The organism is Mesorhizobium sp. M0207, assembly GCF_040321995.1.
Classification (GTDB): Bacteria; Pseudomonadota; Alphaproteobacteria; order Rhizobiales; family Rhizobiaceae; genus Mesorhizobium.
The window spans coordinates 56,307-167,796 of the sequence record NZ_JAMYSQ010000005.1 but is presented as its reverse complement, the minus strand read 5'-3'; the positions used below and the strand labels follow the sequence as shown (position 1 = coordinate 167,796).

The window sequence follows — 111,490 nt, the reverse complement described above, 5'->3', positions numbered from 1 at the left end:
TCTGATCTGATTGAGCAGTCCTGCCAGGTTCTGGCCAAGTTCGGTCAGCTCATATTCGACCCGCGGCGGAATGACCGGGAAAACCTCGCGCCGCACAAGCCCGTCGCGTTCCAGGATACGCAGCGTCTGCGTCAGCATTTTCGGCGTGATGCCTTCGAGCTTGCGCGCCAATTCGCCGTTGCGGAGCCGGCCCCGGCGCAGCGCACAGATCACCAGGTAGACCCATTTGCTGGCGAGCGTCTCGAGCACGGCGTGTGACGGGCACGACCGCCGAAAGGCGTCATAGCCAAAAGGGGAAACATCTTCACTATCCATGGGGTGCATATATATCAAAAAGGTATATACTAGACAAGAGAAAATAACTATCCAAATGATAGTGGCACATCAAAACCAGCAGGAGAGCCTTCCATGCGTGCCATTATCCAGAATTCCTTCGGCGGACCCGATGTCCTCGTCATTGCCGATCGCCCCGCGCCATCACCCGAAGCCGGCGAAGTGCTCGTCCGCATCGAAGCGGCCGGCATCAATCCGGTCGATGGTGCGGTGCGCGGCGGCCACTATCCGCTGCTTGGCGAGCCGCCTTTTGTCCTTGGCTGGGATGTTTCGGGGACTGTCGAGGCGCTGGGCTCCGGCGTCTCCGGCCTCAAGGTCGGCGATGCCGTGTTCGGCATGCCGCGCTTTCCCAAACAGGCGGCAGCCTACGCCGAACTCGCCGCCGTCCCGGCTGATGAGCTTGCGCCGAAACCTGAAGGCATAGATCACGCGCAAGCCGCCGCGCTGCCGCTGGCCGGCCTGACGGCCTGGCAAGGCCTTGTCCGCCATGGCCGGCTCGATTCTGGCAAGCGCGTGCTGATCCACGCCGGAGCCGGCGGCGTCGGCCACCTGGCGGTGCAGATCGCCAAGGCGCACGGCGCTTACGTCGTCGCGACCGCCAGCCCGGAAAAGCTCGATTTCGTCCGCTCGCTCGGCGCCGACGAGGTGATCGACTACACAAGGGACGATTTCACCGCGAAGGCCCGCGACATCGATCTGGTTCTGGACCCGTTCGGCGGCGTGCATGCGGAGCAATCACTGAAAGTGCTCACGGCCGGCGGCGTTCTGGTGTCGCTGCTCGATGTCAGCGATGCCACCAAGGCAAAGGCCAGGACGCGAGGCATCCGCGTCGAGCGCATGTCCGTAGTGCCCGACCGTGCCGCTCTGGTGGAGCTCGGCAAATTGATCGACGCGAAAAAGCTGGCCGTCCACGTGGCAAAGGCGTTTCCGCTCGAACAGGCCGGTGCCGCCCATGCCTTTCTCGCCACCAGGCCGATCGGCAAGGTGGTGCTGACGGTCTGAAATTGCAGATCGTCGACCCTTGCAGACGTAAGGGCGCTGATCAGCGCCCTTATCGGCCTAATGCCGGTATTGCTGGATGCGCGTGGTGCGCAGGCCGGCAAGGCCGTATTCGTCGATCGACGCTTGCCAGGACAGGAATTCCTCGGTGGTGAGCTTGTAGCGCTGGCATGCCTCTTCGAGGCTCAAAAGCCCGCCACGCACCGCCGCCACCACTTCCGCCTTGCGCCGGATAACCCAGCGACGTGTGTTCGTCGGCGGCAGATCGGCGATGGTAAGTGGGCTGCCGTCCGGCCCGATAACATATTTGACTCGCGGTCTAATTAGATCGGTCATCGTACTCTCTACAAAAAACTCAAAGACCCAATCCCCACCACATTACCGCCACAGCTTTAAAATTTGCCTAAGCAGACCCTAATGGTTAGGTAAGGATCATGAACGCGGCGTTAGCCTTTTCATCGGCATTTGAAACATCTGCCGGCAAGCGCATTGAACCCGGCAGGAAAAATGAGCCGGCCCGCCAAAGCTGGCGCAGCCGAGACGCTTGACCTATATTCCGGCCATTGGCATTGAAGTGCCGCGCAGAACGAAAGAACCATGAACAGCCTCGATCTTCCCGGACGCCCCGAAAACACCCGCGTCGTCGTCGCCATGTCGGGCGGTGTCGATTCGTCGGTCGTTGCCGGCCTCCTGAAGCGCGAGGGCTACGACGTCGTCGGTGTCACGCTGCAGCTTTATGACCACGGCGCGGCAACGCACCGGGCCGGCTCATGCTGCGCCGGCCAGGACATCGACGATGCCCGCCGCGTCTCCGAGACGCTCGCCATCCCGCATTACGTCCTCGATTACGAGGAGCGCTTCCGCAAGGCGGTGATCGACCCGTTCGCCGAGAGCTATGTCGCCGGCGAAACGCCGATCCCTTGCGTTTCCTGCAATCAGACGGTGAAATTCGCCGACCTTCTTGCGACCGCCAAGGAACTCGGCGCCGACGCGCTGGCGACCGGCCACTACATCCGTTCCGGCGCCAATGGCGCCCACCGCGCGCTTTACCGGCCGGTCGACGCCGACCGCGACCAGAGCTACTTCCTGTTCGCCACCACCCAGGCACAGATCGACTATCTGCGTTTTCCGCTCGGCGGCCTGTCGAAGCCTGAGGTTCGCGCCATCGCCGAGGAGATGGGACTGACGGTTGCGGCCAAGCAGGACAGCCAGGACATCTGCTTCGTGCCGCAGGGCAAGTATTCCGACATCATCGCCAAGCTGAAGCCGGCTGCCGCCAATCCAGGCGACATCGTCCATATAGACGGGCGCGTGCTTGGCCGCCACGAGGGCATTTTGCGCTACACCGTCGGTCAGCGCCGCGGCATCGGCATCGCCTCGGGCGAGCCGCTCTACGTCGTTCATCTCGACGCCGACCGGGCCCGCGTCGTCGTCGGCCCTCGCGAGGCGCTGGAGACCCACAAGATCTTCTTGCGCAACATGAACTGGCTGGGCGATGGCCCGCTGACCGCTATCCCGGCGGCCGGGCTTGAGCTTTTCGCCAAGGTGCGCTCGACGCGGCCGCCGCGCCCGGCCGTGCTGCATCACCGCGCCGGTGTCACTTCGGTGGAACTGGTAGACGGCGAATCCGGCATCGCGCCCGGTCAGGCTTGCGTGCTCTATTCCGACGATGGCAACGAGGCGCGCGTGTTCGGCGGCGGCTTCATCGAGCGCTCCGAGCGCGGCGCGGAGGCCGAGGCGATGCTGACGCGGCTTGCCGTCCAGCCGGCGCGGGTACCCGCCGAATAGACGGCGTTTTCTCTTAGGGCCTTGTATGGGCGACGGTGCCGGCGGTCAGGATGCGCAGCACGCGGATGGCCTCCTCGCCGCTGGTGCGCGGTTCGGCCCGCGTCTCGATGCAGTGGATGAAATGCTCCAGCTCGCGCGTCAGCGGCATGCCCTCACCGACCGCGACATAGGACGGCTCGTTGGCGGTGAACGCCCATTGGCCGCTGTCCTGCCACACCGCGTGGCGATAGACGGCAAGCTTGCGCTCCCACGGCTCGACATCGTCGAACACCGCCATTGCCTTGGTGCCGACAACGGTCAGCCGCCGTTCGCGGTAAGGGTTGAGCCGCGAGGCGAACAGATGGCCGCGCAGGCCGTTGGGAAAGCGCATGTGCAGATGCGCAAAGTCGCTGAGATTGTCGAGAAGAGCAGCGCCTTCGCCGCGCACTTCGACCGGTTCGGTGCCGGTGATGGCCAGGATCATCGACAGATCGTGCGGCGCCAGATCCCATAGCGCGTCGTTTTCGGTGTGGAACTTGCCGAGGCCGAGCCGATGCGAATGGATGTAGCGGACTTCGCCGAGTTCGCCATTGTCGATCAGCGCCTTCAGCGTCTCGAAGGCGGGATGAAAGCGCAGCACGTGGCCGACCATGAAGACACGGCCATTATCGGCGGCCGCCTGCACCGAGCGTTCGGCATCGGCCACCGTCAGCGCGATCGGCTTCTCCACCAGCACGTCCTTGCCGCCGAGCACGGCGCGCACCGCCATGTCGGCATGGAACTGCGGCGGCAGCGCCATGACGATGGCGTCGACATCGTCGCGGGCAAACAGCGCCTCCGGCTCTATCGCCAGGCAATCCTGCTCGCTGGCAAAACCCTCCGCGCGCGCGGGGTTGACGTCCGAAACCGCATGCAGCGCGCCGAGCGCCTTTAGGGTGCGGATGTGGTTGCTGCCCCAGTATCCGCAACCGAGGACTGCAATGCGCGGTTTCATCAATTCATGACCATGACTTTCGTGGCCGAGACATAGCGACGTGCCTCGCTGAACTCAACCCCGGCCTGTGCGCTCAAATGTCTGCCCGGCAAAGCTTTCGGCGCCAGCAATATGCCGGCGCGGCAGCCACTTCGATGCTTGACAGGCTTGGCCTCGCAACCTTATATCCGCGCGACCTTGGCGAACGCGCCGATATGCCTGCCGATTTAAGCTGGATTTCGGGCCTTCGCCGCCCTGGCGGGGTAGCTCAGTTGGTTAGAGCACGGGAATCATAATCCTGGGGTCGGGGGTTCAAGTCCCTCTCCCGCTACCAAATTTTTCTCAATAAAATCAAAAGATTGATCGGAAGGGCACCTTGGCAAGGGCGCCCTTTCATGTCGCGCCATGTTGCGATCTGCTACCGTTGATTTCCAAGGGTTTCCTGCGAGTATCGGCAGGTCCATGCGACATGGCATGCGACATGGGAGGGGGCTCAATGGCTGTCAATGTGAAGTTTGCCTTGTCGTTTTCAGGGAACGATGCAGAGGAAAACCAGCTGGATTTTTATGATGCTGCAGACGCTCTGACAGGATTCCAGCGTTCGCTCGCGCTTACCACACACTTGGTGCTTAACGGCGAGATTATCATCCAGGCGCCATATCTACGAGGCGCTCGAATCTTGATCAAGTCGCCTGAGCCCGGCAGCTGGAAAGTTGTGACTACTGTGGCGATGATAGCCGCCGGCGCTCATCAATTGGCGACCGCACCGCGTGACACGGTTTTAGGAAACCTCGTCGTGTCGGCGTACGACTATGTGATCAACGAAAGTCTCGGCTTCCATGTCGATTTCGACAGCACTTTGGGACAGCAATATGAAGATCTTCAACGCCAGCGACGTCCTATAGCGCCGAAGCTCACCGAATCCCAACTCGATTCCTTGGTCGAAAAGACCGAAAACTCCGTGAAGGACATGCACCGTCCGATTCATGGATCAAGGACAGCTTCTCGAGCTGACATATCATCCATTTACCGGCGCGACGTGCAAGCAATCGCATCGTTAGATGCGGAGACATACGACTATGTGCGGCTTACCACCCAGGTCGAGCACCCCCTCGAATTTATCGGCAGAGTCAGCAGCTATAACATCAATACCTTTCGGGGCCGGATCTACGTGCAGGAAGAACGTAGGCCGATCCCCTTTGAGCTCGCGGAGACCTGCCGCGACTTTCTAACCATTCAGATGATCACACACAGCCTACAAAACAATGCGCGCGATAGGCTTGCTGTGGAAGGTGAGATCCGTCTCACTGCCTTCCGTTTCGAAAGCAGCACAGGACGGTTGAAGCGTCTCTTGGTTACGAGAGTCACTCTAGCCGGAGGCGTCATGAATTGATCCGGGTCGAACCCTTGGATCAGAGATGATCGTGGATCCAAGCGCGGTGGAGGAGGGACTAACCCATGACTGATTACGTTTTATGGACCGTCAACGGACCCGAGCCCGTTGTTCTCGTCACGCTATCTCGCGACGCCGACGGCTTGAGCGCAAGCGTAGACCAGATCGGGATTGTCAACCCAAACGGTGAACAACCATGGATGCTGATTGGAGAGCCCTTCGAGATGCTTGAATGGGCGCGAGATCTCGCCTCCGAGCGCAACTGCGCCCTCCGCGTCAGATTATTACAGAAAGTCAGTTGGAATCCCGCTTGGGGCACCCTAAGCCCGCCTCCATGAGGCAGCGTGCGAAAGCTTGCATTTCATCACGTTTGCACCTCCCTCGACTTGAGCCGTCACAAATGCTCTGATCCTCCTTCCATGGGAGGGGGGCAACCATGTTTCGACTCGTCGCCGCTGCGGCGATAGCCGGCGTTCTGATGCCGACGGCATCGATCGTCATGCGCCCGGATCCGCCAATACCCTGGTCGACAATCCTGGTTGAGGGCTGCTGCAAGACGTGCTCCGCCGGCAAGGCGTGCGGCGATAGCTGCATCTCGAGGGAGAAGAACTGCCACAAGGCGCATGGGTGCGCGTGTGATGGATAGGAGGAGGAACTATGAAAAAATTCGCTTTTTTTCTGATGCTGTTCGTTTGGTGTGGCGCGGCCAGTGCTCAGGAGACCTTTGGCGGCAACGATTGCACCGAAGACTGTTCGGGCCACAAGGCTGGCTATGATTGGGCCCAGCAGAACGGGATCAGCGACGAAAGCGATTGCAGCTCAAACAGCCAATCGTTCGACGAGGGCTGCCAAACATACCTCGAAGATCCCAACCGCGGATCCGACGAGGATGACGACGGCAACGAGATTGATGACTAAGCCATGAGGGCGATTGCGGGCCATCCCATTGCAGTGGGCTTTCTGACGTTCATCGTCTCAAGGATTGGCCTATCGCCAGTCGTCGGCCACGAGGACGAGGGCGAGGTGCCGTCTTCCGTGATCGCGGAATTACCTGAATCGCCAAGCTCGCTAGTATTCACCGCGGCGGACCCCAACCCGCCCGGCCGGCGCCTATTCAGGCAAACTACCCCAACGCCCCCCAAGCGGCGCCGGCCACCTTCCCCACTACGCGAGCGCTTCAGTTCCTCGGCAGCTTGTGGATCTCCAACCTGACCGGGCCGCCTCTGTCACAGCTCGTACAGAACAGCGCCCTCTCGACCGAGCTGAACAGCGCATCTTTGCCATACCGCGGACCAGGCCGGCCGCCTTCACCTGCATGATGTGAGCAGTTTTTAAACCAGGAGGCCGGCGTGCACGTTGCCCCGCAACAATGGTATGCGACGGCACCGCGGGCTCGCCCGGTGTAACATCGCGGCCGCACAGGGCCGATCCTTGACGATCGCCAGTCGGGCGCCAGACTACCTACGATGGACGAGAATTACATTTACGGGGAAAGAACTGGCCTGCAGCTCGTTCGCATGGCGATCGAACTCACCTGTCCAGCCGGCGTACTGCCGAGCGAGGAGGCAGTGAACCTGCTATATGGACCGCTGCCGGTGCATGAGGGCGAGGCGCTGGCAAAGGCTATCATTGAGACGGTCGAGCGGCTGACCCGGAGTGCATCCGGGCCAGCGCTCCCAAGATCAGATCAGTCGTAGACCTTGACGATCTTGCGCGTGCTCGGATCCACCAGAACGGTCCGGTTGTCGACGACGACATAACGGTATTTGACGTTGGGGACTTCATGAAGCTCGACTGTATCGGGAAGAGGCGAGCCGATGTTGAGCTCCACTCCAGGAATTTTCACCGAAGCGAGCGGCTGCTTCTTCACGTATTCCTTGATGACGGTTTCCTGCTGCGGTTCGATGACCACGTCCTGGGCGGCAGCGGCACCAATGCCGGCCAGCAACAAAAATCCCGCGGCTGCGGTGGAAAGATGCATTCTCATAGCCGTCTCCTTGTTGGAATTTGCCGACGCAATCTTCATCGCGCCAAGCTCACCACAACGTGAGCCAACCAACGAACGTTCCTCGGCCGGCCTTAGGTCCTTAGACCGCCGGACCTAAGTCTGAAGCGCTAGACGTAATGGTCTGAACAAGGTGTCGCGCGGAACCGCGACATTCCTTGTCCCGTTCTTGCGAACTCATGGAGGAGAAACGGCTCATGGAAGATAGTGTCCACCAAGCCCGCTGGTTGCTTGCACCAGTTTTCGCCGTTTCCATTACATTCTTGGTGATAGGAATGGTCGCCACCTGACAAATGACACTCCAGTCCAAAGTTCGTATCTGCGCATAAAAAGTCCCTTCATGCGCTGATAGGGTCCGCCGGCCGTTGCTGGATTTGGCAGGCGGACCCTTAGTTCCCTGGGCGCTCCGGTTCGTCGCCGAAGCCTAGCAGCGAAGCGTGGCGTATGTATTTGTGCTCACCGCGCAGGTGCTTGATCCGCAGCTTCACGCCTGGCCCAACCCACTGCGTTGCCGGTCGCTTCTTGACGCCCTCCGGAGGTGGGCCGGCATGGTCCTTGACCCGCTTCCACAGCCGTTCCTTCATGTCGCGCCCCAAGCTGATGAAGGCCGAACCGACATATTGTCCGGTGCCGGGCTTCGCCAGCAAGGCGAATGCCGCCTTGCCCGGCTCGCGCTCGACACCCATCAGTTCGTATTCCTGGACTGTGAAGCTCTTGGTCTTCAGCCAATTCGTCGTCGGGCCGCTGCGATACGGGCTGTCGGCTCGCTTGGAGACGATTCCCTCGAGCCCCGCCTGGTCGGCGAGATAGAAGATCGCCTTGGGGTCTCCGGGTATGGCTTCGCTGAACTGGATCCTGCTGTTCGGCTTGATGATGCCGAACAGAAGCTCCCGGCGTGCCTTGCAACCGATGTCGCGCAGATCGTGGCCGTCGAGATGCATGATGTCGAAGGCGCCGAGGATCGTGGCGTAGGGATCGCTGTGGACGGCCTTCTGCAGCGCGTCGAAGTCGGGCAGCCCGGCCTTATTGGTGACCACCGCCTCACCCTCGAAGATCGCGTTCTCGACGTCGAGCTCACGCGCGGCTTCAACGAGGCCGGTGAATTTGCTGGTCCAATCGGCGCCGGACTTGGTGAAGACGCGGATATCCTCGGGGCTGTTGATGACGACCTGAGCGCGGTAGCCGTCGAGCTTGATCTCGTGAATCCAGTGTTCGCCCTCGGGCGGCTTTGCGACCAGCTTGGGCTCCATAGGCGGTATAAACTCGAGCCGGCCGGAGCCGTCAGTCGACCTCTTACTCACGACAAAGGGTCTAGGTCTTGGTACGCCCGAACACATCGCTCGAACGGAGGATGCTAGACCCTCCCCCTGCAAGGGGCATCACCGGTCGTCGGTAGCAACAAGCCGGTAACGGAAGTGATTGCGGATGTGATCGTTGAAGTAGCGACCCTTCGCGAATGCGGCCCGGAACGCGGCAAAGGTTTCCGGCGGCACGTCCTCAAATTGGTATCGTTTGCCGCTGGCGACAAACCAGACAGAGAGGATTCTTCTGTCGGGATCGTATTCCGTTTTGCGTATTGAGGTGGAGGGCATGACGGCCGCTCGATTTGAAAAGCAACTAACGAGCGGAGAGGCCGTCGCGTTCCTGATCAGGCGCGGTGCGCCGCAGGCCAAGAGGCCCGACCGCCGTCGGGCTCTAGACTTGGCCCTCAATTAGAAGCACTCTGCCCCTCAAGAGGAGACAGGGGTTGGGCAAGTCTCGCTATAGTGGTCGAACCGACCAGTGGCGAATGCGTGAGCTGGGGCGCCTGCGCCAACTGGCCGCCGTTCCGAAGCGGCTCGTGTTCGTGACCTTGGCCGCAATGGCAGCCTATGCGACGCAGCTCGTTATGCAGCACGGCGATCGAGCCCCCGACCTCAACCTATCTCACTGGAGCGGGCCGACACCGGCGCCGATCGCTGGTGTCGCCTCAGTCATCGACGGCGACACGATCGAGATCCACGGTCAACGGATTCGTTTCAATGGCATCGATGCGCCAGAGAGCCGACAGTACTGCGGCGACGCGAAGGGCGTCGAGTATCCCTGCGGGCGTCGGGCCGCTAACGCGCTGGACACGTTCCTGGCCGCCTCGAGGCCGGTGCATTGCAGTTTCGTCACTTGGGACCGCTACGGCCGTTTTGTTGGCGACTGCCGTCGCGCCGACGCCGCTAGCGTCGCCGGTTGGATGGTGGAGCACGGCCAAGCGCTAGATTGGCCCCGCTATAGCCACGGTGCCTATGCAGCGCAGCAGGCCAAGGCAGAGGCGGCGAAGGTCGGTATATGGGCCGGGACATTCCAGGCGCCGTGGGATTGGCGAGCCGAGCACGCAGAAAAGACGCAGCCGGCGATCAGCCAACCGCTCGGCATCATCAGCAAACCGCAAGTGGCGCAGAGCTACTCATGCCAGCCGCGGCGGACGTGCTCGCAAATCAGCTCGTGCGACGAGGCTCGATGGTATCTCAGCAACTGTCCATGGGGCCGCAAGCTGGATCGTGATGGCGACGGAGTTGCATGCGAAACGCTTTGCTAGAGGGCTCGAGCGCGGGGAGAAGGCGGAGCTGATGGATAACAACGGCGGAGGTTTGCTCTTCGTAATTGCCGCGGTGGGTGCTTGGTTCGCCTTCGGCGATCCGCCGCGAACGGTCGCGGGCTGGTGGTGGAAAGAAACTTCAGCTCCCTGGGAGACTGTGGATGCCTTCTTCTACCCTGACCGCAACAACCTTTATGTAGTGCAAGAGCAGGGCGGCTTGAAGAACCTCCAAGCGTGCCGAGACTGGGTCAGCGCGGCGGCATACGCCAACAACGACCCGACCATGAGCCGGTCGGACTATGAGTGTGGGCTCGGAAAGGCGAAGCCGTACGGAACGCTGAAGGTCTATCGAAACACGGTTCGATGATGGCAGTCAGTGCGGCGCACCGCCAGATGCGTCTCCCAAGCCCGGAAACTCGCTCGGGTTCGTTCTCGGGATCGATGTGCAGCACGAATCCGGCCACGTCGCGCCAATCCGCATCTTCCGGCCGCGGCATCGAGGAAGTGGGAGCCTCGTCGGCAACATCCGGATCAAGGGGAGGTGCGCGCATCGATAGGGCGAGTGGCTGGCGGACGCAAAAGGGGGCGCGTCCGTCACACCGACGTCCTATCGGACTGGAAACTTCAATGCTCCGTCACGCTTGCTTTGTTCTTCTATCTCTTCGCGCCGGGTCTGGAAGGCACTCTGTACCGCCTGACGAAATTGTGGCTGCCAAGCCTCAACCTCCTTCCGCAGGGAGTCCAACGCTCCGCTGACCCTTTCGACGAACCGGTCGACCCCGGCCTGCACCTGGCCGTCATCGGGTAGCGTCAGCAACAGGCTGTCGTGCCGTATCTCAGCTCGCAGGCCCAAGGGCGAATGCGATGGGGTCACACGAAATCCATCTTCATCCCCCCTGAAGGGTATCGTCACGTCCATAAAAGCGACTGACCGCATGAAGCGACCACCCCAGCCGTCACTATCTTCACGAGATTCTTCTCTCCGTGCACCGTCGATCGCTGATACGACCAGCTCGGGCACGACCAGCACTTGCTTTGCCGCAAGGCCGTCGAGCGTTTTTGCAATGTTGGGGTCCAGAATGTCTGCCCTGCTCATCTGATTGATGATCTGGACAGCTTGTCTGGCTCTCACTGTGGCCACTTGATGCCAACTCACTTTGTGGAAGAGATGTTCGCTCATGCTGCCTTCTCCTCAACAGCATCAGGCCGGACAAATTCCTGATACTCGATTTTTGCGGTGATCTCGTTCATGGCGTAGTGGACAAATTGCCGACCCAGATCCGTCAGTTCATAGGACTCTGTTTCGTCGAACGCTGATTTCGCTGTTCGCGACCCATTACCCGAGGTGGTGCGCGTCGGCCGACGCTTCACGAAATTGCCAGCTCCGTCCGTCTCTCGCTGCTGCCTGATTACACCGCCGGTGCTGAGATCCCGGACAAGAAGCTTAAAAAGGTCGGCCTCGGCAGAATCCTCTCGCACTGAAGGCTTGCCGAGATTGTCCCAAATCTCTCCTCTCGAAATAGCGGGATTGCGGTAGATTTCGCCAATCACCTCGAAATGGAAATCAGAGTAGAGGTTTATCCAATCGATAAAGAGCCGCACAACATCGTCAGACGTGGTTTTAGCGGCAGCAGCGTTGGCCAGAATGTTGCGGATGCGCTGCCGCTTGTACTCGGTGTCGATCGACGACCAATTGCGAAATGCCTTCTTCAAGAGCGATTGATACTCTGGTGATTCGATGCGCTCGGTGACCTTTTCGTCCTTCATGTCCAGGCGTGCGACAACCTCCGCGATGGTTTTTCCCTTTTCGCGAAGTTCGTCCTCAAGCATTTGAAGCCACTGTCGAATGACATTGGTTGCGTGTTCCTGCTCCTCTGCGGACCAATGCCCGGCGGCGGCGGAAAGGAAGCTTCCCACAAACGGGATGCCTCCCGCAGCGTTCATTGCAGTCCTGGACCACTTCTTGACTGACGACGCGTCCAGCGCCGTCTTGTCGATCTCTTCCGCTTTTTCCATCAGGCCGCTGTCCTTTTTTCGGCAGCGATCTTCTCGCTGCCAACATGTTTCCGGCCCTTGAGCACGTCGTTAACGCGACCAGGATTAACCCGGTAGTCGGCGGCGATGTGGTGCTGGTAGTCGCCGTTCGAATGCCGCACCCAAATCTCGACTGCGTCATCAAAGGTCAATTGGTATGGGGGATCGTTCTCATTCATTGGTCCATGCCTTCTATCGGCCTGGATGGCTTGACAGCGAGTCGAATGAGGGTATGTATCCCCTGTCACCAAACGACTGGCCGCAAGCCATCCAAGACTTTGCGGTTACCGACACGGAGCCGGGGTCGCGAGCCCCGGCTTTGTCGTTTCGGACAGCTGGAATAATTTCCCACTGCGCTATCGATATGAAGGTCGCTGTTTCTCAGAGTCAAGGCGACGACGAAAAGCACCAACCGCTATTTGCGAGGGTGCTAAAAAAACTCTAAGAATCAAAGGCTTGATTGGTCTCCTCCCAACAGCCTGCCTGCAGGTTTTTCGCAGAACACGTCGATCGTAACGTGATTCTGGGCACCTCGTCTACATTGTGCGCCGCACAATCCACAAAGGTTGATTCGGCTAGAGCACGCCGGCCATCTTCAATCCGATCGCCGCTACCGCACCCCATGCGGCGATCTCAAACAGCCGACGTTTAGCACCCTTGCCAGGCTCCGCACTGATGTCGATCGACGGGACGTGCTTCAGGTAGAGGTTTGCCTCAGGTGCCGCGGTGCCTTCCGGTCCAGGATCTATCCCCCTCGCCTCCATCATGCGCCGGCTGAACGCCCGCCCTGCGGCGTTCTCGTCCAGCCCGGCATGGTATTTCTTCCGCAAGGGTGTCGACTCGAGCACGACCTGGCGCTCCTCATCTGAAATCGATCCTACCTGCCCGGCCGGCATGATCACCTGGACCTTCTCGACCTCGCTCGGCACGTTGTCCTCGCCGATCACCGAGATTAGCGCCTCGCCAATCTTCAGCGTCGGCAGTTCCTCTCGAGTCTTGAAGCCCTTGCGCGGCCGGATGGTATCGGCCGCCGCCTTGATCTTCTTCAGCGATTCCGCGGTGTGAGCGCGCATGGCGTGCAGGATCCGCGTCCCGAGCTGTTCCAGGACCGCCGCCGGCACGTCGGTCGGCGATTGCGTGACGAAGAACACGCCCACGCCCTTGGACCTCACGAGGCGGACAAGCCGCTCGATCTTCTGCAGCAGGTGCTTCGGCGCGTCGGCGAACAAAAGGTGCGCCTCGTCGAAGAAGAACACGAGCTTAGGCTTCGGCAAGTCGCCGGCCTCGGGCAGTTTGCGGAAGAGCTCGGACAGCAGCCAGAGCAGGAACGTGGCGTAAAGCTTTGGCGCCTCGAGCAATTGGTCGGCATGCAGCAGGTTGATGTTTCCCCCCTCCGCGTCGATCGCCATCAGATCGAGGATATCGAACGGCGGCTCGCCGAACAGGCGATCGCCACCCTGCGCTTCCAGCGCCAGCAAATTGCGCTGAATGGCTGCGATCGAAGCAGCGGTGACATTCCCGTATTTCCGGCAAACATCCTCGCGCTCCTCGATCATGTCGTTGAGTGACCAGCGCAGATCGTCCAGCGTCAGCATGTAGGATTGCTCATCCTCCGATTTGCGGAACACGATCTCCATTGCGCCTTCCTGCGCCTGGTTCAGCCCGAGCATGCGCGCCAGCAGGCCAGCGCCCATGTCCTGCACGCTCGTCCGCACCGGCAGCCCATGGCGGCCGAAGATGTCCCAGAAAGCGACGGGCGCAGCGGTGGCGACCCCTGAAAGGTCGCCCTTGATGTCGGCGGCGAAGACGGGAACGCCGGCGGCGCTGAATTGCTCGGCAAGGCGTTGCAGTGTGACGGTCTTGCCCGTGCCGGTGGCGCCGGTCACCAGGCCATGTCGATTGGCCAGGCGGAGCGGCAACGCGACAATTGCGCCGGCGGCAGTGCGGCCGATATCGATCCTGCTCATGATGCTGCTTCCTCCTGGACCCGCGGCGCCTCGAGCGCGCCGGAGAACGAACTGGCGTCCCAGCCGCCAGCAAAGAGCTTCTCGAACTTTGCCACCTTCGACGGGCTGGCGATGTAGGCCCGCTCCCGGCCGGACCAACGGCAATTCAGGCCGTCGCCGATCAGGCGAGCGGCCCGAGTTTTATAGCCTGTCGACGAAGGGCAGCGGACCGCGAGCATGCCTTTGGCATACCGAGCGCGGCCGATCGAATAGCTGCCCTGGAGCGTCGAAACGACGTGCGCGAAATCAGCATGTGCGATATAAGATTGGTCATCCATTGCGAGTTCCCTCCATGAACTTCGTTGGAAGGCCCTGTCTGGAGTTGCCGCTCTTGGCAGGGCCGTTTTGCATCGAAATAGTCGCACGAATGCCAGTGTTTCGCAAACGGAAAACCGCCAAAACGGCAATAAAAGCAACGCCTTAGATCGATCAGGCAGCCTTGTCGTATGGCTGCTGGGCAGTGCCCTTGAATGTCGCCACCAGGTCAGCCTCCTCCACGATACCGGCCTTGAACAGCGTCACAATCGTGGCGGCGTGCGCCTCACGTTCCCTCGCTGATGCGCCCTCTGGCAAGGTCGTATCCAGGACGCGGCACAGCAGCTCGAGGTCACTCGGTTTGAAGATGCCGGCACCAGCTGCTCGGTCTTTCAGGCTCATGCACGCTCACTCACAATCACAGGCCACGGCGGCCCGGCCCCATAATGCGCAAGCTGGCGTCTGGTTGCGCACGCTGCGCTGCGGCGCGCGCTCGGCCGGCCGTAACGCGACACGGCGGATGTCGTGCTTGCTCCCGTAGTGCTCTGGCTGCCAAGCTGTGCCCTGCAGAAAACGCATCAAGGGACCGTATCAACGCCTCGCCGCCAGCGGAGCGCAGCCCCGCGGATATTCGCTGACCTTATTTTGCATAAGGGCCTTCCTCTTCCAATTAGCGCAAAGCTGCACGAATCACGCACCTCTCAGCGGCAATTCGCAACAAATTGATGATTTCTGCCCATAATCGTGCGATTCTCGATCATCGAAGGAGAACCAACACGATGCGAGCCTATGACAGTGCAATGTCGGCGCCTTGGGCGATGCTGCCCGAGCACGTCGAAACCCTGCTGACGATCGCTGCCCGCGAGCACGATCCGCAGGCCCTCGAGGCATATCGTGCGAACCGCGCCGATCGCGGTGAGCGGCTGGGTATTCGTGACAATGTTGCGATCCTCAACATCGCTGGGCCGATGTTTAAAAGGGCAAATCTTTTCGTCTCATTCTCCGGCGCGACGTCGTACGAGATCCTGCGGCGCGATCTGCAGACGGCAATGGACGACAAGGCAGTCGACGCCATCATTCTGAGCATTGACAGTCCTGGCGGCGAGGCATCCGGTTGCGATGAACTCGCCGCCGCTATCTACGCGGCGCGCGGACGCAAGCCGATCACGGCCTATGTCAGCGGCATGGCTTGCTCGGCGGCGTACTGGCTGGCCGCCGCCGCCGATCGCATCGTGGTGAGCGACGCGGCCATTCTGGGCTCAATTGGCGTTGTGCTGGGGATTACCGACAGGAGCAAAGCGGACGAGCGCGCCGGGATCACTCGGATCGAGTTCGTCTCGTCGCAATCTCCCGACAAGCGTCCGAACCACGGAACCGACGTTGGCCGCGCTCGGATCCAGAAGACCGTCGACGACCTTGGCGACGTGTTCGTATCTGCGGTCGCCAAATACCGCGGCGTCAGCAAAGCCACCGTGCTCACGGGCTTCGGCCAGGGCGGTGTCGAGATCGGCGCCAATGCGGTCAAGCGGAAGATGGCCGACGAGGTCGGACAGTTCGAAGCGACCCTCCGTGGCCTGTCAGCCAGCGGCAAGGCCACCAGGGGCGTTCGCCCAGCTCTTACCGGCTCTTTGCCGCCGGCCGGGCCTTCGCTGGCCCTGGCGGCCGCGCCAGCGGCCTGGCCGGCCTCCGCGGACGTCAACGCGGCGCTTACAGCTGCCGAGGTCAGCTCCTATCAGTCGATGGGATTATCGCCGGAGCAAATCGCAACGATTGCGGACGCGAAAGGCAAAGGCGCCCAGGCATTTCGGCAACGGTACAGCGCCCTCTCGGCACTGGACGACAGGATGGCCGTCCCGAAGCTGCATACGTACCTTCTCAACGAGACGGACGTGCCGACCGATCAGGCGGCGAAGATCCTGAAGGCGGCGAAGGAAGATTTGCAGGCGCTCTCTCTGGTGATCGCGGTTGATCCAGCTGAGGCGTACATGTCGCGAAAGGCTAAGGCGGGTGGCCTAGGGCTCGAGAGTCATGCCGACTTTCGACAGCCGGACGGCGCGTCTGCGCCGAGCAGCGCGAGCAGTTGGGCGACTGCGGTCGACCAGGTGAACGCGAACTTCAGATAGTTTTGGCCTTCACCGGCTTTGGGTTGAAGCGATCGTCGACGACGGCCTGGTAGAGGTCGTCGTCGAGCACTGACACGATGATCCGGCGCAGGAATTCGTCAGGCGCGATCCCGACTTGCTTCGCTCTCTTTGTGAGCTTTGTTCGCGGGCCAAAGCCCAGCGCCACAGGCATAATCGAACAGCGCTGCCCCCTCACTTCCGGGAGAGGAAGGCCCCAACGGCGCCACTGCCCGCGGACTGTGTCCTTGCTCGTACCATCGCGAAGGATGCGCTCGATCTCGCCTGACGTGTACCCTCTGCCGGTCAGGTAGCCGACATAGGCGCACTTTGCGTTCGACCAACTCAAAAGTGGCCAAGGCGCCTTATATCGGTCGGTGTGGAAGCGCTTGCCTTTCCCGAGCGGCTTAGATGCCGGGGCGTCGTAGTAGTGCCGGAATTTGATTTCTCCGTCGGCAGCGCCGTCGATTAGCGTTGCCGTGGTCGGCTTGAGCGATGGGGCTTCGACTACCTTGCGTGTCGGCAGCGTCTCGTTGACCGTATGCCGCCGTGCTGCGCGCGCTTGTCTGCGGAGCCTAAACTTCACCTCACGCCGTCCTCCACACGTCGACGCTAGTGTAGAGTTCCGACTCGCCGGAGGCGGCGGCTACGCCAAATCCGGCCGTGTTGCTGGTTGCGGCAGCCCAATGCTCGATCCGGTGCGCCTTGCCGGCGAGAGCCGTTCCCCAGCCAACCGAGTCGGTTTGTTGGTGCGGGTCAGTATCGGCCACAGCGCTAGAGCCGGAGGCGACGATAACCCCGTCTGTGACGTTGAAGAGCCTGGCCACATGGCGATTGACGCCCCACGCGGGCGCGCGCCACCGCACCCTGCAATTCACCGAAGGCGTGAATTCGTCGCCGGCGAGCGTGATGATGCCAGTGGGGTCATAGGCCTTGGTGTTCAAGGTTCGCGGCCGAAACGCGCCTTGGACGAAGCTGCCGCCAGCGACACCCGAAAGCTTGCGGTCCTCGAGCACCGCATCGGCGGCGCCGCCGCCGGCGGCTATGGCTGCATCCTTCAAGTCGATCGCGCGCCAGGTCCGCTGGACGGTGTCGATGATGGCGCGTGCCAGCGCCTGCGTCCCGTCAGCTTTCGTCGCCTTGCCGGCGAGCAGCGTCATCATGGAAGTCGCGAAGTTCGGGTCGTCGCCGAGCGCCGCCGCCAATTCGTTCAGCGTGTCGAGTGTGCCGGGCGCCGACGCGACCAGCGCGGCGATTGCCGTGTTGACCTCCGCCTTGGAGAAGACGTCCAGCGTCGTGCGGGCCGCGCCCGCCGAGTTGTTGAGCAGCAGCGCTCGGATGTAGGACGACACCTGGAACGACAGGCGGGCGTCGTCGATGATACCGACGATGCTCGAGGCGTTGACGATCGACGGCGAGAACGACAGCACGGCCGCTGCCACAAAGGCAGTGGTGGCAAGCCGCGTGCTGTTGTTGCCGGGATCCTGCGTCGGCGCTGTCGGCGCGCCCGTAAAGGCCGGACTGTTGAGCGTGGCCCGCAAAGCCAGCGCGGCAAACGCGGCGGCGACGTCGACGTCGATCGCGCCAAGGGCGGATACGATCTTGTCGAATGATACGCTGAGGTTGGCCTTGACCGGCAGTTGGTAATTGCGGTTCGGAGTCGTTGCCATGCTTACAGACCTCGATCAATGTGTCGGACGCAAAGATTCCGCGTTGATGGCGAATTTTTTACATTAAATCGTTAATTGCGGCTATAATTCCGGTGGTTTCTACTGAGATACCGCTTTCTTCTGAAAGGAATCTTCATGGCACGCACGTTGATTGGTCGCTTACAGCTCGTCGTGCAGGCGATGGGACTTGGCGAGGTCAAGAAGGTCGAGGGCGCCATGTCCTCGATCGAGAGGGCGGCCAAGCGCCTGTCGTCTGCCCAATGGGGGCAGAACTTCCAGCGGCAGCTCGAGAAGATGGCGCTCGGCGCCCGCGAACTTGATGCGGTTCGGAAGTCATGGAACGGCCTTCAACGCGATATCGCATCGCGCGGCCTGACCGCTGCGCTCAAGAAATCCGAGATCTCCGCGTGGAAGACGGCCACCATCGGGCAGTTTGCCGCGGTGCGCTCGAGCATGCGCCAGACCGAAAAAGAGGCACTTCGGATCGGTCGAGCCCTGAAGGGCGCCCTGCGTCCTGCTTACGTGATGGCGGGAGGATACACCGGCACCTACATGGCCGGAACATGGGGTCGGGAAGCGCTCAACGCGGCCTCCGAAGCACAGCGCGTCCGAGCCGAAGCAAAATTCGCCGGCCTCTCCGGGAGCGAGCAATCCCAAATCACTTCCCGCGCCGAAGAGCTTTCCGGAAAGTACCGATTGGCGCTGTCCGACGTCTTGGACATGTTGAAGGAAACCACCCTTTCAATGCCGAATGTCGATGCCGCGCTAAAGGTCTCCGACGCCAACGCCCGGGCTCAACTCCTCCTCGACAACACATTCGGTAGTGGCGCCGGCGACCAGGGCGTCCGGGCCTTCGCAAAATCCATGGATCTTCTCGAGCGGCTGGACCCTAACCAGTACATCTCGATGCTCGACGGCTTCGTGAAGATGCAGCAAATCCTGGGAAAGGACATCGATCCGAGCTCCTATTACGAGGCGGTGAAATACAGCCGCACCGGCGGCAAGGTCGGATCCGACGAATTCATGTCGACCTATCTGCCGATGCTGATCGCGGAGACCGGCGGAGCGAACGCCGGCAACAGCATCCGCGCCGGGTTCGATCAGTTCGTTATCGGGCGCGCCTCAAAGCAGGCGCTCGCCGCGCAAGAGAGCTACGGGCTTCGCAAAGACGGCAAGCTCGTTGGCCAAGATGAGTTCGGCGCCAACCCGATCAAATGGATCTACGACGTCCTGCTTCCTCAGCTTGAGAAACAAGGCGTCGACACTCAGGACAAGACTGAACTTGCGCGCGTTGTCGGGCAGCTCTCGTCCAATCGTCTGTCGAGCGACGAAGTGATCGGCGCCATCCTCAACATGCAACAGGTTTTCCGGTATCTTGATAAGCGGGTTCCGAACGCGGCCGGCCTATCGGCCGCCGACGATGTTCAGAAGCTCAACCCTTTTGCCGCGTACTCCGGCTTCAAAGGCAGCCTGGCCAATCTGTCGGTCGCCGTATTGCCGATGGAAGCGATCGGCGCCGGACTCAACCGTTTCGCCGACTACATCAACGCCTTCACGGCGAAGGTTCGCGAGGGCGATCCGGCCGTCTTGGGTGCAAGCGGTGCGCTAGGGCTTGGTGTCGCTGGCCTCGGGGCATGGAAGACTGGGACAGCAGTGTACGGCCTGATCACTGCCGGGACGAACCTCAACGTCGCCGCGGCAGCCCTGCAGGCCGCAGCCGTCGCCCAAGGCGGCGGTGGCGTAGTTGGCGGTGCAGCTGCAGGCGCCGCTGGCAAGAAGGGCATCGGTGCCATGCTGATGAACCCGTGGGCGTTAGGCGCTCTAGTGGGTGGCGCTGCCGTCTGGAAATTCATTCACGACACCTCGGCTTCGAATGCGAGGGACAATCGCATGCCGCCACCAAGGACATATTCGCAGGGAGCCACACAGGACCGCGACAACTATCACCGGATGTACGACGGCATTCCGTGGGAGGGCGGTATGCACCGCGCCGGCCGCGGCGCAGGTCCGATGCCTGGCGTTGCGGAAGCGAAACAGGCCGGGCAAGAAATGGAAAATGCGCTTTCGCCGACCGGAAAGCCGACGGTCGACGTCAGCGCCCTGCAGCAAGCCGTAGCCCTTGCTCAACAGTTCCTCGCCTTGATGAACAAGGCCATGGGAGCATCGAAGAACGCGGCCGGCACGGTCGACGCCCAGATCCGCCGCGCGCACAGCGACTTCGGGGTCGCGCCCTAAAGGCCTGTCCGGTGTTTGTCCCGGAAAAGTCCGGGTTTTGTCCGGGTTTTGTCCGAAACGGCGGCGCGCTCAGCGCCCGCCGCCGCGGTTTGCGAGCTCTCCGATTTGGCGAAGCGGGATTCGCGGATAGTCAGGCGGCGAGCGATCGCAGCAGTTCGATCGCATTGTCGGCCATCCGCACGCCTTCTTCGTCGACCTCTATCGTCGAGAGCAGGTAGCGCGCCTTTGCGGCTACCTCGCCCATGTCGACCGGCCGGTAATCGCGCAGCGCCTGGAATGCTTCCCATTCCGCGTCGCTCGCATCCTCCTGCACGACCCGCCAAGTTGGAGCGCCGCCAGCTTTCTCCAGTTTTTCGAACGCCTCGTCGTATAGGACAGTCGTCGCGGTCAGCGACGCCCTGGCGGCGCGGTGGGCGTCGATCAGTTCTTGGACACCCGATGCAGCGTCCGCAGCACTTCGCGCGCGTCCTGGACCCGCTGTGGCAGGAATGGCGGCCAATGCGCCGAGTAAGGTGCGGCGAGTGAGTTTGGACATGTTCACGCCTCCGCTTCGAGATAGGCCAGGGCGGCATTGAGGAGCGGCGGAAGCATGCCGGACTGCGGAAAGTCCCCGATCTCAGTGAGAACAAGCCGCAGCGCCGCGGTGGCCCCTTGGCGTGACACTGCAGGCCGCGTCCATTCCTCAATGTCGCGCATCGGCGGAGAATAGGTGACATCCGCAAGGGCATCCAGTGCCTCGTCGTCACGGTTGCCGCGAGATCCGCATTGGTAAGCATCGCAGCCGGCTCGGTAGCGCTCGATCAGATCTAGCAGGGGATCGAGTTCGGTCGCCGCGCGCCGCGGGCTCGGGCCGATGTCCTCCGGAGACGCAAACGCGGCCCCGGGAGCCAGCGCGGCAGGAATGGCTGCAATTCCGCCCATTACGGAGCGGCGGGTGATTTTTGGCAAGCCTTCGGCGGCTGCCCGAAACGAGTTCGACATGATATTCCCCCCTACGGGATCGACAACAGGGATTGTTGGCGTGCAAGCGAAGTTGCGGCGTCATTCACTTCGTGTCAATATGTTTCATATAGTTCTGCTCAAAATAATGGGGGACGAAAATCATGATGCCGCAACAATGTCGAGCTGCCCGCGCGCTCGTCGGTTGGTCGCAGCAGCAGCTAGCCGACGCTGCATCAGTGGGGGTAGCCACCATCCGGGTGTTCGAAGGTGGCGGATCCGAGCCGCGAAGCGCCACCTTGCAAGTGCTATGCCTCGCCCTTGAGGCCGCCGGTGTAGTGTTTTTGGGCGACGGCGATTGCGTCGAGGGCGGACCAGGTGTGAGGCTCAAGAAAATGTTGCCGCGTGCCACTCTGTTGCCAGGCGGGGAAGCCGGCATCATCCAAAACAACGAGATGTAGGAGCGGAATCGAATGGCCGAGTTCCGAGAACGAGCTGGCGTGAGGCTCAAGGCTCGTGACTAAGCCGGCGGCCATTGAGATGCCACAGCCGCTCGGGAACTTCGCGCACGAGCTGTTTGAGCGAGCGGCTGAATACCTGGAGGCTTTCGCCATCCTCGCGGACGACGCCCGCCCGAAGCGCTATTACGCGAGCTATTTCCTGCTCGTCCATGCGCTCGAGCTTTTCCTAAAGTCATATCTTGCCGCGAAGGGAGAACCAAAGGTGACAATCCGGCGCTTGGGCCACGAGCTGAAAGACATTTTCACACTGTGTGAAAAGCTCGGAATCCCGGCGGCGGCCGAACTGAAGAGTTTCACCCTGCATATGCAGGAGATGAACCGCGATCACGATTTTCGATATCCTTCAGGCTACAATCTCAACGTGCCCCGGCCGACAGAATGTATTCGCACCGTCGACGCGCTGAGAGAGGCCATCTTCCCGATAGTGAACAGCGCCGCTCTGATCGCGCAGTTGAACTTTGCGGCTGACACCCATCATCTCAAAGGGAAGAAGATCGTCTGGTCAGATTGACGGCCGCGGCGATAAACGCCACCGCCATCAGAGAACAGGCTTGGCCTGCTCAGCCTTCTTTCTCAGGCGCTCGGCTTTCCGTGTTTCCACTCCCTCGGCATAAAGCCGACGTCTTTCTGCAGCTCTTTCATGCATCGCTTGTTTGGCTCGAGCGCGCTCTTCGCGCGCGGCCACGGCCGCGTTCCAAGTCGCCATGGCTCGAGCAGTCTGCTCCACCTCGCGCCGGTCACGGTCTATTTCAGCTGACCTCTTATACGCGTAGCTTCCAAACGGCTTGTTGTACGGCGTGACCCTAGTCTTCCTTGCCTCGATAAACGCCTCGATGTCGGTCGGATGGTAGCGACGCGACACCCTTGACCACCGGCCGACGTTTACGAAGGGAATCTCTCCCGCCATCGTCAGATCTGTTAGTTGGCGAATTGAAATCGCCAGCATAGCGGCCGCTTCGCGGGGCTTGATTAAGACACCTGGCATTCCCTGTCCCTCGCTTCGGGAACTCGGCGGCGCCCCCGAAATGAACTGCACGGCCGCCGCCGCGTGTCCTTCCGAGAGCCCACGATCGGGCAGCATGTGGAATGTCTCATAAAAGCATGATCGTCCGGGCAGCGCGACCAGCGCGCGCCGCTGTCCCCGCTTTCCACATCGAATTGCGATCGACGGCGGAGCGCTGGTTCTGCTTCGAAGCCACGCGGAGCGAAAGCTTGCGCTGATCTGCTCGGACGGATTGTGCTCAAAAAAGCGAATTAAGCAGCCAACCAACGAACGCAACTCCGCCGAGAAATAGGCCCTTCAGTGCGGCGTCGGTGGCATTGTTGAATAGCTGGCTGTTTGCAGCCATGACTGTTCGATTCTGAACGATTAGGTCGTCATAGTGCTCGCATTGCTCCGCAAGTGACGCCTCCCAAGGTTTTTTGATCGAAATGTCGTCCTCCCAGTTTCCAGGTTGACTGCCCGAAAACCCGAAATCGACAGATCGACCTGAATGAACAGCCGACCACGAAGCGCCGATAAGTACCGCTGCGACTGTAGATGCCACTATTGCGAGAGGAGCGTTTGGCGGCTCCGCGCTGGCGAGACCGTAAGCCCCACTGATTAGAACCACTGCAGCCGCCGAAGCTAATCCGGCAAAGGTGTACGCCCGCTGATCCGCTGCGATCGCGGATAACATCTGTGCATCGAGATGAGCTTCAGCTTGACGCAGGATTTCCTTTAGGCTGTCCTCTTGGGCTGTTTGCAGTTTTTGCGAGAGGGGATTGTTATTCATGCATACACACCATCAAATCTATTCACAGCCAAGGAAAACAGATACCGGCAAGAAAAGCGATGGGTCTTCGTCCGGTAGCCGACAGGGCAACTTCGAGGGAGCCAAAGTTCACAAGCCGGAGCCTCGCCCCCAACCTCGGCCAACACCGAACCCCGAAAAAAAGGGAAAATAACGGGTGGCGCGGCCGAAGCCGCGCCACTCGCCTTCACTCCGCCGCGGCCAGGTCCTCGCCGGGATCCTCTACCAGGCCGAGCACGTCGCCAAGGTCGAAACAATCCGCCAGGCCGAGGCCGGATTCTGGGATCGACATGCTGTTTTTTCTGTATTGCTTCTCGGCATCGAAGGCGTCCTGCCCTTCTGGCGTGTCCGTGCGCAGCGCGACATCCTGGTCGACGGCCACATCAGCGACGAGCGACGGCACGAGGTGCACCCACCGTCGCTGGCAAATGTGATGACGACCGCTTGCGTTCTCGACGAAGGCAAAGTCGCGTGTGGCGAAAACCTCGACGTCCGCCGCAATGTCAGGCTCGGGGGCTGCCGCCGGCGCGGGGTCGGAGTCGACCGCGGTAGGCTGGCCCGCGCGCTTGGCAGCAGCCCGGGCGCGAAGCCGGTCCGACAACAGCACTGTCGCAGGATCCCGAATGGCCGCCGGCGGCGTTCCGTCAGATCTCATTTCCGGGATCTGGCGATCGAGCCCGAACATCCGGGCGAGAACCTGGTCGCGACCGAATACCGAGCTCCGGTGTTCGAAGAGGTCGGGCGCGGCGGCGAAGAGGTTCTCGGCAACGATCGCCCGGAGCAGCTCAGCCGGGATGAAATGGTCATGGTGCCGAAGCGGATGATGCTGCTCGCGTGACCATGATCGGGCCTCGACGACGTTCAACCCCTCGGGCACCCTCGCCATGAAGGCAGCGCATGCCTTGCCGAAGATAGCAGCGGCCTTGGCGAGCTCGGGAGCGACTTCCTTGTCGACGAAGTCCGCGAGCGCCTCGTCGGCCCGGGCTGCCTCGTCACGCGTGTCCTGGTCGCGCGTGGCGGCCAGTGCGGTGCGAAGGTCGACCAACTGCTGATCCCCCTCGGCGATGCTCTCGACTATCGCCTCGAGGTGGTCGCGGGCAATCGCGACCGAGTGGCGGAGCTCCGCGGGCGGGTCGAGTGACGGATTATCGCGCACAAATGCGCGCATCGCGGTCTTGTGCTCCTCGAGCGCCTTGTCGACGAGGAATTGTTTTTTCGTCAGCTCGAGACGGGCGGCTTCGAATTGCGCGATCTGTGCCTCGACTTTCGAGATCGGGCTCGATTTGGAAAATGGATTCTTCACGATAGCTACTCCAACGGGGTTGAGGGGCCGTGCGGCGCCGGCCCGAAGGCCGGCCGCCATTTCGTGGGCATCGGATTTCAGGCCTACCGGCCGGCCGCGCCGACAGCGCGCTTCCAGCCAGCGTCAGCCTTGCCGTCGGCAGCATCATCGCCGATGTGACGATTGACGTTGGCGACGGCCCGGTGCCATCCCTCCGCGGCTGGCGCGCCGCCGATCGGTTCAGGCGTCCCGATGCCGACGCCGGCCTTCGGTTCATTCTTCCGCCAGGCGGCCGCTGAAGGCTTCGCCGCGGCCGCAACGGCAGAATCAATTTCGGCCGCCGCGACATCGAGCATTGTAACTGCCTGCTCGGCGGTGAATTCGGATTCGATCGCGAGGATGTCGGCGAGCTTCGGCATCTTCTTGGCCGACGCGCATCCCAAGATCGCACGGATTCGAGCGCGCTCTTCCTGTTCGATGGTCATTTCATTTCTCCGGCGCCGCTGTTTTGGGAGGTTCGGGCGCGGGCTGGCGCATGGGCCGGCGCTCGATCTGAAGTTCGTCTGTCGGAACGATCGGCGTCCTCGAGCGTCTTAGCGGCCCAGCTCATTGAAAGGCCGTAGCATTGGCCCCATTCGTCGGCCCGGCGAGCGGTTCGCTGCGCTCGGCGCGTCAGCTTGCCAACTCGGATCCTCGAAATGGCGCCGGCATGAGCGAGCTTCCCAAGGCGCTGACCGACGCGACGATGATGGAGGCCAGTGTCGTCTGCGAGTTGCGTCACGCGGGCCGTGCAGAGCCGCAGATCGGGATGCCAGAACCGCACAAGGCACTCAGCCACCTCGACCGTGCGGGCTTCGCCCGGAAAGGCGATACGAACCGCCTGGAGCCAATTTGCGGGGCTGAGGTCTGCGGGTTGGATGCTCACGCTGCACCGTCCCGACCGTTCGGCGTGTCACCAAAGCGGTGGAAATCGATTGCGAATTGAACTGCGGATCTGAACGACCGAATTTCCCGCAGGATCACCTCCTCCGACAGATTGGCCGCTGCGAGCTGATCCCGAAGCGCCTGGACCGCCGCGTACCAGAAGTCGTCGCGGATCTTGCCTTCTCGGGATTCCAGGCCTTCTGCGATCCTCAAAACAGTCACCGTTCGGCGCGCCAAAGGAAATGGCATCACCACCTGGCCGACGGTCTGCTTCCGCCTCCGCCTCGTCACTCGCGTCATCGGGAAGGTCATAACGTTCAAGTCTGGAAACAGCCCGAGCGTCATCTCGATACCCTTCTTCTTGCAGTCTCTGACACAGATGATCGTGGTGCTTCGATCGAGGCGGGGAGCCCATGCGACCCCGCCGTCGTTACGAACTCGACCTCACCATTCTTGATTGTGCCGTACGATATCGGTGGGCTGGACGAGGTCGGCGGTGAACCGCCTCCTACCGCCTGCACTATCTCGTCAATAGTTGCGCTTGCCACCGTCGAGTGGACAGGTGCGTCCGGAGACCCGAAGGGATATGTATCCATATCCCTAGTGACCGCCGAACCTGTCCGCGCGCCCTCCGCCGAACCTGTCCGCTCTGCATTGTGTGCGGGGTCCGCCGGACCTGTCCGCTCACGCTTCTTGCGCTCATAATAATAGCTCCGACTGATCCCTTCAGCCTCCCACGGCTTTCCGGTTGATACCTTCGCGAGATACGATTCTCGGTCGTCAGAACCCTCCTGCCGACGCGCCTGCCGCTTGCGCTCGATGTCATCGGCTCGGGCTTTAGCGGCGACCCGGTCCCGCTGCTCTTCGATCGATATGTCGGCGCTGTTCATGGTCCTAATTTCCAAGGCTGATCTTTCCTGCCACGTCAGCCGTACAAGTCTGCCCGCGTCGGCGTCGCTTAGGTTGTATCGCCTTCCCTCGATGCGCATCCGCACGGGCTCGAACACATGGTCAAAGTCTTGCATCAGGTGCGGCGCGAAGCGCGCGCACCAACCCGCCAGCACAGATTTGAGGTCCGAAGGCCGCTTCAACGCGTTGGCCGCATGAGCCACGATCAGGATGAAAGGATCGGCATCGATCTCCTCTGGAATGAGTTTTCCAAACCGCATCTGAACGACCTGTTCGATCTCCCTCATGCGAAGGAGCGCTTTGTCCCAGAATCCCCCCTCCGATCGCTGCTCGGCGATGACGCACTTCCCGGCAATGATCTTGCGTCCGGACCGTCTTGCCTTGCGCGACGAAGAGGAATATTTTCCGCCGGCTGATGTTTTCTGATCTGCCGCCGCGTCTGGTTCGCACCCAGACCGGCGGTTTTCTTTAGGCTCATCGCTCATGATGTCAGATCCCCGCATTGACACCGGAAGCGCGCACGCCCGAGCTTAGCGACGGGAACGCGGACGGTTGCGCGGTGGCCGCAGCCGCACGCGACCAGGCGGCTAACTGTGGCGCCTGGCGCCGCCATCGCGGCGTCGATCTCGGATCGCAGCTCGCTCTTGGGGATCCGGCGCTTCGGCGCTCCGAATGGGAGAAGAGCGCCGTCGACGGGCTCGGCGCCCTGGCGCGCGACGCGCGAGCGGTCGCGCTGGCGATCCCAGTTGCGGCCAGTCATCGAGGCGCTCCCAACATGGCGCTTGCGCGATCGACGGCTGCCACCGTTTGAGATGGAGAAAGGCCGAAGCGCGCGCTCACAGCCGTGGCGGTGGTATCCGGATCAAATGCCAACCAAACCGACGCAACAGCGACCAGCAGATCGGCGATCTGGACTTCAAAACTCTCTCCCTCGCCTCGTGGTCGGAAGGCTGCGATCATCTCGCGGACGCGCTCGATCGAGAGTTCGCTCGCCTCGATGCCGGCCCTGACGATCGCAAGATCGGTCGCACCAGGTTCAAGGCGACGTAGCTCGTCGAAGAAGCTGTGCGGGGTCGTCCAATCGTAGGCTCTCGCGAGCAGATAGCCGACGAGCCGATTGTGCCGGGCGGCGTCGGTCATCAGGCGGCGTCCTCGAGGAAGAACCTGATCAGCTTGTTCCGATCCGCGACCCATCGGCCGCCTACCTTTTTCGCCGGCAGTTTGCCAGCATCCAAAAGGTGAAACGCTTGGCGGGGTGTCCGACCAATTACCTCGGCAATCGCTTCGGCCCCCCAAACAAGGTCAATAACGCCGTGCTCTTCGGCCATCTGCATCTCCTATGTTCGCAACTTATGGAAAAGAGCGTAACACGAAGGACGGGCTTGCGGTAAGCGCAAACCACTGGTAAAACTCCCATATAACGGACTTTTCAAAAATATCGTAACGGAGGCGTCCGTGATCCCGATCCGGTTGAACTGGCAAAAGCCCCGAGATGGTGTCGAAATCATCTTGGACGAGAGCGGCGAGGCGATGGCTACAGAGCATCCGAACCTCGATTATCGCGACGTTCGAGCCCGCTCGGAAAGAATGGATCCGGTCAACTATCATGTGCCGGACCTGGAGAATCCGGTGGCGTTGCACTTTATCAACTGCCGGGGCGATGACGATCTCGTCGCCTTTCTCAATCGCTTCGGACTGCCGGAAAGACTTACGCCCACGGCCAATCTTGATCGGGTTTTCATGTCCGTTCTGGTGGAGTTAAAGGAGGATCTCGAAGAGGTGTTTCGCCTAAATTCACATTCGAAGACCGTGAGCAGAACCCAGCGCGCCAATGAACTTTTAAGTCGCGTCAGCCTTCGCCCCACGTTCGACTTCTCTGAGTCGGGAGGCGGCGATCGCCTTGTTTTAGAGCCGTCTTCACTCGGCAATCTCATGGCCATGGAGGCTGCGTTCGCATTTCAGATGGGGGCAATCCTGTCGCACTGTGCACGCTGCTCGAAGGCGTACCTGACCGGCCCATTGACGGGCAGACGCTCGCATTCTGTCTACTGCTCCGACCGCTGTCGCGTGGCTGCCATGCGCGCGCGCAACGTGAAAAAAGTTCCGGACCAGGAGACGAATTGATGTCCATTCGTAAGCGCAACTGGACGAATAGCAAAGGCGAGGAAAAGACCGCGTGGGTCGTTGATTACGTCGACGGCAAGGGCGTTCGCCGGCTGAAGACCTTCGCCAAGAAGAAGGATGCCGACAACTTCGCCGCCACGGCCAAGGTGGAGGTCAGAGAGGGTTCGCACGTCGCAGATGGCGCGAGTGTCACCGTGAAGGCGGCGGGAGCGTTCTGGATTGCCACTGGGGAAAATGAGGGGCTCGAGCGTTCATCGATCGACCAGCGGAAACGCCACCTGAAGCTGCACATTGAGCCGTTCATCGGAACAACATTGCTTTCCCATCTCACGGTGCCGGCCGTGCGCGAGTTCGCGGACAAGCTGCGGAACGAAGGCCGGTCACAGGCAATGGCCCGGAAGGTTGTCGGCTCGCTTGGGGCGCTTTGCTCGGATGCGCAGGAGCGCGGCCTTGCAACGCGCAATCCTGTTAGGGATCTCCGCGGCGGTCGTCGCAGAGGCAAGGAGCGCCAAGCGGACAAGCGTCAGAAAGGCAAGCTCAAGGTCGGCATCGACATACCGACGCGCGAGGAGATCAAGGGCATTCTTGCCGCAGCGACGGGACGCTGGCGCCCGCTTCTCGTCACCGCGGTCTTTACCGGCATGCGATCATCGGAACTACGCGGCCTACGCTGGCAAGACGTGGATTTCGACCGAGCGCAGATCAGCGTCCACCAGCGCGCCGACGACTATGGAAAGATCGGCCGGCCGAAGTCCGAGGCGGGAGAGAGAACGATCCCTGTGCCGCCGGCGGTAGTCAATGCATTGAGGGAGTGGAAGCTCGCCTGCCCCCGGCGCGCTTCAGAGGATAGCGACGGCAATCCGGTCAAGGAACTTCACTACGTGTTCCCGACCGGAAGCGGCAACATCGAAAGTCGATCGAACATTACCAAGCGAGGTTTCTTGCCCACGCAGGTAGCGGCCGGCGTGACGGTCTCGAGCGACGAGAAGGACGACGATGGCAAAATCGTCATGGTAGCCAAGTACGGCGGCATGCACGCACTTCGCCACTTCTATGCCTCATGGTCGATTAACCGGCCGCAGGACGGCGGCTTAGGTCTCCCGGCAAAAGTGATCCAAGAACGCCTCGGACATAGCTCGATCGTGATGACAATGGACGTGTATGGTCACCTGTTCCCGCGTGAGGATGATGCTGAAGAAATGGCCGCTGCCGAACGGTCCCTAATAGGATAGGCGCGACATAGACGCGACAAACGCCCGATTTCATTAACGAAATCAAAGCCAGGTTCAAGCATCATAATCCTGGGGTCGGGGGTTCAAGTCCCTCTCCCGCTACCACCATACCCCCCGACGCTCTGACGCCGTTGGGGAAGGCTTTCTCCCCCAGGAGCGCCATTAGACGTCCGGCGATTTCCACTTCGACTCCGCCGAGCCTTGATGGATCGCGAAACACGGTCACGGTTTCGATCAAGTCCCGCATCGCCTCTGCGGATTCGGAATCGCCGGCCATAAGGCCTTTTGTAAGTCCGGCCTGCAGTTGATTCAATTGTTGTTCGTAGCGTGCCAACACTGCAGGATGCAGTGCGATCACGGTGGCCGCCGCGGGCACCTGATCCAGTTCCGTCACAACCGCTTTCCGCTCTTCATTCAGCGTTGTTGATTGCGGTCCCAAGACTGCTGGATCGCCATGGCCCTTGGCGATGGCGGTGACTAGGCGGTCGATCTCGCGCGACAGTTCTCCGAGCCGTCGCTCCAGGCGAGCACGCCGTGCATCGGTATCGGCTGCAAGGCGCCTTCGTTCCTCTTGATAGGTCTGGACGTAATGGGCAATTACGTCAGGATGGCGCAACTCGGCGGCGAGGCCGGTCAGGACCGCAGTTTCGACGGTATCCAGATAGAACGTCTTGGGATCAGAGCAAATTCCGCTTTCCGTGGCGGCGGAACAGCGGATGCGAACACGCTTGGTCTTGTCGATACCCTTTGATGACATACCAGCACCACAAGCACCGCACTTAAGGAGTCCCGTTAGCAAGTGCTGCGGTCGGCGCTGATGGCTTGGATGAGTGATTGCCCGCGCCTTCTTCCTTGCTTGTGCCGCATCGAACAACGCAGCCGAAACAATGGCAAGATCGGGAACTTCGACTGTTTGCCACTCGCCCCTGGAATTTGGACGCGAGACACGCTTGCCAGTATCAGGATCTTTGACCATTCGGACCCTGTTCCAGATCAAGCGACCGGCATACAGTTCATTTTGAAGCAGCCCCGTACCTCTTTGCACATTGCCATTGATAGTTGAGGCGTTCCAGGTTCGGCCGCGAGGCGGCGGCACGCCATCTTTGTTGAGTTTGTGGGCGATATCGCGTGGCGTCTGACCCTCGACATATTCGCCAAAGATGCGACGCACGATCCGCGCTTCCTCTTCTACGATTATGCGCTTCCCAGGATCGCCCAACACGTAAGCGTAACCATAGGTCAATCCGCCGGCGTGAAGGCCATTTTTGATGCGCCCTGCTTGGCCTCGGCGGACTTTGTGAGCAACGTCCTCGCGGTATAGTTGGCCGACAAGGCCACGAAGCCCGACCAAGACCGTATTGACCACACCCTCGTGAACCGCACGGATTTCGATGCCAAGAAATGAAAGGCGCTTGTGAATGCCTGCAAGGTCTTCCATGTCGCGAGAGAGCCGATCAAGCGCCTCCACGACGAGAACATCAAATTCGTGCTCACGAGCTTTGTCCATGAGCTGCAGCAGACCATCACGCCCCAAGACCGAACCGCCGGAGCGGGCTCGATCGTCAAACGTTGCGACAACGTTCAAACCCTCACGCTCTGCGTACGTCCGGCATAGTGCGAGTTGATCGTCTATCGATCGCTCATTCTGAAGGTCGGTTGAGAAGCGTGCGTAGATCGCGGCTCGATTCATGATGTGTTTTCTCGGCCTGTTGACGCTCGTGATCCTCGCGGGCGGCTTGGCGCGCGAGAGCGCTTGCAAGACGAAGAATCGCCCTATCAGGCGGCAGATGCAAGGCCTGATTGTGGATTTTCACCACCATCGCGGGTAGTGCCCGGTACGGGTCGAGAATGGCGATGGACTTGAAAAATACGCGGACAGCTTTCCGCAAGATGCGTGGACTCCTTTGAGCCAATCGAGGCCGCGATCTTTCTCCATACCTAGCAAGATGTATCCAGTCGCGAGATGACGGAAGCACTTAAAGCGGTCCGTCGCAGAAACGGACAGCGTGGCGTGCTATTCGGAAACCTGCCCGTCTGACCTGTTGCTTTCGTTGAACATTCAGAAGAGAAAAGAGCGTTCAATCATGCACGGCCGGGCCGCCAGCATCCGCCCTCCTGCCCAATTGCGCTCGCACCTTCATCGCTGGGCGGTGCCGCGCTCGAACTGGTTCATGCAGAGTTTCATGACCCATGCCCCGCCGCGTTGCTCTTTGTAACTTCTTGTCTTGTGCACCCTGTGGGCTTTGCTGTAGCGAAGCTGCTGACGTAGATCGGGGCTACGCAATTGGAGAGCAAATGAAGGTTGGCCAAATGCCTGACGATCTTATCAAGTCCGATGCGGAATTGCTCGAGATGACCGCCGACATCGTTTCCGCTTATGTCAGCAATAACCCGGTTCCAGTTACGGAACTCGCTCGCGTAATTTCCGATACCTATGGAGCGATCAGCAAGCTGCAGGGAGCACCCGCACCCAAAGCGGAAGAGAAGCCTACACCCGCTGTCCCGATCAAGAAATCGGTGACGCCCGATTTCATCATCTGCCTGGAAGACGGCAGGAAGTTCAAATCGCTCAAACGGCACTTAGGCACTCACTACGATCTGTCACCGGATGCCTACCGTGCGAAATGGAGCCTGCCCTCCGACTATCCGATGGTTGCGCCGAATTATGCCGCGGTGCGATCGGCGATGGCGAAGGCGATCGGCCTGGGACGGAAGGCCGCGCCTGAGCCTAAGGCGGCGCCAACGAAGCGCCGCAAGATCGGCATCAAGACAACCTGACAGCGGGGCTATTTTGCGCAAAAACCCGCATTCTGTTGAATGGGCGCGGGCCGATTGCTTTCCGTCAGAAAGAACCCCTGCCCCTTGTTCAAGGGCAGCGGCTGCCGAGGACACCCATCCCTCAAGGGATAATCACCCTCTCGCAGACGGCATCTGGGAAAACGCTGCGATGATCGCCTCGAGTGACACGTTCAGTGCATTCGAAAAGGTCCTGCCCTTCTGCCAAATCGCAACGTAGTGATAGAGGGCGGATGGTTCCACTGGCTTTATTCCCAGGTGAAACGCCGCGTATTCACGCGCGATGATCTCGTTGGTGATTGAAATGCCCAGGCCAGCCGAAACGTATCCGGCTTCGTGACCGTTGCAATCGAATTCCACCAGTATGTCTGGCTCAACGCCGGCGAAGCGCAAGGCATTGAAGTTCATTTGGTGGGCGGCGAACTGCGGATCGATATCGACGATCGTTTCGCCTGCCAGGTCGTGAGTCTCGATACAGGTCTGTTGTGAAAAGCGATGGTCGGGATGGAAGATGCATACGTTGCGAGCTGACCCAAGCGGCGCCCAATCAAACAGACTTGGGTCCAGCGGCAGTCGCGAGATTCCGAGATCCGCGCGTCCGGCCAGGATGTGCTCGCCGATCTGCTCGTAGCTACCCGAAATCGACCGCACATTCGAAGCGGTCTGTGAGCGGATAATCGCCACGACCTTGGGCAAGGTCACGAAACCGAAAACAGAAGGCGCGGCAATCGCGATCCGCTGCTTTTCCTCGTTCTTCATAGCGAAGATCGACGCTTCCAGACGATCCAGCGACGTCAGGGCAAGTTCTACGTTCCGCAGGAGTTCCCATGCTTCCTGCAAGGGAACGATGCGGTTGGCTGACCTCTTGAACAGTGTGATGCCGAGCGTGGTCTCGAGTTGCTTCACATGCTGGCTGACGGCCGGCTGGCTTATCCCGAGCGCTGCCGCCGCCCGCCGTGTCGAACCGGCCCGCAACACTTCCCGGAAGACCTTCAGCTGACGGAGCTTGAGGTCGCTCTGCAACAACTCCATTCCCTGCGCACCTTGCCCTGACAACGCTACCCGGGCAGCGGATAACGCCAACCTTGGAGCAACGAACGGCCTCAGTATATAACGGTGCGTTATAGATTAAATAATAAAAATTATAGATTGAGTGTTTAATTTCAGGCGCTAGAATTAGCCAATATCTCAAATTAACTCCAAATTACAAATATAACAATTCGCAACCTTGGGTTATACGGCTTGGTCTTGGTGATAAAGACCGGCGTATCCTGCGGTAAATGCGAGTCGAGGAACGCGCCCCATGGGTGGTTTTACTAGTCAGTTTGTTGTCGCACTCACCGTGACCATAAGCCTGGCCCTTGTCAGCGGCTGCCTTGGTACGGCATTTGGGTTGTTTTTGGCGATTTCGAAGGGCACGGCAAAACCGCGCCTCAACCGCGTCGTGACCGCCTACACGACAGTTGTCCGTGGTGTACCAGAACTTCTCATTATCCTGCTCATCTACTTCGGCGGAACCACGCTCGCCAGCAAGATCGCCGCCCGGTATGTGGAGGTGAACGCATTCACCGCAGGCGTTATCGCGCTCTCGGTCGTTTTCAGCGGTTATGCAACCGAAGTGTTTCGCGGCGCGATTGCGGCGGTGCCAGCGGGTCAAACCGAAGCGGCAAAGTCACTTGGACTGAATGCCTGGCAGCGTTGGATGTTCGTCATCGGACCGCAGATGCTGCGGCTGGCGCTGCCTGCCTATGGCAATCTCTGGATTTCGCTCTTCAAGGATACCGCGCTGGTTTCGATCGTCGGCCTGACCGACATCATGCGCGTTGCGTATGTGGGGGCCGGATCCTTGCGCGCACCGCTGACCTTCTACCTTGCGGCCTCCGCTCTCTATCTCTCGCTGACCACCGTCACGCTGCTGTCGATCCGGCTGGCTGAGCGGCGCTATCCGGCACTCGGGCAGTAGGGGAGCGACCTATGAACCTAGGCTTGATGTTCGACGCAATGGTTGTCCTGCCTTCGGGCGTTGGTCTCACATTGACCCTGACGGTCTTGTCGCTGACGGCCGGATTTATTCTGTCCGTGCCGCTCGCCTTCATGCGCGCATTCGGACGTCCCGGCCTCTCGCTCGCAGTGCTCTCATACACCTATGTGATCCGCGGAACGCCGATGCTTGTTCAGCTGTTTCTGCTCTACTATGGCCTCGCTCAGATCGAGGCGGTGCGAGCCAGCATCTTCTGGGCGATCCTGCGGGACCCTTTCTGGTGCGCCCTGCTTACATTCTCACTGAACAGCGCGGCACACACCACCGAGATCCTGTGCCGCGGTCTCCAGTCCGTGCCTAAGGGTGTCACAGAGGCGGCCACGTCTCTCGGCTTGAAACGCTTCCAGATCGCTCGCCTGGTCACCTTCCCGATCGCTTTCAGGATATCGCTTCCGGCCTACGGCAACGAGATCGTTGGGATGATCAAGGGTTCGTCCCTGGCGAGCACCGTGACGCTGCTCGAGATCACCGGGATGGCGAGACAGATGGTGTCGACCACGTTCGCGCCGTACGAAATCTTCATCGTCGCCGGAGCGATCTATCTGTCGCTCACTTCCATCGCCGTAAAAGCGATCCAGCTTCTGGAGCGATGGCTTTCGACCGACGGGCATCCTGTGCGTCGACGAAAGGCGCGATTGCGCCCCGCCCTACCTGACCCAGAGATCACGACGCCCCTGCCCTGACCTGCGGGTTTTTGGCGGCCCTTTCCATCTTAACCAACGAAGAGGTGCATCATGCGCATACCCCTAGCTATTGCTGTTTCTATCGCATCCTTGATGTCGGCATTCCCGGCCAGCGCGCAAAGCGAGCGCGTCATAACGATCGCCTCCGAAGGTGCTTCGCCGCCCTGGGACAGCACCGACGCGAACGGTCAACTTTACGGTTACGATATCGATGTTGGACAGGAGCTGTGTCGTCGCATCGAGATCAAATGTACCTTTGTCCCACAGGATTGGGACGGGATCATCCCGGCACTCCTTGTCGGCAAGTTCGACGTGATCATGTCTGGCATGGCGATCACGGAAAAACGCAAGCAGAAGATCGCGTTCTCGGTTCCCTACGCCACCGGCTTCAACCAGTTCGTGGTGCGCAAGGACCTGGGTCTCGACGCCGGCGACACCAAGGAAAAGGTCAACCTTTCGACCATCGGGGACAAGGAAAAGGCAACCATCGAGCGCCTCAGATCGACACTCGCCGGCAAGGCGATCGGGGCCTTGCGCTCGTCGAATTCGGAAGCCGTCGTGAAGGAAATGCTGGGCGATGTCGTGACCATTCGCAGTTATGACAGCCAGGACAACATGAAGCTCGATCTTGCCGCGGGTCGCATCGACGGCGGCCTCGCCGACTATTTCACCTGGCGGGATTTTCTGGAGACGCCTTCCGGCGCGGATGTGGTGTTTTTCGGCCCTGAGCTGAAGGGCGGGCTCTGGGGGCCGGGCGTCGGCGCCGGCTTGCGCAAGGACGATACGGAGTTGCTCGCCAAGTTCAACGCCGCCATCGACGCGGCCACGAAGGATGGGACGATCAAGGCGCTGAGCCTGAAATGGTTCAAAAGCGATATCTCGCCAGCCATCTCGCAATAGAGGCAACCGACTTCGACATTGACGAGGTGCCGGCCGGAACGCCAGCGCCCTCCCCTCCTTCAAGGCGAGCTCCATGAAAGACCAGTTCTGCGCGGTCGTTACCGGCCAATCCCTGATCAAGCACGACATCCGTGACGTCAAAGACGAACGCTTCATCGCGGTTACGGACTTCCTGCGCCAGGGCGACGTCGTCTTCACCAACTTCGAGTCGACGATCCTCGGCAAGCACGGCGGGTGGCCGACCAAGGGCAAATACTTCGGATATTCCAGGGCTGAAGTGCTCGACGCATTGCAGGCGATCGGTTTCAACGCGCTTGCGCTGGCAAACAACCACGCCTTCGATCTCGGACCTGGCGGCATCCTCTCGACGCTGGAGGAGGTGGAAGCGCGCCGTTTCCTGCATGCCGGCATCGGGGCCGACGAGACGGAAGCGAGGAAACCGGGCCGCCACCGGCTGGGCGCGCGCGAGGTCGCGCTTCTTGCGCTGGATGCAGGGCCCGGCCCGGCCAACATGTATGCCGAAGACCGTACGGCCTTCCGGCCGGCTCGGCCCGGCGTCAATCGTCTGAACACCGCTCGCAAGATAGGGGTGCCTGACGGGCATTTCGGTAGACTGGCAAGGCTGGGCGCTCATTTGCAAAGCTCCCCCTTTGAACTGGCCAACTATGCGCAACCGGAGGATCCGGTAGTGGTGTCGGCCGACAAGGAGATCAATTTCTACGGCACCGTGTTCACGCAAGCCGCCGACTTCGGCCGTTTAATCGAAGTCGATCAGTTGAGCGCGAGTGTCCATCTGTCCGCCATCCGGCAAGCGGCGGCACAAGGCGATTTCGTCATTGCCTATCTGCACCACCATCATTGGGAACCAGGTTGGCAGGACGTGCCGCGCTGGGTGCAGACCTTTGCCAGGATGTGCATCGACGCCGGTGCAAACCTCTTCGTCAGCCACGGCGCTCCGGTGCTCCAGGCCGTGGAAATCTACAATGGCTCCCCGATCTTCTACGGCCTCGGAAATTTCCTCTTCCACGTCCATCCTGACGAAACCGAATGGAATCCACCGGAAGTCTGGCAAAGCATCGTCGCCGCGTGCCGCTATGATGCGAGCGGAAACCTCGCAGAAATAGATCTCCTGCCCGTCGTGATCGGCGCGGAGGCCCAGTCTCTCGGATCAGCAACAGGCAGACTGGTGCCGGTCGCCGTGACGGGAGGCGCGGCGCGAGACATCCTCGAGGGATTCGCGACCCGCTCGCGGGCGTTCGGCGTCGAAATCGAAGTGTCCTCGGCTTCCGGCCGCATCGCCGTGCCCGCTGCCCGAAAATTCGGCTGACGGCCCCGACCGGACGTCAGACGGTCTTGCATTCGGCCGGCGCGGATTCGCCGGCCGTCTCGCTACCCGCCTTTGTGTCTCGCAGGGCCAGTTCTTCTCCCAACGCTGCGATCAGGGACGAGACACGACCGCGCACACGCGGCGAAAGATTCACTAGCCCCTCAATCAGGCGCCGACCCTCCGCGCTGGCGATGAAATCCAGGCGCTCGTCGACCGGGAGGGGCCGCGCCTCGACGCGGGCCTCATCGTTTCCCGGCAGTCCTTCAAAGAAGCGGCCGACAGGAACGCCGAGCGACGTGGCGATCTCGTAGAGCATCGACGCGCTCACCCGATTCCGCGCGTTCTCGTATTTCTGGAGCTGCTGGAAACTGATGCCGATGGATCGAGCAAGCTGGGCTTGCGAGATGTCCGACTGGACGCGAACGGTCGCAATCTGCCTGCCGACATGCTGATCGGCTGGATGAGGATCACTGCCGGTCCTTGGCTTCGGCCCGATCCTAAGGAGGACGGAGCGTTGCGTTTTCAACAAGGCCTTTCGATGCTCCACTCGTCAGCCGGATAGAGTATGTCGCGTCCGCTCCGGGCTCTTCGCACCACTATCGTATGCAGATCGAATCGCCATTTAATATACCTTATAGGGTCAAAATAACCCTATAGGTGGCAAAGAAAATCTGCCTGCCGATTGTGGACTCATGGTCAGTCCACGACAGATTCGGGCCGCACGAGCCTTGCTTGGTTGGTCGCAGCAGGAGCTTGCTGACAAGGCAATTGTGTCGCTGAATGCGCTGGCCCGGTTGGAAAACGGCAAGGTGGATTCCCGGATCAGCACGTTGCAGGCCATTGAGGCGGCTCTGACAAAAGCGGGTGTTGAATTCTTGTCCGCTGGCCAAAAGGGTGAAGGTGTTCGGCTCTTAGATCCTCTGGTTTGAATGTCCAGTTCGCGGAAAGACAGGTTCTCGCAGCTGCTCCCGCCACAGCTACCCTTCGGCCGGTGACGAGAGGCAAAGTCGTGGTATGGTCGGAATCAGCCATGATCCGAGTTTCCTGAAGCTTGGTTGTGGTCAGGCTGGGATGACCCCCAACGCACGTCCCGCAGCCGAGCCCAAATGTGAGCCCCTGCTCCTACGAAACTTTGGCAGCAGAAAAACTTAAGTGAGCGATTTTCTATCACATGAGCCATAAGTGATCAACCTTGAAATTGGATGATATGAAAGAAATTATCGGCGCCCAGATCAGAGGAGCGCGAGGGTTGATACGGTGGAGCGCCGAAGATTTGGCCGATGCCGCGAGCGTGGGAGTAGCCACAGTGAGGCGCGCAGAAGCTGCGGATGGCGTCCCTCCGATCACAATAGCAAATCGGAACGCAATCCGTGGTGCCCTGGAAAGGGCGGGCGTCGAGTTCATTTCGGAAAACGGCGGCGGCGCTGGCGTGCGCTTGGCCAAGCGGCAATAGCGAACAACGCCCAGCTTCGAGCAATCGTCCAAATCTGATCGCCGACGTCCCGCTTGCTTTGAACAAGGTGGGGCGATCCGTACAGGTGACATTGTACGACCGAAAAGGGGCCGCGAAGAGACTGGCAGGTTCCGGGGAGTCGACTTGAAAGAGCCGCCATCCCGACCACGGTCGCGCGGGCGTCGAAACAGAGACCGAGACAGTAGTACGAAAGCATAGGACCGCAGTCGACTTGGCAAGAGCCAATAAAGCCTTGCGTCATTTCGCCTGCCTCTCCATAACGTTATCCGCCGACTGTAAGCGACAACATGGTCGGAAATGGGGGGGAGTCGAATGGCAACGATGCGTGCGATATGCCACGCCAAAACTAGGCTGTCGGAACAGCACACGCGCAGCACCGAAAGTGGCCGGTCCATTGGCTGATGCGTTGCTTCCGCAGGATATTCTCGATGGCGCGGCTGTCCGCGACCGGCCGAACCTGTTCGTCATCGGGAGCTTCGATCGGCGTATCACCTTTTATTCGCAGCAGGTCCGGGGGCTTTCTCTGGTTCATGCGCTGAAGGATTTAGGTTACGTCAATGCGAATCCGCGGATCGCCGTGGTCGGCGGCGGTGCAGCAGGCGTCGCTGCAGCGGCAGCTGCCGCGCTTGTTACCGAATCGCAGATCGTGCTGTTCGAAAAGGGCGGGGAGCTGCTCCCCCTCCAGTCGACCACCGATCGCCGACGGCTCGATCCGCATATCTACGATTGGCCGGCGCATGACACGACGGATCCCATTGCAGACTTGCCAATACTGGACTGGGAGTCCGGATCGTGCCGTTCGGTACGTGACGACGTTCTTGTTGGCTTCAATGACATCGTGGTTAGGCTCGCGCCAAGGTTGCAGTCTCGTGTGCGCCATCAGGTCACGGCGCTCAACGTCGTACCGGATGGTTACCAGATCGAGTTCACCGATCTGGATAGCCCCCTCCCCTCGCCAGGGAACGAGCATCGCGAGCAATTTCACATTGTCTTGCTTGCTGTCGGCTTCGGGGTCGAGCCAATCGAGCCAGTTCCAACTATACAGAGTGCCAGCTACTGGACCGATGCCGGCGTGCCGGTTGCCGAGTTCGCGGGCCGACCGACTCCGCGCTTCTTCATCAGCGGAGCGGGCGACGGTGGGCTGATCGACTTCGTTGCCGCCGGCGCGCGCGATTTCGATCATGCCGGCATGATCCAGCTGGTTTCGAGCCATCCGGGGATCACTGCGCTGAAGCCCGCCCTTGCCGCAATCGATGTCCGGGCACGTGCGCGGGACGCTGCCGGCGCCCGTTTTGATTTCTTGGCAGCTTATAATGCAGAACTGCTGCAGCCGCTTAGCGACATTGGCCTAGTTGCTTCCGTCGCGCAGCAGCTGCGGCCTGGGGTCAGGCTGACGCTGCAGACACAGCACGCCGAACTGTTTGAAGTGTCAACCGCAACGCTCAATCGGCTCGCCGCCTATCTCACCATCAAGGCGATTGAGGGCGACCCGCAACGCACCTTTCGGCACCTGCAATGCGACGCCGTTGCGCGAATCGCTCCGCCTGACCCGGCACCTGAAGTCGCAGATTTCTGGCTCGATTGTGCCGGCGAGAGGGTCGCAGCGGATGCTGTCATCGTTCGCCGAGGCCCGCGTCGAGATGTCGTCCGTGCTCCGTTCGCTGCTCATTTGGTAAGCCACGAAGCAATCCATAAGGAGTGGTTGACGCGTCATGGCGAGGCAACACTCGTACCGAAGCTGTCGAGCGCTGCGCGGACCTTGTTCAGAGAGGCTGCGCGCAAGGCGGACATCCCGCTCGCTCCGAGACTTCAGCGGCTGGCTGCGCATCAGCTGCCGATCTCAGTGCAATTGTTGCGCGAGGCAGGCAATATCCGGTGGTCGGGCGCGATACCGGCTGAGCAGCTCCTGCGCTCGTGGAGCGAGCGTCAGCCTTTCGAGATCATCCTTCCCGACGGCCCTGAATATCTTGGATCGGTGGCGGGCGCGGTTCTGCGCGTTGCCTGCCATAGTAACAATTGCCGGTTGCATGCGGCACCAGCGCAGTGGAGTCAGCATGTCCGGGCGCTCAGTCTGGAGTCACAGCACGCAGAGGGTATGGCGATGCCGGCCATCGTGGCCGGCAACCCCGGCGGTGCGGCTCAGAATCCGATCATGCTTCCACCAGATATTCTCGCGCGCAGGATTCACCGCTCGCTCGATAGCTGGTTGCTGGAGCGTCTTGATGCGCATCTCCAACCCTTTTTTGCCAGCAATACCGACCCTGGTCGACCTATTAACCTCAAGATCGCCACCGATTTACGGGCCGTCATGGCGACTACATGGGCGACTTGGCACGCTTCGTTCACTGACGAGCCGGTGCTCCTCGGCCATTTCCTTCGCTTGATGATCTGCGCGGTCGACGATGACGATAATCGCGACGCCGCGCAGATTCTGGTCGGTCCCAACAAATGGGCGGTTATCCTGCGCGGCACTGCCGTCGCCCTCGCCATTGCCGCCGCCTGGGAGGCCACATCGCCGAAGGGTATCAGGCCCGGCAATCTTGTTCGGCTGCGCAATGGCGACAGCGCATGGGCCGGACACGGCTGCGCAGCCGATATGATCAATGGCGATGAGATGTCATTGTGCGCCGCGTCTTTCATGTGGCAGACTCAATTCGTTATTCTTGTCGTCAAAAGTGCCATCGAGGTCAGCCGCATCGCCGAACGCCCGTTTGCGCGGGTCGACACCGACCAGCCGGGGCTCAGCGAAACGGCAGGCTCTGGTCCGGTGATCATGTCAGTAAGCCGCGATTTCGTTGACGCAGTGGCAGTAGGTTTGGTCGAGCTGCGCGCGTTGCTGGCTGCCGTGGAAGCACGGCATTTCGAAGCGCTGGAAAAGACGATCGTGAAAGGCGCAGCATGACGGAAAGTTCGACTCTGTCACCCGGACTGGCGAATTTCGCCGAGCGGCTTCGCGCAGCGGCGCTGGCGCTCAAGCTGAACGTTGAGGATCGGCCGGAATTGGCGCGTTCGATCTTCAACGGTGGGTCGACGAAGTCGACCACGCTCAGTCCGACCGATCTGCCGGCGGAGAGTCATGCCATTCGGATCAATCGTTTCAATATCGTGCTTGGCATTCTTCCTGACGTTCCTGCGATGGAAGCGGTGCTCGAGACGCTACGGCGATGCCGAAATCAATGTGTTGTCGCGCGCTCTTTCCTGGGGGCGAACGAGACGCTCGACCTGCAGCTGATGCTGCTGGGACCACGAGCAAGCGAGCGGCAGGATGCCTGGCGGGCTATGGCTTTGATGGTCGAACGCGACGACCGTGTCGCCCGCAAGCTCGCCTGGTTGCGGCCGGAGGATCCCAAGCGGGACGAAGAGAGCTTTGCCGAATTTCTCAAGCGCACCTTTCTCGCCCGACCATGGGTACATGCCGAGGGCCAGTTCGAAGATGCGGCGCTCGACGAGCTGAGCGGGACCGGCGCAACGGCGCCGGGCTTGCCGCGGACGACCGCCGACGAGTGGGAGCGCATTGCGCTCGATGGGAAGAAATCGCCGGACGACATCGTTACGGCACTGGTCAGGGCCTGGGAGCGGAGGGGACAGGCATGAGCGAGATTTTCCTATCCCGCGTCGCAATCCATGATTTCCGAACCTTTGGAAACTTCGAGATCGACATTCCGGCGGCACCAGGCCTGGTTCTACTCACGGGAACCAACGGCCTCGGCAAGAGCAGCTTCTTCGATGCGATCGAATGGGGCCTGACCAACAAGATCCTCCGTTTTGAACCTTATCTGCAGAAGGGCCGAAAGAAATTAGTCGAGAAGGATTATCTCACCCGGCGCGGAGCCGAGCCCGGATCGCACCGCGTGGGGCTGACCTTTTCGGAAGGTGACCTCATCAAGCGCAGTGCGACGGGCGGTACCGCAACGGCGGACATCGTCGCGCAACTCGCGCGTCCCGATCGCCGCATTATCAATGATCTGGGCACTTATCTCGCCCTCACCCATTTCCTCGGGCAAGCGGCGCAGCAGCGGTTCACTAGCCGAGATCCCCAGGATCAGTGGCAAGCGCTCAAGGGACCGAGCGGCATCGATCGGCTCGAGCGCATCCGCGCGGGCCTACGTGGGCGGCCGACCATCACAGCGTTCACCCGTCGGCTAGATAAAGAGCAAGGCACGGTAGCCGAACTCGAGCGCGAAATCGTGGACTGGCAGGGACGGACGACTCGCCTGAACAGGTTACGCGCGGCGACGCGCGCGACCGGTGTGCTCAGCGCAGTCGAGATTGCTGCGGGAATCGACCAGCTCGAAGCTGACCTTCGGCAGATTGTCGCCGATCAGCCGCTGGACGTCACAACCGCCGATGTCGGACAGCGTCTTTCAGCGCTCGGCGATCGTATCGGAGACACGCTGCGATCATTGGGCGACCGGAAAGCGGTGCTGGAGACCTTATCGACATTTCCAGCGCGATTTGCGATCAGCCAAGCCGAAGCGCGCCTCGACCATCCCAGCCTCGTACGGCTGCGAAGCGCAGTGAGCGACGCGCAGGCACGACTCGATCACGCATCCCGACTCGTTGCCACAACCAGCGATGCCGTCACGGCCCAGAATGCCGCGATAGCCACAATCAAACAGAATATCGCCCTACTCGATGCGGCGCGGACCGATCTGGCGCGCCGTACGCAACTCGCAGAGCTGCGAGCGAAAGAAGCGCAGGATCGTAAGGCGCTTGCCGAGGCGATCGCCACCCATCGCAGGACGATCGCCGACGCCGATACAGTGATAGACCAATATAGCGACACCGCAGCTGAAGTCGCGCGTCTGAGAAGCCTTGCCGACTCGGCGCGCGCGCTCAACGAAGCCATGGCCGAGTGCGCCGATCTTGAGACGGAGTCTCGGGCCGCCGACACCGCGCTTGCCCAGGGGCGCGAGGCAGCGTCCAGCGCCGCTGCCTCTCTCACTGCGCTCGAGCAGCAGTTGGCCCATCTCAACGACCGGATATTCGGCGCTGAGCGCGAACGTGCCGAGGCCGACCGGCACGCAACTGCGATCAGCGCCGCCCTGTCACAGATCGCCAGCCATGTTCATGAGGACGATACCGACTGCCCGGTGTGTCGAACGCAGTTCGAGCCGGGAGTCCTTAAGGCACTAGCGGAGGCCGCAGCATCGGGGAGCGATCATCGCCTCACTCAGGCCGACGATGCGCTCGAGAATTTGCGGAGCGAACGTCCCGCACTCAGCGATCAGATCCGTCGCCTTCGAACCGAGGTGGCAGCTGTCGAGGGGCTCGAGCGGGCGGCAGCCGTAGCCGCAGACGCTGTGACGAATGCGCGCTCCGCCATCGCCCGGACACTTGAAACGTCTCCAGATGGCGATCTCGCCCCTCTTGCCGCGACGCGGATGCGCGACGCGGATGCCGCGCTCGCGGCGGCGGAGGTAGCGCTAGAACCGCTAGCGGCGAGTGCCGCTGGGGCGAGCGAACAACGAACTTCGAAAGCCGTCGATCTCGATGAGCTGATCGCGCGTGACAGCCAATTCGGAGCCCGACTGACGCATTTTGAGGGCGAAGACAAGGCGTGTGCAGATCGGATCGCGGCGCGCAATCTGTCAAACGTAACGATTGGCGAGCTTGGGATCAGGCTGACGACGGAACGCGAGCGAGGCGAAACCGCAAAGGCACAACTCGCCACACTTTCCGAAGCGGCGAACGCTGCGGTCGCGGAAGTTCAGCGGGAGCGAGCCGCATTGGATGCCGCTCAACGCGAGCTTGCGGCAGGCGAGCTGGTCCGCGGAACCGCCGAGCAGGCGGCGCGGCAGATGCAGCAGCGTTGGACCCGAGCTGGCCTCAATAACAGCCCGGGCCAAGCCGAATATGATCGCGGTATTGCGGCGATCGAGGCCGTGCTGGCCGGACTGCGTTCGCTCGACGAACGGCGGCTTGTGCTAGCCCGTGACAATGAAGATGCGCTGCTTCAGAACGAGATCGACGAGATCGTTGCGTCAATGCAGTCAGCGGGTGGGGATAACGGCGTGCGCGAACCGGCGGCATATCTTGGTGCACTTAAGACAAAGCTCGAGACTGCCCGCGCGGCGGTGAAGCTCACCACAGCCACACGAAGCGCAGTGAAGCGCTATTCGGAGAGTTTGCAGGCACAGGCGGACGATTTTTCCGCGCGCGTACTCGATCCACTCAACGAGGTTATCGACGACTTCAACGAGGCGATGCTGAGCACGCCCGGGGAGAGTATTCAGTTCAAGGCCGACACGCGGGTCGATGCGACAAGCTTCGGTATGGCACTGCGCTACCGAGAAAAGGTGGAGAATGCGATCGAGACAAAGAAGGATCTGCCGCCCCAGGTCGTGCTGAGCGAAGGCCAACTTGCGGCCAACGGCTTCAGCATCCTATGTGCGGCGAGCACCGCTTACCCCTGGTCGCGCTGGCGGGCACTGCTGCTTGACGATCCACTTCAGCATAATGACATCATTCACACTGCCGCCTTTGTCGACGTGATGCGCAACATGGTTGAGTTAAACGGCTATCAGCTGATCATGTCGAGCCACGATCGAGGCGAGAGCGATTTCATCGCGCGCAAGTTCGATGCGGCCGGCCTCCCCTGCTCGACCGTGCTTCTGACAGCCCCATCGGATAAGGGCGTCGTCTGGGTCCCGCCCGAACATAATCAAGCAGCGGGGAGGGTCATGCGGCGGAACATGCAGGCATCGAGCGCCAACAGCGCCTGACGCTTCGTTGACGGCGGCGCTGGCCAGCTAAAAGTCGGATAAGCACCATCGGCCCTGGATGGGGATCGATGCTCTAGCTCTGTGAATGTCTTTCTCGATCCGAGTCGGGGATGTCGAGCGGTGGCCAGTTGTCGCGTGTGCGACATGAGCAGACATTGCGGGTGATCAGGACGAGTGCATCCGAGGTCGAGCCCTAAGAATATTTGTTTCCAAGCGTTCTAGAACGAAAGTGCGAAGTGGTCATTGGCTGAAGATCAAGATGAATGCCTGCAATGGGGCCGGAAGCGGACAAGCGGCTTCGGAAACATGGCTACGAAAAGTCGCCATGTTTGTATTTCAGCCTGAGCGAAGTTGCGACAACAGGAGCCCAGTGTGAACGGCTAATGTCACAACGACTGGCGTTCCCGCCAGCTTCGGGGTCCGAGCGGGACCGGCATGAACGTGTGCCTTCTATGGCGCGTGCGACACGAAAGGCAACTTTGCGCCTCAACCCAACGGTGCTGTGTGTACGCGGGAAGTCAGCGTGTTGCGCTGCCAGCATAGATCTCAAGAAATCGGATCGGTGCTTACAGCGCTCAGCCAGACTTCCAAGGCACCGCGCGGAAGCAGCGCCTCGACTGGCGTGATATCGAAGGCAACACCGCGACCGATCACCTGGAAGTCAGATGCCTGAATTCCGCACCACAGCAGCGCTAGATCGCGATCCGCCGTGCAAAGTTGCACGGTCTCGCGAGGAAATAGCGCAAAAATATGGATAAGGATCTCAAGCGAACGCAGGTCTGACAGCGCATTGTATGCGTCCTTTCTTGAATAACCGGGTCGCAAATTCAACAAAGTGAAAGCAGGGCTGCGCCCATTCGGCACCGCAATTGAACTTGCGATCGCGAATACCAACAAAGATTTCCGTGGTACATCGAACCGATCTGCTGCTTCCATGACGCTCGCAATGCAGGCCGCCACTCGCTTGCGACTAGTCGGTGCACAGAGTGCCGGCGCAAGCTCAAGTAACATGGCATTTTTTCGACCGAAGCTTGCGCGGGTGTCTTCGATCAGGCCGAGCACACCTTCCAGACTCTTGGCCCCCACTACAATTTCCGCCTTGGGCAGAGCGCGCCTCAGCTTGCTCACCGTCTCGTCAATTTGCGCCCTAGCCTCACTGGGATCGGGAATGCGACGGCTGTTGCCTTCGAGAGCGCAAAGCAACGGATTAATGCGTATTTGACTGTCTTCGAACAGGTCGAGGAAATCCGGTTCGCGGCCTTTTTTAACGCCGCCTTCGAACCGGCTCACAATCTCGGTCATGACATTGCGGTCAATCAGAATTATGGAGTTGGACTTGATCGTTGCCAGAGCTGACGGCATCCATCCGCCTTTAACAAGCCCGATCGCTCGCGACGTGAAACGGCTCTGAAGAGTGGTATTGATGTGAACCATCTCGCCCGGAGAGACACCGTCGAAATCCGTGTGAAGGACCTGCCCGTTGTACATATCGAGCGGGATGGTGACGGGCAAATTGGGAGATGCTCCGACGAGCTCCGTATAGCTCCGCGGTTGAATATCGACGTCTGCGAAGCTGATCGTTCTGCCGGGACCGCCGTTAGGCCCCTTGGTCTCTGTGAAGCGGAACGTCCCGCCAGCACCAGGCGGGGTTTCGATATCCGAAGTCATGAATAGTGATTCCGTGTTAACGCAAGCTCTGTCGCCTCGCCCATATCGTTTCGACATGCCGCTACCTGAGATTTGGCGTCAAAGCCAGACAAGTGTGCCTCTGGGCCTGACCGTCGCGCTCACGCTCTTTGCATCCAACTTTGCAGTTTCGTGTGCGCAGGCACAAATATGAGGGAACCCTTCCGGGGGGGTAGACAGGGACACCAGCGTTGATCGCAAGGTATGCTTCGCGCGCCGGAAAGATTCTCAGGTTCCAGGAGAAACATTAGTCAGGGCAGCTTCTACTTGCGCTGACGCAATGCCGAATTCGCGTAATGCTCGAACACAGCCGGCACGTCGTCCGAAAGAATGTTACCTAGCCAGAGCGGGTCTTCACTGTCGGTAAGAAGGTACGGATCGGCACCTTCCACGACAGCGACGAGTACGCTCCATTGTCGGTCGACCAATGTAGAAGGAAAAGAGCGCAGAAGTGACCGGATGTTCGCTTCCTTGCGGTGACACTCAAGTGCAATCAGAGCGGCATGTCTGACTTCGCTGTCGCTGTCGTGATCGGCGAGATGACCGAGCTCTTTCGCCAGTGTTGCGATAGGCAGCCACACCGCCAGTTCGGCAGCGGCTCTGCGATCGGAGACTGTGCCGGTCATTCGCGCTGCGATGAGGCCTGCGACGGTGTCTGGATCGAGTCGCCGTAACTCCCGCCCCGCCGCGTTCCGCAGCGAGTCTCTTTCGGTCGCGACAGCCGCATTAATTAGCTTCTCGGCCGCGATCTCGGGCGCAATTCGGACAAGGAGCCGACATAGGTGGCGCTCGATCTGCGGATGGGAGTGCAGGGCGAAGTCGATCGCGTCGACAGCTCGCGCTACATCGAATTTTGCCAAGCCTTCTATGGCGCGGAGAGGCTCCGTCGTCACGAAAGAGCGCCCGGCAAAAGCCTTGTCAAAGATTTGCTCGCGCAACAACGGGTCGCCCGCTTCCGCAGCTATGTCATACGGTCCATCGCGGAGAAACCGTCCGCCCTTACAGCGGTCAACTGCGGCGCTGACGCTCAGCTTTCTGGTCGCAGGATTGGCATAAAGGACGCGGATCACCTCGTCGTCATGCTTCCCGCTGGCCGTCGCAGCGTCCCGGCTTTGCAGCCAGTTCCCAAGCAATTCCAAGCCGAATTCGCCGAGCCCGGCCAAGGCATTTATGCCCATCCAAGCATTCTTCGCCGTGTGGACCATACGGAGGGCAAGTTGCGCGAAATCAATAGACTGATCACCTAGCTCCCGAAGCGCGATGCACGCATACAGCGCCACCTTGCCTTCCGGCTCGGCTCGCTGAAGGACCAGGCGCACCGTCGAAATCAGATCCGCGTCATCGCTAAGCCAAGCAATCAGCAGTGCGATCACCAGCGACTCTTCGCTCGACCCTATGCTCTGTAATACCCGCAGAGCTGGGCCTGTTAACGCGTTTGGCATCCGGCCCCGGTGACTCCGAAGCTCGGCAAGGTTGGTCGGCACTTCCGCTATGCCGCTGTCTTGCAAGATGTCGACCAGAACTTCGTCTGCGCCGAGGGCCGCGAGCGCTGTCATCGATTGGTGGAACTCGGCATACGGATCGGATTCCAATTTTCCGTTGGAATCACGAGGGACTGGGCGGCGAGCGATGGCGGCGAGCCTTTTAATGATGCCGTCGTCCGCGCGAACGAATGCCCAGTTCAGCCCACCGTGGCGAACCCAGAAATGTTCAGATTCCAGCTCCCGTTTGACCAACGTGGTGATTCCCTCACCGCTCATAAGGATCAAGACTCGACGCGCGCTTTCGCGAACGCGATCACGGTAGTTGCTATTGGTGCGCAGCCGGCTGCACGCGACTGCAGCAATCATCCGCTCCAATTCGCCCCCAGCCTTTGCGAAAAGGATTGCCAGCAGCTCAGGACAGACGATGCGTCCGACAAGATCCAGAGAGTGATAGAGCCAACCTGGATCGCCCTCGATGGATTCATCGAAACGGTCGTGCAGCTCCTGTTCAAGCGTGCGAAGCATGAGCCTGAGCGTTGCCTCGTCCATTTCGTCAGGCCGTTCCCAGAAGAGGTCTGCGATCAGGCGGTGTGCGCTTGGTTCTGCTTCGGCAAGGATACGAATGTGTTGCCGCGTCAAATCGGGCTGCGCCCGGAGCAAGCCCGGAAGCCAATGACTTCGGGTCAGATATCGCTCGAACTTCTCGACTTCGACGAGGCGTTCAATCGCGCCCCGTGGATCCAAGATCGACAAGGCATATAGCGCCGCACCGCTGGCAGAATCTGCTGCCTGGGATAGGTGCTGGATCACGAAGTCGAGGTTACTACGATCCAAAAACCGCGCGATGCAATAAAGCAGGCTACGCGGCTTACTCGCACCAACTTTAGACATCAATACAGCCTTGGTCTCCTCCCATATCGCGGGTGCATCGGGATGCTCCAACCCGTTCAGCAGATATCCAAGCTCGGAAACAGGCTCCTTCTCCACATCGGCTGCAAGAATGCGCTCACGGAGCCATTCTGGATCCAACTCGAGGCCGGCACGCAGGGCCGTGGAACTGGCCCTGTAGTCGTCATACCGCGAACCGTCTGTCTTGTCCTTCAAGGCGTCCACGCGCTGCTGGTGGATCTCCCAGAGCCGATTGAGATGACGGATGTCGGGTGCGGCTGTGAGCACAGCGATGGCAACTGCCTGTCGGTTTTGGGACAATGAATGCAGCAATGAATTGACGACATCCCCCAACTCAATATCGTCCTGCCGGGCGAGATTGGCGAAGGCTTGGCCGATCAGCTTGGCCCGATACCCACCATCGGAGGTAGGGGGGTCGATTGCTTTCAACCGCTCAAGAAGTATTGGGACGGCTCGCTGCCCGAGGGTCGGCAAGTGCTGAACATAAAGCTCCTCGCCGTAGGTTCCGAATTCCCGGCTGTCTTCCATTTGCGCGACAGTCTGGCCTAGGGCCTCGGAATTCTGTGCGTCCGCTGCCAGCAGCCAGAGCGTGTCCATCGGCACATAACCGAGCCCTCTGCGTTTAGGCTCACTCTCGTTGGCGACGAAAGCCCCCAAGCTTTGGAGGGTCAATTGCTTGCGCTGGTATTGCCATACGAGTGACTTTGCTACCGCCCAATTGCGCAGGCGGTCATGAGCAAACGCAACATCACCGCTTTCGCTGACACGAAGCCACCCGACGGCATCCAGCCGCAAAGCCGCGTCGTCATTCAGTCCAATCTCATTCCACATCGGCCGAGGTAGAGGATAAAAGCCGTCCATCATGGAAACAGCGAGGGCAATTACGATCCCTTCGTCGCCGATCCGGCCCTTGGCGGCAATCCGAGCCCAGAATCCTTCGAATATCTCGTATTCGCTACGTGGGGCGCTTTGCACCGAGGCGTACGGAAGGTCTAGGTAGAGTCCGGCCAGTATCGGGTTGCGCAGCAGCGCCTTCAAGTCAGGCGGGAGATCCGTCCACCTTCGACCACTCAACTTCAACAGGCGATCAAGTTCGTCGACCGAGAACTCGCCGACGGCATGCACATGAACGACATCGCCATCGGTCATCTCCAGTGCCCGTGCCAAGACTCGCGGAACGGTTAAGACCAGGCGCATCCCCCAATCAGCCCAATCCTGACGAACGAGATCGCGCGCGACGTCGATATCCTGGATGTCGTCGATCGCCACGGTTACCCGGGAAGCAAGGCCCTCGCCCAGAAGTTCTCGCAGGAAATGCGATACCGCAACAAGGGATTTGTCGGACGTGTCGCCAAGGCCCGTTTGCCACACGTCGCGCGCCGCCTGCGCCAGAAGGTCTTCACGCGTCTTGCCTGCAAGCACCAGGGTTGCGATCTGGCGCTCTTGCCCGAATTCCTCCAGCATCTGTCCGAGTTGCCATGTCTTTCCCGTGCCGCTTGCTCCCGCAATCAACAATATCGGCTTGTCTATAGGCCAATCAGGCATGTTGCGCACATCGCGGTCAGGTCGATATTTTAATCGGGTAAGCCGGCGGCGTGTTAACGCGCACATCGTTTCGGCAAGCTCCGCCGCCTTACGGAGCCGCTCCGGATTGAGGCCCACATAACGGAAAATGGAATCAATCCAGGCGGCATCTAATTGAGCTTCGCCGTTGCTCAATGTCTCGACAAGCACGCCGATCAGGCGCTCTCGGATTCCGCGCTCGTCGCCAAGGTCGGGCGCATAGCGCCGCAACAGCTTTTCCACAGCGGCTGCGCGGGCGCCGCCGTCTGCACCAAACTCCATCTCAAAATGCGACAAGAGATGAAACACGACCGCGCTTTCGTTGGCAGCCGATTGTTGAATCCCGGCTCGCGTCACCGTAGCGATGTGGTCGAAGAACTCGCGGTTGGTACCGACCTGATCCTTGGCGAAGCTTCGCTTCTCGATATCGTCGAGGTCATCTGGCCCGGCTGCCGACTTTACGTCAGAGAGAAATGCGTTAAACGGGTTCAGCTTGCCAGGGCGCCCATCGGTCACGAACCGATAACAGGCATTCGACGGACGAGTTGGTGGTACGGCCTTGCGGAGATCTCGCAGGACAGATTCAACGCCAGCAAGAGCCCATGTGCCGTCCTCGCGAGTTTTGTATTGTTCCACGAGGTAGAGACCGCTTGCTTCTGCCCGTGCATCTCCACCGCGACGAGGTTCCAACACAAGGCACGCATCATTGATCTCGCGGCCGTCCAGGTTTCCAGAAAGCGTCACATCGGCTAGCCAGCCAAGATGGTGGATGATTTGATAGAGAAAGCCGTTTATCGCAGCGGGTCCGCCGGCCTGCGTCATGTCTGCACCCTGTAAGCGCCATCGATTAAGAGCCGGGACTACACAAACGCAGCACTGCAGCCAACTTGTTTGCCAAAGCGCATGGTAGCGGTCAAGCTAGCGATCGACACACTTGACATCTTCGGATGTGTTGTTGTCGAAATGTCTGCTTTCAGCTGACCGCAACACTGAACTCTATGGTCGAGATGAGGCGTAAAGCAGCTATTCAAGAATCGGCATGCCAAGCCCAACGTCGGGTCAAAACTGTCGTTAGCTGTGATGATCAGCCGCCATTTTCGGCGTCGGATCGGGCACTAAGATCGGCCACGGCTTGCCGGATGCCAGATCAGGATGGCGCAGCTCGTCTTCGGGCGCACCGTTTTCGTCGCGAACGCGATCGATTTCTCGGAGTGCACGCGCGGCGAAATCGTGAGGGCCGCCATCTGTCGTCATAGCCAACAGCTTCCGCCGTAGCTCAGTTGCTGCGACAGGAAGCACATCGAACGCGCCGCTCCAGTGTTCAGAAGCGACTTGCTCAGTGACGGCTCTCTCGATGGTTCGCCATGAGATCAACGAGCGCCGAAGTTTGTTTTCCAGCTCAACAAGCAACAGTACACCGTCAGGGTCATTAACCTCTGCCACGGCACTCGCCAGTAAGATAAGCTTTGGCGAAACGCCGCGTTTCAATAGACCGAATGCGTAGTTGCGCAATTCTGAATGTGTACTCAGCAAACCAGCTATTACCTGGCTGCTGTCGCGTCCTTCGATTTTGCCCTCAAGGACCAGGTCGAGATAGCGGCGCGCCGATGTGCACGTGCTCCGAAGCCTCACCGCATCGCGCCATGCGTGATTATTGTAGAAGGTGCCATCATTCTCAGCGAGCTTGAACAGCGCTTCCTCGATCTCTGGTGTCTGCACCCACACAGTGGCTCGGATCATCTCCTCGATGAACTGAGGCTCCCGCTGCCGTGGCGGCAATACCGCAATCGTGCCGGCAAGCTGCGCTGGATGGTCGGTAAATGGCAGTAGCAGGAGCCACGCCTTCAACTGCCAACCTTCATTCAGAATCCAAGTCTGGCTCTTGGCATCTTCCAAGACGTCATCGATCCCGGCCTGCACGACGCCGAACGGGATTGTTTCGCCAGAGAGGATTAGGTTCAGCACAAAATTTGATCGCACCCCTTGTGAAGCGATCGACAAAAGCGCGTTGATTGTGTCGGGGCGCTCGCCGTGCGGCAGGCGCACGGCTTGAATGGCCAGCTTGATCGCGTGATTCTTCTGCTCGTCGGAGACGCCATTGGCGACAAGCGGCACAATCGCCTCGAATATGGCTTCGGCTTCGTTGCAGGTCTGCGTGGTGCGGTGCCCGCGCAGCGTTCGCATCTCCTGTACCCGGGCAAAGTCCATGCTTCCAGGGAAGCCGCGATCGATCTTGGGTTCGTTCGCAAGAATCCACTGCACCTTGAGCACCAGCGCAGCGGTTTCGCCAAAATCCTCATCGACCAAATAGCTGACCATCAGGGCCGTCGTCTCTTGCGCTTTGATCGCCGTGAACGCTCTCTGATATCTGTTTATGTAGCTCGTGCGTGCTTCATTCGTCGCCTTGCCTCGCCAGCGTTCAGCCTCGGCCTGCTTGCGGAATATCCGATAGCGGCACAACTCGTCGTCGAGCAGCCGCTTGAGCATCGGAAGCAGCGCGACTGATGGAAAATGACCGATGAGGTCGGCTATCACGGATAGTTGGCCGCGAGTGGCGCTATCGCTTGCGATCAGCCGTTCACCCCATTGCCCTACTAACTGCATAATAGTTGCATCAGCTTCCTTTGGAAACGGGCGCGCTCTCTCCCCTTCCTCATCACGGCGGCACAACAGTTCCGCGAGTGAGCGGACTTCTTCATCGCTGGTTGTCGCAGCACGCTCCTGAACGGCGGCGACAAGGCTGGCGCCAGGCGTATGCGCAATTCGATCGCGGAGATTGTAGTAACGATCGCTCAAACTTTTCTCGTATTTGCCAAGCTTTCCAATCTCGGCGAGCATGGAGATCCAGGCGTCGACGAGTTTACCGACACTGACAGGACCGAGAATGGACGCGGCGGCATCGGCGCGGCTATCCATCCGATCTAGTGGGGTCAGCACCATGTTTAGAAGACCGTCGTCTTCGATCACTATCCCGGAAGCGGCCAAAATGTCGTCCGCGCCGTAGAACAGCTCGCGTCCCTCGCGCAGGCGCTTCAGCAATCCTAGAGCGACCGCTTGCTCGTATTGCTTGCGGGATTCGTAGATCAACCCGACTTCGAGGCCTCGCTTGGGTTCAATTTGAATGGTAGCGACGAGCGCAGTCAACTCTGCGCTATGATCATTGCCATCGTGCGCATACACAATCGCTCGCAGCCGCTCGTAGTCGGAAACTTGATGCTTCGCACGTGCACGCGCCGCCGCGAGCCGATCCTGGATACCCTTTTCTTCAATCTCTTCGAGATGGCTCTTTCGGTAGACGAGGTCGAAGGTGTCGTCGTCGGCGGTACTCAACACGTTCGCGACATGGCGATCAGCGCGGCGGAAGGACATTGCGTCGACAGCTGCGGCCTTCAGTTCGGGGTCAGGATCGCTTTTCGCGATTTGCGCCGCAAGATCCAGTCCATCCATTCCGCTCCTGAAGGCGATCTCGGAAACAACCGTGGTCCGAACCTCTAGAGGCAGGGCGAGGATGTTCTTCACGGCATTAGGTCCGAGCACCGACGGGCGAAACCGGCGCGCCGCACGCAAGGCCGGAAGGCTTATTTGGTCGTTTTCGTTCGTGATAAGTGGCCATACCAGATCGCGAAATTCGGCGCGGCCCGACGTGACCATGACTCGCACGGCACGATCCACTTTCCCATGGGTGTGCCATCGCCTGACCCGCTTCTGAATTTCCTCAGAAATCTGCGCCCACACCGTGTGGGTCGAGCGGAAAATCATGTCCGCGGCCAGGATCGGATCGACGTCGAAGGCTGCAAGGATCGCGACGCCGCATGCCTTCTGCTGTTGCTCGTCGGCGCGCGCCATGCGCTCTACTGCGAAAAGAATCGATTCTTCCCACTGCTTCGAGTTCAGAATGTCGGCTTTCAGCTTTTGAAGCGCTTTCGCGTCGACGACGCTCTCCAGCATCGCGTGCTCGACATCCCTTGACGCGTACCATTCCTGAAACTGCTGGTGCTGGAAGCGATAGCGAACAGGCTCGCCCGTCCGCACCAGTAAATGGTGGCTCACAAGCGCATCAAGCACGTCGCTCGGCTGCGGCTTGATCGCGAGCTGACCCTCCGCGACCAAAAACTCATCCGTCTGCGAAATCGAACGTCTTGCATTGGTGTCCGTGATCGATGTGTTGGCAGCGCGCGTCGCGGTGACAGCCAAGTCGCTCAAAAACACGCCTTGGAGGCCATGCGTAACTACCCTCAGCGACTCAGTATGCTGGGCTTGCCGCTCATGGGCCTCAATGAAGCGGCGCAGTACCTCTTCCTTGGTTCTCGGGAACGGCTGCCCGTCCTGTAGCGAGAGCAGCGATGTCAGGTAGAGTGGCGTAGTAATGAGTTCGCGCACGCCGGGGGTTCGCCACGCCTCGTCGACAAGACGAACGCCGTGGTCGCCCTTGATATCGCGCGCAATGTCCACCTGCTGCTGTTGGGTGAGTTCGAGGACAGTCAGCAGTTGGCCGTCAAACGGCACGTCAGAGATTTCGGGACGAGTTGTGGCGACAAAGGTCGCTCCGGGCAATTCCGCTCGAAGACTCTGTATTTCGGTGCGAGCTCTGCGACGCGCCTCACTCCCGAGCTCATTCCAGCTATCGAACATGAATACAATGCCCGGCTGCTCGGCAACGGCGCGAAGGTCGGGCTCCGTGAATCCGCTAAACGCGGGCCTGCGAAGGATCGCCTCAATGAGCGTAAAAGTACCAGTCGACCAGTCCGAAAGGGAAACCACAAGGGGCGTCCCGCTCGCGGCGCTGACAGAGGCTTTCGCCAACTGAAACAGCGCCGATGTCTTACCTGTGCCCGGAGGTGCAACGATAACCAGATCGTCCATAGCGCCCAGCGTTTGACCAAGTGCGCTGGAAAGAACAGGGTCCGGTTGGCCTTTCACTTCGAGCATTAGGCTGACGTTTGTCGGCGGCCATTTGTGCGAACGCTTGAAAATTTCGAGGTCGGCCGCCGCCGCCTTCTGCAGACGCGCACCAATTTCTCCAACGGTGGGCGGCATGGTGGCTCCGAAGGAGACTTTGTGGACAATGCTACGCCACATGTCCTCAGCGTGCTTGCGCTTCCAGCCATGCAAAACGGTCTCGGAGAACGCGGGATCATCCGAATCGATGGCTTTGGCGCAGTCTTGGCAGAGCCAAACGCCGTTTTCATGCGATTTCCGTTGTTCGGTCGTCATGTCAGCGCGATAGCGACGCGCGCCGGGTCCAGACGCTGCCGCGCAGATATGAGCGGCGACGCCAATGTCCACGTCTTTCGCGCCATCACTCGTCGGCGCTGACGTTAAGTGCCTGCAACTTGGATTGCTACAATGATACCGCGCTTGCCTTGCAAGCCGGCTCCTTGTCGCGCTCGAGAAGTCGTCTCTGTTGCCGTTCTTCGCCATCTTCCACGATGCACTTGGATTTCTCCGACTCAGAACCCATAACAGATTGCATCAAGTCCTCGAACAGCCAGATAGTATCCTAATTTGACTTCTTGGGTCCGAACTGAATGCGCACGACATCGCGCGGGTACAGGCTCGGGTCCATCGCGATTTTAACGCGGCGATATTCGCCAGCAAGACCGCGTTGATGCAGTGAGTTGCTTACATTTATTCCAATCGCGGTCATGTTTTTGTTCTGCTCAAGCGCCTGATCGACCCAAGCAAAAACCTCGTCATTAGACAGATCATTCCCAACTTCGCGCTCTACGTATGTTGGCGTCTGGTCCGACATATGCCGTTCCTCCCGATTTCAGTTCGATACGCTCGCTTCCTTGCAGAGGTGATAGGCTCGCTACAGACCATACAATCAGGCTCAGGTCTATTCGCAGAGCGTGCCGGCAAATCGCCAACCTGTGACCTACGATCACGCCGCGTCCCTGGGTTCTAAGGAAATAGCGATTTCAGATTAGGACACTACCAACAGCCGTGGCGACGCTTCGCTCTTTAGTACGCAGTTGCTTCGGCGTTGAAGCGCACACAGCATTCGGAGTCCACCCTGTCTGCTTTTGCCTGGACGAACGACCGCCTCTGAGATCCCGCGCAGTCTGACAGAACGTCTAACACCAGGCGCGAAGCAGCCGTCCGCAACCCGGCGTACACATGCCAGTTGCTGGAAGCGCATAAACATTTCAGGAAAAGGCCCATTCTTCATTAGCCGGCGTGATCAGCCCGTTCCGCAGCCGGCTGTGGAGTTCTTGCCACGACGGGTCTGTCACGAAGCCTTTCATGCTTCCACATGCCTCGGCGAAGGAAATGTTGCCCAAGCGGTCAAGAAGATCACTCATCCCGCCGTTCCCGCCATTTAGGAACAGCTCGAGCGGATCATCATCACACTCAATTACCCGATGTCCCCAAGCACCCGGCACGTCGTCGGTTGCGAGAGCCTGCCGAAGATCTTCATCCACGCCCGCAGCCGCGAGCGCCTGGCAGACGACATAGCGCATCAGGGGGTAGTAGATCGGCTGATAGCTGCCTCCTAGCGCGCGCACGCCGGGCAGGATCGACAAAACCAGAAACATCAGCAGGAGATTTGGGACAAGGCTGCGGCTTGCCAGCCGCTCAAGGATATCGGTGGCTGTGAAGCACGCCACCTTCATACCGGTCGCGGGATCGATGAGTTCGCCGGCGATCAGACGCAGCGGACGGCGTTTGCCATTTTCATAGAACCAGAAGAAATCAGTACCGCGCGCGAGCCAGCCACTCCAGGGGCCGGACGCGAGCCCGTCCAGGCCGGCAAGGATATTGGAAGCGAACTTCGGGTCTTCTAGCAGTCTCATGCGTAGCCAGGAATTTTCGTCCGATAGATGGTCCGCCACCAAGTCGGCAATATCCTCGTCGTCGATCTGCAGGAAGGCAAAACGGCTTCCGAACATTTTTGGCCAAAGCGTAAGATTGGCTGCCTTGATGGCATGCGCGGGCCGCTCGAATTGCGTCTTCGGAAGAAGGCTACGAAGCAGCGTGAGCGCGTCGCCCCCAGTGTTTGGTTCCGTCGGCAACAACTCGAACCTATAGGGCCCCCGCCCGGCCAGCAGGCTGTATCCGATCATCCGGCTTCGGCTCAGGCCAAAGACGTTGACCGGCTTGCCGTCAACGGCGATCCAGCCTGGTCCCTTGCGTGGCTTTTCGACGAGATTGACCGTCGAAACGGCGTAGGAAACGTAGGTCGAACAGCCATGCGCCGAGAGACCAAGGAGGCTGAAGATATGCGTGTAATAGGCTTCTGGCTCCATGAGGAGAAACAAATGGGGGCCTGTCTGCAACACGCGGCGCCTTGCGAAATCCTTGCAGATCTTCGAGGCGACATCGCTCGACAACCCGTTTCGTGTCGCTGCCTTTCCGATGATGTCGAGCAGTTTGGTGAACGCGCGAACGCGGATTCCTGGCATGGGAACCGAAGCCGGCGCCGTAAACAGGCGAAACGCATAATCGCGGATCGGCCGGGAATGGTATGGGCTCATCCAGGGGTAGAGTGCCGTCAGCGACCCCAGGACTGCCTGTTTCGCATCTACGCCTGCTGTTAGCTCTTCCACCTCACGTTTCGCCTTTTTCTTGTGTCTGAATTACACCAACGCTCAAACACAAAATACTGACGAGGAGCGCCACGCCAAAGCTGAAGAAAATCGTCGAAGGAAATGCTCGATCTCCTACGGCGGCGGCGATGCCGAAGACGAGTAGTCCGAGCGCCACGGCCACACTATGCATGATGCCTTTTGCCCGGCCCAACAGATAGATCGATATAAGCGACTGCAATGTGCATTCAACGCTGACGCGTCCAAGATTGTATGAAAATCCGAGCGCGGCAAAAAGGATCACTGTCCAGGGCGTGGGCAGAGATGTCAGCGCCATGAGGACCAACGCCGTTAAGCCCAAAAGCATGAGATGCCGCGCGTGGGTACTCATCGCTCTTTCAATCCGGAATAGAGAGACCGCGCCGATCAGTGAGCCCGCGGACCATGCAGCCTCAAGGTAGCCGAAATCCACGGCAGTACCTTTTTGTTCCTGAAATACGAAGCTCGATCCCATGACGCTGACAAGCACCGCGCTTGTATAGAGAAGCGCGTAGACGACGATGAGACGACGTAAGCTCAGATCGATTAGTGCTGCAGAGATCTTGGCGATGCGGACATCGCGCGAAGCCGGTTCCAGCCGCATCAAGGCTAGGCAGCCCGCTGAAAATAGGAAGAATGCGGCAAGAACGGTGAATGGCAGGGCTGGGGAGCCCTGTTGTAGCAAAGGCCCTGCAAGCAAAGCTGCGCCGAGATTGCCTAATTGCATGACGAAGAAGACGGCGGAATTCGTGGCTACAAGGCTGCCGCCCTCAGCTATCACGGGGATCAATGATTGAGAGCTCGTGAGCGCGACACGATCGCAAAACGAAAAGAGGGCCGCTGACAGGCAGATGATCAGAAACACGTCCATGTAGAGGAGCGCGCAAGCGGTAGCCAGCATAACGAGGAAGCGGCTGAGGTCTGCCGCAACGTTCAAGCATCGCCTGTCAAATCGATCCGCCGCTACGCCGGCCAAAGGGCTCGCGATGAATTCGACAACGCTGACGATCGCAAGGAACGTCGCCACGCCGGCAGTTCCGTATCCTCGCTCAACGAGAATCCAGGCGGAGGCGATGTAGTAGCCGTTTCGGGCAACCGCCGCTGATAGCGTGCTGGCCAAGAATCCGAGAGGATTGGACCGGTCGGCCCGTCCTTTGCCATGATGAATTTGAACCAGGTTTGACATGAGCGGCGTATCCGGGCTGACCGTCGATGGATACCTACTTCCGCCAAGCCTGCTTTACTGTGATGTTGGGGTTTTCCGATACTTGCTGAGAACGACAAGCGGCGACCTAGATTCGCCACTTACGACGAAATTCCGTCGGGCCCGCACCGAAGGCCCGCTTAAAGGCGGTCGCGAAATGGCTGGAGCTGCCGAAACCACATTCCATCGCGATTTCCGTCGCCGACAGATTGGTCGATCGCAGCATGTCCGCGGACTGCTCCAACCGTCGCTGCGCAATGAATGCGTGCGGCGTCATGCCTGTCGACTGCTTGAAGGCCCTCCAGAAATGGAACCGGCTAACCCCAACCTCCTTTGCCAAATCGGCGAGCGTAGGTCTGCCGTCCGACAACGTCTCGATCATGTCCACCGCCCGCTTGAGATCGAACGATGACAAACCGCCTTTTGCCGGCTCCTGATGGAAGCCGTTCAACCTTAACATTTGCCCGAGCAATTGCGTGGCCTGGCACTCCACCATCGTTGCGCTGATGGGGTCAGGCTGCTTGAGCTCCAAGGCAATCCTCTGCAACGCCAACTCTGCAGTGCCGTCCCGAAATCCGATCGAAGGCGGCAGCACTGCCGGGCGATGGCGAGCCATTCCCGCAAACACCTCGTCGGCGAGCCCTTTTTCAATCGAGACCAGGAGGTAGGAAGCGGTCGCGTCCCCCTCGTCCCACCCATTCCAATCACTGCCGGCGGGCATGAAGATGATCGAACCGGCCCGGCGCGGCAAAAAGGCAATCCGGCGCCCATCCACAATGTCTTCTCCGCGGGACGCCGTGCCCTTCAGGTTCATCAAGAACACATGGTTTGGCTGGAGGAGTCTTGTCTCCTGGCGCTCAAGCCCGGTTCTTTTGACTACGTCCGCCCGCACGCTCCCCCAACTCTCATACTTGTGCGCAAGGGACTGGTGCCGTGAACGGCGATTCTCGGTGGGGTCGAGGGCAAGAGTATTCACGTATCGACAGCCTCCTTACTGCGAATGGCCAGTCGTCGCATGATGTGGCGAACCAAGGGTTGCTGAACAACACGCAAATAACTCTGGATTGGTAGAAGATGTGACTTTAGCGAAAAAATGGCAAACGAGTGAAAGCCGCCTGTATCCGGCAGGCCTACCAGTTGGCTCAGCCAATACTTGAGCCCGGTGAAATATTAGACCCCACTTATCTTAGTGGAATTTCCCCCATCGACGTATCGGCATCTCACCAATGGAACGGTGCTGGAGGCATACTGCGATGCGTGGATTCGACGACTTTCTGGCTGAGTGCGACCATGGCCCACGGATCAACGGACTAGCCGGCTTTTTCGCCGCGACCGCCGCCGGCAAGAGCGGGATGCCAATCCGCAAGCCCGTCGCCGACGCCCGCCTTCTGCCGAGCGATGAACTGCTGCGCAATCTGGTTGCGCTGCATGCGACCCGCCAAGGCTTTTTCGACCAGCACTATCACGGCAGCATTCCCTACAGATTGGAAGAGGAGTGCCGGATGGCCTACGCGGTGCTGAAATACGCAGGGCAGCGTGGCGCTCCGCTTGCGCTATACAGCCTTGGAACAGCGGAAGGCACGATGGCGAGAACACTGTCGGAACTGTCCGAGGGACAGGTACGCTCCCTGTCGTGCAGCCCGAACGCGGAGAATTACAAATGCTTCATGGCTTATGGCAAACCTCCGCACGCTGACTTCTTCGTCGGCCCCTTTCATCATTTGACGAAGGAAGTCCTGCGTTCAGATCCGCGACTGGCAAATTTTGCCCACGGGTTCGACATTATTCTCGAAGATACGACCTTTCAGATGTACTCGCCCAACAGAGCAAGCCAGATCGAATTCGTGACCCAGCACCTCAAGCAGGACGGAATCTTCGTCTTCGTCGAGAAGTTCCGGGCAACCGAGGAGCCGGACTACAGGCGTCGCGAATACCAGAAGGATTTTGGCTTCAAGGCGCGCTATTTTCCCCCAGACGAAATCGAGAAGAAGCAAACCCTCGTCCTGGATACGATGTTCGGCAATGAGGTGACTTTGGCAGAGATGGCCGACGCAATACGCGCGCATTTCAGCTACTGCTCCCTGACCTGGAACAGTGGAAATTTCTGTAGCCTCGCTGCGAGCAATAGCGCGGAAAACCTCAACCGCTACCTTTCCCAGATGACCACTCCGGCCATTCCGCACGAGTACGTCTACGAAACCAGCTTGTATCCGACCCTGCCCGTTGGCGTCGCCGCGGCGCAGGAATAGGCACCTGTGCCTTGAGGCAGGTCAACAACACGTTGCGCCGTTTGGACCATGTCTTCGCAGCTGTCGACCATGGTAGCCTCAGGCAGGCCGCAAGAGTTCTCAGAGTGAGGGAATCCTGTGTCAGCCGCAACATCGTTGCTCTCGAGCAATTGCTGGACATGCAGTTGTTTGATCGCGACGTCCATGGCGTTCGACTGACTGAAGCAGGCCGGGCCTGGACTGACCTCGTCCGGGCTCACTATGAAGGCTTGCACGATGCCCTTGCCGGAGGTGTTCGCGGCGACCATGATGCCAAAACAGTCAAGATAGGGTTGTGCGGCCAGATAGGCCGGGCGTTCGTGGCGCGCCTTGTCGATCGATTTCGCAGCTTACATCCGGACGTGAGCATCGCCATCGAGGACGTTCCCCATGAACATTGTCTGGCGGCAATACGTCGCCGGCGCCTTGACATCGTCTTCACGCACGGGCTTGAGAACGGCGCCTTATGCCGTAGCGAAATATTTGGGCACGAGCGCTTGTTCGTTCTCCTGCCCTGTTACCATCGACTTGCTGAAAGGCCTGCGGTCACATGGGCTGATCTTGCAGATACGTGCCTGCTGGTTGCGGTCGGATCGCCGCTGGATCCGGTTTTGCTGGGAAAGATTGCCTCGGCTGGTGGCCCCGCTATTCAAATATGTCGCGCGAGCGAAGCGACCGTCATCCTCAAGGTGCAACTCGGTGAAGGCGTTACTCTGGCCGGCGAAGGTTTTGCCAAGACCGTCGTTATCGACACCACGGTTTGGAAACCGATCAGTGGCCAGAGCAGCACCAGTTCGATCAGGGCAGTGTGGCTGGAATCGAATCCAAAGCGTGCACTCCTGCGGCTGGTCGGGACCACAAGAAACATGGTGACAGTAACGCGACCCGGGCCTACCCCTGTCAATGCAGGAAGTACGGAACGACGCGGCGCGATTTCTGAAATCGCGCCATGACTGGGAGGCGCGACTGACGCGGTTCGACTCAGTCGTCCAGCCCTTAGCCGCTCTCCGAACGCTTTGCCTTGGCAAAGCCTCGATCCGTCGCAATGAAGCGCTCCAAGATAGCAACGATGAGGCGCGGCGCATCGGCGGGCCGTTGCCCAGCGTCGCGGCCGAGTATCTCCGCATAGGCGGTCAGGTCACGGTGCAGTGCCGCGGGGAGTTCCACCATGACCTTGACGGGTTTGTCGTCGGCAATTGGCCCCAGTTTCAGCTTGGCCATTTCAGCCTCCGTAAGGTTCAAGCACGAGATCGCGCGTGACGATGACGCGCACCGGGAATCCCGGTCGGATGGTGAGCGTCGGCGCTATGTTGAGCTGCCGCTGGACGATCTGCTGGCCGGTCTGGCTGATGCTGTCCGAGGCGCCCTGGCGAAGAGCGCGCATGATGTCGCTCTCTTGGCCCGATGAGCCTGCTTGCGCCCCGATGCTCAGAACCGTGGAAAGTGCTGCAGCCTTGAACAACTCGCCCCAGTGATAGTCGACGCCGTCCTCGACACCAGCATAGCCCTCGGCGTCCGCGCCAGGCTCACGTTCCAGAACGATGGAGCGGCCGTCTGGAAAAATCAGTCTGGTCCAGACCAGCAACACGCGACGCTGGCCGAAGCCGACACCATTGTCATACTGGCCGATGAGGCGCGTCCCCTGCGGAACGAGAAGGATGTGGCCGGTGGGGCTGTCATAGACATTCTCCGTCACCTGCGCGGTAATCTGGCCCGGCAGGTCGGAGCGAATGCCGGTGATGAGGGCGGCTGCGATGACCGCGCCCGCCTGCAGGACGTTTTTTGACACCGGCGCCGTGACGCGATCAGGTGAGACTGTTCCCTGGTCCGGCGGCTGATTGAGGAATGCGCGCTGGCGGTCCTGCGCCGAGGGCGTCGCTGGCTGCGGCGCAAGACCAAGGTTGGAGAGGTCGGTCTGTGGTGGGGCGCCTGTCATCGGCTGAGCGACAGTCGCCTCACCCGCAGGCCGCGTTTGCGTGGACGCGAACAGACGCGCGGTCCTCGCCGCTTCCAGTTCCTGCTCCCGGCGCTGCTCCTCCTCGTCCGGTCCAACGGGACCTGTCGATGGCGCGGGGCCGCCATTCTGCGCGGCGAGGATCGGGCGGCCAAGATCGCCGGGAAGCGGTGGGCCAAGCTTTGGGACGCCTGCATAGTCCTTGGGCAGGCCGGCGAGCCCATCGGGCGTCGAACGATTATCGGTTGAATACAGCTCCTGACCCTGGCCTTGTTGACGGTTCTGCAGCGCATAAATCAACGCACCGCCGACAGTGAGGCTTGCGGCGAGCCCTAACCCGGCCAGCGCCTTGCGGGACAGACGGGTCACCCGCGGCGGCTCGGCGCGCAGCCGCATGGCCGCGGCCGGCTCGCCTGTCAACGGCAGGGCGTCATCCTCGACCGACGCCTCCGGCCGGGCGTCATCCGCCTGCCCCCGGCCTTCCTTCCCGGGATCCATTTTGTCGCTCATGATGACGACCCTCCCCTGTCTGTTCGGAGGTACGTCGCTGGCGGGGTCTCACCAGGGCCATGCATCCATGAAAATCGACTGCTCCTCACCCCATCGGAGCGGGAGATGCGGACGCGCTGCTGCTTCTTGCCGGCGCCGAAGCGCAACTCGGCGGCGGCAAATAACCGATCGACGATCATGTAGTTGCCGCGCACGCGATAGTTGACCAGTTCGGACGTGTCGCCTTCCGGCCCGACCACGAAGAGTGGCGGCATCTCGCCCTGGCCGATGCCTCGCGGGAACTCGATGAACGCCTGCTTGCCATCGTCGAATGCGCGCAACGGCCGCCATGGTGCGCGATCGCCAGTCACCTCGTAGCGGAAATTGACGCGAGAAAGATCGATGCCTGTCGAGACCGGCTGTGCCGCTTCAGCCTGCTGGTTCTGGCGACGCAAGGCGATGAGTTGGTCCTGCGCGTATTGCCAGGAAACCGATGCCATATAGGTCGACGGCGTCGAGCGCAGTTCCATGTGATAGGTACGCCGATCGGTATTGATGACGAGATTGGTTGTCAGGTCGGCGCGCGTCGGCTTGACGAGGATGTGGACCTGCTTGGACCCACCCGTACCGCTCTCGGTATCGCCGATGATCCAGCGCACGGTGTCGCCGGCGGCGACGGGACCGGAGCCGACGAGCTGCTCGCCGGGCTGGAGCGCGATGTCGGTGATCTGCCCCGGCGAGGCATAGACCTGATAGAGCGCGCCATCGACGAAGGGATAGACCTGCATCGAGTTGATGAAACCGTTGCGCACAGGCTGGACGCGCGCGGCCGCATTCGCCAGGTTAACGCGCGCGGTCGGATCGGTCGGTTCCGGCTCAAGCCTTGCGTCCTTGCCCACCGGCTTCAACTGTCCTGGAAGTGGCAGCGGCTTTGACAGCTCGACCACCTTGACGGGCGGGGGCGGATCGACGGCCTGCACGGCCGGGACCGGATCGTCATAGGAAATCTCCGGCGGCTTCTGCTTGGTAGCACAGCCGCCAAGCACCGTCGTGCAAAGCAGGAGTGCTGGAAAGGCCATTTTGCGGAAGGCCGGCATTGCGTGGATGAGGAAAGCTGGACGCCCCCAGGGGGCGACTTTGCAGAGTGCGGGCGTCATTGTCCAAGCTCCTTCGACCAGTTGATGGCGTTGATGTAGATGCCAAGCGGGTTCTTCCGCAGCGCATCGGCGTCGCGCGGGGGCTGCACGACAATGGTGAGAATGGCGGACCAGCGCTCCGTGGAAGCGAGTGAGCCGTCCTGATAGCGGCGTTCGACCCAGGCGATGCGGAAGCTCACCGGCGATGCGCGGATGACCGACGACACGTCGACGGCGACCTGCTGCTTGCCGACCTTGGTGAACGGGTCATTGGCGCGCGCATAGTCGTTGAGAGCCAGCGCCCCGCCCTGCGTCGCGAAGTCATAGGCGCGCAGCCAGTTCTGCCGCACGATGACCGGATCGGCGGGGATCGATCTCACCTGTTCGATGAAGTGCGCCAGGTAGAAGGCGATCTGCGGATCGTTCGGCTGATAGTCGCCGACCGCAGGTCCCACAGCCTGCGCCTGGCCGAGACGATCGACCTGCACCACCCAAGGCACGATCGAGCCTTTGGCGGATTGCCAGATGAGCGCGGCCGAGAACCCCGCGGCGAGCGCCAAGCAACCGAAGGCCATGGTGCGCCAGTTGCGCGCCTGCACGCGAGCCGAACCGATGCGCTCGTCCCAGACCTGGGCAGCGCGCTGGTAGGGCGTCTCGGGTTGTGGGGACTTGCCGTAGTGCGTGGACGGTCGTTTGAACATGCTCAGTCGCTTTCAGAAAGGTTGATCGAGGAGCCGCCGCCATGGCTGTCGCCACTGCGAACGGCGTGGGCGGCGGCCTGGACGCCATGGGACATCTGTTGCGAGCGCTTCATGCGCTTCGCCCAGGCGGGCTGACTTTCGGTGGCGGAGGACGCGACGGGAGCGGAGCCGGCTTCGCCAGCGTACGCGCCGATTGTACCGGCGGTGGATGATCCGCCCGTCGTCTCGAAGGCGGCGCGAGCGCCGGACTGGTAGCTGTTCTTCACACTGCCTGTCACATTATTGGCCGCGCGCTTGAGCGGTGAGATGACACCCTGGGCGCCAGCGTTCATGACTCCGCCGAGCCCGGATGCGACGCCAGAAAAGCCAGACTCTCCGGCCGCGCCGAGGCCGTAGGCTGTGGATGCCCTGCCCGCCATGGCGGCACCGCCACGGGCCGCCGCTGCAGCACCGCCCCTGACAGCCGCGCCTCCGGACACGACTGCGCCGGCGGCCGCCGCACCCACTGCTGCCATGCCGCCGGCGGCGAGCCCGGTGCCGACCGCCGCACCCGCGCCGAGCTGCGGGCCGCCGGAGACGAGACCATTGGCAATGCCAGGTCCGAAGATGCCAAGGCCGAGCAGCGACAGCGCGGCCAGAACGATCGCCATGGCGTCGTCGATCGACGGCGTGTTGCCGCTGAACCCCGAGGTGAACTCGGAAAAGAGGGTCGAGCCAATGCCGATGATGACGGCGAGGACCAGCACCTTGATTCCGGACGAGATGACGTTGCCGAGCACCCGCTCGGCCATGAACGCGGATTTGCCGAACAGACCGAAGGGTATGAGCACGAACCCGGCGAGCGTCGTGAGCTTGAACTCGATCAGCGTGACGAAGAGCTGGATTGCCAGGATGAAGAAGGCCAGCAGCACCAGCGCCCAGGCGAAGAACATGCAGGCGATCTGGATGAAGTTCTCGAAGAAGGACCAATAGCCCATCAGGTTCGAGATCGAGTCCAGCAACGGCCGGCCGGCATCGAGCCCGGTCTGCGCCACCTTGCCCGGGCGCATGAGATCGTTGACGGTAAAACCCGTACCCGAAGCTTTCAGGCCAAGCCCGGCGAAGCTTTCGAAGACGATGCGGGCGAGATTGTTCCAGTTGGAGATGAGATAGGCGAAGACGCCGACGAACAGCGTCTTCTTGACGAGGCGCGCCATGATGTCGTCGTCCGCCCCCCAGGACCAGAAGAGCGCAGCCAACGTCACGTCGATGACGATCAGGGTCGTGGCGATGAAGCCGACCTCGCCGCCGAGCAGGCCGAAGCCGCTGTCGATGTAGCGCGTGAAGACTTCGAGGAAATGGTCGATGACCCCCATGCCGCCCATGTCAGCGCGCCTCCGGCCGAGGCGGCTCGACCTGCATCGCCGGAGCGGTCACATCCGTCCGCTCCCCTTCTTTCCGGTCGGCTGACGCCGGCACATTCGGAAACAGCGTTGTCGGCGCTGCCGGAGCAGGCGCGGTTGCCGAGCCGCGTTGACCGAGAAACCGGCGCCGGCTGTCTGCCCACGCTTTCAGGCAGCCGGGATCGCGAGGACCGGCCTCGCCGATCCCGGAACAGCGGCGCAATTCGGACGCGAGCCGGTCTTGTGACGCGACGGAACGGTCTCGCGTCGCCAGGGCGTCAGGCTCATCGTCCTTGCTGTCCATCTCGATTGCGGTCACTGTCAAAGCGACTGCGATGAAGACGACTGCGCCGATGCGAGCGAGGATCTTGCCGTCCATCGCGAGGGCCTCAGTTCCTGCCATAGAACATCTGCGCACTGCCGGGCTGGTAGCCCAAGCCCTGCGTCAGGAAGCGGCGGCGCTGCTCGCGGCCCTGATCGGCAGCGGTGGCCTGCTCGGCCGATTGCAACGCCTGCGCCCGGCCGTTCGCGGCGACGACCGCGGTGAGATCGGCGAGTTGCTGGGCCTGAAGCGCGAGGAGCTGATTGCCGGCCTGCGTAGCCTGAAGCGCGCCGGTCGCACCTTGGCTCTGGCCGACCAGCGCCGACATCTCGTTGCGATTGGTGTCAATGTTGCCGACGACGCCCGCCTGCACACGCATGGCATCCTGAAGGCCACCGACCGTGTTGCCCCAGCGCGAACGCGCGTCGGCGACGAGTTGCTGATCCGAAGCCGACAGAGAGACGGTGCCGTATTTCTGCTGGAAGACCTGATCGATCTGCTGGACATCATAGGCAACGTTCTGCGCCTGGCCCAGCAGTTGCTGCGTACGCTGCACGGACTGCTGGAGTTGTTTCAGAGAGGAGAACGGCAGGCTCGCGAGATTGCGGGCCTGGTTGATGAGCATCTGCGCTTCGTTCTGAAGCGAGGTGATCTGGTTGGTGATCTGCTCGAGCGAGCGCGCTGCCGTCAGGACGTTTTGCGAATAGTTCGAGGGATCGAAAACGATCAAGGCGTGTGCCGGCGTCGCCAGGATGGGCGAAAAGGCGGCGGGTGCGGAAAGTAGGGCGGCAGCGAACCGCAGGGCAAGTGAACGGCGCAGTTTCATGGGGACTTCTCCTTGTTGGTGAGGGCGGGGCTGGTTAGGGCGGGAACGAGTTCAGCGGCCCAGCCGACGCCGCGGTGGTTGAGCCAGGCAGCGAGGAACCCATCGCGGCCATGCTCGGCGGCGATGCGGGCGATCGCGGCCTGGTCGGTCTTCGCGGATACGGCGCAAAGCGCGAGCGCCACATCCGCCAGACCGAGCTCGAACAGCCGGTTGCCGCGGCGGGACTGGCAGTAATAGTCGCGCTTCGGCATCGCCCGGGCGATGATCTCGATCTGCCGGTCGTTGAGGCCGAAGCGACGATAGATCGCCGTGATCTGCGGCTCGATGGCGCGCTCGTTCGGCAGCAGAAGCCGGGTCTGGCAGCTCTCGATGATCGCGGGCGCGATCGCCGAACCATCGATGTCGCTGAGCGACTGCGTGGCGAAGATGACGCTGGCGTTCTTCTTGCGCAGCGTCTTCAGCCATTCGCGGAGCTGGCCGGCAAAGCCGTCATCGTCCAGGGCAAGCCAGCCTTCGTCGATGATGAGAAGGGTTGGCGAGCCATCGAGCCTGTCCTCGATGCGGTGGAAAAGATAGGACAGGACGGCGGGCGCAGCACCCGTTCCGATCAGCCCTTCGGTTTCGAATGCCTGGACCGACGCCGATCCGAGATGCTCGCGCTCGGCATCGAGCAACCGGCCGTAGGGACCCCCGACGCAATAGGGGCGCAGTGCCTGCTTGAGATCATTTGATTGCAGCAGCACGACCAGACCGGTGATCGTGCGCTCCTCGACGGGCGCGGACGCCAGCGAGCTCAACGCCGTCCAGATATGCTCCTTGACCTCAGGCGTGATCGTCACACCCTCGCGCGTCAGGATCGACACGATCCAGTCGGCGGCCCAGGCGCGCTCGGGGACATCATGAATGCGAGCGAACGGCTGAAGGCTGACGCTGTCGATCGCCCCATCGCTGAGATCGCCGCCGAGATCGTGCCAGTCGCCGCCCATGGCGAGTGCGGCGGCGCGGATCGAGCCGCCGAAATCGAAGGCGAACACCTGTGACCCCGCGTAGCGGCGGAACTGCAGTGCCATCAGAGCCAAAAGCACGGACTTGCCCGCGCCGGTCGGGCCGACGATCAGCGTATGGCCGACGTCGCCGACGTGAAGCGAAAGCCGGAACGGGGTCGAGCCTTCGGTCTTGCCGAAGAGCAGAGGGGGCGCTGCAAAATGCTCGTCCCGCACCTCGCCCGCCCACACCGCGGAAAGCGGGATGATGTGGGCGAGATTGAGGGTGGAGATGGGAGGTTGACGGACGTTGGCGTAAACGTGACCCGGCAGGCTGCCGAGCCAGGCGTCGACGGCGTTGATGGTTTCGATAATCGCCGTGAAATCACGGCCCTGGATGACCTTTTCGACCCGGCGCAGTTTCTCGTCGGCGATGCCGGGATCATCGTCCCAAACCGTCACCGTCGCGGTGACATAGGCCATGCCAGCATAGTCGGCGCCGAGTTCTTGCAGCGCCATGTCGGCATCGGCGGCCTTGTTTGCGGCGTCGGTGTCCACGAGGACGGACCCCTCGTTGGTCATCACCTCCTTGAGGATCGCGGCAACCGATTTGCGCTTGGCGAACCACTGACGCCGGATCTTTGTCAGCAGCCTGGTCGCATCGGTCTTGTCGAGGAGGATCGCGCGTGTCGACCAGCGATACGGGAAGGCCAGCCGGTTCAGTTCGTCGAGCAGACCCGGCGTGGTCGCGGTCGGGAAACCCGTGAGCGTGAGAATGCGAAGATTCGACGCGCCAAGCCGCGGCTCAAGCCCGCCTGTCAGCGGCTGGTCGGCCAGCATGGCATCGAGATACATCGGCGTTTCGGGAACGCGGACACGGTGGCGATTGGTCGAGACGCAGCCATGCAGATAGGTCAGCGTCTCGGCGTCATCGAGCCACTGGCACTCCGGCATGAAGGCTTCGACAAGGCGCAGGACGCGGTCGCTGCGGTCAGCGAAGCCGGTCAGCACCGCATTGGGGTCCAGGCCCTTCCGCTCGCGTCCTTCGTAAAGCCAGCTTTCCGCGCGGGCGGTGTCTTCGGCGGGCGCAAGATAGGTGAGCGTCAGGAAGTAGCTGGACTCGAAATGCGCGCCGGCCTCCTCAAAGCCCGCCTTGCGCTCCGCATCGACCAGCGTGGAGGCCGCATCTGGAAAGCGGCTGTCGGGATAGCGGGTCGAGGCATGGCGCTGCGCCTCCACGAAGATCGCCCAGCCGGAGCCGAGACGGCGGAAGGCATTGTTGAGCCGGCCGGCGACGGCGACCAGTTCGGCCGGCACGGCGCTGTCGAGATCGGGTCCGCGAAAGCGCGCGGTGCGCTGGAAGCTGCCGTCCTTGTTGAGGACGATGCCGGCGCCGACCAATGCCACCCAGGGCAGGAAGTCGGCGAGCCGGCTGCTACGGTTACGATATTCGGCAAGGTTCATCATCGGCGCGACCTCTCTCAGACCGTGAGATGTGTCGGGATGCGCAGATGCCGGCGAACGACGTCGACGAAGAGCGGATCGCGCTTGGCGGCCCAGACAGCGGCTACATGGCCGATCGCCCAGATCGCGATGCCGACGAGCCACAGACGCAGCCCCAGCCCCACGGCTCCGGCGAGCGTCCCGTTCATGATGGCAATGGCGCGCGGGGCGCCGCCGAGCAGGATCGGCTCGGTCAGCGCGCGGTGCACGAGGACCGTATAGCCCGGCACTGCATAATCCGGCATTGGGCCGCCCGGTTCGAAAGCGCCCGCCATCAGACCAGCGCCCCGCCGCCGAACGAGAAGAACGACAGGAAGAAGCTCGACGCCGCGAAAGCGATGGATAGGCCGAACACGATCTGGATGAGCCGGCGGAAGCCGCCAGACGTGTCGCCGAAGGCGAGCGTCAGGCCGGTGACGATGATGATGATCACCGCCATGATCTTGGCGACCGGGCCCTCGATCGACTGGAGGATCTGTTGCAGCGGCTGTTCCCACGGCATGGACGAGCCGGAGGCATGGGCGGGCGCGGCCATCACCAGGAAGAGCGTGGCAACCGAAACGGTCATGGCAAGACGATGGCGCGCGAAGCGCAGGCGTTGGATCACGGATTCTCTCCTTCAGGGCTTTGGATGAGCAAGGTCGGGCTGTCGTCGCCCTCGAGGACGGCTGGCGCGACTTGGTAATCACCGTCTGGACGCAAGCCATCGACACGGGCGAGTTCGGACAGCCGGCGCGCGGAGCCGCGGCCGGAAAGGACGGCAACCAGGTCGATCGTTTCGGCGATCAGCGCGCGCGGGACGGTGACGACGGCTTCCTGGATGAGTTGCTCCATCCGACGCAGCGCGCCGATGGCGCTGCCGGCGTGGATCGTGCCGAGGCCGCCGGGGTGGCCGGTGCCCCAGGCCTTGAGCAGTTCGAGCGCCTCGGCCCCGCGCACCTCGCCGACCGGAATGCGGTCGGGGCGCAGGCGCAGCGATGAGCGAACAAGATCAGATAGAGACGCGACGCCGTCTTTCGTGCGCATTGCCACGAGATTGGGCGCGGCGCATTGCAGTTCGCGCGTATCCTCGATGATCACGACGCGATCGGCGGTCTTGGCCACTTCAGCGAGCAGCGCGTTGATCAGCGTGGTCTTGCCCGTGGAGGTGCCACCCGCAACGAGGATGTTCGCCCGGTGGGCAACGCCCTGGCGCAGCGCGTCCGCCTGCTGCGCCGACATGATTCCGGTCGCGACATAATCTTCGAGGGTGAAGATGGCGACGGCGGGCTTGCGGATCGCGAAGGCGGGCGCCGCGACGACAGGAGGAAGCAGCCCCTCGAAGCGCTCGCCCGTCTCGGGCAACTCGGCCGAGACACGTGGGACGCCGGCATGGACCTCGGCACCGACATGATGAGCGACGAGGCGAACGATGCGTTCGCCATCCGCCGCCGACAAACGCTCTCCTGTGTCGGACAACCCCTCGGACAGGCGATCGATCCACAAACGCCCATCGGGGTTGAGCATCACTTCGACGATGCCGGCGTCGTCGAGATAGCGCGCGATCGCGGGTCCGAGCGCTGTGCGCAGCATCCGTGCGCCGCGCGCCAGACCTTCTGAATTGTGATGGGAAGCTGCCATCCTGTCCCCGTTTCGATCCGGGGGACATGGGCGCCCCCTGGACGGGGATGATTAAGAGAGCCACATCTCGAGTGGTTTCAACACCTATATCGAGTCGTAGTGGCGTAGCGTGCAAATACAGGAGATTGACGGTGCCGACCTGTAATCAAGGCCGGCGATCTTCAGGCAAGAGCGGCGCTCGCCGTCAATTGTCAGCTCGTCGGCAAAGCCGTCTGATCAAGCGGCTTCAGCACGAGTAGACCGTCGAGGCTTATGGCGCACCACAACATCCACCTTGTAGTCGAGCCGACCGAGGCAACGCACGAGGCGATCTATCGAGAATTTGCCCGTTCGCCCGGTGACGATCGCGGAGACGTCCGGCTGTTTCATCCCGAGCAGCTCGGCCGACTTCGCCTGGGTGAGGCGCCGGCGCTTGATAATGGCGCGGATCTCGCGGGCCAGCTTGGCCTTGAGCAATTCCTCTTCGGGATTGTCAAAGCCGAGGTCCGCAAACACGTTGCCGCTGCTCACTTCGGCGGTGATGTCTTCTGTCATGACTTTGTTCCTTTCCCATAATTTTCGCGGTAGTGCGCCTCGGCCGCCTTCAATCGCACTGTCACCAGATCGATTTCGTGCCTGGGTGTCTCCCTGCCCTTCTTCGACTTCTTCTGGAAGCAATGAAGCACGTAGATCACCCCAGCAAAGCGCACGGCATAGACGGCCCGATAGGTGTCTCCGTCGAAGTCGTCGACCACCTCGAGGATGCTGCGGCCCCCAAACCCTTTCAGGGCTTTGACAGCCGGGTGCTCCTCGCCATTCTGGGCGTCGTTGATTGCGACTCCCATCAACCGGCGAACATCGACCGGAAACTCGCGCAGGTCGCCCTTCGACGACCCCATCCAAACTACGGGTTTTTGGTTTTTCATTCGCCCTTGCCTTATAGCATACAGACTATAACTCTCAACCAAAAATCCGTGCAAAATCTCAGTCCGCCCGCCCATTTAGCCCACGGGCCTGCCGGGCTGTGTGTCCAGGCCGCCATCGATATCCTCGGAGATCTCCTGCCGAAGCCTTGGACCTTTTGCTAAGCGCCGGCCGAGCGCGGTGACGAAGGCATCATAGCGCTCGCCAGCCTTGGCATGGGCGGCCTGCGCCGCGGGCTCGGGCAACGCTGGTGTTGTCGCCAGCCAGAAGCGGACGAAAACGGCGAGCGTCTCCACGGCAATTCCGAGATCGCGCTCCTGGCGTGCCGTACGACGATCGATCTGGTCGAGCCGCTTGGTAATCGCCGCCTCCTGTCGCTCGGCGGCATCGGGTGAGAGGAACGACTCGATGGCCGCCTCGGCGACGAGCGAGCGTGAAAAATCTCTTCGCGCCGCATGTTCGGCCAGCCTGCTCATGACCTTCGGATCGAGATAGACGGACAGGCGTTGTTTGCGGGGTGGCTTTACCATGGGAGCCTCACATATCCACGCCGTCGCCGGGGTCGAGCGACGCCTGCCGCGCAATGCCCTGCATGAGGCGCGTCAGTCGACGGTTGCGGGCAACATCGTCCTCGACGTCGTCGAGGTGATCGATCTCGAATTCGTTCTCGGTCGAAGGTGTCACGACCAGCTCGACCCGACTGAGCTCGGGTTGCCGACGACGCTCGGAATCAGTTGTGTCGTCATCCGTGGCCGACGGCGCCGACGTGGCTTCGGCAATCTGCGGACGGGAAGGCAGAGGCAGGCTGGTCCAGTCGTCATGTCTCCCCTCCTCCCCCGCCACCAACGCCGGAGGCGGCAAGATACGCTCCTGGAAGCGAGCATCCTCATGATAGCGCGCCTTTTTGGCGCGGATCGGCGGCGCACCCGAGACCATGACAATCTCGTCGGTTGACGGCAGTTGCATCACTTCACCAGGCGTGAGCAGAGGGCGAGCAGTCTCCGAGCGGGAAACCATGAGATGACCGAGCCACGGCGAAAGCCGGTGGCCGGCATAGTTCCTCATGGCCCTCATCTCGGTCGCTGTTCCCAGCGCGTCGGACACGCGCTTGGCGGTGCGCTCGTCATTGGTGGCAAAGCTTACCCGGACATGGCAGTTGTCCAGGATCGAGTTGTTCGCGCCGTACGCCCTCTCGATCTGATTGAGGGATTGAGCGATCAGGAAGCTTTTCAGGCCGTAGCCGGCCATGAAGGCAAGCGCCGACTCGAAGAAGTCGAGACGGCCAAGCGCCGGGAACTCGTCGAGCATCAGGAGCAGCCGGTGCCCTTGCGCCCTCACCTGCAGATCTTCGGTCAGGCGGCGACCGATCTGATTGAGGATCAGGCGAATGAGCGGCTTGGTCCGGTTGATGTCGGACGGCGGTACGACGAGGTAGAGTGTCGTCGGATGCTTGTCGTCGACGAGGTCGCTGATGCGCCAGTCACAGCGGCGGGTCACCTCTGCCACGACAGGATCGCGATAGAGGCCAAGAAACGACATGGCGGTAGACAGGACGCCGGAGCGCTCGTTGTCGGATTTGTTCAACAGCTCTCGCGCGGCGCTGGCGACGACCGGGTGCGGACCGGCCTCCCCCAGATGCGCGGTTTTCATCATCGCGGACAGCGTCGATTCGATCGGACGCTTCGGATCGGAGAGGAAACCGGCAACGCCGGCAAGCGTCTTGTCCTTCTCGGCGTAGAGGACGTGCAAGATTGCGCCGACCAGAAGGGCGTGGCTGGTTTTCTCCCAATGGTTTCGCCGCTCAAGTGAGCCTTCGGGATCGACCAGGATGTCAGCGATGTTTTGAACGTCGCGGACTTCCCATTCGCCGCGGCGCACCTCGAGCAGCGGGTTGTAGGATGAGGATTTCGGATTGGTCGGATCAAACAGCAGGACCCGGCCATGCCTGGCGCGGTAGCCCGCGGTAAGTTGCCAGTTTTCGCCCTTGATGTCGTGAACGACGGCGGAGCTCGGCCAGGTCAGCAGCGACGGGACGACGAGGCCGACACCCTTGCCCGAACGTGTGGGCGCGAAGCACAGCACATGCTCCGGCCCATCGTGGCGCAGATAGGCGCTGTCATATCGCCCAAGCACCACACCATCGGGGCCGAGAAGGCCCGTTGCCTTGACCTCCTGCTTGTCGGCCCAGCGGGCGGAGCCGTAGGTCTCGACCTTCTTGGCCTCTCGAGCCCGCCAGACCGACATGCCGATGGCGACGGCGACGCAGGCGAAACCGCCGAAAGCCGCGATAAAGGCTCCCTCTACGAAGATCGACGGCGCGTAGGCATCGAAGCCATACCACCACCAGAAGAATGACGGCGGAAGGTAAAACGGAAAGCCCAGGACACGGAACCATGGCCTGCCGAGCTCGGGCTGGAATGCCAGGCGCCAGGCCACCCACTCCGTCGCGCCCCAGGTCGTGAACAGTACGATCATCAAGACGGCGAGGATCTGGCCCCAGAGAATTTTGGTGGCGGACATAGAAGCGGTCCTTTCTTCAACATGAGGTTAGAGGCCGAGGCCTCGCTTGCGGCCAAAACTCCAGTCGATGCCGCCGTCATCGCGAGCGACGCCAGAGACGTGGCGGCCAACATGTTTTTCCAGGGACGGCGTCCAAGGCACCAGTTGGAAACCGAGGCCGTCATCGATCATGGCGAAGCGGCCGGAGGCGAGCGTGAAACGTTGCCGGTAGGAACCGGCCACAAACTCACCACTGCGAACGCGGTTGAACGGCTGGCCGGTTTCGGCCGAGAGCTTTTCACCGAGCGCCTCCAACTCGCGGCGACGCAGCGTGTCTATCAGGTTGCGGGTGAAGGTTGTGCGTTGGCCATGCCGCTCGCCGAGGCCCTGTTGGACGAGGTGGTCAGCACGGCGCTGCATCGCCTGCCGCACCTCGGCGCCGAAGCTGCCTTCGGATGCAATCGGTTCGTGGGCGATATTCTGGCGGTCAAGCCAGGTTGCGCCTGCGGCGGTAACCTGCTGCTCAATGTTGAGATCGGAACGGACAGCGAGTGCTGCGCGTCCATGTCCCTGCGCGTCATGGAACCTGCGCAGCTCGACGATGGAACCTGGAGCGCTGTCGCCGGCGGCGTCGAGGTCGGACAGCTTGATGTGATGTGTGCGGCCGTCGGTACCATCGACCACGGCATACGCACTGCCCTTCAGTTCATCATCGAGGCCGCGATCGACCAGCCGGCCGACGATCGGCGTGTCGAGGCGCTCTGCCGCCAACACATAGGTCGCCGCGCCGCGCTCGATGCCCTGTTCTGTCAGGGCGCGGTGCATCCGCTTGATGATGTCGCCGCGTTCGCCAAGCTCGCGCAGCGTCGCCTCGGCCTTGTCGTCGATCATCCATTGGCCCGGGCCGACCTGTTCGGCAAGGCCAAGGGTTTCGAGCTTGCGCACCCGCCCGACCTTCAGCACGTGATACGCATCGGGCTGAGCGTTCGCAGCGGAGGCAAGGTCGACAACGCCTGTGTCGCGGCCATCGCGAACAAGTTGCCGATCAAGCTGGGTCCAACGTTCGGCCTCGACCTGGCGCTGCAGATTGCGGCGGATGTCGAGATCGGTGCGCGGGCCGAGCTCCTGGGTAACGAGGTCGGCGGCGCGGGCGCGCATCCCCTCCTTGATGTAGTCGCGGGAGATCACAAGATCCTGCCCGTCATCAGTCTGGCCGCGCAGGATGATGTGAAGGTGCGGGTTATCGGTGTTCCAGTGATCGACGCCAGCCCAATCCAGTTTTGTGCCGAGGTCCTTTTCCATCTCGCCCATCAGATCGCGGGCGAAGGACTTGAGGTCCGCCATGTCGACGGCATCTTCGGGCGAGACGATGAATCGGAAGTGGTGCCGATCATCGCCACACCGCGTGGCGAAAGCACCGCCATCCACCTCCCCGCCTTCCGGCCCGAACAGCCTTGCCTTCTCCCCGTCACGGGTGACGCCCTCGCGGCGCAGATAGGTGAGATGGGCGGCAAGCGGCGCTGCGCGCGCGTGATGACGCACCAGCCGCGTCTTGATGATCACGGCTCGCGAGCGGCCGGTGAGGAGACGATTGGCGCGCACGCTCGCCGTGCGGCCACGCCCAAAGGTCGAGCGATTGCCCGAACTGATCCGGCCGGTGCGAGAGATACGAGCGCCGGCCTTCTGGGCGGCGGCAAGCGCCTGCGCGATGAAGGGCCTGCCGCGCTGGGCGCCCGATGAGCGGATGCGGCCGGGCCGGATTCGGAAACCATCCTCACCGTTCATGACGAAGATCCGCACATCGTGTCAAGACACGGAAACCACAGGTAAATCGGTGTTCCGCCGAGGTGCGCGAAACCTTCGCACCTCGCGGAAATGCTGCATAACCTATTGAAACAACACAACCGATCGACGCCGCACCTCGCGGCCTTTTATCTCGCCATCTTCCGGTTGTTCTGCCCACCTTCCGCCTCCATCCACGCCACGGTGCGCTGGGGCTCGCGGTTGCGCGAAGACGCCCATGTGCGCTCATGGCTGGATCCCTTCGCCCGCTCGCGCCACGAAGAGGCCTTCGGACAGCGGCGCGATGGCGGAGACATCGCGCACGGTGGGTGCAGAGCTCGCGTCATTTGACGCTCGCTCGGCCGGCACGAGAGCGACAGCTTGGTTGCGATCCGGCTGACCGACGAAGAGCGAGCCGTGCTTCCAGGGAATGGCCTCGGCAGAGGTTATGGCGAAAGGGCGGCTGTTCGCACCGCCTCCGACAAACGGGGCAAGTGCTGCGACATAGGCGCGGGTCTCGGCCGGTAACGGACGCCCGGTGAGGTAGGCTTGGTAGCGCGCAGGTCCCGCGTTGTAGGCGGCCAGAAACCCCGGTGAGCCGAAGCGATCGTGCAGTTCGCGCAGGTACGCCGTTCCGGCCAGGATGTTGTCCCGGGCATCGAACGGATCGTGGCCGAGCGACCAGCGGGCACGCAGATCATCCCATGTGCCGGGCATGATCTGCATCAAGCCGCGGGCGCCTGCGCTGGACACGGCGCGCGCGTCGCCCGCACTCTCCTTGCGCATGACGGCGCGTATCAACGCGGTCGGAACGCCGAAGCGCTGCGAGGCGTCTGCGATATGCGCGCCGAACGGGTTGCGTTGCGACGATTGCGCGACGGCCAAGTCCTGCGCCACTGTCGCCGCCGGAATGGCGGTCGCGACGGATAGGCCGCAAAGGAGGAGCAGAGCCATGCGCCGGGCAGCGCGAAGCGGCCCGGGCGCATTGCGATGGCTCGTCGACGGAGGGCGAGCGCGCATCGTTCAATCCTTCTCGCTGCGGTCGCGCGGTCGCGCCCAGTGCAGCGACCAGGACGTATTGTCGTCGCCATTGCGAAAGAGGTTCGCGCGTATCGGCTGCGCGAAGGTCGGGTCGTCGAGCTGGATCGAGACATAGTCTCCGGCCTTTTCGCTGGAGCGTTTCCAGCCGGCGCCGATCTCGGGGCCGTCCTCGCTTCCGGCGTGAACGCGGTAGTCAGGCGCATTCTCCGTTTCGCTCGCCTCTGCCGCCACAATGGCGATATCCAGGTTGAGACTGAGCGTGTGGATGCGCCCGCTATAGCCAGTCTTCTGGCGCGTGAATTCCCCGATCTGTTGCATGTCTGACTCCTGTTTTCAGTTGTGCGGTGATGAAGGCTGGCGGCACGACGCGCGCCGCCGGTCGCGCGCTCACCGCTTTGGCGCGCGCCATTCGAAGCGGCCGTTGCCGTCCTCGTCTGTCCACAGCGGGACGGCGCGACCGATGATCTGGCTGGTGGAAAGGAGGCCGAAGTAACGTCCGTCGAGGCTGTCGCGGACCTGCCGGTTCATCAGGAAGACTTCGCCGGGCGAGATGCGGCGGCAGCCCTGCCAGGCCGGCAGGTCACGGCCGGCCCGATCACGCTTCAACGCCATGCCAGCCTTAATGCTATCGACCGTGATGGTGAGGTTCGAGCGACAGACACGCTGCCCGGAAACGCCAAGGATGCGCTTCAAGAGTGGCACGCCCCTCGGCAGATAGCCGCGATCGGCGAGGAACGCCGCGAGTGGCTCGGGGGCGCCGACGGCGACAAGATCGGTGACCTCGAACGGTCCTTGAAAGTCGATCGTATAGAAGCCGATCGGTGCGCTGGCTGACGCATTCCAGATGAGCTTCGTGGGCATCGAAGTGAGGCCGGGATAGCCGACGCCCATGGTTGCGACAACGCTGGCGAGGATGATCCCGGCGCGCGTCACGGCTCGGTCCTCTTGCGCAGCAGGAAGGCGCGATGTTGGTCGAGTGTGTAGCTGCGCGGCTCGTGGCCTGCGGTTATCCGGTTGTGGATGTGCCGCCAATGATCGGGCGACACCAACTCAGGCTCGATGTCGAGGCGCTGGATGGCGTCGATCGCCTGCAGCACGCGTTCGGCCTTGGGCCAGCTCTCGACCTTCAGAAGGATGTCGCCGCCAGGCCGCACGAAGGGCAGTGTCTGATAGGCTTCGCCACGTGATACCGCACGCACGATATCGATGCGTGAGATGATCGTTCCGAAGTCGTTCGCGGCCCACCGCACGAAGGCGAAGACCGCGCCGGGACGATAGGACAGGATGCGCCGGCGACGATCAACAATGTGTTTGTGGGCGTGCGTGCCGAACCGTATCCAGTTCTCGATCCTCTTCTCGACCCAGGTCAGTTCGACATGAACGAGTTCGTCGCGAGCGTGGTGCATGGCCGGGACCGCGTCGCGCATGCGGGGAGCCGCGGTGCCAGTCATTTCGGTTCTCCTGATGCGGTGGGAAATGCGCGCGCGAGCCTCGCGGGCAGCGTGTTGGCGACGAGGACGTCGTGCTCAAAAGCGGCGATGCGTGCGCGCTCCTGAGTCGTCATGTCGGTGGTCGGGCGCACGACGAAGGTCGCGAACTGATTTCCCTTGCAGGTCAATTCACCGGCGACAAGCAGCGTCAAAGTTGCCTTGCCGACACGGCTCTTTTGATTGCGGAGTGCGGCGATCATCGGGTGGCTTTCGAGCGCGGATCAAGAGGCGGATTCGGGGCTTCAGAGACGCTGGTTGCCGTGTTGCGACCGCCAGAAACCGTCGACGTGTTGGGGGTGTTGTTGGTGGTTACGCTGAGCGCGTGGCTGGCTCGCCGGACGAGCCTCTGCACATCGCGCGCGCGCTCTTCAGAGTTAGAGTCGGGGTTAGAGTCTAAGTTAAGGGCGCGATTTCGGCTTTGCTTTCCAAGGGTTAGCCCCCGTTTGGGTTCCTGATAGCACGAGCCCGCGGTTCCCGATGGCACGATAGCTCCGGTTCCCGATGGCACGATGCCGTCCCCAGGCTTTCCACAGGAGGCGATCCGCTCGAAGGCGAGCAGAGTCCGGCCGCCCATCTCCACTTCGAGGAAGAGCGTGTAGCCGGGCAGCGGCTGGCGGCGGATGATGTCGCGCAGTTCGAAGGCAAAGCGCTTGTGGGGCGACAGGCTGCCGGATTTCTGGTGAAGGTGACGGAAATCGAAGCGCCAGCCGTCGGGCTGGCGTCCGCCATGCTTGCGCACCAGCCGATAGAGCCAGCGCTCCAGCCCGCCGGTCAGGTCGAAATAGGCGCGATCGATCGTCAGCACGAGCGCGTCATCGAGGACTGCCTGGTAGAACCAGTCGGGGACGATCAACTCGATCCCCGCGGGTTTGTCATGGCGGTCGATGCACTCCTGCCACTCATTGATCCATGAGAAGCGGTGACGCCGGCCTTCGGCGGGCTGACGAATCGTCGTCGAGACGGTGGTCGACTGCAGCCGGTCAAGCCCCGCCTTCAGGCGCAGATAGTCGCGCAGGCTCTTGCCGCGGCCGACGAAGGTCAGAATCTCATAGGGCGTGGCGGCCATCAGGCGCGAGGTGCGAAGGCCGGCGTCGCGCGCCTCTACGATCTGGCTCGCGGCCCAGATCAGGATGTCGGCGTCCCAGATGGTCGCCATGCCATGATCGGGTACGGCTTCGACCCGGATCGTGACGTTGCCGGCCGTGAAGTTGATTGGCGCGATGCGATGGCTCTTGGAGAGGGAGAAGAACGGATAGGCCATGAGATCCTGCGCATCTCGTGGGGCGAAGTCGCCAGGCAGCGCCCTGAACAGGTCGAGCTGCCCGCGCTCCGAAAGGGATTGGTTTCGCGCCGCCATTTGGAAATCCGCGCGCGGTCAGCGTGCGTATCGTCCGTCATGCGACGGCGGCGTCGGCGTGTGACGCTTGGCCGGCAGGACCGACCCACGCGGATCGGATGTAGAGGTGACGGCGCCGCGTTCGGCCCAGGCCTGAAGATCGTCGACGGCATAGACGACGCGGCCGCCGAGCTTTCGATAGCCAGGACCGGTACCATAGGTACGGTGCTTTTCGAGCGTGCGGGCGGACAGGCTGAGGAAATCCGCGGCTTCCTTGGTGCGCAGGAAGCGCGGCGGCAAAACGGCGATATCGGGTCGCATGGGTCGAACCTCCGTGGGGTTTTGGGCAGCCGCTGGCGTTCAGCGGTGGACGCAGACCATGGTGGCGGAGAGTAAGCTTCGTCAGGGATGGGGAAGTTGAGGGGGGCTAAAACTCCACCCCTTTTGCGCGGCCAGACCCGCTAGGATCGACGGCGATGACGCAGTATTTGCAAATAGCCGCCGCCGATCATGGCGGTGGCGCCTTCGACGAGACCGATCACCGCATCGCGCAGCGCGGAGGTTTTCCAAGGATCGGCGGCGACGCGCTTAAACCCGTAAAGCGCGATCGCAATGTCGCGGTAGCTCGCGCCATTCGAGTGGCCATCAGCGGCCTGTATCATCAGTCGAAAGCGGCGGCGCTGCTGCAGGGTCATCCTCGTGTCCGAAGGTGTGGGGCGCCCCTGCAAGGAACGCCAGAAACGGGTGAGTGCTTCGATCCGTCCCAACGTTTCTGCGTCCAAGGGGATCAACGCCGCCAAAGAGCCGTGCGGATCACTACCGGGCAGAAGCAGAAGTTGAGTGGCGACACCCGCACTATGGACAGTGTGGCGTCCTTCCACGCTGTCGCGGCTTACACCCATGCCGGTCAATGGCGCCGATCGCAAGGACGACAGGAATTCCGGCGCCGGCACGAGTGAAACCACAGCTGGATCGACGTCAGGCGACCAGAAAACGTCTTGCGCCAACGCGGACAAATCCGGCGTGGCCGGGAAATCGCAACCCCCATTGCCGCTGTGCCTCAGGGTGGAAGGGTGCTTTTTCGGATCTTGTGGTCAGGAGCGCTTGGTAGTGCAGTTGATAGGGTTCGTGACGCCGCAGACACTCCCAGGCGAGCCCTTCGATGGGTAATGTATCGAAATATTCATAGCTGGCATTGTCTCGCCAATGCGACGTATCCGGCCTCATCCAAGAGCTCCTCGCAAACAACGCGTAGACCCCGCCTCCAAACGATTCCGGGTTGCAGCGATTGGCGGAAGACCCTTGCCGGGCATCGGGTGATGCCACTTCGGCATCACACGCGAACCACAGGCGCTATGGAGCTAGTTGCCGGGTCGACGCAAGAGATGACGGTAGCCTGCACGCGCCATCCAGCGCGCTCGCGCCAGATGGCTGTCGTGGATGCGCCGGGCGCGTTGTGGCTCCTTCGTCAGATCAATGCCGAAGAGGATTTCGACCACCTCGCGCCAGTCCGCACCGTCGTCGGCGGCGTCAAGCAGGCGCATATAGAGCTTGACGTGTTCCCGATCGTATTCGGTGAGTTCGTCACTGGTCGGCGCGGTTTCGTCAAACGGCTCGATCATCGCTTGCCCCGTCTTCACAGAGTGAAAGCCTGCATTTTATAGAAACAACAGCGCCGACGGAGGATAGGTGATTAGCATCGGGCGATGCGGTTTCGGCATCGCTCTCGGCTTGAGTGAACCGAGCCGCACTTCCGCGGAAGAAGGCCCCGGCCTTCCGGCCGGGGCCTGCGCGGGTCCTCAATCGCCCCGCCGCGCGTTCGGGCGGGACCAGATGAGCGAAAAGCCCTCACCTTCCTCGTCGTCGAAGAGGTTGGCGTAGATCGGGGCGTTGAAGCTCGGATCGTCGAGCTTAAGACCCAGATAGTCACGGCCCTCGTTGGAGGTCTTCGACCAGGCGGCGCCGATCTCGGCGCGGCCGACCAGCACCCGGTGGCTGGGAGCATTCTCGCCAGTGGCGCGTGTGTCTGGGACGATGCGCACGTTCTTGGCCAGTACGCTGAGGGTGACGATTTCACCGGTGAATTCGTTGGAGGCGGACTTCTTGAAGGTGCCGATGGTAGCCATTGTAAGTCTCCGTTTTCTGTTCCGAGCCCGCACCATGCGGCCTCGATGGCGATCACTTGGCCGCAGGCGACCGACGACGCATCGCTTGCGACCGGAGCAACGCGGAGGACGGCGCAGGAACGACTTTCTTGGCTCGCGAGGAATGGCGGCGCTCGGGGTCCCCATGCGCTTGCGGCATGGGGTGGGAGCCGGCAGGGGAAGAAAGTCGAGACGCGCCGTTGCGGCCTAAGCGGTCGAGGCTTCAGCCGTCCTTCGGCCAGATCAGCCCATTGAAGAGGCCGTTTGGAGCGGTCTGGGGACGGATTGGCAACGGAGATGTTGGCGCCCAACTCGCCGCCAGCAGATCGCTACGAGTTTCACTGGGATCGTCCACACATTCCAGGCAAGATCCCGCGCACCCCAACGCCGCAGCCACCGGCCGCGCTGCCGTCCTGCCACCGACTGGTCGGCCTGCCATGTGCATCGACCGAAGAAGGTCCAAGTCCACAGACGGGGCCGCGCCGGCACGTGGCCGTCGCTCGATCCTTGGCATGTAGCCCGATTGCTCCAACCACCGATGATGAGGTGGCCAGCCCTTCGTCGGTCTGGTCCACCCGGCTCGCCCGCGCGGGTCTAGGCTCGAACCACGTCCCTGCCGGATTGGTCGGCGGCTGTCATGCCCCCGACCCGGAGATAGGCCGTGACGCCGACAGCGGTCGCGCCAATGACGGAAAAGACGATCTGCCAGGTTTCCGAAGGCATCATGTGCTTCGCGATGCCATGGGAGGCATGGTAGCCGGCAACGATCGCAGGCGCGATGAAGACCAGCGTGATCGCCAGCTTCGCCCACATGGGGCGAACGACGCCAAGGAGAATTTGGCCGACACCGAGCGTCAACCCGGCTGCGAGGCTACCGACGAGGATCGCGCCAAGCCAGCCAGCACCGGTGTTGAATGCCTACGTGCCTGCGCTGACCCCGACGAACAACGGAAGGGCGAAGATAGCAAGCGTGAAGAGCAACCAGCACAGGATGCCGATGGCCGCGATACAAACGGACATGCCGAGGATGATCATGGTGGTGTCTCCGAGAGAATAGCTCTGGCGATTGCGCCTTCCACCACCACCTGGCGCAGTGCACAGCATAGCAAAAGAGAAGCGCGGGCGAAACCCGCCGGTGTTCTTGCATCGCCAGGCGCGATGTCCGCCCCGTCATGGGGCGAACGGGTCGATTTCGCTGATGATGGCGGTGTCGTCGCCGTCATACTCGTTTGCCGGCACGACCGAGAGAGTGCCGTCGCCGGCACGAAAGATGACGATGGCGACCATGAGGGTGGCGGCGAGGCTGAAGGCGAAGGCATGTGCGTCGGCGAAGGACATCGACCCGGCTCCTGTTTGAAGCGGAGGACCATCCCCCGCTTACAGGCGCCCGATGCGTCCGGCCGATGGCCGCAATCACCGCGAAGGCGAAGCCGGAGCGGCGGCACGCTTCGCGTAGTCCGACCCCTTGCGGGTTGATGGCTTCAGGCCGTCGGTCGGACCAAGGATCAGCGCAATGGTCGCGGGGTGTGGTCATCTTCAAGTCAGGAGCGGGCGGGAGTCGTTGGCGCGACGCTGATGTTCCATGAGAGTGTGAGCGAGTTGCCGCGCGATGTGGCGGGCGTCGAGCGAGAACCCGGACGGCCATGATCGCGATGGGTCCCGTTGGAAGCCGCCACGCTGAAAATGAGGATGGAGCTTGGCGATGACGCTGTGCAATTGCGGTGGCAGGCCCAATCCAGCTCTCTCGGCGTAAAGAGCCGCCTTGCCGAGATCGTGCCCGATATGGCGGCGGTTCCAGGGATCGTCGGTCACGACTCTGAGAAGATGCGACTTCAGGAGCAATTCGATGGCGATGGCGATGGCGTGAAGGGCCGCATTGTGCCTGCCTAGATCCGCCGCCCGGTCGGCGCCATCGAGGTGGGCGGCGGCATTGCGCAAGAAGGTGTCGGCGAGCGCGATGTCCGGCGTGAAGCTTTCGGGAAAGGATTCGAACGACACGGCTTGAAGAATGCCGTGCCTCCCCTGCTATTTATAGGGGGGTAGGTTCCGACGGCGCTTACGCGCCGCCGTTTCCGAGCCGATAGACCGGGATGCCGACCTTGCGGGCCTTGTCCGCGAGGTTCTCCTGAATTCCGGTGCCCGGAAAGATTATGACGCCGATCGGCATGACCGCCAACATCTGGTCGTTGCGCTTAAAGGGAGCGGCCTTGGCATGTTTGCTCCAGTCGGGCTTGAAGGCGACCTGCGGAACCTTGCGATGATCGGCCCAGCGGGCGGCGATCTTTTCGGCGCCTTTCGGTGATCCGCCGTGCATCAGCACCATGTCGGGGTGCTTGGCGCGGATTTGGTCGAGCTTTGCCCAGATAAGCTCGTGATCGGTGGTATCGCCGCCGGAGAAGGCGATCTTGGCGCCGGCGGGTAACATGACCTCGGTTTCCGCGCGCCGCCTGGCCGCGAGGAAGTCGCGGCTATCGATCATTGCGGCGGTGAGATGGAGGTGGTTGATCATCGACCCCGTGCGCGGTCGCCAGGCCGAGCCGGTGTACTGATCGTAGTGGTCGGCGGCCTGGTCACGCATGAGCTCGAAGGCGTCGCGCCGTTCGATCATGGTCTGGCCCTGGGCGGTGAGGTTCTCGAGTTCAACCGCCTTGATCTCGCTGCCGTCCTGTTCGCGCTGCAGGCGGCGCTGGGCCTGCTCGTTGTCGTCCAGTTGCCGCTCGATACGTTGAACAGCTCGGTGGAAGACATTGGTGACGGACCAGAGCAGGTCATCGAGGTCGGGTTCGAGGCGCGTGTCGGCCAGGGTAGCGATGAGGGCGTCAAAGATGTCGGCCACGGCTCCGGCCACGTGGTCGCCAGCAGGGAGCGGTCGCGGATCTGGCTCATCCGCAAATGGGCGCCAGCCATAGAGCTGGAGTTCGGTCAGGATGTGATCGGTTGGAGAAGCGGCGTGGTGCGGTTCGGTGTCGTCGTGCTCGCTCATGGGGCTGCTCCCGTCGGTTTGACCGCGACCCTCGCGGCCTTCATGGCGACGAGAGTCCACGGGCGGGAGGGTCCGACACCCGCAGCGAAGCGGAGGGCCGGAGCGCAGCGGAGGATGGCGGCGGCCGACTATTTTGCCTCGCGATGGAAAGGCGTCGCGCCCAATCGCTGCCATTCGCGAGCAGTCGCGCGCCGCCGGAAAATAGTCGGCGGCCGCCATTGCCTGGCCGGCCAGTTTGTGGGCCCGATCGCCCTCTTGAAGGCGGGTCGCGGTTCTCTGCCGGCGGGCCACGCATCCATGCGGCGCTGCCGGCACAGTGCGCTGGGCGCTTCCCCTCACGGCTCATGCCGCCTGTGTCAGATAGCGGGTGCGATCTTTGCGCATGAGCTGGTCCGCTATCGAGGCCTGGAAGGCGGCAAGTCCGAAATGGCGGAGGTCTTCGTTGAAGTCTTGCATCGCCGGCGACAGCACGATTGCCTCGATTCCGGCGTCCGTCGCACGCTCGAGCAGGCTGTCTCGGGCACCGTCACCGGCCGGATCGTTGTCGCGAATGACATAGAGCCGCCGCAGGTTCGGAGGGAACAGGATGGCGGCAAGATGGGCTGCCGAGAGTGCCGCAGCCATCGCCATGTCGGGCAAGGCGCATCTGAGCGACAGCGTCGTCTCGATGCCTTCGCCTGCCGCCATGACGCTGCCGGGTGCGCCGAAGCGGACGGCGTGACCCAGAAGGTCACCCATTGCCCGACGCGGCGTGCCGACGGGTGCCTTGCCGGTGCCGTCCGGTGCGAGCCAGGTGCGGTGCGCGCCGGTCAGATGTCCATCGAGGTCGGTGACAGCGGCGATCATTGCCGGCAAGGTCTCGGTCGGTCCTTGATCGTCGTGCCGGTAGTAGCAGCGCGGATGGAACCGCAGCGATCCGGTGCCGGACAAAGTCGTGATGCCGCGTCCACGCAAATAGGTTTCCACGAGGGTGCCTATAATGGGCTTCGACATGGCGACCAGTCGGCGAGCCGCTTCTGGAGATCCAACGGGGACCTGCGTGATCGGCTCGGCCGGTCGGGGTGGCATGGCATCTGGCATCGCGAGAAACACGCGCGCCTCGTCGGCGACGTCGCGGAAGTTGATCAGTCCGAGGGATTCGCGGATGACATCGAGCAGGTCGCCATGCTCACCGGTAGCGGCGTCGGTCCATTTGCCTGGCGGTCCCTTCGGGGATGGCCGCAGACGCACGAACATCGAGCGGCCCGGCGCATTGCGGACGTCGCCGACGGTCCAATAGTTGCCTTGGCGACGGCCATTGGAGAGGTAGTGGCGGCACACCGCCTCGGCATGTTCGCCGAGGCGGTGTGCGAGGTTGGATGCAGCTTGACGCGGAATCATGCAGCCTCCCGCTCACCGACCCGCTCGATTGGGAAGCGGTCGAGCACGCGCTCCAGCACGGCGAGCCCGTTGGCGTCGATCGGCACGAACATCCTGAGCTTCCACGAAATGATCTCGTGGAAGAGACCGTAGGCGGTGAGGCGCTCGCGCATCGTGTCGGTGAAGCCGGACAATTCGATGCGCCATGCGCCCATGACGCGGCTGCGGCGAAGCTGGAGATCCTCGGCGAGATCGAGGATTGTCCGCCCGTCCATCAGAGCCGCAAACGCCTGTTCCGGCGACAGCGCAACCACGTTCGTCGCAGAGGCGTTGGCGGCCCATGCCAGCGAGACGCGGCGGCCGATGAGGCGCTCGCCCTCGTCGGTCTGAAGTCGATAAACGCGGGTCGACTCGTTGGGCAGGCGCTTCCAGATTGGAAGCAGCAGGCCGGTGACCATGTGTAAGACCGAGTCCGAAAACTCCGGCACCCCGGCGATTTCGGCGGTCCAGGCAGTTGTGAACGCCTCGCGGTCGGCCTCGACCCAGCGTGTTTCGCCCATGGCCTTGAGCGGCATGTTCTGGCTTTCCATCGGCCGGATCAGACGGACACGGCGCTCGACCTCGCCATCGTCGAGCATGACGCTGGGGGTCGGGATCTGTACCGCGGCGCGGCCCGATTGCTTGTTGATGAGCAGTAAGGCACGCGGATCGCGGAGATGATCGAGCGCCGCATTGAGCGTGACGGGCCGATTGCGCTTGCGTTCGGTGATCGTGAGCAGGCGGCTTTCGGTGCCGGTGCGCGGATGGGTGTAGATCACCTGCCGATCGGTGACGACGAAGTTTTCGGCCTGCAGCGTCTCCAGCCCGGCATCGTAGGTGCCTGACGCGATCGCGCCCTCGATGCGCGCCGCCTGCAGTTGCTCGAAGGCACCGAACAGCACGCCCTGCAACTCGATGGTCAGTGCGAGCAGGCGATTGAGGAAGGTGGTGATCGGCGGCAATTCGTCCTTGATGCCATTGGCATCCATTAGCTTGAGACCCGTCGCCGCCTCGAAACGCTCGAGTGTGCAGCCCTCGACCTTGCCGCGTACGATCAGCAGATAGAGTTGCCGCAGCGCATCGCGGGCATAGTGGCTTTCAAGATTGTCCTCTGGCCGGAACAGGCCTTGGCCACCGGTCTGGCGCTGGCCACGGGTGATCGCGCCCAACGTGTCGAGGCGGCGGGCGATCGTCGAAAGGAAGCGCTTTTCCGCCTTCACATTGGTCGAGATCGGCCGGAAGAGTGGCGGCTGCGCCTGATTGGTGCGATGTGTGCGGCCGAGGCCCTGAATGGCAGTGTCGGCCTTCCAGCCGGCCTCGAGCAGATAATGCACACGCAGCCGCGTGTTCCGGGCTGAGAGTTCGGCGTGGTAGCTCCTCCCCGTTCCGCCCGCGTCCGAAAAAACCAGAACGCGCTTCTGGTCATCCATGAAGGCCTGCGTCTCGGCAAGGTTGGCTGACCCGGAACGGTTTTCAACGACAAGGCGCCCGCCCTTGCGGACAATGCGGCGCGAGCGACCGGTGACCTCGGCCACGATGTCCGTGCCGAAATGCTGGACGATCTGGTCGAGCGCGCCGGGGACAGGCGTCAAGCTGGCGAGTTTGGCGATCAGCTCGTCGCGCCTGGCGACCGCCTCCCGGCTCTCGACGGGCTGGCCATCGCGGTAGACCGGGCGCGACGACAGATTGCCTTCGGAGTCGGTGAAGGGCTCATAGAGCTGCACCGGGAAGGAATGGGCGAGGTAGTCGAGGACGTATTCGCGCGGCGTGATGTCGACGCGAACATCGTTCCATTCCTCGGTCGGCAGTTCGGCCAGCCGCCGTTCCATGAGCGCCTCGCCCGTCGAGACGATCTGGACAACGGCCGCATGGCCCTCCTCCAGATCGCGGGTGATGGAGCGGATCAGGGTCGGTGTCTTCATGCTGGTCAACAAATGACCGAAGAAGCGCTGCTTGGCGCTTTCAAAGGCGCTGCGCGCGGCCGACTTGGCCTGGGCATTGAGCGTGCCGGTGCTACCGGTGACGTTGGCCGCCTGCATCGCCGCATCGAGATTGTTATGGATGACGCCGAAGGCCCCAGCGTACGCGTCATAGATGCGGACCTGTTCGGGCGTCAGCTCATGCTCGAGCAGTTCGTATTCGACGCCGGAGAATGACAAAGACCGCGCCGTATAGAGACCGAGCGCCCTGAGGTCGCGCGCCAGCACTTCCATCGCCGCGACGCCGCCGGCCTCGATCGCCTCGACGAATTCGGCCCGCGTCGGGAACGGAAAATGCTCGCCGCCCCAGAGGCCGAGCCGCTGGGCATAGGCGAGATTGTGGACGGTGGTGGCGCCAGTCGCCGAGACATAGACGATGCGGGCATTCGGCAGCGCGTGTTGCAGCCTCAGGCCGGCACGGCCCTGCTGCGAGGGGGCTGCATCGCCCCGTTCGCTCTTGCCGCCACCGGCGTTTTGCATCGCGTGCGCCTCGTCGAAAATGATGACCCCATCGAAATCCGGACCCAACCATTTGACAATTTGTTTGACCCGCGAAACCTTCTCACCGCGATCGTCGGAGCGCAGCGTGGCATAGGTGGTGAATAGGATGCCTTCCGGCAGCACGATCGGCCTGCCCTGCGGGAAGCGGGAGAGCGGGGTGACCAGCAAGCGCTCCATGCCGAGCGCGGACCAGTCGCGCTGCGCATCCTCGATGAGCTTGTCGGACTTGGAGATCCAGACCGCCTTACGATGGCTCTTCATCCAATTGTCTAGGATTACGGCCGCGGACTCGCGGCCCTTGCCCACCCCAGTGCCGTCGCCGATCATGAAGCCTTGCCGGAAGCGCACGGCACCCGCGGTGTCATCGGCCGCTACGCTAACCACGTCAAAGGTATCGTCGAGCGTCCAGGCGCCGGCGAGATACTCGGCGTGAGCCTCGCCGGCATAGATGACAGTCTCGAGCTGCGCGTCCGAGAGCAGGTCAAGGACGTTCCTCGGCAGGCGCGGCTGGTAGCTCGGCTTGGGTGGCGCCACCGAGGCCATGGCCGCCGATTGAACGAGCTGGGTGGGGTGAGCCCGAGAGCCAGGAATGCGGATCGCCTGAAGCCCGTAGGCCTCGTAGATGGCGTCGCTGATCTGGCCGTCCTCGGCCGCCTGCCAGTCGACAGCCTCATAGGCGAGGTCGATGGCTTCCGGTTCGGCGATGGACATGCGTGGCGTGGTTCTTCTCGCCGAGCGTGTGAGATAGCCGTGCACGGTGCGGGGCGCGGCGACCGCCGATGCCGCGCTGGATACGGCGGCCATCACGACCGGCGGCCGCGCGGGAAGGCGCTCCTCAATCCACGCGAGGAGCGTCGCCGCATCCGGAGCGATGCCGGGAGCATCCGCGAAGACGGTGGGATCTTCCGCCGGGAGCTTGTCGATGACGGTGAGGCGTGTCGGAAAGGTCGTGCCATGCTTGGCGTAGGCCGAGCCGCCGATGGCGGCGGAGAAGACGACGCGGCCACGTTCCTGCAGGCGAGTGAAGGCGGCGGTCCAGGCCGGATGGTCGGGCGAGAAGTTCGCACCAGTGATTGTCACCAGCCGCCCGCCGGGCGCAACGCGCGCCAGCGCCGAGGCGATGTGCCGCAAGGCCGCGTCGGCCATGCGGCCCTCGACATTGGCCATGACCGAAAAGGGTGGGTTCATCAGCACCACGCTCGGCACGGCGCCAGCATCGAGATGGTCGTCGATCTGGGCGGCGTCGAAGCGGGTGACGGAGACGGCCGGGAAGAGGCGGGAGAGAAGTGCCGCGCGCGTCTCGGCCAGTTCGTTGAGGATGAGCGAGGCGCCGACGATCTCGGCCAGGACGGCGAGCAGACCGGTGCCGGCCGAAGGCTCCAGCACACGGTCGGCCGGCGTGATGGCGGCGGCCGTTGCCGCGACAAGACCAAGCGGGATCGGCGTCGAGAACTGCTGGAAGGTCTGCGCCTCTTCGGACCGGCGGGTATGGGTCGGCGTCAGCCCGGCGATCTTCGACAATGCGGATAGCCGGAGAGCCGGCGACGCGGCTTTGCGGAACAGCGCTTTTCCGTACTTGCGCAGGAAAAGGACCGTGGCCGCCTCGCAGGCATCGTAGGCCTGCTTCCAGTCCCAGGCGCCGGCGGCGTCGGAGGCGCCGAATGCGGCTTCCATCGCCGCGCGCAGCTTTGGCGCGTCGATGAACTCGCCGCGTTCGAAACGGGGAAGCAGCAGGTCGGCGGCCGCGAAGATAGCGCCGGCTGCACCGGTTTGGGCGAGCGGGAGCGGCGCGGCAGCGGGAACCGCCACAGCGGGCGAGATCATGTTCATTGTGACAACCTCGGGAGAGCGGGGACAGGATCGGGCCGCGCGGCGCTCTCTCTGGACCGCGAAGGCTCAAACCCATCCCGGCCTGCCTCTCCCTCTCAGGACCCCGCAAAAGCCAAAACAAAACAAGCGCCCCGCCATGAGGTGGAGCGCTTGCCGGTATCGACCGACCTCGATCATATTCCGCCGTCAGACTCCGACTTCTGTAGGAAACCATTGGCGTCGTCGGGATCGGGCGGCAGGTAGGCATCATAGGGATTGCCATCGGCGAGATGGCCGAACGGCGTGAACACGTAGTCCGCGCCCTCCCGACCGACCGCGCAGATTACATAACGCCGCTGCCCGGTCGCCGCGTCGGCGCATTCCATCAGCGCGAGGTTGCCGTCGATGGCGGCAGAGAAGCAGCGTCTGGAAATTGCTGCGGGCATGGTCTGGAATGCTCATGGCGCATCCCCGGGTTCAACTGGATCGCGGGCGCCTTCGAGGATCGCTTCGCCGCGCGCGATCGCCCATTCGGCCTTGCCGAGCCACCCCGACGGCGGCCGGGGGGCCTGGGTATCGCCGACGATGATCTTGAGCAAGCCCAGCATGAGTTCGAATTGTGCGGCCTTGCGCTGCACCGCTTCTCCGAAATGTGCAGGAACGGGAATGGCCTGTCCACGGTAAGCGGGGCCGGCACTCTCCCAGATGCCGGTGACATGGGTTTCGCCCAAGGACTCGCAATCCTCCCGCTGTCCCGACCAGTCATCGTCCTCGATGGCTAGCCGGCAGGCGACCTCAGGCGTGTCAGCCGAATACATTGCGTGCCGGAAGATCGGCAGGTGGTAGGTCGTCTCGATAGTGAATCGCGGCATCGTGCTGCTCCTGAAAAACAGGCGGCCCGGCGCTCGTCTCCGAGCCCGGGCCGTGGCGGGTCGAGGTTGATGTCCATGCGTGCAGGTGTGATGTTTCGCGGTTACGCCGCCGCCCGCCCCTCGACGACGTCGGCGCCGACTTCGTCAGCGGTGACGTCTTCAAGACGCGCATTGCGGTACCCGGTCTTGGCCAACCAGAGTGCGGCCGCCTCCCGGCTCTCGGCGAGGTGCAACAATTCGTCGTCGTCGCCAATCTGCTGCAGGACCCGGACCATACCGATCGCGGGTCGCTCGACGATCTCGAAGCTGAGCGCGCTGTCGACCGAGTGGCTACGCATAACGGTCACGAGGATGATGCCGCCGGAGGAAAAGTTCCCTTCGTTGAGCGTGATCGAGGCCGGGGCGCAGTAGGTCGGACGGTCGCGCGGCGATGCCTTGCGCACCAGGCGGCCGAGACCGTTGCGACGGCCCCAGTCGGCGAGCTTGCGGGTGAAGCGCGCGGGCGGTTTGGGGGTGCCGTCCCAGTAGCGGATCAGTGAGCCGAGCGGGGCGTTGTCATAGACGATGTGGGCAGACATGGGTGTCTCCTGAAACGAAAATGGCCCGGCGGGCGCCAGGCCGTGAGGTAAAGGGGGAACGGGGCGACCGGAGCCGCCCTGTCGACGGGTGCTATTCGGCAGCGACGGCGTGAGCGGTGACCTCATCGGATGCCGCCGAGTCGTCATCGCCGACGAGGAATTCGGGCAGATCAGCTTCCTCCCCCTCGTCCGGCTGCGCGGCCGGTGCGTCCTGATCGATCAGACGGAGCGGTTCGGGCAGCCAGCCACTATCGGTCAGGAGGCGTTCGGCCTCCTTGGCCATGTCCCCCTTCTTGAGATGGTCGATGAGCTGGGACGCCTGGACGCCGGCGCCTTCGCGCACGGCTTCGAGAATGCGGGACTTGGTGACGCGGCCGAGATAGTTGTCGACCGTCGGGCGCCAGCCTGCACCCACCATGTCGAGCCCGGTGGCACGAGACAGCCGGTCGGCCTCGCGCAGCCGCTGATCCAGCCCATGCTGAGAGATGCCGCTACCGCTATAGGGATTGGGCCGCTCGAACAGGGCGTTGATGCCATAGCTGATGCAGTGCGCCAGCAGCGCGTGGCGGCTGGCTTCATCGAGGCTATCGAGCCAGGCCCACAGGGTCTGATCGTCACCGAGTGGGATGTCGCCCTTCCACGCCTCGTGGCGTTCATCGATCGCCTTGGCCGCGAGGCTGTCTTTCAGCTCGGCGTCTTGCGTCGGCAAGTGGACATGTCGGACGAACGCCTCGAGGCAGCCGGTCGCGGAGCGATGACCGAAGGTGTCCAAGACGAGCCGATGCAACAGCGCCGTGATGGCCACATGCTGGTTCTCGGCCACCGCATTGCGCAGCGCCAACGTGCGATGGGCGGTGAGTTCGATGACCAAGCGCTCGGGCAGCGGCTTGATGGCGTCGCCGTCATCCTCCTCAGGCTCGGGCGCCTGCGCGCCGTTGGTGATGATGGCGCGGCGGACCGAAGGATCGTGTCTGCTATCCTCGTTCTCGGTGGCGCAGCCTGGCTCGCCGGAGTCGCATTCGACCGCCTGCATGGCTTCGTCCTCGGGGCGAACATAGCCCCGATCGGCGACGAGATCGCCATCACGATCGATGCTGATGAACACACCGGCGCGGGCGATCTCGGCCCGATCGTAGTTCATCGGCCGGCTCTCGAAGGCCTCAAGCTCGGTCTCGATCTGACCGAGGCGCTGATCGACATCGTCGGGGAGTTCGTCGGATTCGCCATACTCGGCTTCCAGCCGTTCGTACTCCGCGCGCAGGGCTTCGCGTTCCGCCCGCTCTGCGTCGGTCGGATCGACGGGGGTGCCGGCCAGTGTCCGCAGACCGTGATTATGGTCATAAGGCAGATCGACATCGACCACGATCCACTTCCAGCCCTCCGTCGCGATTTCGTCGGCGATCGACTTCAGCTTGTCGCGGACCAAGCGGTCGAGCAGAGCCGGGTCCTGCAGCCAGCCGCCATTGTCGGCCTCGAACAGGTCGCGCAGCACCACGCCGCCGGCAGCCACATACGCGTCGACACCGACGAACAGCGCCCGGCGATCGCTTGCTCGCACCGTGGTCTCCGTCAGCAGGCGCCGGATCTGCTGCGGCTCCTTCGACCAGGAGTTTTCGAGCGCCTCCCAGATATGCTCCTGACGCGTGTGGTCGTCGGTCACGGTGAAGGCCATGAGCTGCTCGAGCTTCATGCCATCCTGCTCGTAAACCTCCTGCAGCTTGGTCGAAACCCTGGCCAGCCTCAGGCGCTGCTGCACGAACGTTGCGGAGACGAAGAAGCGTGCCGCAATCTCGTCATGGCTGGCACCCTGGTCGTGCAGGGTCTGGAAGGCGCGAAACATGTCGAGCGGATGTAAATCCTCGCGCTGAAAATTCTCGGCAAGTGAATCCTCCTCGATCGGGACCTCACTATTGGCGTTGGTGACGACGCAGGGAACTGGCTCGGTTTTGATCATGCGCTTCTGCTTGACCAGCAGTTCCAGCGCGCGATAGCGGCGCCCACCGGCGGGCACTTCAAACATGCCGGTCTCATTGCCCTCGCCGTCCAGCACCGGCCGGACGTTGAGGCTCTGGAGCAGACCACGCCGTGCGATCGAGGCGGCAAGGTCCTCGATCGTTTCCCCGCGCTTGATGCGCCGGACATTGGACTGGCTCAGCATCAGCTTGTTGAAGGGGATATCACGCGAGGCGTTGAGGGTGATCTTCTGCTTGGGCGTAACCATGTGGCTATCTCCGCGACGGGCGGCCGAGACTCTCTCAACCTCCAAACCCGTCACAAAGAAAGGCGCAGCCCTCTCACTCTGAGGACTACGCCGCAAAGGAAGATCCCGGGGGGCACAGGGCCGCAGACACTTGCGCATCTGCGGCTTTGCGGATTCAAGCTGAGATCTCACGCGTCCTCCCGACCAGCCTGGGCGGCCTGGACGCGTTCCGCGTCGCGAAGGCTTCCGGCCCGGCGGGCGGCCTCTGCCCAGACCGAAATCGGCAGGTCTGTGGCAAAGAGAATGTCACGCTCGATGCCCATGCCGAAGGGCAGCCGGACCGACGTCATCTCGAGGAGTGAGAAACTGCCCAGTTCGGGATAGCCGAGATCGGCGAGACCGAACATGGCGTCGCCATCGGCATCCAGCTCGGTCGCGAGCTAGGTTCCTTCGCCGAGCGGGTTGAAGAGCTTCACCACCGGCACGTGATCGGCGTTGCGTTCGCGGCCATTGGAGAGGAGGCGCTCGCGCTGTTCCTCGGAGAGGAGGATCATGCCGCCCTCCTGTCGATCTCGGCCATATCGACCTCGGCGGAGCCTGCCTTTGCTCCGCTGCCAGGTTGCGGCAGGAAGGCGAGCAGCCAGTCGGCCGCCTTGCTGGCCTGGGAGGCCGCGCGCACGATGGCGCGGTTGTCCTCGCGCAGGATCTCGAGCCAGGAGGCCAGGTAGTCGGCGTGGCGCACGGTCGGCACGATGCCAAGCGAGGCGCAGCAGAAGGCAGCGTTCATCTCGGCGACCAATTCCTCGAAAGCATATCTCTTGGTGCCAAAGGCGCCACCGAGGTCACGGCCGACGCGGGAGGCATGGCCGGTCGCATGGCCAAGCTCATGCAGGGCGGTGCGGTGCCAGTCGATGGTCTCAAAATAGGCCTGCGGGGGAGGCACACGCACGTAGTCCTGCGCCAGCACATAATAGGCACTGCTGCCACCGATGCGGAAATCGATACCTGTCGCCTTAATCAGCGTCTCGACTGTAGGCTCGATCAACCCGGGCTCTGGTGCAGGCGGAGCCGCGGCCAGAACGTCGGGCAGATTTTCACATTGCGCCACGTTGAACACGATGAAGCGCTTCAGGAACGGTATGGCCAGTGCCGCCTCACCGGTTTCCCGCGCGCGATGCTTCTCGTCGTCAGGGATGAAGCGGTCAGCATAGACGACGGTGGTCCCGTGTTCGCCCTTGCGGACATGGCCGCCCAGCAATAGCGCCTGGCGGAAAGTCAGCCAGCCCTGGATGGGAAAGCCATGCTCGACGACCGCACCCCACAGGATCAGCACGTTGATCCCGGAATAGGCGCGGCCTGTCGCGGCATTGGCCGGCATAGCAAGGGGCGCTTGCGCCGCCGCCGTGCCCCAGGGCTGCACCCAGGGAAAGCGGCCTGCTTCCAGTTCGGCGATGATCTTGTTGGTGATATCGTCATAGAGGCTTGACCGGTCGGCGCCGGCGCGAGCGTAATGTCTAGACATCGCGGTTCTCCGCGACGGGCGCCGGAGGCCTCTCCTCCAGCCCTCAACCCGTCACGGCAAACCGGTCCGTACTCTCACTCTAGACGGCGTTGCGGGGACCTGCCGTAGAAGGGGGACGCTCTCGAATTTGGGCAAAGGCGGTCCGCGCCAAATCAAATGTCGCTAACCATCTGGTTTGGTTATTGCTACCGGACTGCGTGGCGGATGCGATCGGTAAGCGTTTGTTCGACGTCGAAATAGCCCTCCCAGGCTTCGGGCAACTGAGCCCGCGCGGCGGCGGCGAAAACATCGAAACCGTTGGCGCTTTCGCAGGAGGGCAACTCCTTCCAACTGACGGGCACCGCGCACGCCGCCCCCGCGCGTGCCCGAGTGGACCAGGGACAGATTGCAGTGGAGCCCTGGCCGTTGCGCAGGTAATCGAGAAATATTCGGCCCTTGCGCTTCGCCTTGCTCATGTTGGCGAGGAAGCGCGACGGATCTGTACGGGCCAGTAGTTCGGCGAAGTCTTGGCAGAAGCTCTTGACCTCGTCCCAGTCTGCCTCGGGGACGAGCGGCACGACCACATGAACGCCCTTGCCGCCGGACAGCAACGGCCACGACTGCAGTCCAAGCGCTTCCAGAATGCCTCGAATGTCGAGGGCTGCCTGCTTGACGGCAGTGAAGCCCAAGCCTTCGTCGGGGTCGATGTCGAAGATCATGCGATGCGGCAGATCCGGCTGCTGGCGCAGGCTTCCCCAGATGTGGAATTCGAGCACGTTCATCTGGACGCCTGCGATCAGCCCAGCCAGGTCATCGACCCACAAGATGCGGCTTTCCTTCCCGGACATCTTCTCCAACTGGCCGTCATGGATGGCCTTGGGCATGCCGGGCAGTCTGTGCTTCTGAAAGAAGGTCTGCTGCAGGTCGCCATCGGTATCGCGCACCAGCGACAGCGGTCGATCCTGGATGTGCGGCAGCATCTTCTCGGCGACGAGGGCGTAGTAGGCGGCGAGCGTGGCTTTGGTCACCTTGGTCCCGGGATACATGACCTTGTCTGGATGCGTCAGCTTGACGCCGATAGCAGCGGCGATCTCCTTGCCGGTTCCCGGGTCCAGATTGGCGGAGCCAAGAGTTGCCGGCGTCTTCGGCATTTCCATCACCACCTGGTCGGCTCGCTTGTCTTCGCGCATGCCCTCGAAGCTTGGATGCCGCAAGCTGCCGTCCGGTGTCACTTCGGCATAGGTGACCTCGGCTACTAGCTCGGGCTTCACCCACTTGGCACGGCGGGCAATGTCTCGCGGAACGGACGCGAAAGCCGGTTTGTCAACACGGCGTCTCTCGAGCTTCGCGAGGATGTCCTTGCGCATCGCCTGGGTGAACCCAGTGCCGACGCGGCCGCGATAAATGAGCTGACCATTGTCGTAAGTGCCGAGGATCAGCGATGCCATGCCACGTCCTGTGTCACTTGGGCGGTAGCCGCCGACGACGAATTCCTGTCGCTTCGTGCACTTGATCTTGAGCCAACTCCCGGTGCGGTCGCCGACGTAGGAGCTGTCGGCGCGCTTGGCGATGACGCCTTCGTGGCCGCCCTCGCACATGGCGTCGAACACCGTTCTGCCCTGGTCGACGATGTGGCTGGAAAATTGCAGAATGTCGTCAGGGCGGCGCGCGCCCAGCAGGGACTCAAGTCGCGCCTTGCGCTCGAGGAGCGGCAGGGTCGACAGATCTTCACCATCGAATTCAAGCAGATCGAAGGCGTAGAACTTGAGGGGCATACCCGCGGCAATGCCGGTTTTCAGCATGGAGAAGTTCGAGCGGCCTTGGCTGTCGATGGCGACGATCTCACCATCGATCAGAACCGCGCCTTTGGTCAGTCTCTGAAGCGGCGGCAGGATGACCTTGAACTGTCGGGTCCAGTCGTGGCCATTGCGGGTATAGACGACAACGTTCGAGCCGGAGATGGCGACTTGGGCACGATAGCCATCGAACTTCATCTCGAAGAGCCAATCCCCGCCCACCGGTATGTGGTCAGTCAATGTGCAGAGCTGGAAGGACCGAAATGCCGGCAGCGGATATGTAGGGATAGATTCTGAGTCTCTGCGCCGTGTGCGCCTTTTGCTGATGCTGAGGGTGCCATCTACAGCCGACATGCGGATCTCGGGTCCATGGTCCGATTCAATACCCTGCCTGGGATTCGGTTCCATGCCCAAGCATCCCGCGCCGGCGATCGTCGGCGCTCAAAGGAAGAACGGCGTATAAGCCGCAGTCCTGCGCGCGTCCGCGAATGCGGACATTGTCGCGCGCGGGACGGAGGAAATTCGCCCCCGCCGCGGGCGGTTAACAGGACAGCCGTAGGAGCGTCAGCATAGCGCCGGCCGCAGGACGGGACGCGGGACCGACTGTCCCCGTCCGCGGCGGTCATCGTTTGCATTCAGGATATGGATGCGACCGGCATCGTTCGCGCGCATTTGCTTTTCTCGACTGTGTCGCCGCTGATCGGCGACGATAGGATTGGCCGATACATCGGCGAGTTGGTCTGAAAGAGTCGCGCACGTCATGGCCATTGAGGTGCAGCAGGTCGGCGACGAAGTGGAGGTAGTGCAGCGGGCGTGTGAGATGAGGCACATGTGGGGCAGCATCAACCACTGGCGGGGCGATGCTGGCCCGGCCGAGTCTCGCAAGGTCGGCAAACTAGGCAACACACGCACGATAGGCCTTGGGCCGACCCGACCCGTGACGTCTGGCTAATCCATGTCCGGAACGTCGCCGCAGACGAATAGCGTCGTGGGCGGCCCATAGTCACCGAGCGCTGGGTCTGCATCACGGCTCCAGGCTATGACACCAACGTGGCCTGACGACAGAGCCTTAGCCGTGCGGACTGCGCGTTCTTCGCTCTGCTGGTCGGTGGGACCGTAAGCGGCAAAAAGCTCGCCGTCTTCGCCTCGATCAAACGCAACGACCACAATCAGCTTCGGCTTAGTCTGCGTGGGCAGCATATTGTCCGACATTCAAACCTCCTAGAGGAACCGTTCCCCGTCGTCGCGATGCTTCAGGCAGAACCAGTGCGATGGCTGCCGCGGCCGGGCAAAGCCGAAACCTCCATCCTTATCGCAGCCGGGGTGCTCGCACGGATGATTGGCAACGCGTCGTCGGTCGCGCGGCGGCGCTGTCATGCCTTCGGCAAGCCGGCTCGGTTCGTCGCTCATAACGGGTTGATCGGCCCGACCAGGCCGGGATAGTCGTTGGGCAATTTGTTGACGGCGCTCGTATTCACTTCACGACCAACGCGATTGAATTGAAGCTCGCCGTCGATGTCGTGGCGGAGAATGTCCTTGAGACTGTCCTTGGGTGTCGCAGGATCCAACCACGCGTCATAGTAGGCTTGGTCGAGGATGAGCGGCTGCCGATCGTGCAACTGCTTCATCGGGTCGCCCGCAGGCTCTGTGATGATGGTGCAGCTGGTGATGTCGAGATTGGAATTGTAGGCCCAGAGGCCGGCGAACGAGAAGGGCGCGTGGTCTGGCTGGTAAATGTGCCATGGATCTTTCTTGCCGTCCGCCGGTGAAATGGTCCATTCGTAGAAGCCATCCGCCGGGATCAGGCAGCGCTTCGATTTGAAGGCGTCGCGAAAGGCCGGAGCTGTTTCGATGCCCTCAATTCTCGCATTAAACATCGCCGCCTTCGGCATCTCCTTTGCCCAGAAGGGGACCAGCCACCAGCGCCCTTCGCGGAGCTTGTGATTGCCGTCTTCGCCGGCTGTTACGAACGGGACATCCTGGGTCGGCGCAATGTTGTAGCGTGGCTCGTCATTGCGGCCGGTTTCTGTCGGCGCCGTCAGTCGGTATAGCCGGTGGATTTCAGACCATGACAGGTATCTGGTGAAGCGACCGCACATTACTTGCCCCTGATTTCGCAAACCCCGCTAATTCACAGTCCCGCGCGCCAAGTTAGTGTATGCGGTCTTGAATTCGCGTTGGATCTGGCCTTGCACGATGCGGGACAACTCCCTTGCCTCTTCCTCGCTAGGCATGAGGCTGACGATTAGATCGGCAATAATCCAGCCACTCGCATATAGGGCACCGTCCGGAGTAAGCTTGTTTAAGACCTTGCATGCCTTCTTGACCGCCTTCTCGATTTCCGGGCGGTCGCGCATAATATTGGCAATCAGCTCGTCTTGCCGTTTCTCGGCGGTGTAAAGCACCTCAATCATTAGTTTCTCTCCTTCGCTGCGGCCACGGCTTCCGGCGGCTGGTGTCACTCTACCAGTTGTAAGAAAAGGTGGTTTTCCGGGACTGCGTCCACAGGCCAATCGGCGCAGCATGCAGCAATTGCCGCCTTGTTCGCATCCATCCAAACGCTCGCCGCGTTGTCGTCATCATCATTAGGCTCTTCGTCGGCCGAAAAGCTGGCGTCATCCCAGCCTTCCAACGCGAACATTCCATCGGCCGCCTGCTCAGGCGATATCCCAGCTGCGGCAAAGACAGCTTTTGCGGCTTCGATCCCTCGCTGTTTTTCTTCAGGCAGAGCGCCCTTGATCTCTAAACTGAGCTGCATGGCTCGCGTCCTGTGGCTATCGTGCCGACAGTGAACAAAATGAGAACGACAGAGTCAAGATGATCTTGACTGATGAGGAATATGTTCCTCTTTTAGGCGTTATGGCGCACGACCCGATCGACACGCTGGGAAAGGCGACCCGGCACAACATGCTTGTAAAGGCTGAGTGCAGTTGCGGCAACGTCCGCTACTGCCGGTCGGCCGACCTGATGATGGTCTATGGCGGAGGCGTCGATCCTCAGAAGCTGAAATTCGACTGCAACCGCTGCAAGCCACAGATCAAAATTACCTTGCTGGAGGTGCATCCCGAGCATCTGCCGAAGCGCTTGATGATCCACAAGCCGATGAAGATCGACGGCAAGGTCGTCTGGCACACAGAGAGATTTCGAGGATAGGACATGGCCAGGTCGAAAGGTTCGCAGCAATTATCACAGGCTGAAATTGAGCGCTTTGTGACGGCAGCGGAGGCACTGCACTTAAGTATCATCAAGCCGTTTATATCGCCCCATAGCGACCACTACCGGCAGACGCGCGTCCTGCATGAGGTGCTGTTGAAAGCCGTGCGGGAAGTCACCGGGAAGGAAGTGGCGTTCATCCAGTGGAACGGGACAGGGCCGTCCAAGCCGTAGCGTGGCTCTAGACGTTTTCGCAGCCGATCCCATCGCCGTCGCGGTCCAGATCATAGATATCCGTGCCGACAACAGTGACCGGGCCGCGTACCTAGGCGGACCATTGCCCTTTCCGGAGGAGCAATCGACGTCGCTGGCGATTGGAACGCAGGCTCCCGCGTAGTTTGGGTCGCACGCGTCTTCGGCATGAGCGCAGCCGATGAAAGATGCCACACCAAAAGCGACCGCGCCTACACGACGGAGCCGCCGGCTGGATCCTTATCCGAATCAGCGCTGTATCTCAGTCGTCTATCTCTTCGCCTTCATCGTCTTCGTCCGAACCGCGAGACGGGTCTTCAACGAATGTTTGGCAGCCCTCATTAAATGATTGGCTGTTTGAGCTGCAGTCGCTGTCGTTGGAAATCTGATTTTGCTCAGCCCAGTCGTAGCCAGCTTTATGCCCGGAACAATCTTCGGTGCAGTCATTTCCTCCGAAAGTCCCCTGCGCATGACATGGCGTAGCTGATGCCGCCGCAAGCATCAATGTGCCCAAGTGGAACAGCCTTCGAATTCTCATCTGCGCCCCCACGGTGAGCAACGCTGCTATCTAGGCGCCGCGAATATGCCTACTCGCACGAACCCAAATCACGCAATTTGGTCCTGATATCAGTGGCAGTGATACTCGCCAGTCTTGTGGTTGGTATGGCACCCATTGGCATCGGTGCCGCCGCCGTGTGCGAAGGTATCCACCGAAAATGCCAACATGGTCAAAGCCGCCATGGCGGCAAGAATTGTAGATTTCATATCGCCCTCCCAAGATAATTCGGACAGAAGAGCACTATCGTGAAGTTAGCACAACTGGCTGATTGCAAATTACCTACTGGTTAAGTGCCGATCTTCAATATCCAATATTGCTCCCGCGCATCAAGATCGGCCGATGAAATGGCGAGCGACGGGCTTAGACGCCCAATTGCGCGGCCATCTTTTGCGTGGCCGCCGTTGTCCGGTCAATGCCGCTGGTGATCGACAGCAGATGTCGTTTCGTCGAAAGAAATTCCGAGTCGCTGCAATCGGCCACAGCGCGCTTGAACCGGGCTCGCATGGCAATGAGCGCGACCTCGCCGTTACCAGATCACAGACCAGCGAGGCATCTGTCGGTGCAAGTTGATTTGCGACGGCCTTTCGGATCGCAAAGCTTCGCGAACTCGGCTTTCTCAAAGCGGGTCAACGGCGCGGCGGCGGAAAATCAGGGGATTTGGGATTGGTCTTGGCCATGACTTCTGTACACGATTCAAAAATCATTCTTCGCCGCAAAAAATTGCCGCATGCCGCATCTGTGGTCGTTCGTGGACACGCAACCGACATGTCCCTCCGTCGCGCAGTCGCTGTGGTAATGGGGGTGCCACCGCCCGGCGCCACAACGGCCTGTGGCGAGTGTCGATCAGCCTGGCTGACTCATAGCAGCCCGAATGCCATTGCGGTGAGAAAGGCCACCACTAGCACCACCAGGACCCCAATAATCAGCCAGACGGCGCTCTTGGCGTCCATTTAGACCCTCAACTGTCGGTTCCATTGATCACATAGCGCGACGCGAAGACGCTCACCAGTCACTGTGACTCCAGCGGATACGCGTCCTGGGCGAACTGACGGGCGTTTGTGGATAGGGACTACTGTGGAAGCGTGGGTTCGAAAAGTGGGAATATTCGCGCGCAAAAGGCCGGCCGGCTTACCGGCCTGTCGCGCGGTCAGTCTCAACTGGTTGCCGGCTTGGATGTAGGCGGCTCACGGCGAGCGAGCAGCTTGTCGATCCGCCTTCCATCCATATCGAGGATCTCGAAGCGCCAGCCCTCGTAGTCAAAGTGCTCACCGGCTTCCGGCAAGTGCCCAAGGCGGGACAAGGCGAACCCAGCGATCGTGTGAAAATCCCCTTCGGCAGACCCCGATCGGAATCCTAGGCGAGCGAACGCATCGTGCGCCAGCATCATTCCGTCGATGAGCAAGGACCCGTCATCGCGCTCGATGACATCAGGGTCCTCATTGTCCAGGTCAGGAAGGTCGCCTGCGATGGCTTCGAGCAGATCGGTCTGGGTGACGATCCCCTCCAGAGCGCCATATTCGTCGATGACGATCGCCAGGCGCACCGGCGTCCGCTTGAACTGATCGAGTACACGGAAAATCGGCGTTGCCTCGTGAACGATCAAAGGTTCTCGGATGACCGCCATCGGGTCAAGCGTTTTGCCGTCGAGCACCTGGTCGAGAAGGTCCTTCTTCAGAATCATGCCAAGCGGTTCGTCTATCCCCCCACGGCCGACCAGAAGCTGCTCATGGCGACATTGCCGGATGGTGCGCAGAATCTCGTCAGGGATGTCGTCGGTATCGATCCAGTCGATATCGCGTCGCGGTGTCATGATGTCGGCAATGCGCCGATCGCCGATGTTGAAGACACGCTCGACCAGTTCCTGTTGCGTCTGATGAAGGAGCCCTGCCTCCTGGCTTGCCGCCACGAGCAGCTTCAGCTCTTCGGGCGAATGCAAGGACTCCTCGCCTGTGCCCGGACGCAGACCGCACAGACGCAGCACCAGATTGCCGAGACCGTTGAGAACAAGGATCGCCGGCCTGAGCAGGAACAGGAACAGACCGAGAGGGCGTACGACCCGAAGTGCCGTGCTCTCGCTGCGCTGGAGCGCCAGACTTTTCGGCGCTAGTTCACCCAGGACAATGTGTAGCGCGGTTATGATGATGAAGGCGATTGCGACGGCAATGGTGTGCGAAGCTGCCGTGGCCAGCGACCCCATCACTCCCAAGAGGAGTGGCTCGATCAGATGAGCGAGTGCAGGCTCGCCGACCCAACCGAGCGCCAGCGATGAGATGGTGATGCCGAGCTGAGTTGCTGCAAGGTTCGCATCGAGATTCACCAAAGCCCGTTGAAGCAGGCTGGCGTTCGAGCGTCCAGCTGTAGCCAATTCGTCGACGCGGCTTCGTCTAACCGCGACCAGCGCAAATTCGGCGGCGACAAAGAAACCGTTGGCGCCTACGAGTAGGAGAACCAACAGAATTCCAAGAATGTCGCGTAGACTACCATCGTCCGCAGGCATGATATCCTCTTTATGAAACAGCCACTCTCATCTCTCAAGCGCGTATGCCGCCGTCGTGGAACCGCCGTTGGCCATCATTGCGGAGCGATCACCGCAGCTCCGCCTCTGACAATCAGGGGCAAGATAGCCAATTCCGCGCTGAGTATCCTACCCCCGCAAAAAATCCGCCGGCGCGAACCGGCGGGCCAGAAATCGGATAGAAAAAGAACCGGTCATGCCGGCCGAACTAAATGTGGCGTCTGGGTAGTCGAAGTCAATGGACCCGCCGGGTAGAGATCGCCTTTGATCCAGTGATTTAGCAATATCACCGCGATGCCGGCGAGGATCGCCAGCGCTATCATCCAAATGATCTTCTGACGGTCGCTCAATGTTCTAAACCCAAACCCGAACCACGCGTGCCGGCACTTAATGGCACGACGTCGTTAATTGCAATGTGACACCTATGAGAATCGCTGTGGCCTTGGCGGTCGGTCAAACTTTCTCATTTCGACGAGATTTGCCAGACAGCCACGCCAGTAAGAATAAGGCCGGCGGTACCTTCGATAGTTCGCGATATCACATCGAACAGGCGCGGCCGACGGTCGAAGAAATGCACCAGCCGTTCCCGAAACAGGATCGACAGAACTGCCACGCAAGACAACGTCAGTGCCACGCCGGCCATCATGGTGATTGCAAAGAGTATGCCCGCGACCGGAACACCTCTTGAGATCGCGAAGGTCATCGCGAAGAGCGTCAATGGACATGGGATCAGGCCGGCCATGACGCCCACAACCTCGCCTTCATGCTGATGGTGATGACCGTGGCTGAGCGCCCGCCAAAGCATCCACAGACCAATTAACCCGAGTAGGCCACGACTGACATCCTCCAAAAGCGGCGCCCGGCCGACGCTGCCAAGCGCAATCGAGACCAATGGCAACGAGAGGGCTGCAATCACAACGGCAATCGTGACATGGGTGAAGGAGAGTGTCAGCGACACCAGTAGGCCGCGACGGATGCTGGCATCCGATCCGGCCAAATAGGTAGCCAGCACGGCTTTGCTGTGTCCGGGTGTCAAAGCATGCGCAGCTCCGAACAGGACACCCATCGGCAGGAAGGCAGTGAACGCCAGCCAGTCGCCCCCGGCTGACAGCAATTTGATCTGTTCGGCGAGCGCCAAGTATATCGTGCGTTGAAACTCGACCAGGGTTTGGAAAAACACGTTCTATCCGTTCCGCCGCTTCAACCGCACGTCAATTCAAGGCGTGTCGCGAATATCTTGCCGAGATCGGTTCCGGTAGGATCGCTGAAGAAGGCATCCGTCAATTTCGTCTGATTCTGTGCGATTGCGGTATTCAGATCGGGGCGGACGACGGCCCTCGTGCAATCTTTCGGTAGGCCAGCCACGGCGATCTTATCGTCATCGGTGAAATCGATCGCGGTGTAGAAGGTCGGATCGTAGACGCCGATGCTCACCTTGCCGGCGAGCGCCAGCGTGTCTTTCGGCTGCGTCTCGAATTGGATGACGAGTTGATTGTTCTCGTAGCTAGTGACCAGCCTCGCCGGCGGCGTCATCGCCACGTCCTTGCCTTCCACAGTGACCATTTGGAAATAATTGTATTCTTCCAGTGAGGCATGGATGGTGAGGGCGGCGGCGTCGAGTTCTTCGGCGTCGAGAGTAAGGTCGGAATTCTTGTCGAACTCCATCAGCACCGTCGAGGAGAAGAGCTCGTCGAACCGCCAGAGATGCTTGAGCGACTTGACCGACTTGTCAGCGCCAACCGTTAGGTCCAAACGGGCTTCCGCGAAGACATGAGGATGAGCGCCGGCCGCGACGGTGGAGGCGAGCAGGAGCGCCACGCCAAAAATCGTGCTGGTCAGTCGCATTTGCGCTCGCTTTCTCGTCATTGCGCGCCAACCGAGTGATCTGGCAGCGCAAGCAGGCTAAATTGGGACGCGGCCCGCGAAGCCTTTTCAATCATCGACGATCGAACTTGCTATGATGGCGTTCGCTGTGCCCCGAACGGCTGGCGACGTCAAATGCACGAGCTGCTTGCGATTGCCCGCGATCAGTATGAACAGCCGGGAAACCTGCCTGCCCTTCCTCTCCTCGCCGATTTTTTCGGCGTCGGTGCGGTGGAAGAACCGTTTTTCAAACTCGGCGCGGTCGACATCGAAAAGCTTGAGCGAGCAGGTCTGGACGGACCTGCCGTCCATGGTCGCCCTGGTCACCGCGACCATCGTTCCGGCCGGAAGGTCGTCGCCGGTGACCTGCCATCCGCGGAAGGCCTTCATGGCATCCACAGGAGCAAGTGCCGCGCCGTCGACGAGCGGCGTCCATCCGCGCGTCTTTGCCAATGTCGCGGTTCGCTCGAAGTCGGGGCCGTGCGCCAGGCATGTCGCGTGGAAGGCATCCAGCGCCCGGTCGACGCCATCGGCATGCGCAAGCGGTGATGCCAACCATGCGGCCGCAAGCGTCAAGGACAAGTAGGTCTTGGGCATTCGGTAGACTCGCGTATCGAAGCAGGCCGGGATAGCCAATCGGCAAGATAGCGCCGCGGCGGCTGCGCACACAATGCAGCGCGGCCCGCGACTACCGGCCCGCGCGTCTTCCTGGCGGCGGCGCGCCCGGTCCGGTCGCCGCAGCATGCCGCGCTCAGGCAGGCAGGATCTTGTCCGTGGTCGCGCGCACATAATCGAGGTTCATGGTCCCGACGGCGCCGGTATCGTCGACCCTGAAGCCTGTCTCGACCAGTAGAGTTCCGACCGCATTCATGTCGATATGCCCGTGCCGATGGAGCCTCGGCAATGTGGATTCGTGCAGCGGCCTTCCGAAGTCGATAAGCAGCAGTCGGCCTCCCGGCTTCAGAACCCGCTCCGCTTCACGAAAGAAGGTCGATCGGTCGGGTTTCGGCAGGTGATGCAGCATGAGCGTACCGATCACGATGTCGAATTGGCCATCTTCGAAGGGAAGTTCCTGGGCCGTCGCCTGGACGAAGGTCAGATCAACGCCGGCTCGCGTAGCCTTGACGCGCGCCCTCTCGACCATTTCGACCGATGCGTCGACGCCCGTGACGCGTCCGACCGCTCCGACCAACTGTCTCGCGGCTATGGCAAGCGTGCCCGTACCGCAGGCGACATCGAGCATCGCCTCGCCGGGCTGGAGCCTTGCCAGACGCAGCATGAATTCACGGAACCGGTCCTCGCGGCCCCAAGTCAGGACGCGCGCAAGCAGGTCATAGCCGACCGCCCTATGCAGGACGATGCCGATGCCCCTTTCGCCGGCGCCATGCGCGCCGGCAGTCCGCATGTGACGAAAGCCGCCCCAGAGTGCGAATGCCGCGACCGCGGCGAGGATGAGGCCGTGGACTGCAGCCGTCCAAGCACCGGCATTGAGATAGCCGTCCCCCAAATGAAGCATTAGCAGAAAACCGGCGACCAGCGACAGTTTGACGAGCACGGCAAGCATAATAACGCCCTTTCGCGAATGCTGTCCGTTTCCAGCCCGATGACCAAATTGGTGCATTTCCTTTTGCCTCCTCGTCCGTTTCCGGAGTGCTCAAGGCATTCTTGAGCTTCTGGACTCGGCGTATTGTCCAGTAGCGCTGTTGCTGGACAACGGACCGCTGAACGTCCGAAACCGCACGGTGGAAAGAGCAATGACCATTAAAATCGAGCGGCCCGACCACAGGGGTACGATCGACCGTCGTGTCGCGCGCACGCGCGCCATGCTGCAGGACGCGCTGATTGCCCTGATCCCAGAGTGCGGCTATGCGGCTCTCACCGTGGAAGACATCTGCCAGAAAGCTGATGTCGGCAGGTCGACCTTCTATACGCACTATGCCGGCAAGGACGAATTGCGCAGCGCGGCCCTTGAGGCGCATCTGCTGTCGCTGAGCAGGCGCGTGTCGGCAGACGAAAAGACAGGCAACCGCCCGTTCGAATTCAGCCTGCCGATGTTCGAGCACGCGCGGGCGTTCCGGTCGCTTCACAAGGCGCTACTTGCGAGCAGCGGCGACACGATCCACGATCAATTGCGTGAACGCATACGGCGCGCAGTGCGAACCGAACTGTCTGGCAAGCGGATCGGCGACGCGGGCGTGCCGCTGGAATTCGTCGTCCAGTTCATATCGGGAGCCTTTCTCTCGGTGCTTGCCTGGTGGATCGCCGAGGACGCCAGCCTCTCGCCGGCCCAGGTCGACGACCTGTTCCAGCGGATGGCGGGTTCAGCTCTTCCGGGTCGGTCACCCTAGCAAGAGCTTCCAAATCCAGATCTCGCGCCGGTTGAGGCTAACGTTCCTCGGGCGGCCGAATCTTGCGAAACGTCGTGAGCAAAAGGATTTCGTAGATGGTGTTCAAGCCACCGCGATGAGAATTGGTCAGCCGAAACCGGAAACGGCAAGCAGGGGTCCGGCGACCATCGGACTGACCGCCGAACCGCGTTCGGCCAGAGCCCCACTCGGACTGCCAATCTTCGTCGATTCAAAATCGCATGGCAACGAGTCGAGCTATTTCGGCCGGCGCTTGATCGGGGATGGCAAAGACCGAGCTGACGTTGATCTCACAAAGCACATACGTGTCTTCACCTGACACAGTCCGTGGTCCGTAGAGAAAA

113 protein-coding genes, 1 tRNA gene and 2 pseudogenes (2 of these 116 only partly in view) are annotated in these 111,490 nt (G+C 61.6%); 29 read left to right on the top strand and 87 right to left on the bottom strand.

Features of this window, described 5'->3' with window-relative positions:
- Positions 1 to 315, bottom strand: the 5' portion of a protein-coding gene (locus NKJ15_RS10715; RefSeq protein ID WP_352469683.1) for a winged helix-turn-helix transcriptional regulator. It extends 81 nt beyond the left edge of the window; 315 of the gene's 396 nt are visible here — the first part of the coding sequence; the start codon lies at positions 313 to 315; the stop codon falls past the left edge of the window.
- Positions 316 to 408: 93 nt separating this feature from the next.
- On the opposite strand from NKJ15_RS10715, the gene NKJ15_RS10710 reads away from it, so the two are divergent.
- Complete coding sequence (locus NKJ15_RS10710; RefSeq protein WP_352540957.1) at positions 409 to 1,335, top strand: NADP-dependent oxidoreductase; 927 nt, start codon at positions 409 to 411, stop codon at positions 1,333 to 1,335.
- A gap of 57 nt (positions 1,336 to 1,392) precedes the next feature.
- On the opposite strand, the gene sciP is transcribed toward NKJ15_RS10710, so the two are convergent.
- Positions 1,393 to 1,668, bottom strand: a complete 276-nt coding sequence (gene sciP, locus NKJ15_RS10705) for a CtrA inhibitor SciP (RefSeq protein WP_023679563.1) — start codon at positions 1,666 to 1,668, stop codon at positions 1,393 to 1,395.
- A gap of 261 nt (positions 1,669 to 1,929) precedes the next feature.
- Here sciP and mnmA point away from each other — a divergent pair, with 261 nt between their 5' ends.
- On the top strand, positions 1,930 to 3,120 hold the full coding sequence (gene mnmA / locus NKJ15_RS10700; RefSeq protein WP_352456412.1) for a tRNA 2-thiouridine(34) synthase MnmA: 1,191 nt from the start codon (positions 1,930 to 1,932) through the stop codon (positions 3,118 to 3,120).
- A gap of 13 nt (positions 3,121 to 3,133) precedes the next feature.
- On the opposite strand, the gene NKJ15_RS10695 is transcribed toward mnmA, so the two are convergent.
- Positions 3,134 to 4,093, bottom strand: coding sequence for a Gfo/Idh/MocA family protein (locus tag NKJ15_RS10695; RefSeq protein ID WP_352466761.1), 960 nt, complete (start codon positions 4,091 to 4,093; stop codon positions 3,134 to 3,136).
- 236 nt (positions 4,094 to 4,329) lie between these two features.
- On the opposite strand from NKJ15_RS10695, the gene NKJ15_RS10690 reads away from it, so the two are divergent.
- The 4 genes from NKJ15_RS10690 to NKJ15_RS10675 all read left to right on the top strand — a co-directional run bounded on the left by NKJ15_RS10690 (position 4,330) and on the right by NKJ15_RS10675 (position 6,383).
- Positions 4,330 to 4,406: transfer RNA gene (locus NKJ15_RS10690), tRNA-Met, on the top strand.
- A 162-nt stretch (positions 4,407 to 4,568) separates the two neighbouring features.
- Positions 4,569 to 5,465: a DUF7946 domain-containing protein gene (locus tag NKJ15_RS10685; protein WP_352815202.1), complete on the top strand. Its 897-nt coding sequence runs from the start codon at positions 4,569 to 4,571 to the stop codon at positions 5,463 to 5,465.
- Between the two features lie 65 nt (positions 5,466 to 5,530).
- Positions 5,531 to 5,803, top strand: a complete 273-nt coding sequence (locus NKJ15_RS10680) for a hypothetical protein (RefSeq protein WP_352815200.1) — start codon at positions 5,531 to 5,533, stop codon at positions 5,801 to 5,803.
- A gap of 319 nt (positions 5,804 to 6,122) precedes the next feature.
- On the top strand, positions 6,123 to 6,383 hold the full coding sequence (locus tag NKJ15_RS10675; protein ID WP_352815198.1) for a hypothetical protein: 261 nt from the start codon (positions 6,123 to 6,125) through the stop codon (positions 6,381 to 6,383).
- A gap of 769 nt (positions 6,384 to 7,152) precedes the next feature.
- On the opposite strand, the gene NKJ15_RS10670 is transcribed toward NKJ15_RS10675, so the two are convergent.
- The 3 genes from NKJ15_RS10670 to NKJ15_RS10660 all read right to left on the bottom strand — a co-directional run bounded on the left by NKJ15_RS10670 (position 7,153) and on the right by NKJ15_RS10660 (position 9,062).
- Positions 7,153 to 7,452 carry a DUF1236 domain-containing protein gene (locus NKJ15_RS10670; protein ID WP_352815196.1) on the bottom strand — a complete coding sequence of 100 codons (300 nt, stop codon included), beginning with the start codon at positions 7,450 to 7,452 and terminating at the stop codon, positions 7,153 to 7,155.
- 407 nt (positions 7,453 to 7,859) lie between these two features.
- Positions 7,860 to 8,720: an ATP-dependent DNA ligase gene (locus NKJ15_RS10665; protein ID WP_352815194.1), complete on the bottom strand. Its 861-nt coding sequence runs from the start codon at positions 8,718 to 8,720 to the stop codon at positions 7,860 to 7,862.
- A 129-nt stretch (positions 8,721 to 8,849) separates the two neighbouring features.
- A complete protein-coding gene (locus NKJ15_RS10660; protein ID WP_352815192.1) occupies positions 8,850 to 9,062 on the bottom strand; it encodes a KTSC domain-containing protein in 213 nt (70 codons plus the stop codon).
- A 155-nt stretch (positions 9,063 to 9,217) separates the two neighbouring features.
- Between NKJ15_RS10660 and NKJ15_RS10655 the strand changes: the two genes are divergently transcribed.
- On the top strand, positions 9,218 to 10,039 hold the full coding sequence (locus NKJ15_RS10655) for a thermonuclease family protein (protein WP_352815190.1): 822 nt from the start codon (positions 9,218 to 9,220) through the stop codon (positions 10,037 to 10,039).
- 31 nt (positions 10,040 to 10,070) lie between these two features.
- The gene (locus NKJ15_RS10650; protein WP_352577574.1) at positions 10,071 to 10,406 is read left to right on the top strand and encodes a hypothetical protein; all 336 of its coding nucleotides are present in this window, start codon (positions 10,071 to 10,073) and stop codon (positions 10,404 to 10,406) included.
- Positions 10,407 to 10,646: 240 nt separating this feature from the next.
- Here the strand turns inward: NKJ15_RS10650 and NKJ15_RS10640 are convergent, their stop codons facing one another.
- The 6 genes from NKJ15_RS10640 to NKJ15_RS10615 all read right to left on the bottom strand — a co-directional run bounded on the left by NKJ15_RS10640 (position 10,647) and on the right by NKJ15_RS10615 (position 14,736).
- Positions 10,647 to 11,219, bottom strand: a complete 573-nt coding sequence (locus tag NKJ15_RS10640; RefSeq protein ID WP_352815188.1) for a hypothetical protein — start codon at positions 11,217 to 11,219, stop codon at positions 10,647 to 10,649.
- A complete protein-coding gene (locus tag NKJ15_RS10635; protein WP_352815186.1) occupies positions 11,216 to 12,055 on the bottom strand; it encodes a hypothetical protein in 840 nt (279 codons plus the stop codon). The genes NKJ15_RS10640 and NKJ15_RS10635 overlap by 4 nt, the downstream gene beginning before the upstream one ends.
- A complete protein-coding gene (locus tag NKJ15_RS10630; protein ID WP_352815184.1) occupies positions 12,055 to 12,252 on the bottom strand; it encodes a hypothetical protein in 198 nt (65 codons plus the stop codon). The genes NKJ15_RS10635 and NKJ15_RS10630 overlap by 1 nt, the downstream gene beginning before the upstream one ends.
- A 396-nt stretch (positions 12,253 to 12,648) precedes the next feature.
- Positions 12,649 to 14,040 (bottom strand): helicase HerA-like domain-containing protein, encoded by a 1,392-nt coding sequence (locus NKJ15_RS10625; RefSeq protein ID WP_352815182.1) that lies wholly within the window; start codon positions 14,038 to 14,040, stop codon positions 12,649 to 12,651.
- Entirely contained in the window at positions 14,037 to 14,357 is a 321-nt protein-coding gene (locus NKJ15_RS10620; RefSeq protein WP_352815180.1) for a hypothetical protein, read from the bottom strand. Before NKJ15_RS10620 ends, NKJ15_RS10625 begins: the two co-directional genes overlap by 4 nt.
- A gap of 151 nt (positions 14,358 to 14,508) precedes the next feature.
- Entirely contained in the window at positions 14,509 to 14,736 is a 228-nt protein-coding gene (locus NKJ15_RS10615; RefSeq protein WP_352815179.1) for a hypothetical protein, read from the bottom strand.
- 377 nt (positions 14,737 to 15,113) lie between these two features.
- Here NKJ15_RS10615 and NKJ15_RS10610 point away from each other — a divergent pair, with 377 nt between their 5' ends.
- Complete coding sequence (locus NKJ15_RS10610) at positions 15,114 to 16,457, top strand: S49 family peptidase (RefSeq protein WP_352815178.1); 1,344 nt, start codon at positions 15,114 to 15,116, stop codon at positions 16,455 to 16,457.
- Here the strand turns inward: NKJ15_RS10610 and NKJ15_RS10605 are convergent.
- Positions 16,450 to 17,040 carry a hypothetical protein gene (locus tag NKJ15_RS10605; RefSeq protein ID WP_352815176.1) on the bottom strand — a complete coding sequence of 197 codons (591 nt, stop codon included), beginning with the start codon at positions 17,038 to 17,040 and terminating at the stop codon, positions 16,450 to 16,452. The two genes, NKJ15_RS10610 and NKJ15_RS10605, sit on opposite strands and share 8 nt — an antisense overlap.
- Position 17,041: 1 nt before the next feature.
- Positions 17,042 to 18,124: a hypothetical protein gene (locus NKJ15_RS10600; RefSeq protein ID WP_352815174.1), complete on the bottom strand. Its 1,083-nt coding sequence runs from the start codon at positions 18,122 to 18,124 to the stop codon at positions 17,042 to 17,044.
- 294 nt (positions 18,125 to 18,418) lie between these two features.
- On the opposite strand from NKJ15_RS10600, the gene NKJ15_RS10595 reads away from it, so the two are divergent.
- A complete protein-coding gene (locus NKJ15_RS10595; RefSeq protein ID WP_352815173.1) occupies positions 18,419 to 20,359 on the top strand; it encodes a hypothetical protein in 1,941 nt (646 codons plus the stop codon).
- A 130-nt stretch (positions 20,360 to 20,489) separates the two neighbouring features.
- Here the strand turns inward: NKJ15_RS10595 and NKJ15_RS10590 are convergent, their stop codons facing one another.
- Together NKJ15_RS10590 and NKJ15_RS10585 are read right to left on the bottom strand one after the other, a co-directional pair.
- Positions 20,490 to 20,894, bottom strand: a complete 405-nt coding sequence (locus NKJ15_RS10590) for a hypothetical protein (protein WP_352815171.1) — start codon at positions 20,892 to 20,894, stop codon at positions 20,490 to 20,492.
- A gap of 2 nt (positions 20,895 to 20,896) precedes the next feature.
- The gene (locus NKJ15_RS10585) at positions 20,897 to 21,340 is read right to left on the bottom strand and encodes a hypothetical protein (protein WP_352815169.1); all 444 of its coding nucleotides are present in this window, start codon (positions 21,338 to 21,340) and stop codon (positions 20,897 to 20,899) included.
- Positions 21,341 to 21,462: 122 nt separating this feature from the next.
- Between NKJ15_RS10585 and NKJ15_RS10580 the strand changes: the two genes are divergently transcribed.
- Together NKJ15_RS10580 and NKJ15_RS10575 are read left to right on the top strand one after the other, a co-directional pair.
- On the top strand, positions 21,463 to 21,759 hold the full coding sequence (locus tag NKJ15_RS10580) for a helix-turn-helix domain-containing protein (RefSeq protein ID WP_352815168.1): 297 nt from the start codon (positions 21,463 to 21,465) through the stop codon (positions 21,757 to 21,759).
- A gap of 55 nt (positions 21,760 to 21,814) precedes the next feature.
- A complete protein-coding gene (locus NKJ15_RS10575; protein WP_352815166.1) occupies positions 21,815 to 22,330 on the top strand; it encodes a HEPN domain-containing protein in 516 nt (171 codons plus the stop codon).
- Between the two features lie 27 nt (positions 22,331 to 22,357).
- Here the strand turns inward: NKJ15_RS10575 and NKJ15_RS10570 are convergent, their stop codons facing one another.
- The 8 genes from NKJ15_RS10570 to NKJ15_RS10535 form a co-directional block, all read right to left on the bottom strand.
- Positions 22,358 to 22,900 carry a helix-turn-helix domain-containing protein gene (locus NKJ15_RS10570; RefSeq protein WP_352815164.1) on the bottom strand — a complete coding sequence of 181 codons (543 nt, stop codon included), beginning with the start codon at positions 22,898 to 22,900 and terminating at the stop codon, positions 22,358 to 22,360.
- Positions 22,901 to 23,060: 160 nt separating this feature from the next.
- Positions 23,061 to 23,594 (bottom strand): hypothetical protein, encoded by a 534-nt coding sequence (locus tag NKJ15_RS10565; protein WP_352815162.1) that lies wholly within the window; start codon positions 23,592 to 23,594, stop codon positions 23,061 to 23,063.
- Between the two features lie 205 nt (positions 23,595 to 23,799).
- Entirely contained in the window at positions 23,800 to 24,975 is a 1,176-nt protein-coding gene (locus tag NKJ15_RS10560) for a hypothetical protein (protein WP_352815160.1), read from the bottom strand.
- 23 nt (positions 24,976 to 24,998) lie between these two features.
- Positions 24,999 to 25,379 carry a hypothetical protein gene (locus tag NKJ15_RS10555; protein ID WP_352815158.1) on the bottom strand — a complete coding sequence of 127 codons (381 nt, stop codon included), beginning with the start codon at positions 25,377 to 25,379 and terminating at the stop codon, positions 24,999 to 25,001.
- A gap of 436 nt (positions 25,380 to 25,815) precedes the next feature.
- Positions 25,816 to 26,163, bottom strand: a complete 348-nt coding sequence (locus NKJ15_RS10550; protein WP_352815157.1) for a DUF6074 family protein — start codon at positions 26,161 to 26,163, stop codon at positions 25,816 to 25,818.
- Positions 26,160 to 27,212 carry a hypothetical protein gene (locus NKJ15_RS10545; RefSeq protein ID WP_352815156.1) on the bottom strand — a complete coding sequence of 351 codons (1,053 nt, stop codon included), beginning with the start codon at positions 27,210 to 27,212 and terminating at the stop codon, positions 26,160 to 26,162. Before NKJ15_RS10545 ends, NKJ15_RS10550 begins: the two co-directional genes overlap by 4 nt.
- Before the next feature lie 271 nt (positions 27,213 to 27,483).
- Positions 27,484 to 27,867, bottom strand: coding sequence for a hypothetical protein (locus NKJ15_RS10540; RefSeq protein WP_352815155.1), 384 nt, complete (start codon positions 27,865 to 27,867; stop codon positions 27,484 to 27,486).
- Positions 27,867 to 28,055, bottom strand: coding sequence for a DNA-binding protein (locus tag NKJ15_RS10535; RefSeq protein ID WP_352815153.1), 189 nt, complete (start codon positions 28,053 to 28,055; stop codon positions 27,867 to 27,869). Before NKJ15_RS10535 ends, NKJ15_RS10540 begins: the two co-directional genes overlap by 1 nt.
- Positions 28,056 to 28,182: 127 nt before the next feature.
- Here NKJ15_RS10535 and NKJ15_RS10530 point away from each other — a divergent pair, with 127 nt between their 5' ends.
- Together NKJ15_RS10530 and NKJ15_RS10525 are read left to right on the top strand one after the other, a co-directional pair.
- Positions 28,183 to 28,851 (top strand): hypothetical protein, encoded by a 669-nt coding sequence (locus NKJ15_RS10530; protein WP_352815151.1) that lies wholly within the window; start codon positions 28,183 to 28,185, stop codon positions 28,849 to 28,851.
- The gene (locus NKJ15_RS10525) at positions 28,851 to 30,083 is read left to right on the top strand and encodes a tyrosine-type recombinase/integrase (RefSeq protein WP_352815149.1); all 1,233 of its coding nucleotides are present in this window, start codon (positions 28,851 to 28,853) and stop codon (positions 30,081 to 30,083) included. The genes NKJ15_RS10530 and NKJ15_RS10525 overlap by 1 nt, the downstream gene beginning before the upstream one ends.
- Before the next feature lie 61 nt (positions 30,084 to 30,144).
- On the opposite strand, the gene NKJ15_RS10520 is transcribed toward NKJ15_RS10525, so the two are convergent.
- Both NKJ15_RS10520 and NKJ15_RS10515 read right to left on the bottom strand, forming a co-directional pair.
- Positions 30,145 to 31,773 carry a recombinase family protein gene (locus NKJ15_RS10520; protein ID WP_352815147.1) on the bottom strand — a complete coding sequence of 543 codons (1,629 nt, stop codon included), beginning with the start codon at positions 31,771 to 31,773 and terminating at the stop codon, positions 30,145 to 30,147.
- Complete coding sequence (locus NKJ15_RS10515; protein WP_352815145.1) at positions 31,724 to 31,972, bottom strand: hypothetical protein; 249 nt, start codon at positions 31,970 to 31,972, stop codon at positions 31,724 to 31,726. Before NKJ15_RS10515 ends, NKJ15_RS10520 begins: the two co-directional genes overlap by 50 nt.
- A gap of 421 nt (positions 31,973 to 32,393) precedes the next feature.
- On the opposite strand from NKJ15_RS10515, the gene NKJ15_RS10510 reads away from it, so the two are divergent.
- A complete protein-coding gene (locus NKJ15_RS10510) occupies positions 32,394 to 32,861 on the top strand; it encodes a Ros/MucR family transcriptional regulator (protein ID WP_023705958.1) in 468 nt (155 codons plus the stop codon).
- A gap of 132 nt (positions 32,862 to 32,993) precedes the next feature.
- On the opposite strand, the gene NKJ15_RS10505 is transcribed toward NKJ15_RS10510, so the two are convergent.
- Entirely contained in the window at positions 32,994 to 33,911 is a 918-nt protein-coding gene (locus tag NKJ15_RS10505; protein ID WP_352815143.1) for a LysR family transcriptional regulator, read from the bottom strand.
- 271 nt (positions 33,912 to 34,182) lie between these two features.
- Between NKJ15_RS10505 and NKJ15_RS10500 the strand changes: the two genes are divergently transcribed.
- The 4 genes from NKJ15_RS10500 to NKJ15_RS10485 all read left to right on the top strand — a co-directional run bounded on the left by NKJ15_RS10500 (position 34,183) and on the right by NKJ15_RS10485 (position 37,830).
- A complete protein-coding gene (locus NKJ15_RS10500) occupies positions 34,183 to 34,842 on the top strand; it encodes an ABC transporter permease (RefSeq protein WP_352815141.1) in 660 nt (219 codons plus the stop codon).
- An 11-nt stretch (positions 34,843 to 34,853) separates the two neighbouring features.
- Positions 34,854 to 35,603, top strand: a complete 750-nt coding sequence (locus NKJ15_RS10495) for an ABC transporter permease (RefSeq protein ID WP_502906889.1) — start codon at positions 34,854 to 34,856, stop codon at positions 35,601 to 35,603.
- A gap of 51 nt (positions 35,604 to 35,654) precedes the next feature.
- On the top strand, positions 35,655 to 36,503 hold the full coding sequence (locus tag NKJ15_RS10490; RefSeq protein ID WP_023705962.1) for a transporter substrate-binding domain-containing protein: 849 nt from the start codon (positions 35,655 to 35,657) through the stop codon (positions 36,501 to 36,503).
- 73 nt (positions 36,504 to 36,576) lie between these two features.
- Entirely contained in the window at positions 36,577 to 37,830 is a 1,254-nt protein-coding gene (locus NKJ15_RS10485; protein ID WP_352815139.1) for a CapA family protein, read from the top strand.
- Positions 37,831 to 37,846: 16 nt separating this feature from the next.
- Here NKJ15_RS10485 and NKJ15_RS10480 read toward each other — a convergent pair whose 3' ends face one another.
- Complete coding sequence (locus NKJ15_RS10480; RefSeq protein ID WP_352815137.1) at positions 37,847 to 38,356, bottom strand: helix-turn-helix domain-containing protein; 510 nt, start codon at positions 38,354 to 38,356, stop codon at positions 37,847 to 37,849.
- A gap of 166 nt (positions 38,357 to 38,522) precedes the next feature.
- Between NKJ15_RS10480 and NKJ15_RS10475 the strand changes: the two genes are divergently transcribed.
- From NKJ15_RS10475 to NKJ15_RS10455, 5 genes are all read left to right on the top strand, one after another.
- Entirely contained in the window at positions 38,523 to 38,759 is a 237-nt protein-coding gene (locus NKJ15_RS10475) for a helix-turn-helix domain-containing protein (RefSeq protein WP_112099334.1), read from the top strand.
- A 278-nt stretch (positions 38,760 to 39,037) separates the two neighbouring features.
- Positions 39,038 to 39,283, top strand: coding sequence for a transcriptional regulator (locus NKJ15_RS10470; RefSeq protein WP_352815278.1), 246 nt, complete (start codon positions 39,038 to 39,040; stop codon positions 39,281 to 39,283).
- Positions 39,284 to 39,698: 415 nt separating this feature from the next.
- Positions 39,699 to 42,206, top strand: coding sequence for an ABC-three component system protein (locus tag NKJ15_RS10465; protein ID WP_352815135.1), 2,508 nt, complete (start codon positions 39,699 to 39,701; stop codon positions 42,204 to 42,206).
- Positions 42,203 to 42,898, top strand: coding sequence for an ABC-three component system middle component 1 (locus NKJ15_RS10460; protein ID WP_352815133.1), 696 nt, complete (start codon positions 42,203 to 42,205; stop codon positions 42,896 to 42,898). The genes NKJ15_RS10465 and NKJ15_RS10460 overlap by 4 nt, the downstream gene beginning before the upstream one ends.
- Positions 42,895 to 46,029, top strand: coding sequence for an AAA family ATPase (locus NKJ15_RS10455; RefSeq protein WP_352815131.1), 3,135 nt, complete (start codon positions 42,895 to 42,897; stop codon positions 46,027 to 46,029). The genes NKJ15_RS10460 and NKJ15_RS10455 overlap by 4 nt, the downstream gene beginning before the upstream one ends.
- A 546-nt stretch (positions 46,030 to 46,575) precedes the next feature.
- Here NKJ15_RS10455 and NKJ15_RS10450 read toward each other — a convergent pair.
- The 7 genes from NKJ15_RS10450 to NKJ15_RS10420 form a co-directional block, all read right to left on the bottom strand.
- Positions 46,576 to 47,697: a hypothetical protein gene (locus NKJ15_RS10450; RefSeq protein ID WP_352815129.1), complete on the bottom strand. Its 1,122-nt coding sequence runs from the start codon at positions 47,695 to 47,697 to the stop codon at positions 46,576 to 46,578.
- Between the two features lie 281 nt (positions 47,698 to 47,978).
- Positions 47,979 to 52,493: a hypothetical protein gene (locus NKJ15_RS10445; RefSeq protein WP_352815127.1), complete on the bottom strand. Its 4,515-nt coding sequence runs from the start codon at positions 52,491 to 52,493 to the stop codon at positions 47,979 to 47,981.
- A 249-nt stretch (positions 52,494 to 52,742) separates the two neighbouring features.
- Positions 52,743 to 56,885, bottom strand: coding sequence for an NACHT domain-containing protein (locus NKJ15_RS10440; RefSeq protein WP_352815125.1), 4,143 nt, complete (start codon positions 56,883 to 56,885; stop codon positions 52,743 to 52,745).
- A 286-nt stretch (positions 56,886 to 57,171) separates the two neighbouring features.
- Positions 57,172 to 57,423: a hypothetical protein gene (locus NKJ15_RS10435; RefSeq protein ID WP_352815123.1), complete on the bottom strand. Its 252-nt coding sequence runs from the start codon at positions 57,421 to 57,423 to the stop codon at positions 57,172 to 57,174.
- Positions 57,424 to 57,820: 397 nt separating this feature from the next.
- Entirely contained in the window at positions 57,821 to 59,221 is a 1,401-nt protein-coding gene (locus NKJ15_RS10430) for a hypothetical protein (RefSeq protein ID WP_352815121.1), read from the bottom strand.
- Position 59,222: 1 nt separating this feature from the next.
- The gene (locus NKJ15_RS10425) at positions 59,223 to 60,425 is read right to left on the bottom strand and encodes an MFS transporter (RefSeq protein WP_352815119.1); all 1,203 of its coding nucleotides are present in this window, start codon (positions 60,423 to 60,425) and stop codon (positions 59,223 to 59,225) included.
- A gap of 106 nt (positions 60,426 to 60,531) precedes the next feature.
- Positions 60,532 to 61,257 carry a helix-turn-helix transcriptional regulator gene (locus tag NKJ15_RS10420; protein WP_352815117.1) on the bottom strand — a complete coding sequence of 242 codons (726 nt, stop codon included), beginning with the start codon at positions 61,255 to 61,257 and terminating at the stop codon, positions 60,532 to 60,534.
- 439 nt (positions 61,258 to 61,696) lie between these two features.
- Here NKJ15_RS10420 and NKJ15_RS10415 point away from each other — a divergent pair, with 439 nt between their 5' ends.
- Positions 61,697 to 62,692, top strand: coding sequence for a class I SAM-dependent methyltransferase (locus NKJ15_RS10415; protein ID WP_352815115.1), 996 nt, complete (start codon positions 61,697 to 61,699; stop codon positions 62,690 to 62,692).
- A gap of 11 nt (positions 62,693 to 62,703) precedes the next feature.
- Positions 62,704 to 63,663, top strand: coding sequence for a LysR family transcriptional regulator (locus NKJ15_RS10410; protein WP_352815113.1), 960 nt, complete (start codon positions 62,704 to 62,706; stop codon positions 63,661 to 63,663).
- Positions 63,664 to 63,706: 43 nt separating this feature from the next.
- On the opposite strand, the gene NKJ15_RS10405 is transcribed toward NKJ15_RS10410, so the two are convergent.
- The 44 genes and pseudogenes from NKJ15_RS10405 to NKJ15_RS10190 all read right to left on the bottom strand — a co-directional run bounded on the left by NKJ15_RS10405 (position 63,707) and on the right by NKJ15_RS10190 (position 103,196).
- A complete protein-coding gene (locus tag NKJ15_RS10405) occupies positions 63,707 to 63,931 on the bottom strand; it encodes a DUF2274 domain-containing protein (RefSeq protein ID WP_352815112.1) in 225 nt (74 codons plus the stop codon).
- Between the two features lies 1 nt (position 63,932).
- The gene (locus NKJ15_RS10400) at positions 63,933 to 65,174 is read right to left on the bottom strand and encodes a TraB/TrbI/VirB10 family type IV secretion system protein (RefSeq protein WP_352815110.1); all 1,242 of its coding nucleotides are present in this window, start codon (positions 65,172 to 65,174) and stop codon (positions 63,933 to 63,935) included.
- Complete coding sequence (gene trbG / locus NKJ15_RS10395; RefSeq protein WP_352815108.1) at positions 65,171 to 66,310, bottom strand: P-type conjugative transfer protein TrbG; 1,140 nt, start codon at positions 66,308 to 66,310, stop codon at positions 65,171 to 65,173. Before trbG ends, NKJ15_RS10400 begins: the two co-directional genes overlap by 4 nt.
- Complete coding sequence (gene trbF / locus NKJ15_RS10390) at positions 66,307 to 66,990, bottom strand: conjugal transfer protein TrbF (protein ID WP_352815106.1); 684 nt, start codon at positions 66,988 to 66,990, stop codon at positions 66,307 to 66,309. Before trbF ends, trbG begins: the two co-directional genes overlap by 4 nt.
- A 2-nt stretch (positions 66,991 to 66,992) precedes the next feature.
- The gene (trbL, locus tag NKJ15_RS10385; protein WP_352815104.1) at positions 66,993 to 68,354 is read right to left on the bottom strand and encodes a P-type conjugative transfer protein TrbL; all 1,362 of its coding nucleotides are present in this window, start codon (positions 68,352 to 68,354) and stop codon (positions 66,993 to 66,995) included.
- Position 68,355: 1 nt separating this feature from the next.
- Positions 68,356 to 68,775, bottom strand: coding sequence for a putative entry exclusion protein TrbK-alt (gene trbK-alt, locus NKJ15_RS10380; RefSeq protein WP_352815102.1), 420 nt, complete (start codon positions 68,773 to 68,775; stop codon positions 68,356 to 68,358).
- Positions 68,762 to 69,520: a P-type conjugative transfer protein TrbJ gene (gene trbJ, locus NKJ15_RS10375; RefSeq protein WP_352815100.1), complete on the bottom strand. Its 759-nt coding sequence runs from the start codon at positions 69,518 to 69,520 to the stop codon at positions 68,762 to 68,764. Before trbJ ends, trbK-alt begins: the two co-directional genes overlap by 14 nt.
- Positions 69,517 to 71,970 (bottom strand): conjugal transfer protein TrbE, encoded by a 2,454-nt coding sequence (trbE, locus tag NKJ15_RS10370; protein WP_352815098.1) that lies wholly within the window; start codon positions 71,968 to 71,970, stop codon positions 69,517 to 69,519. Before trbE ends, trbJ begins: the two co-directional genes overlap by 4 nt.
- Positions 71,971 to 71,984: 14 nt before the next feature.
- A complete protein-coding gene (locus NKJ15_RS10365) occupies positions 71,985 to 72,281 on the bottom strand; it encodes a VirB3 family type IV secretion system protein (protein WP_502906888.1) in 297 nt (98 codons plus the stop codon).
- Positions 72,281 to 72,574 (bottom strand): TrbC/VirB2 family type IV secretion system protein, encoded by a 294-nt coding sequence (locus NKJ15_RS10360; RefSeq protein WP_352815276.1) that lies wholly within the window; start codon positions 72,572 to 72,574, stop codon positions 72,281 to 72,283. Before NKJ15_RS10360 ends, NKJ15_RS10365 begins: the two co-directional genes overlap by 1 nt.
- A gap of 35 nt (positions 72,575 to 72,609) precedes the next feature.
- Positions 72,610 to 73,626, bottom strand: coding sequence for a P-type conjugative transfer ATPase TrbB (gene trbB, locus NKJ15_RS10355; RefSeq protein WP_352815094.1), 1,017 nt, complete (start codon positions 73,624 to 73,626; stop codon positions 72,610 to 72,612).
- A gap of 216 nt (positions 73,627 to 73,842) precedes the next feature.
- Positions 73,843 to 74,160, bottom strand: a complete 318-nt coding sequence (locus NKJ15_RS10350) for a helix-turn-helix domain-containing protein (protein WP_023707458.1) — start codon at positions 74,158 to 74,160, stop codon at positions 73,843 to 73,845.
- On the bottom strand, positions 74,157 to 74,504 hold the full coding sequence (locus tag NKJ15_RS10345; RefSeq protein WP_502906890.1) for a type II toxin-antitoxin system RelE/ParE family toxin: 348 nt from the start codon (positions 74,502 to 74,504) through the stop codon (positions 74,157 to 74,159). Before NKJ15_RS10345 ends, NKJ15_RS10350 begins: the two co-directional genes overlap by 4 nt.
- Before the next feature lie 102 nt (positions 74,505 to 74,606).
- Positions 74,607 to 75,059, bottom strand: a complete 453-nt coding sequence (locus tag NKJ15_RS10340) for a ribbon-helix-helix domain-containing protein (protein WP_023707460.1) — start codon at positions 75,057 to 75,059, stop codon at positions 74,607 to 74,609.
- 7 nt (positions 75,060 to 75,066) lie between these two features.
- Positions 75,067 to 77,049 (bottom strand): conjugal transfer protein TraG, encoded by a 1,983-nt coding sequence (locus tag NKJ15_RS10335; RefSeq protein WP_352815090.1) that lies wholly within the window; start codon positions 77,047 to 77,049, stop codon positions 75,067 to 75,069.
- 27 nt (positions 77,050 to 77,076) lie between these two features.
- A complete protein-coding gene (locus NKJ15_RS10330) occupies positions 77,077 to 78,813 on the bottom strand; it encodes a relaxase/mobilization nuclease domain-containing protein (protein ID WP_352815089.1) in 1,737 nt (578 codons plus the stop codon).
- 243 nt (positions 78,814 to 79,056) lie between these two features.
- A complete protein-coding gene (locus NKJ15_RS10325; RefSeq protein ID WP_352815087.1) occupies positions 79,057 to 79,830 on the bottom strand; it encodes a lytic transglycosylase domain-containing protein in 774 nt (257 codons plus the stop codon).
- Positions 79,831 to 79,833: 3 nt separating this feature from the next.
- The gene (locus tag NKJ15_RS10320) at positions 79,834 to 80,169 is read right to left on the bottom strand and encodes a DUF736 domain-containing protein (protein WP_352815085.1); all 336 of its coding nucleotides are present in this window, start codon (positions 80,167 to 80,169) and stop codon (positions 79,834 to 79,836) included.
- 69 nt (positions 80,170 to 80,238) lie between these two features.
- Entirely contained in the window at positions 80,239 to 80,784 is a 546-nt protein-coding gene (locus NKJ15_RS10315) for a S26 family signal peptidase (protein ID WP_023703887.1), read from the bottom strand.
- A complete protein-coding gene (locus tag NKJ15_RS10310) occupies positions 80,781 to 81,302 on the bottom strand; it encodes a DUF2840 domain-containing protein (RefSeq protein ID WP_352815083.1) in 522 nt (173 codons plus the stop codon). Before NKJ15_RS10310 ends, NKJ15_RS10315 begins: the two co-directional genes overlap by 4 nt.
- Complete coding sequence (locus NKJ15_RS10305; RefSeq protein ID WP_023703889.1) at positions 81,299 to 81,541, bottom strand: hypothetical protein; 243 nt, start codon at positions 81,539 to 81,541, stop codon at positions 81,299 to 81,301. Before NKJ15_RS10305 ends, NKJ15_RS10310 begins: the two co-directional genes overlap by 4 nt.
- Positions 81,538 to 82,698 carry a replication initiator protein A gene (locus NKJ15_RS10300; RefSeq protein ID WP_352815081.1) on the bottom strand — a complete coding sequence of 387 codons (1,161 nt, stop codon included), beginning with the start codon at positions 82,696 to 82,698 and terminating at the stop codon, positions 81,538 to 81,540. The genes NKJ15_RS10305 and NKJ15_RS10300 overlap by 4 nt, the downstream gene beginning before the upstream one ends.
- Before the next feature lie 18 nt (positions 82,699 to 82,716).
- Positions 82,717 to 82,998: a helix-turn-helix transcriptional regulator gene (locus NKJ15_RS10295; RefSeq protein ID WP_023703890.1), complete on the bottom strand. Its 282-nt coding sequence runs from the start codon at positions 82,996 to 82,998 to the stop codon at positions 82,717 to 82,719.
- Positions 82,999 to 83,138: 140 nt separating this feature from the next.
- Positions 83,139 to 83,684, bottom strand: a complete 546-nt coding sequence (locus NKJ15_RS10290) for a DUF2285 domain-containing protein (protein ID WP_245275895.1) — start codon at positions 83,682 to 83,684, stop codon at positions 83,139 to 83,141.
- The gene (locus tag NKJ15_RS10285; protein ID WP_245275896.1) at positions 83,656 to 83,904 is read right to left on the bottom strand and encodes a transcriptional regulator domain-containing protein; all 249 of its coding nucleotides are present in this window, start codon (positions 83,902 to 83,904) and stop codon (positions 83,656 to 83,658) included. The genes NKJ15_RS10290 and NKJ15_RS10285 overlap by 29 nt, the downstream gene beginning before the upstream one ends.
- Before the next feature lie 134 nt (positions 83,905 to 84,038).
- A complete protein-coding gene (locus NKJ15_RS10280) occupies positions 84,039 to 84,299 on the bottom strand; it encodes a DNA -binding domain-containing protein (RefSeq protein WP_023715497.1) in 261 nt (86 codons plus the stop codon).
- 177 nt (positions 84,300 to 84,476) lie between these two features.
- A complete protein-coding gene (locus NKJ15_RS10275; protein WP_023703893.1) occupies positions 84,477 to 84,803 on the bottom strand; it encodes a DUF736 domain-containing protein in 327 nt (108 codons plus the stop codon).
- Positions 84,804 to 85,415: 612 nt separating this feature from the next.
- A complete protein-coding gene (locus NKJ15_RS32945) occupies positions 85,416 to 85,634 on the bottom strand; it encodes a hypothetical protein (protein ID WP_502906887.1) in 219 nt (72 codons plus the stop codon).
- Positions 85,635 to 85,991: 357 nt separating this feature from the next.
- Entirely contained in the window at positions 85,992 to 86,159 is a 168-nt protein-coding gene (locus tag NKJ15_RS10265) for a hypothetical protein (protein ID WP_352504281.1), read from the bottom strand.
- Positions 86,160 to 86,357: 198 nt separating this feature from the next.
- Entirely contained in the window at positions 86,358 to 86,819 is a 462-nt protein-coding gene (locus NKJ15_RS10260) for a hypothetical protein (protein ID WP_352538295.1), read from the bottom strand.
- Between the two features lie 58 nt (positions 86,820 to 86,877).
- Positions 86,878 to 87,804 (bottom strand): DUF2493 domain-containing protein, encoded by a 927-nt coding sequence (locus tag NKJ15_RS10255; RefSeq protein ID WP_023703898.1) that lies wholly within the window; start codon positions 87,802 to 87,804, stop codon positions 86,878 to 86,880.
- Between the two features lie 342 nt (positions 87,805 to 88,146).
- Positions 88,147 to 89,184 (bottom strand): DUF7146 domain-containing protein, encoded by a 1,038-nt coding sequence (locus tag NKJ15_RS10250; protein ID WP_031213831.1) that lies wholly within the window; start codon positions 89,182 to 89,184, stop codon positions 88,147 to 88,149.
- The gene (locus tag NKJ15_RS10245) at positions 89,181 to 93,512 is read right to left on the bottom strand and encodes a strawberry notch-like NTP hydrolase domain-containing protein (protein WP_352815078.1); all 4,332 of its coding nucleotides are present in this window, start codon (positions 93,510 to 93,512) and stop codon (positions 89,181 to 89,183) included. Before NKJ15_RS10245 ends, NKJ15_RS10250 begins: the two co-directional genes overlap by 4 nt.
- A gap of 173 nt (positions 93,513 to 93,685) precedes the next feature.
- A pseudogene (locus NKJ15_RS10240) lies at positions 93,686 to 93,953 on the bottom strand (DUF6117 family protein).
- Entirely contained in the window at positions 93,950 to 94,363 is a 414-nt protein-coding gene (locus NKJ15_RS10235) for a hypothetical protein (RefSeq protein WP_352815076.1), read from the bottom strand. The pseudogene NKJ15_RS10240 and the gene NKJ15_RS10235 overlap by 4 nt, the downstream one beginning before the upstream one ends.
- Positions 94,364 to 94,464: 101 nt before the next feature.
- Positions 94,465 to 94,941 (bottom strand): UCP036055 family protein, encoded by a 477-nt coding sequence (locus tag NKJ15_RS10230; protein WP_352815075.1) that lies wholly within the window; start codon positions 94,939 to 94,941, stop codon positions 94,465 to 94,467.
- A 91-nt stretch (positions 94,942 to 95,032) separates the two neighbouring features.
- Positions 95,033 to 97,162, bottom strand: coding sequence for a ParB/RepB/Spo0J family partition protein (locus NKJ15_RS10225; protein ID WP_352815073.1), 2,130 nt, complete (start codon positions 97,160 to 97,162; stop codon positions 95,033 to 95,035).
- Between the two features lie 167 nt (positions 97,163 to 97,329).
- Positions 97,330 to 97,695, bottom strand: a pseudogene (locus tag NKJ15_RS10220) (DUF2958 domain-containing protein).
- Positions 97,692 to 98,663, bottom strand: a complete 972-nt coding sequence (locus tag NKJ15_RS10215) for an ArdC family protein (protein WP_352815071.1) — start codon at positions 98,661 to 98,663, stop codon at positions 97,692 to 97,694. Before NKJ15_RS10215 ends, NKJ15_RS10220 begins: the two are co-directional and overlap by 4 nt.
- Positions 98,664 to 98,848: 185 nt before the next feature.
- A complete protein-coding gene (gene ligD / locus NKJ15_RS10210) occupies positions 98,849 to 100,846 on the bottom strand; it encodes a DNA ligase D (protein ID WP_352815069.1) in 1,998 nt (665 codons plus the stop codon).
- Between the two features lie 540 nt (positions 100,847 to 101,386).
- Positions 101,387 to 101,650: a hypothetical protein gene (locus NKJ15_RS10205; RefSeq protein WP_023696803.1), complete on the bottom strand. Its 264-nt coding sequence runs from the start codon at positions 101,648 to 101,650 to the stop codon at positions 101,387 to 101,389.
- A 194-nt stretch (positions 101,651 to 101,844) separates the two neighbouring features.
- Entirely contained in the window at positions 101,845 to 102,537 is a 693-nt protein-coding gene (locus NKJ15_RS10200) for an SOS response-associated peptidase (protein WP_023696805.1), read from the bottom strand.
- Between the two features lie 27 nt (positions 102,538 to 102,564).
- On the bottom strand, positions 102,565 to 102,852 hold the full coding sequence (locus NKJ15_RS10195) for a hypothetical protein (RefSeq protein WP_352504270.1): 288 nt from the start codon (positions 102,850 to 102,852) through the stop codon (positions 102,565 to 102,567).
- 44 nt (positions 102,853 to 102,896) lie between these two features.
- Entirely contained in the window at positions 102,897 to 103,196 is a 300-nt protein-coding gene (locus NKJ15_RS10190) for a hypothetical protein (RefSeq protein WP_023696807.1), read from the bottom strand.
- A 59-nt stretch (positions 103,197 to 103,255) separates the two neighbouring features.
- On the opposite strand from NKJ15_RS10190, the gene NKJ15_RS10185 reads away from it, so the two are divergent.
- On the top strand, positions 103,256 to 103,591 hold the full coding sequence (locus NKJ15_RS10185; protein ID WP_352815067.1) for a hypothetical protein: 336 nt from the start codon (positions 103,256 to 103,258) through the stop codon (positions 103,589 to 103,591).
- Between the two features lie 3 nt (positions 103,592 to 103,594).
- On the top strand, positions 103,595 to 103,825 hold the full coding sequence (locus tag NKJ15_RS10180; protein ID WP_023696809.1) for a hypothetical protein: 231 nt from the start codon (positions 103,595 to 103,597) through the stop codon (positions 103,823 to 103,825).
- Positions 103,826 to 104,105: 280 nt separating this feature from the next.
- Here the strand turns inward: NKJ15_RS10180 and NKJ15_RS10175 are convergent, their stop codons facing one another.
- The 7 genes from NKJ15_RS10175 to NKJ15_RS10145 all read right to left on the bottom strand — a co-directional run bounded on the left by NKJ15_RS10175 (position 104,106) and on the right by NKJ15_RS10145 (position 110,344).
- Positions 104,106 to 104,357, bottom strand: coding sequence for a hypothetical protein (locus tag NKJ15_RS10175; protein WP_245263712.1), 252 nt, complete (start codon positions 104,355 to 104,357; stop codon positions 104,106 to 104,108).
- Positions 104,358 to 104,470: 113 nt separating this feature from the next.
- Positions 104,471 to 104,608 (bottom strand): YHYH domain-containing protein, encoded by a 138-nt coding sequence (locus NKJ15_RS10170; RefSeq protein WP_023669898.1) that lies wholly within the window; start codon positions 104,606 to 104,608, stop codon positions 104,471 to 104,473.
- 947 nt (positions 104,609 to 105,555) lie between these two features.
- Positions 105,556 to 106,899: a hemolysin family protein gene (locus tag NKJ15_RS10165; protein ID WP_352815065.1), complete on the bottom strand. Its 1,344-nt coding sequence runs from the start codon at positions 106,897 to 106,899 to the stop codon at positions 105,556 to 105,558.
- A gap of 481 nt (positions 106,900 to 107,380) precedes the next feature.
- Positions 107,381 to 108,097 carry a HoxN/HupN/NixA family nickel/cobalt transporter gene (locus NKJ15_RS10160; protein WP_023669894.1) on the bottom strand — a complete coding sequence of 239 codons (717 nt, stop codon included), beginning with the start codon at positions 108,095 to 108,097 and terminating at the stop codon, positions 107,381 to 107,383.
- A gap of 20 nt (positions 108,098 to 108,117) precedes the next feature.
- Complete coding sequence (locus NKJ15_RS10155; protein ID WP_352815063.1) at positions 108,118 to 108,762, bottom strand: DUF1007 family protein; 645 nt, start codon at positions 108,760 to 108,762, stop codon at positions 108,118 to 108,120.
- 87 nt (positions 108,763 to 108,849) lie between these two features.
- Positions 108,850 to 109,377, bottom strand: a complete 528-nt coding sequence (locus NKJ15_RS10150; protein ID WP_023685957.1) for a hypothetical protein — start codon at positions 109,375 to 109,377, stop codon at positions 108,850 to 108,852.
- A 154-nt stretch (positions 109,378 to 109,531) separates the two neighbouring features.
- Positions 109,532 to 110,344 (bottom strand): class I SAM-dependent methyltransferase, encoded by an 813-nt coding sequence (locus tag NKJ15_RS10145; RefSeq protein WP_352815061.1) that lies wholly within the window; start codon positions 110,342 to 110,344, stop codon positions 109,532 to 109,534.
- Positions 110,345 to 110,534: 190 nt separating this feature from the next.
- Between NKJ15_RS10145 and NKJ15_RS10140 the strand changes: the two genes are divergently transcribed.
- Positions 110,535 to 111,128: a TetR/AcrR family transcriptional regulator gene (locus NKJ15_RS10140; protein ID WP_023703909.1), complete on the top strand. Its 594-nt coding sequence runs from the start codon at positions 110,535 to 110,537 to the stop codon at positions 111,126 to 111,128.
- Between the two features lie 229 nt (positions 111,129 to 111,357).
- On the opposite strand, the gene NKJ15_RS10135 is transcribed toward NKJ15_RS10140, so the two are convergent.
- A protein-coding gene (locus NKJ15_RS10135) for a Cj0069 family protein (protein ID WP_352815059.1) crosses the window boundary here: on the bottom strand, positions 111,358 to 111,490 show its 3' portion. It continues 905 nt past the right edge of the window; 133 of the gene's 1,038 nt are visible here — the last part of the coding sequence; its start codon lies off the right edge, out of view; its stop codon occupies positions 111,358 to 111,360.

Coding starts and splice junctions, on each gene's coding strand:
- NKJ15_RS10710 (WP_352540957.1), top strand. CDS start 409: ATGCGTGCCATTATCCAGAATTCCTTCGGCGGACCCGATGTCCTCGTC.
- sciP (WP_023679563.1), bottom strand. CDS start 1,668: ATGACCGATCTAATTAGACCGCGAGTCAAATATGTTATCGGGCCGGAC.
- mnmA (WP_352456412.1), top strand. CDS start 1,930: ATGAACAGCCTCGATCTTCCCGGACGCCCCGAAAACACCCGCGTCGTC.
- NKJ15_RS10695 (WP_352466761.1), bottom strand. CDS start 4,093: ATGAAACCGCGCATTGCAGTCCTCGGTTGCGGATACTGGGGCAGCAAC.
- NKJ15_RS10685 (WP_352815202.1), top strand. CDS start 4,569: ATGGCTGTCAATGTGAAGTTTGCCTTGTCGTTTTCAGGGAACGATGCA.
- NKJ15_RS10680 (WP_352815200.1), top strand. CDS start 5,531: ATGACTGATTACGTTTTATGGACCGTCAACGGACCCGAGCCCGTTGTT.
- NKJ15_RS10675 (WP_352815198.1), top strand. CDS start 6,123: ATGAAAAAATTCGCTTTTTTTCTGATGCTGTTCGTTTGGTGTGGCGCG.
- NKJ15_RS10670 (WP_352815196.1), bottom strand. CDS start 7,452: ATGAGAATGCATCTTTCCACCGCAGCCGCGGGATTTTTGTTGCTGGCC.
- NKJ15_RS10665 (WP_352815194.1), bottom strand. CDS start 8,720: ATGGAGCCCAAGCTGGTCGCAAAGCCGCCCGAGGGCGAACACTGGATT.
- NKJ15_RS10660 (WP_352815192.1), bottom strand. CDS start 9,062: ATGCCCTCCACCTCAATACGCAAAACGGAATACGATCCCGACAGAAGA.
- NKJ15_RS10650 (WP_352577574.1), top strand. CDS start 10,071: ATGGATAACAACGGCGGAGGTTTGCTCTTCGTAATTGCCGCGGTGGGT.
- NKJ15_RS10640 (WP_352815188.1), bottom strand. CDS start 11,219: ATGAGCGAACATCTCTTCCACAAAGTGAGTTGGCATCAAGTGGCCACA.
- NKJ15_RS10635 (WP_352815186.1), bottom strand. CDS start 12,055: ATGGAAAAAGCGGAAGAGATCGACAAGACGGCGCTGGACGCGTCGTCA.
- NKJ15_RS10630 (WP_352815184.1), bottom strand. CDS start 12,252: ATGAATGAGAACGATCCCCCATACCAATTGACCTTTGATGACGCAGTC.
- NKJ15_RS10625 (WP_352815182.1), bottom strand. CDS start 14,040: ATGAGCAGGATCGATATCGGCCGCACTGCCGCCGGCGCAATTGTCGCG.
- NKJ15_RS10620 (WP_352815180.1), bottom strand. CDS start 14,357: ATGGATGACCAATCTTATATCGCACATGCTGATTTCGCGCACGTCGTT.
- NKJ15_RS10615 (WP_352815179.1), bottom strand. CDS start 14,736: ATGAGCCTGAAAGACCGAGCAGCTGGTGCCGGCATCTTCAAACCGAGT.
- NKJ15_RS10610 (WP_352815178.1), top strand. CDS start 15,114: ATGCGAGCCTATGACAGTGCAATGTCGGCGCCTTGGGCGATGCTGCCC.
- NKJ15_RS10600 (WP_352815174.1), bottom strand. CDS start 18,124: ATGGCAACGACTCCGAACCGCAATTACCAACTGCCGGTCAAGGCCAAC.
- NKJ15_RS10595 (WP_352815173.1), top strand. CDS start 18,419: ATGGCGCTCGGCGCCCGCGAACTTGATGCGGTTCGGAAGTCATGGAAC.
- NKJ15_RS10590 (WP_352815171.1), bottom strand. CDS start 20,894: ATGTCCAAACTCACTCGCCGCACCTTACTCGGCGCATTGGCCGCCATT.
- NKJ15_RS10585 (WP_352815169.1), bottom strand. CDS start 21,340: ATGTCGAACTCGTTTCGGGCAGCCGCCGAAGGCTTGCCAAAAATCACC.
- NKJ15_RS10580 (WP_352815168.1), top strand. CDS start 21,463: ATGATGCCGCAACAATGTCGAGCTGCCCGCGCGCTCGTCGGTTGGTCG.
- NKJ15_RS10570 (WP_352815164.1), bottom strand. CDS start 22,900: ATGCTGCCCGATCGTGGGCTCTCGGAAGGACACGCGGCGGCGGCCGTG.
- NKJ15_RS10565 (WP_352815162.1), bottom strand. CDS start 23,594: ATGAATAACAATCCCCTCTCGCAAAAACTGCAAACAGCCCAAGAGGAC.
- NKJ15_RS10560 (WP_352815160.1), bottom strand. CDS start 24,975: ATGGCGGCCGGCCTTCGGGCCGGCGCCGCACGGCCCCTCAACCCCGTT.
- NKJ15_RS10555 (WP_352815158.1), bottom strand. CDS start 25,379: ATGACCATCGAACAGGAAGAGCGCGCTCGAATCCGTGCGATCTTGGGA.
- NKJ15_RS10550 (WP_352815157.1), bottom strand. CDS start 26,163: ATGACGCTCGGGCTGTTTCCAGACTTGAACGTTATGACCTTCCCGATG.
- NKJ15_RS10545 (WP_352815156.1), bottom strand. CDS start 27,212: ATGAGCGATGAGCCTAAAGAAAACCGCCGGTCTGGGTGCGAACCAGAC.
- NKJ15_RS10540 (WP_352815155.1), bottom strand. CDS start 27,867: ATGACCGACGCCGCCCGGCACAATCGGCTCGTCGGCTATCTGCTCGCG.
- NKJ15_RS10535 (WP_352815153.1), bottom strand. CDS start 28,055: ATGGCCGAAGAGCACGGCGTTATTGACCTTGTTTGGGGGGCCGAAGCG.
- NKJ15_RS10525 (WP_352815149.1), top strand. CDS start 28,851: ATGTCCATTCGTAAGCGCAACTGGACGAATAGCAAAGGCGAGGAAAAG.
- NKJ15_RS10520 (WP_352815147.1), bottom strand. CDS start 31,773: ATGAATCGAGCCGCGATCTACGCACGCTTCTCAACCGACCTTCAGAAT.
- NKJ15_RS10510 (WP_023705958.1), top strand. CDS start 32,394: ATGCCTGACGATCTTATCAAGTCCGATGCGGAATTGCTCGAGATGACC.
- NKJ15_RS10505 (WP_352815143.1), bottom strand. CDS start 33,911: ATGGAGTTGTTGCAGAGCGACCTCAAGCTCCGTCAGCTGAAGGTCTTC.
- NKJ15_RS10500 (WP_352815141.1), top strand. CDS start 34,183: ATGGGTGGTTTTACTAGTCAGTTTGTTGTCGCACTCACCGTGACCATA.
- NKJ15_RS10495 (WP_502906889.1), top strand. CDS start 34,854: ATGAACCTAGGCTTGATGTTCGACGCAATGGTTGTCCTGCCTTCGGGC.
- NKJ15_RS10490 (WP_023705962.1), top strand. CDS start 35,655: ATGCGCATACCCCTAGCTATTGCTGTTTCTATCGCATCCTTGATGTCG.
- NKJ15_RS10485 (WP_352815139.1), top strand. CDS start 36,577: ATGAAAGACCAGTTCTGCGCGGTCGTTACCGGCCAATCCCTGATCAAG.
- NKJ15_RS10475 (WP_112099334.1), top strand. CDS start 38,523: ATGGTCAGTCCACGACAGATTCGGGCCGCACGAGCCTTGCTTGGTTGG.
- NKJ15_RS10470 (WP_352815278.1), top strand. CDS start 39,038: ATGAAAGAAATTATCGGCGCCCAGATCAGAGGAGCGCGAGGGTTGATA.
- NKJ15_RS10460 (WP_352815133.1), top strand. CDS start 42,203: ATGACGGAAAGTTCGACTCTGTCACCCGGACTGGCGAATTTCGCCGAG.
- NKJ15_RS10455 (WP_352815131.1), top strand. CDS start 42,895: ATGAGCGAGATTTTCCTATCCCGCGTCGCAATCCATGATTTCCGAACC.
- NKJ15_RS10450 (WP_352815129.1), bottom strand. CDS start 47,697: ATGACTTCGGATATCGAAACCCCGCCTGGTGCTGGCGGGACGTTCCGC.
- NKJ15_RS10445 (WP_352815127.1), bottom strand. CDS start 52,493: ATGACGCAGGCCGGCGGACCCGCTGCGATAAACGGCTTTCTCTATCAA.
- NKJ15_RS10440 (WP_352815125.1), bottom strand. CDS start 56,885: ATGACGACCGAACAACGGAAATCGCATGAAAACGGCGTTTGGCTCTGC.
- NKJ15_RS10435 (WP_352815123.1), bottom strand. CDS start 57,423: ATGTCGGACCAGACGCCAACATACGTAGAGCGCGAAGTTGGGAATGAT.
- NKJ15_RS10425 (WP_352815119.1), bottom strand. CDS start 60,425: ATGTCAAACCTGGTTCAAATTCATCATGGCAAAGGACGGGCCGACCGG.
- NKJ15_RS10420 (WP_352815117.1), bottom strand. CDS start 61,257: ATGAACCTGAAGGGCACGGCGTCCCGCGGAGAAGACATTGTGGATGGG.
- NKJ15_RS10415 (WP_352815115.1), top strand. CDS start 61,697: ATGCGTGGATTCGACGACTTTCTGGCTGAGTGCGACCATGGCCCACGG.
- NKJ15_RS10405 (WP_352815112.1), bottom strand. CDS start 63,931: ATGGCCAAGCTGAAACTGGGGCCAATTGCCGACGACAAACCCGTCAAG.
- NKJ15_RS10400 (WP_352815110.1), bottom strand. CDS start 65,174: ATGAGCGACAAAATGGATCCCGGGAAGGAAGGCCGGGGGCAGGCGGAT.
- trbG (WP_352815108.1), bottom strand. CDS start 66,310: ATGACGCCCGCACTCTGCAAAGTCGCCCCCTGGGGGCGTCCAGCTTTC.
- trbF (WP_352815106.1), bottom strand. CDS start 66,990: ATGTTCAAACGACCGTCCACGCACTACGGCAAGTCCCCACAACCCGAG.
- trbL (WP_352815104.1), bottom strand. CDS start 68,354: ATGGGCGGCATGGGGGTCATCGACCATTTCCTCGAAGTCTTCACGCGC.
- trbK-alt (WP_352815102.1), bottom strand. CDS start 68,775: ATGGCAGGAACTGAGGCCCTCGCGATGGACGGCAAGATCCTCGCTCGC.
- trbJ (WP_352815100.1), bottom strand. CDS start 69,520: ATGAAACTGCGCCGTTCACTTGCCCTGCGGTTCGCTGCCGCCCTACTT.
- trbE (WP_352815098.1), bottom strand. CDS start 71,970: ATGATGAACCTTGCCGAATATCGTAACCGTAGCAGCCGGCTCGCCGAC.
- NKJ15_RS10365 (WP_502906888.1), bottom strand. CDS start 72,281: ATGGCGGGCGCTTTCGAACCGGGCGGCCCAATGCCGGATTATGCAGTG.
- NKJ15_RS10360 (WP_352815276.1), bottom strand. CDS start 72,574: ATGACCGTTTCGGTTGCCACGCTCTTCCTGGTGATGGCCGCGCCCGCC.
- trbB (WP_352815094.1), bottom strand. CDS start 73,626: ATGGCAGCTTCCCATCACAATTCAGAAGGTCTGGCGCGCGGCGCACGG.
- NKJ15_RS10350 (WP_023707458.1), bottom strand. CDS start 74,160: ATGACAGAAGACATCACCGCCGAAGTGAGCAGCGGCAACGTGTTTGCG.
- NKJ15_RS10345 (WP_502906890.1), bottom strand. CDS start 74,504: ATGGGGTCGTCGAAGGGCGACCTGCGCGAGTTTCCGGTCGATGTTCGC.
- NKJ15_RS10340 (WP_023707460.1), bottom strand. CDS start 75,059: ATGGTAAAGCCACCCCGCAAACAACGCCTGTCCGTCTATCTCGATCCG.
- NKJ15_RS10335 (WP_352815090.1), bottom strand. CDS start 77,049: ATGTCCGCCACCAAAATTCTCTGGGGCCAGATCCTCGCCGTCTTGATG.
- NKJ15_RS10330 (WP_352815089.1), bottom strand. CDS start 78,813: ATGAACGGTGAGGATGGTTTCCGAATCCGGCCCGGCCGCATCCGCTCA.
- NKJ15_RS10325 (WP_352815087.1), bottom strand. CDS start 79,830: ATGCGCGCTCGCCCTCCGTCGACGAGCCATCGCAATGCGCCCGGGCCG.
- NKJ15_RS10320 (WP_352815085.1), bottom strand. CDS start 80,169: ATGCAACAGATCGGGGAATTCACGCGCCAGAAGACTGGCTATAGCGGG.
- NKJ15_RS10310 (WP_352815083.1), bottom strand. CDS start 81,302: ATGACTGGCACCGCGGCTCCCCGCATGCGCGACGCGGTCCCGGCCATG.
- NKJ15_RS10305 (WP_023703889.1), bottom strand. CDS start 81,541: ATGATCGCCGCACTCCGCAATCAAAAGAGCCGTGTCGGCAAGGCAACT.
- NKJ15_RS10300 (WP_352815081.1), bottom strand. CDS start 82,698: ATGGCGGCGCGAAACCAATCCCTTTCGGAGCGCGGGCAGCTCGACCTG.
- NKJ15_RS10295 (WP_023703890.1), bottom strand. CDS start 82,998: ATGCGACCCGATATCGCCGTTTTGCCGCCGCGCTTCCTGCGCACCAAG.
- NKJ15_RS10285 (WP_245275896.1), bottom strand. CDS start 83,904: ATGAGGCCGGATACGTCGCATTGGCGAGACAATGCCAGCTATGAATAT.
- NKJ15_RS10280 (WP_023715497.1), bottom strand. CDS start 84,299: ATGATCGAGCCGTTTGACGAAACCGCGCCGACCAGTGACGAACTCACC.
- NKJ15_RS10275 (WP_023703893.1), bottom strand. CDS start 84,803: ATGGCTACCATCGGCACCTTCAAGAAGTCCGCCTCCAACGAATTCACC.
- NKJ15_RS32945 (WP_502906887.1), bottom strand. CDS start 85,634: ATGTGGGCGAAGCTGGCGATCACGCTGGTCTTCATCGCGCCTGCGATC.
- NKJ15_RS10265 (WP_352504281.1), bottom strand. CDS start 86,159: ATGTCCTTCGCCGACGCACATGCCTTCGCCTTCAGCCTCGCCGCCACC.
- NKJ15_RS10255 (WP_023703898.1), bottom strand. CDS start 87,804: ATGAGCGAGCACGACGACACCGAACCGCACCACGCCGCTTCTCCAACC.
- NKJ15_RS10250 (WP_031213831.1), bottom strand. CDS start 89,184: ATGATTCCGCGTCAAGCTGCATCCAACCTCGCACACCGCCTCGGCGAA.
- NKJ15_RS10245 (WP_352815078.1), bottom strand. CDS start 93,512: ATGAACATGATCTCGCCCGCTGTGGCGGTTCCCGCTGCCGCGCCGCTC.
- NKJ15_RS10235 (WP_352815076.1), bottom strand. CDS start 94,363: ATGCCGCGATTCACTATCGAGACGACCTACCACCTGCCGATCTTCCGG.
- NKJ15_RS10230 (WP_352815075.1), bottom strand. CDS start 94,941: ATGTCTGCCCACATCGTCTATGACAACGCCCCGCTCGGCTCACTGATC.
- NKJ15_RS10225 (WP_352815073.1), bottom strand. CDS start 97,162: ATGGTTACGCCCAAGCAGAAGATCACCCTCAACGCCTCGCGTGATATC.
- NKJ15_RS10215 (WP_352815071.1), bottom strand. CDS start 98,663: ATGTCTAGACATTACGCTCGCGCCGGCGCCGACCGGTCAAGCCTCTAT.
- ligD (WP_352815069.1), bottom strand. CDS start 100,846: ATGGAACCGAATCCCAGGCAGGGTATTGAATCGGACCATGGACCCGAG.
- NKJ15_RS10205 (WP_023696803.1), bottom strand. CDS start 101,650: ATGTCGGACAATATGCTGCCCACGCAGACTAAGCCGAAGCTGATTGTG.
- NKJ15_RS10200 (WP_023696805.1), bottom strand. CDS start 102,537: ATGTGCGGTCGCTTCACCAGATACCTGTCATGGTCTGAAATCCACCGG.
- NKJ15_RS10195 (WP_352504270.1), bottom strand. CDS start 102,852: ATGATTGAGGTGCTTTACACCGCCGAGAAACGGCAAGACGAGCTGATT.
- NKJ15_RS10190 (WP_023696807.1), bottom strand. CDS start 103,196: ATGCAGCTCAGTTTAGAGATCAAGGGCGCTCTGCCTGAAGAAAAACAG.
- NKJ15_RS10185 (WP_352815067.1), top strand. CDS start 103,256: ATGATCTTGACTGATGAGGAATATGTTCCTCTTTTAGGCGTTATGGCG.
- NKJ15_RS10180 (WP_023696809.1), top strand. CDS start 103,595: ATGGCCAGGTCGAAAGGTTCGCAGCAATTATCACAGGCTGAAATTGAG.
- NKJ15_RS10170 (WP_023669898.1), bottom strand. CDS start 104,608: ATGAAATCTACAATTCTTGCCGCCATGGCGGCTTTGACCATGTTGGCA.
- NKJ15_RS10165 (WP_352815065.1), bottom strand. CDS start 106,899: ATGCCTGCGGACGATGGTAGTCTACGCGACATTCTTGGAATTCTGTTG.
- NKJ15_RS10155 (WP_352815063.1), bottom strand. CDS start 108,762: ATGCGACTGACCAGCACGATTTTTGGCGTGGCGCTCCTGCTCGCCTCC.
- NKJ15_RS10150 (WP_023685957.1), bottom strand. CDS start 109,377: ATGCCCAAGACCTACTTGTCCTTGACGCTTGCGGCCGCATGGTTGGCA.
- NKJ15_RS10145 (WP_352815061.1), bottom strand. CDS start 110,344: ATGCTTGCCGTGCTCGTCAAACTGTCGCTGGTCGCCGGTTTTCTGCTA.
- NKJ15_RS10140 (WP_023703909.1), top strand. CDS start 110,535: ATGACCATTAAAATCGAGCGGCCCGACCACAGGGGTACGATCGACCGT.